Annotated in this window: 106 protein-coding genes (2 of these 106 running past the window's edge); 60 read left to right on the top strand and 46 right to left on the bottom strand. The window is 59.5% G+C overall.

What is annotated here, in order from left to right; genetic code table 11:
* Both thiE and ACQ4OB_RS05075 read right to left on the bottom strand, forming a co-directional pair.
* On the bottom strand, window positions 1–516 hold the 5' portion of the coding sequence (gene thiE / locus ACQ4OB_RS05070; RefSeq protein WP_430955230.1) for a thiamine phosphate synthase. It extends 108 nt beyond the left edge of the window; 516 of the gene's 624 nt are visible here — the first part of the coding sequence; its start codon is at window positions 514–516; its stop codon lies off the left edge, out of view.
* Between the two features lie 32 nt (window positions 517–548).
* Complete coding sequence (locus ACQ4OB_RS05075) at window positions 549–1,346, bottom strand: hydroxymethylpyrimidine/phosphomethylpyrimidine kinase (protein WP_033054181.1); 798 nt, start codon at window positions 1,344–1,346, stop codon at window positions 549–551.
* 427 nt (window positions 1,347–1,773) lie between these two features.
* On the opposite strand from ACQ4OB_RS05075, the gene ACQ4OB_RS05080 reads away from it, so the two are divergent.
* The 4 genes from ACQ4OB_RS05080 to ACQ4OB_RS05095 all read left to right on the top strand — a co-directional run bounded on the left by ACQ4OB_RS05080 (window position 1,774) and on the right by ACQ4OB_RS05095 (window position 8,265).
* Window positions 1,774–4,158, top strand: coding sequence for a 7TM diverse intracellular signaling domain-containing protein (locus ACQ4OB_RS05080; RefSeq protein WP_430955231.1), 2,385 nt, complete (start codon window positions 1,774–1,776; stop codon window positions 4,156–4,158).
* Window positions 4,159–4,232: 74 nt separating this feature from the next.
* Complete coding sequence (locus ACQ4OB_RS05085; protein ID WP_430955232.1) at window positions 4,233–5,879, top strand: acyl-CoA dehydrogenase family protein; 1,647 nt, start codon at window positions 4,233–4,235, stop codon at window positions 5,877–5,879.
* A 173-nt stretch (window positions 5,880–6,052) separates the two neighbouring features.
* The gene (amn, locus tag ACQ4OB_RS05090; protein ID WP_173860464.1) at window positions 6,053–7,552 is read left to right on the top strand and encodes an AMP nucleosidase; all 1,500 of its coding nucleotides are present in this window, start codon (window positions 6,053–6,055) and stop codon (window positions 7,550–7,552) included.
* Between the two features lie 71 nt (window positions 7,553–7,623).
* Window positions 7,624–8,265 (top strand): pseudouridine synthase, encoded by a 642-nt coding sequence (locus ACQ4OB_RS05095; RefSeq protein ID WP_074871151.1) that lies wholly within the window; start codon window positions 7,624–7,626, stop codon window positions 8,263–8,265.
* Here the strand turns inward: ACQ4OB_RS05095 and ACQ4OB_RS05100 are convergent.
* Both ACQ4OB_RS05100 and ACQ4OB_RS05105 read right to left on the bottom strand, forming a co-directional pair.
* Entirely contained in the window at window positions 8,260–8,469 is a 210-nt protein-coding gene (locus tag ACQ4OB_RS05100) for a DUF2788 domain-containing protein (protein WP_007937369.1), read from the bottom strand. The genes ACQ4OB_RS05095 and ACQ4OB_RS05100 overlap by 6 nt on opposite strands.
* Window positions 8,470–8,706: 237 nt before the next feature.
* The gene (locus tag ACQ4OB_RS05105; RefSeq protein ID WP_007937367.1) at window positions 8,707–9,186 is read right to left on the bottom strand and encodes an Lrp/AsnC family transcriptional regulator; all 480 of its coding nucleotides are present in this window, start codon (window positions 9,184–9,186) and stop codon (window positions 8,707–8,709) included.
* Between the two features lie 435 nt (window positions 9,187–9,621).
* On the opposite strand from ACQ4OB_RS05105, the gene ACQ4OB_RS05110 reads away from it, so the two are divergent.
* Window positions 9,622–10,626: a DUF6515 family protein gene (locus tag ACQ4OB_RS05110; protein ID WP_430955233.1), complete on the top strand. Its 1,005-nt coding sequence runs from the start codon at window positions 9,622–9,624 to the stop codon at window positions 10,624–10,626.
* On the opposite strand, the gene ACQ4OB_RS05115 is transcribed toward ACQ4OB_RS05110, so the two are convergent.
* Together ACQ4OB_RS05115 and ACQ4OB_RS05120 are read right to left on the bottom strand one after the other, a co-directional pair.
* Complete coding sequence (locus tag ACQ4OB_RS05115; RefSeq protein ID WP_074871147.1) at window positions 10,611–11,516, bottom strand: cation diffusion facilitator family transporter; 906 nt, start codon at window positions 11,514–11,516, stop codon at window positions 10,611–10,613. The two genes, ACQ4OB_RS05110 and ACQ4OB_RS05115, sit on opposite strands and share 16 nt — an antisense overlap.
* Window positions 11,517–11,545: 29 nt before the next feature.
* The gene (locus ACQ4OB_RS05120) at window positions 11,546–11,965 is read right to left on the bottom strand and encodes a polyribonucleotide nucleotidyltransferase (RefSeq protein WP_074871145.1); all 420 of its coding nucleotides are present in this window, start codon (window positions 11,963–11,965) and stop codon (window positions 11,546–11,548) included.
* Window positions 11,966–12,074: 109 nt separating this feature from the next.
* On the opposite strand from ACQ4OB_RS05120, the gene hrpB reads away from it, so the two are divergent.
* Window positions 12,075–14,594: an ATP-dependent helicase HrpB gene (gene hrpB, locus ACQ4OB_RS05125; RefSeq protein WP_430955234.1), complete on the top strand. Its 2,520-nt coding sequence runs from the start codon at window positions 12,075–12,077 to the stop codon at window positions 14,592–14,594.
* A gap of 148 nt (window positions 14,595–14,742) precedes the next feature.
* Here hrpB and ACQ4OB_RS05130 read toward each other — a convergent pair whose 3' ends face one another.
* Complete coding sequence (locus ACQ4OB_RS05130; protein ID WP_430955274.1) at window positions 14,743–15,663, bottom strand: LysR substrate-binding domain-containing protein; 921 nt, start codon at window positions 15,661–15,663, stop codon at window positions 14,743–14,745.
* A gap of 226 nt (window positions 15,664–15,889) precedes the next feature.
* Here ACQ4OB_RS05130 and ACQ4OB_RS05135 point away from each other — a divergent pair, with 226 nt between their 5' ends.
* The 5 genes from ACQ4OB_RS05135 (at window position 15,890) to ACQ4OB_RS05155 (ending at window position 21,805) form a co-directional block, all read left to right on the top strand.
* Window positions 15,890–17,383, top strand: coding sequence for an aldehyde dehydrogenase (locus ACQ4OB_RS05135; RefSeq protein WP_430955275.1), 1,494 nt, complete (start codon window positions 15,890–15,892; stop codon window positions 17,381–17,383).
* Window positions 17,384–17,414: 31 nt separating this feature from the next.
* Window positions 17,415–18,785, top strand: coding sequence for an aspartate aminotransferase family protein (locus tag ACQ4OB_RS05140; protein ID WP_074871142.1), 1,371 nt, complete (start codon window positions 17,415–17,417; stop codon window positions 18,783–18,785).
* 396 nt (window positions 18,786–19,181) lie between these two features.
* Window positions 19,182–20,168, top strand: coding sequence for an ABC transporter substrate-binding protein (locus ACQ4OB_RS05145; protein WP_074871140.1), 987 nt, complete (start codon window positions 19,182–19,184; stop codon window positions 20,166–20,168).
* Between the two features lie 9 nt (window positions 20,169–20,177).
* Entirely contained in the window at window positions 20,178–20,981 is an 804-nt protein-coding gene (locus ACQ4OB_RS05150; protein ID WP_008149230.1) for an ABC transporter permease, read from the top strand.
* Window positions 20,969–21,805: an ABC transporter ATP-binding protein gene (locus ACQ4OB_RS05155; protein ID WP_074871136.1), complete on the top strand. Its 837-nt coding sequence runs from the start codon at window positions 20,969–20,971 to the stop codon at window positions 21,803–21,805. Before ACQ4OB_RS05150 ends, ACQ4OB_RS05155 begins: the two co-directional genes overlap by 13 nt.
* Before the next feature lie 125 nt (window positions 21,806–21,930).
* On the opposite strand, the gene ACQ4OB_RS05160 is transcribed toward ACQ4OB_RS05155, so the two are convergent.
* On the bottom strand, window positions 21,931–23,010 hold the full coding sequence (locus ACQ4OB_RS05160) for an endonuclease/exonuclease/phosphatase family protein (protein ID WP_430955235.1): 1,080 nt from the start codon (window positions 23,008–23,010) through the stop codon (window positions 21,931–21,933).
* Between the two features lie 255 nt (window positions 23,011–23,265).
* Complete coding sequence (locus ACQ4OB_RS05165; RefSeq protein WP_430955276.1) at window positions 23,266–23,940, bottom strand: YciC family protein; 675 nt, start codon at window positions 23,938–23,940, stop codon at window positions 23,266–23,268.
* A gap of 178 nt (window positions 23,941–24,118) precedes the next feature.
* Here ACQ4OB_RS05165 and ACQ4OB_RS05170 point away from each other — a divergent pair, with 178 nt between their 5' ends.
* From ACQ4OB_RS05170 to ACQ4OB_RS05180, 3 genes are all read left to right on the top strand, one after another.
* Complete coding sequence (locus ACQ4OB_RS05170) at window positions 24,119–24,874, top strand: DUF2076 domain-containing protein (protein ID WP_102615752.1); 756 nt, start codon at window positions 24,119–24,121, stop codon at window positions 24,872–24,874.
* Between the two features lie 211 nt (window positions 24,875–25,085).
* Complete coding sequence (locus ACQ4OB_RS05175; RefSeq protein WP_008149222.1) at window positions 25,086–25,565, top strand: NYN domain-containing protein; 480 nt, start codon at window positions 25,086–25,088, stop codon at window positions 25,563–25,565.
* Between the two features lie 22 nt (window positions 25,566–25,587).
* A complete protein-coding gene (locus tag ACQ4OB_RS05180) occupies window positions 25,588–26,199 on the top strand; it encodes a 3'-5' exonuclease (RefSeq protein WP_134103344.1) in 612 nt (203 codons plus the stop codon).
* Between the two features lie 121 nt (window positions 26,200–26,320).
* Here ACQ4OB_RS05180 and ACQ4OB_RS05185 read toward each other — a convergent pair whose 3' ends face one another.
* Window positions 26,321–26,776, bottom strand: a complete 456-nt coding sequence (locus ACQ4OB_RS05185) for an Lrp/AsnC family transcriptional regulator (RefSeq protein ID WP_102615750.1) — start codon at window positions 26,774–26,776, stop codon at window positions 26,321–26,323.
* Between the two features lie 163 nt (window positions 26,777–26,939).
* Here ACQ4OB_RS05185 and yedA point away from each other — a divergent pair, with 163 nt between their 5' ends.
* Together yedA and ACQ4OB_RS05195 are read left to right on the top strand one after the other, a co-directional pair.
* A complete protein-coding gene (yedA, locus tag ACQ4OB_RS05190) occupies window positions 26,940–27,866 on the top strand; it encodes a drug/metabolite exporter YedA (protein WP_430955236.1) in 927 nt (308 codons plus the stop codon).
* Between the two features lie 52 nt (window positions 27,867–27,918).
* Complete coding sequence (locus tag ACQ4OB_RS05195; protein WP_074871125.1) at window positions 27,919–29,253, top strand: DEAD/DEAH box helicase; 1,335 nt, start codon at window positions 27,919–27,921, stop codon at window positions 29,251–29,253.
* 140 nt (window positions 29,254–29,393) lie between these two features.
* On the opposite strand, the gene ACQ4OB_RS05200 is transcribed toward ACQ4OB_RS05195, so the two are convergent.
* Both ACQ4OB_RS05200 and ACQ4OB_RS05205 read right to left on the bottom strand, forming a co-directional pair.
* The gene (locus ACQ4OB_RS05200; RefSeq protein ID WP_430955277.1) at window positions 29,394–30,632 is read right to left on the bottom strand and encodes a TIGR03862 family flavoprotein; all 1,239 of its coding nucleotides are present in this window, start codon (window positions 30,630–30,632) and stop codon (window positions 29,394–29,396) included.
* 279 nt (window positions 30,633–30,911) lie between these two features.
* A complete protein-coding gene (locus ACQ4OB_RS05205) occupies window positions 30,912–31,832 on the bottom strand; it encodes a histone deacetylase family protein (protein WP_033054220.1) in 921 nt (306 codons plus the stop codon).
* A 74-nt stretch (window positions 31,833–31,906) separates the two neighbouring features.
* On the opposite strand from ACQ4OB_RS05205, the gene ACQ4OB_RS05210 reads away from it, so the two are divergent.
* From ACQ4OB_RS05210 to ACQ4OB_RS05220, 3 genes are all read left to right on the top strand, one after another.
* Entirely contained in the window at window positions 31,907–32,476 is a 570-nt protein-coding gene (locus ACQ4OB_RS05210; protein WP_430955237.1) for a GNAT family N-acetyltransferase, read from the top strand.
* 103 nt (window positions 32,477–32,579) lie between these two features.
* Complete coding sequence (gene tesB / locus ACQ4OB_RS05215; protein ID WP_008149206.1) at window positions 32,580–33,449, top strand: acyl-CoA thioesterase II; 870 nt, start codon at window positions 32,580–32,582, stop codon at window positions 33,447–33,449.
* On the top strand, window positions 33,446–34,039 hold the full coding sequence (locus ACQ4OB_RS05220; RefSeq protein WP_076029655.1) for an HAD family hydrolase: 594 nt from the start codon (window positions 33,446–33,448) through the stop codon (window positions 34,037–34,039). Before tesB ends, ACQ4OB_RS05220 begins: the two co-directional genes overlap by 4 nt.
* Window positions 34,040–34,157: 118 nt before the next feature.
* Here ACQ4OB_RS05220 and ACQ4OB_RS05225 read toward each other — a convergent pair whose 3' ends face one another.
* Both ACQ4OB_RS05225 and ypfJ read right to left on the bottom strand, forming a co-directional pair.
* Entirely contained in the window at window positions 34,158–35,117 is a 960-nt protein-coding gene (locus ACQ4OB_RS05225; RefSeq protein WP_430955238.1) for an alpha/beta hydrolase, read from the bottom strand.
* The gene (gene ypfJ / locus ACQ4OB_RS05230) at window positions 35,118–36,011 is read right to left on the bottom strand and encodes a KPN_02809 family neutral zinc metallopeptidase (protein WP_430955239.1); all 894 of its coding nucleotides are present in this window, start codon (window positions 36,009–36,011) and stop codon (window positions 35,118–35,120) included.
* Window positions 36,012–36,300: 289 nt separating this feature from the next.
* Here ypfJ and ACQ4OB_RS05235 point away from each other — a divergent pair, with 289 nt between their 5' ends.
* A complete protein-coding gene (locus ACQ4OB_RS05235) occupies window positions 36,301–37,077 on the top strand; it encodes an IclR family transcriptional regulator (protein WP_430955240.1) in 777 nt (258 codons plus the stop codon).
* A gap of 145 nt (window positions 37,078–37,222) precedes the next feature.
* Complete coding sequence (locus ACQ4OB_RS05240; protein WP_076029658.1) at window positions 37,223–38,101, top strand: DMT family transporter; 879 nt, start codon at window positions 37,223–37,225, stop codon at window positions 38,099–38,101.
* Between the two features lie 46 nt (window positions 38,102–38,147).
* Here the strand turns inward: ACQ4OB_RS05240 and ACQ4OB_RS05245 are convergent, their stop codons facing one another.
* Window positions 38,148–39,449: an MFS transporter gene (locus ACQ4OB_RS05245; RefSeq protein WP_430955241.1), complete on the bottom strand. Its 1,302-nt coding sequence runs from the start codon at window positions 39,447–39,449 to the stop codon at window positions 38,148–38,150.
* Window positions 39,450–39,836: 387 nt separating this feature from the next.
* On the opposite strand from ACQ4OB_RS05245, the gene quiC reads away from it, so the two are divergent.
* Together quiC and ACQ4OB_RS05255 are read left to right on the top strand one after the other, a co-directional pair.
* Window positions 39,837–41,738, top strand: coding sequence for a 3-dehydroshikimate dehydratase QuiC (gene quiC / locus ACQ4OB_RS05250; RefSeq protein ID WP_430955242.1), 1,902 nt, complete (start codon window positions 39,837–39,839; stop codon window positions 41,736–41,738).
* 102 nt (window positions 41,739–41,840) lie between these two features.
* Window positions 41,841–42,518, top strand: a complete 678-nt coding sequence (locus ACQ4OB_RS05255; RefSeq protein WP_074871102.1) for a TetR/AcrR family transcriptional regulator — start codon at window positions 41,841–41,843, stop codon at window positions 42,516–42,518.
* A gap of 12 nt (window positions 42,519–42,530) precedes the next feature.
* Here the strand turns inward: ACQ4OB_RS05255 and ACQ4OB_RS05260 are convergent, their stop codons facing one another.
* From ACQ4OB_RS05260 to ACQ4OB_RS05270, 3 genes are all read right to left on the bottom strand, one after another.
* Complete coding sequence (locus tag ACQ4OB_RS05260) at window positions 42,531–43,394, bottom strand: shikimate dehydrogenase (RefSeq protein ID WP_219732566.1); 864 nt, start codon at window positions 43,392–43,394, stop codon at window positions 42,531–42,533.
* Window positions 43,391–43,831, bottom strand: a complete 441-nt coding sequence (gene aroQ, locus ACQ4OB_RS05265) for a type II 3-dehydroquinate dehydratase (RefSeq protein WP_074871101.1) — start codon at window positions 43,829–43,831, stop codon at window positions 43,391–43,393. Before aroQ ends, ACQ4OB_RS05260 begins: the two co-directional genes overlap by 4 nt.
* Before the next feature lie 141 nt (window positions 43,832–43,972).
* Complete coding sequence (locus ACQ4OB_RS05270) at window positions 43,973–44,884, bottom strand: LysR family transcriptional regulator (protein ID WP_074871099.1); 912 nt, start codon at window positions 44,882–44,884, stop codon at window positions 43,973–43,975.
* 316 nt (window positions 44,885–45,200) lie between these two features.
* On the opposite strand from ACQ4OB_RS05270, the gene ACQ4OB_RS05275 reads away from it, so the two are divergent.
* Window positions 45,201–45,629, top strand: coding sequence for a hypothetical protein (locus ACQ4OB_RS05275; RefSeq protein WP_056744643.1), 429 nt, complete (start codon window positions 45,201–45,203; stop codon window positions 45,627–45,629).
* Window positions 45,626–46,072, top strand: coding sequence for a DUF2442 domain-containing protein (locus ACQ4OB_RS05280; protein ID WP_074871097.1), 447 nt, complete (start codon window positions 45,626–45,628; stop codon window positions 46,070–46,072). The genes ACQ4OB_RS05275 and ACQ4OB_RS05280 overlap by 4 nt, the downstream gene beginning before the upstream one ends.
* Before the next feature lie 54 nt (window positions 46,073–46,126).
* Here ACQ4OB_RS05280 and trmA read toward each other — a convergent pair whose 3' ends face one another.
* Entirely contained in the window at window positions 46,127–47,206 is a 1,080-nt protein-coding gene (gene trmA / locus ACQ4OB_RS05285) for a tRNA (uridine(54)-C5)-methyltransferase TrmA (protein WP_074871095.1), read from the bottom strand.
* Window positions 47,203–48,498, bottom strand: coding sequence for an NCS2 family permease (locus tag ACQ4OB_RS05290; RefSeq protein ID WP_074871093.1), 1,296 nt, complete (start codon window positions 48,496–48,498; stop codon window positions 47,203–47,205). The genes trmA and ACQ4OB_RS05290 overlap by 4 nt, the downstream gene beginning before the upstream one ends.
* A 214-nt stretch (window positions 48,499–48,712) precedes the next feature.
* On the opposite strand from ACQ4OB_RS05290, the gene ACQ4OB_RS05295 reads away from it, so the two are divergent.
* Window positions 48,713–49,168 carry a DUF4879 domain-containing protein gene (locus tag ACQ4OB_RS05295; RefSeq protein ID WP_102616581.1) on the top strand — a complete coding sequence of 152 codons (456 nt, stop codon included), beginning with the start codon at window positions 48,713–48,715 and terminating at the stop codon, window positions 49,166–49,168.
* Window positions 49,169–49,234: 66 nt separating this feature from the next.
* Window positions 49,235–49,786 (top strand): DJ-1 family glyoxalase III, encoded by a 552-nt coding sequence (locus ACQ4OB_RS05300; RefSeq protein WP_430955243.1) that lies wholly within the window; start codon window positions 49,235–49,237, stop codon window positions 49,784–49,786.
* 22 nt (window positions 49,787–49,808) lie between these two features.
* Here ACQ4OB_RS05300 and ACQ4OB_RS05305 read toward each other — a convergent pair whose 3' ends face one another.
* Window positions 49,809–51,047 carry an MFS transporter gene (locus ACQ4OB_RS05305; RefSeq protein ID WP_074871084.1) on the bottom strand — a complete coding sequence of 413 codons (1,239 nt, stop codon included), beginning with the start codon at window positions 51,045–51,047 and terminating at the stop codon, window positions 49,809–49,811.
* A 513-nt stretch (window positions 51,048–51,560) separates the two neighbouring features.
* Here ACQ4OB_RS05305 and ACQ4OB_RS05310 point away from each other — a divergent pair.
* Genes ACQ4OB_RS05310 through ACQ4OB_RS05320 form a run of 3 tightly spaced genes read left to right on the top strand, consistent with a single transcriptional unit; the run spans window position 51,561 to window position 54,239 of the window.
* A complete protein-coding gene (locus tag ACQ4OB_RS05310) occupies window positions 51,561–53,000 on the top strand; it encodes a cytochrome ubiquinol oxidase subunit I (protein WP_102616578.1) in 1,440 nt (479 codons plus the stop codon).
* Window positions 53,001–53,003: 3 nt separating this feature from the next.
* Window positions 53,004–54,011: a cytochrome d ubiquinol oxidase subunit II gene (gene cydB, locus ACQ4OB_RS05315; RefSeq protein WP_074871081.1), complete on the top strand. Its 1,008-nt coding sequence runs from the start codon at window positions 53,004–53,006 to the stop codon at window positions 54,009–54,011.
* A gap of 60 nt (window positions 54,012–54,071) precedes the next feature.
* On the top strand, window positions 54,072–54,239 hold the full coding sequence (locus ACQ4OB_RS05320) for a DUF2474 domain-containing protein (protein WP_074880353.1): 168 nt from the start codon (window positions 54,072–54,074) through the stop codon (window positions 54,237–54,239).
* An 82-nt stretch (window positions 54,240–54,321) separates the two neighbouring features.
* Here ACQ4OB_RS05320 and ACQ4OB_RS05325 read toward each other — a convergent pair whose 3' ends face one another.
* Complete coding sequence (locus ACQ4OB_RS05325) at window positions 54,322–55,446, bottom strand: methyltransferase (RefSeq protein WP_102616577.1); 1,125 nt, start codon at window positions 55,444–55,446, stop codon at window positions 54,322–54,324.
* A 175-nt stretch (window positions 55,447–55,621) separates the two neighbouring features.
* Window positions 55,622–56,353, bottom strand: coding sequence for a helix-turn-helix transcriptional regulator (locus ACQ4OB_RS05330; RefSeq protein WP_074871078.1), 732 nt, complete (start codon window positions 56,351–56,353; stop codon window positions 55,622–55,624).
* 331 nt (window positions 56,354–56,684) lie between these two features.
* On the opposite strand from ACQ4OB_RS05330, the gene ACQ4OB_RS05335 reads away from it, so the two are divergent.
* The gene (locus ACQ4OB_RS05335) at window positions 56,685–57,461 is read left to right on the top strand and encodes a ferredoxin--NADP reductase (RefSeq protein ID WP_076029675.1); all 777 of its coding nucleotides are present in this window, start codon (window positions 56,685–56,687) and stop codon (window positions 57,459–57,461) included.
* Between the two features lie 46 nt (window positions 57,462–57,507).
* On the opposite strand, the gene mscL is transcribed toward ACQ4OB_RS05335, so the two are convergent.
* A complete protein-coding gene (gene mscL, locus ACQ4OB_RS05340) occupies window positions 57,508–57,921 on the bottom strand; it encodes a large-conductance mechanosensitive channel protein MscL (protein ID WP_008149145.1) in 414 nt (137 codons plus the stop codon).
* Between the two features lie 628 nt (window positions 57,922–58,549).
* On the opposite strand from mscL, the gene radA reads away from it, so the two are divergent.
* Window positions 58,550–59,917, top strand: coding sequence for a DNA repair protein RadA (radA, locus tag ACQ4OB_RS05345; protein WP_008149143.1), 1,368 nt, complete (start codon window positions 58,550–58,552; stop codon window positions 59,915–59,917).
* 130 nt (window positions 59,918–60,047) lie between these two features.
* On the opposite strand, the gene ACQ4OB_RS05350 is transcribed toward radA, so the two are convergent.
* Window positions 60,048–60,416: a PilZ domain-containing protein gene (locus tag ACQ4OB_RS05350; protein ID WP_074871075.1), complete on the bottom strand. Its 369-nt coding sequence runs from the start codon at window positions 60,414–60,416 to the stop codon at window positions 60,048–60,050.
* A gap of 159 nt (window positions 60,417–60,575) precedes the next feature.
* Here ACQ4OB_RS05350 and ACQ4OB_RS05355 point away from each other — a divergent pair, with 159 nt between their 5' ends.
* From ACQ4OB_RS05355 to yjiA, 3 genes are all read left to right on the top strand, one after another.
* Entirely contained in the window at window positions 60,576–62,642 is a 2,067-nt protein-coding gene (locus tag ACQ4OB_RS05355; protein ID WP_074871073.1) for a carbon starvation CstA family protein, read from the top strand.
* Window positions 62,643–62,656: 14 nt separating this feature from the next.
* On the top strand, window positions 62,657–62,854 hold the full coding sequence (locus ACQ4OB_RS05360; protein ID WP_008154232.1) for a YbdD/YjiX family protein: 198 nt from the start codon (window positions 62,657–62,659) through the stop codon (window positions 62,852–62,854).
* A 163-nt stretch (window positions 62,855–63,017) separates the two neighbouring features.
* Window positions 63,018–63,986 carry a GTPase gene (gene yjiA, locus ACQ4OB_RS05365; protein WP_430955244.1) on the top strand — a complete coding sequence of 323 codons (969 nt, stop codon included), beginning with the start codon at window positions 63,018–63,020 and terminating at the stop codon, window positions 63,984–63,986.
* A 74-nt stretch (window positions 63,987–64,060) separates the two neighbouring features.
* Here the strand turns inward: yjiA and ACQ4OB_RS05370 are convergent, their stop codons facing one another.
* The 6 genes from ACQ4OB_RS05370 to ACQ4OB_RS05395 form a co-directional block, all read right to left on the bottom strand.
* Window positions 64,061–64,606, bottom strand: coding sequence for a hypothetical protein (locus ACQ4OB_RS05370; protein ID WP_074871069.1), 546 nt, complete (start codon window positions 64,604–64,606; stop codon window positions 64,061–64,063).
* Window positions 64,607–65,003: 397 nt separating this feature from the next.
* Window positions 65,004–65,699 (bottom strand): GntR family transcriptional regulator, encoded by a 696-nt coding sequence (locus ACQ4OB_RS05375; RefSeq protein ID WP_430955245.1) that lies wholly within the window; start codon window positions 65,697–65,699, stop codon window positions 65,004–65,006.
* A gap of 45 nt (window positions 65,700–65,744) precedes the next feature.
* Entirely contained in the window at window positions 65,745–66,449 is a 705-nt protein-coding gene (locus ACQ4OB_RS05380; protein WP_074871066.1) for a FadR/GntR family transcriptional regulator, read from the bottom strand.
* Between the two features lie 67 nt (window positions 66,450–66,516).
* Window positions 66,517–67,830, bottom strand: coding sequence for a C4-dicarboxylate transporter DctA (locus tag ACQ4OB_RS05385; RefSeq protein WP_074871065.1), 1,314 nt, complete (start codon window positions 67,828–67,830; stop codon window positions 66,517–66,519).
* 276 nt (window positions 67,831–68,106) lie between these two features.
* Window positions 68,107–69,360 carry a serine hydroxymethyltransferase gene (gene glyA / locus ACQ4OB_RS05390; RefSeq protein WP_033054266.1) on the bottom strand — a complete coding sequence of 418 codons (1,254 nt, stop codon included), beginning with the start codon at window positions 69,358–69,360 and terminating at the stop codon, window positions 68,107–68,109.
* A 241-nt stretch (window positions 69,361–69,601) separates the two neighbouring features.
* Entirely contained in the window at window positions 69,602–73,450 is a 3,849-nt protein-coding gene (locus ACQ4OB_RS05395; protein WP_430955246.1) for a sensor domain-containing protein, read from the bottom strand.
* Window positions 73,451–73,733: 283 nt separating this feature from the next.
* Between ACQ4OB_RS05395 and ettA the strand changes: the two genes are divergently transcribed.
* Together ettA and gdhA are read left to right on the top strand one after the other, a co-directional pair.
* A complete protein-coding gene (gene ettA / locus ACQ4OB_RS05400; RefSeq protein ID WP_074871060.1) occupies window positions 73,734–75,398 on the top strand; it encodes an energy-dependent translational throttle protein EttA in 1,665 nt (554 codons plus the stop codon).
* Window positions 75,399–75,748: 350 nt separating this feature from the next.
* A complete protein-coding gene (gene gdhA, locus ACQ4OB_RS05405; RefSeq protein WP_102616146.1) occupies window positions 75,749–77,086 on the top strand; it encodes an NADP-specific glutamate dehydrogenase in 1,338 nt (445 codons plus the stop codon).
* Here the strand turns inward: gdhA and ACQ4OB_RS05410 are convergent.
* The 5 genes from ACQ4OB_RS05410 to ACQ4OB_RS05430 form a co-directional block, all read right to left on the bottom strand.
* On the bottom strand, window positions 77,083–77,577 hold the full coding sequence (locus ACQ4OB_RS05410) for a GreA/GreB family elongation factor (protein WP_102616147.1): 495 nt from the start codon (window positions 77,575–77,577) through the stop codon (window positions 77,083–77,085). The genes gdhA and ACQ4OB_RS05410 overlap by 4 nt on opposite strands.
* A gap of 70 nt (window positions 77,578–77,647) precedes the next feature.
* Window positions 77,648–78,004: a hypothetical protein gene (locus ACQ4OB_RS05415; protein WP_074871055.1), complete on the bottom strand. Its 357-nt coding sequence runs from the start codon at window positions 78,002–78,004 to the stop codon at window positions 77,648–77,650.
* Between the two features lie 78 nt (window positions 78,005–78,082).
* Window positions 78,083–78,388: a chorismate mutase gene (locus tag ACQ4OB_RS05420; RefSeq protein ID WP_074871054.1), complete on the bottom strand. Its 306-nt coding sequence runs from the start codon at window positions 78,386–78,388 to the stop codon at window positions 78,083–78,085.
* A gap of 34 nt (window positions 78,389–78,422) precedes the next feature.
* The gene (locus ACQ4OB_RS05425) at window positions 78,423–80,276 is read right to left on the bottom strand and encodes a DUF4105 domain-containing protein (RefSeq protein WP_430955247.1); all 1,854 of its coding nucleotides are present in this window, start codon (window positions 80,274–80,276) and stop codon (window positions 78,423–78,425) included.
* A gap of 105 nt (window positions 80,277–80,381) precedes the next feature.
* On the bottom strand, window positions 80,382–80,870 hold the full coding sequence (locus ACQ4OB_RS05430) for a DUF3015 domain-containing protein (protein ID WP_017340868.1): 489 nt from the start codon (window positions 80,868–80,870) through the stop codon (window positions 80,382–80,384).
* 276 nt (window positions 80,871–81,146) lie between these two features.
* Between ACQ4OB_RS05430 and ACQ4OB_RS05435 the strand changes: the two genes are divergently transcribed.
* A complete protein-coding gene (locus ACQ4OB_RS05435; protein ID WP_430955248.1) occupies window positions 81,147–83,585 on the top strand; it encodes a Lon protease family protein in 2,439 nt (812 codons plus the stop codon).
* 318 nt (window positions 83,586–83,903) lie between these two features.
* A complete protein-coding gene (locus ACQ4OB_RS05440) occupies window positions 83,904–84,245 on the top strand; it encodes a hypothetical protein (protein ID WP_074871047.1) in 342 nt (113 codons plus the stop codon).
* A gap of 5 nt (window positions 84,246–84,250) precedes the next feature.
* Here ACQ4OB_RS05440 and ACQ4OB_RS05445 read toward each other — a convergent pair whose 3' ends face one another.
* Window positions 84,251–86,080, bottom strand: coding sequence for a hypothetical protein (locus ACQ4OB_RS05445; RefSeq protein WP_430955249.1), 1,830 nt, complete (start codon window positions 86,078–86,080; stop codon window positions 84,251–84,253).
* A gap of 171 nt (window positions 86,081–86,251) precedes the next feature.
* On the opposite strand from ACQ4OB_RS05445, the gene ACQ4OB_RS05450 reads away from it, so the two are divergent.
* The 3 genes from ACQ4OB_RS05450 to ACQ4OB_RS05460 all read left to right on the top strand — a co-directional run bounded on the left by ACQ4OB_RS05450 (window position 86,252) and on the right by ACQ4OB_RS05460 (window position 87,911).
* Window positions 86,252–86,740 carry a TIGR00645 family protein gene (locus tag ACQ4OB_RS05450; protein WP_033054284.1) on the top strand — a complete coding sequence of 163 codons (489 nt, stop codon included), beginning with the start codon at window positions 86,252–86,254 and terminating at the stop codon, window positions 86,738–86,740.
* 132 nt (window positions 86,741–86,872) lie between these two features.
* Window positions 86,873–87,172: a DUF6482 family protein gene (locus tag ACQ4OB_RS05455; RefSeq protein ID WP_074871044.1), complete on the top strand. Its 300-nt coding sequence runs from the start codon at window positions 86,873–86,875 to the stop codon at window positions 87,170–87,172.
* 121 nt (window positions 87,173–87,293) lie between these two features.
* Window positions 87,294–87,911 carry an FKBP-type peptidyl-prolyl cis-trans isomerase gene (locus tag ACQ4OB_RS05460; RefSeq protein ID WP_046048787.1) on the top strand — a complete coding sequence of 206 codons (618 nt, stop codon included), beginning with the start codon at window positions 87,294–87,296 and terminating at the stop codon, window positions 87,909–87,911.
* A 134-nt stretch (window positions 87,912–88,045) separates the two neighbouring features.
* Here ACQ4OB_RS05460 and ACQ4OB_RS05465 read toward each other — a convergent pair whose 3' ends face one another.
* The 3 genes from ACQ4OB_RS05465 to ACQ4OB_RS05475 all read right to left on the bottom strand — a co-directional run bounded on the left by ACQ4OB_RS05465 (window position 88,046) and on the right by ACQ4OB_RS05475 (window position 89,946).
* Window positions 88,046–88,303: a PA4570 family protein gene (locus ACQ4OB_RS05465; protein WP_018925879.1), complete on the bottom strand. Its 258-nt coding sequence runs from the start codon at window positions 88,301–88,303 to the stop codon at window positions 88,046–88,048.
* Window positions 88,304–88,509: 206 nt separating this feature from the next.
* Window positions 88,510–88,851, bottom strand: a complete 342-nt coding sequence (locus tag ACQ4OB_RS05470) for a zinc ribbon domain-containing protein YjdM (protein ID WP_008154270.1) — start codon at window positions 88,849–88,851, stop codon at window positions 88,510–88,512.
* A 126-nt stretch (window positions 88,852–88,977) separates the two neighbouring features.
* Window positions 88,978–89,946: a polyprenyl synthetase family protein gene (locus ACQ4OB_RS05475; protein ID WP_033054288.1), complete on the bottom strand. Its 969-nt coding sequence runs from the start codon at window positions 89,944–89,946 to the stop codon at window positions 88,978–88,980.
* 240 nt (window positions 89,947–90,186) lie between these two features.
* Between ACQ4OB_RS05475 and rplU the strand changes: the two genes are divergently transcribed.
* The 5 genes from rplU to ACQ4OB_RS05500 all read left to right on the top strand — a co-directional run bounded on the left by rplU (window position 90,187) and on the right by ACQ4OB_RS05500 (window position 93,962).
* Entirely contained in the window at window positions 90,187–90,501 is a 315-nt protein-coding gene (gene rplU / locus ACQ4OB_RS05480) for a 50S ribosomal protein L21 (protein ID WP_003176051.1), read from the top strand.
* 34 nt (window positions 90,502–90,535) lie between these two features.
* Window positions 90,536–90,811 (top strand): 50S ribosomal protein L27, encoded by a 276-nt coding sequence (rpmA, locus tag ACQ4OB_RS05485; RefSeq protein WP_017340859.1) that lies wholly within the window; start codon window positions 90,536–90,538, stop codon window positions 90,809–90,811.
* 194 nt (window positions 90,812–91,005) lie between these two features.
* Complete coding sequence (cgtA, locus tag ACQ4OB_RS05490; protein ID WP_076029690.1) at window positions 91,006–92,229, top strand: Obg family GTPase CgtA; 1,224 nt, start codon at window positions 91,006–91,008, stop codon at window positions 92,227–92,229.
* 137 nt (window positions 92,230–92,366) lie between these two features.
* On the top strand, window positions 92,367–93,485 hold the full coding sequence (gene proB / locus ACQ4OB_RS05495) for a glutamate 5-kinase (RefSeq protein WP_430955278.1): 1,119 nt from the start codon (window positions 92,367–92,369) through the stop codon (window positions 93,483–93,485).
* Window positions 93,486–93,497: 12 nt separating this feature from the next.
* The gene (locus tag ACQ4OB_RS05500) at window positions 93,498–93,962 is read left to right on the top strand and encodes a CreA family protein (protein ID WP_074871037.1); all 465 of its coding nucleotides are present in this window, start codon (window positions 93,498–93,500) and stop codon (window positions 93,960–93,962) included.
* Window positions 93,963–94,083: 121 nt separating this feature from the next.
* Here the strand turns inward: ACQ4OB_RS05500 and rpsT are convergent, their stop codons facing one another.
* Complete coding sequence (gene rpsT / locus ACQ4OB_RS05505; RefSeq protein ID WP_008154937.1) at window positions 94,084–94,362, bottom strand: 30S ribosomal protein S20; 279 nt, start codon at window positions 94,360–94,362, stop codon at window positions 94,084–94,086.
* A 252-nt stretch (window positions 94,363–94,614) separates the two neighbouring features.
* Here rpsT and murJ point away from each other — a divergent pair, with 252 nt between their 5' ends.
* From murJ to ispH, 6 genes are all read left to right on the top strand, one after another.
* Entirely contained in the window at window positions 94,615–96,153 is a 1,539-nt protein-coding gene (gene murJ / locus ACQ4OB_RS05510) for a murein biosynthesis integral membrane protein MurJ (RefSeq protein WP_430955250.1), read from the top strand.
* Between the two features lie 129 nt (window positions 96,154–96,282).
* The gene (ribF, locus tag ACQ4OB_RS05515; protein ID WP_074871032.1) at window positions 96,283–97,233 is read left to right on the top strand and encodes a bifunctional riboflavin kinase/FAD synthetase; all 951 of its coding nucleotides are present in this window, start codon (window positions 96,283–96,285) and stop codon (window positions 97,231–97,233) included.
* On the top strand, window positions 97,234–100,065 hold the full coding sequence (gene ileS / locus ACQ4OB_RS05520; protein ID WP_074871030.1) for an isoleucine--tRNA ligase: 2,832 nt from the start codon (window positions 97,234–97,236) through the stop codon (window positions 100,063–100,065).
* Window positions 100,058–100,570 (top strand): signal peptidase II, encoded by a 513-nt coding sequence (gene lspA / locus ACQ4OB_RS05525; RefSeq protein WP_074871028.1) that lies wholly within the window; start codon window positions 100,058–100,060, stop codon window positions 100,568–100,570. Before ileS ends, lspA begins: the two co-directional genes overlap by 8 nt.
* A gap of 7 nt (window positions 100,571–100,577) precedes the next feature.
* Window positions 100,578–101,015 (top strand): FKBP-type peptidyl-prolyl cis-trans isomerase, encoded by a 438-nt coding sequence (gene fkpB / locus ACQ4OB_RS05530; protein ID WP_174553778.1) that lies wholly within the window; start codon window positions 100,578–100,580, stop codon window positions 101,013–101,015.
* Between the two features lie 117 nt (window positions 101,016–101,132).
* Entirely contained in the window at window positions 101,133–102,080 is a 948-nt protein-coding gene (gene ispH / locus ACQ4OB_RS05535) for a 4-hydroxy-3-methylbut-2-enyl diphosphate reductase (protein ID WP_007901894.1), read from the top strand.
* On the opposite strand, the gene ACQ4OB_RS05540 is transcribed toward ispH, so the two are convergent.
* The gene (locus ACQ4OB_RS05540) at window positions 102,049–102,606 is read right to left on the bottom strand and encodes a GspH/FimT family pseudopilin (protein WP_430955251.1); all 558 of its coding nucleotides are present in this window, start codon (window positions 102,604–102,606) and stop codon (window positions 102,049–102,051) included. The genes ispH and ACQ4OB_RS05540 overlap by 32 nt on opposite strands.
* A gap of 131 nt (window positions 102,607–102,737) precedes the next feature.
* Between ACQ4OB_RS05540 and ACQ4OB_RS05545 the strand changes: the two genes are divergently transcribed.
* The 7 genes from ACQ4OB_RS05545 to thiO are packed head-to-tail and all read left to right on the top strand — an operon-like array spanning window position 102,738 to window position 109,531.
* The gene (locus ACQ4OB_RS05545) at window positions 102,738–103,211 is read left to right on the top strand and encodes a GspH/FimT family pseudopilin (RefSeq protein WP_430955252.1); all 474 of its coding nucleotides are present in this window, start codon (window positions 102,738–102,740) and stop codon (window positions 103,209–103,211) included.
* On the top strand, window positions 103,208–103,657 hold the full coding sequence (gene pilV, locus ACQ4OB_RS05550) for a type IV pilus modification protein PilV (protein ID WP_008068413.1): 450 nt from the start codon (window positions 103,208–103,210) through the stop codon (window positions 103,655–103,657). The genes ACQ4OB_RS05545 and pilV overlap by 4 nt, the downstream gene beginning before the upstream one ends.
* Window positions 103,654–104,367 (top strand): PilW family protein, encoded by a 714-nt coding sequence (locus tag ACQ4OB_RS05555; protein WP_430955253.1) that lies wholly within the window; start codon window positions 103,654–103,656, stop codon window positions 104,365–104,367. Before pilV ends, ACQ4OB_RS05555 begins: the two co-directional genes overlap by 4 nt.
* A gap of 11 nt (window positions 104,368–104,378) precedes the next feature.
* Window positions 104,379–104,858 carry a pilus assembly PilX family protein gene (locus ACQ4OB_RS05560; RefSeq protein WP_074871018.1) on the top strand — a complete coding sequence of 160 codons (480 nt, stop codon included), beginning with the start codon at window positions 104,379–104,381 and terminating at the stop codon, window positions 104,856–104,858.
* Entirely contained in the window at window positions 104,845–107,964 is a 3,120-nt protein-coding gene (locus ACQ4OB_RS05565; RefSeq protein ID WP_430955254.1) for a pilus assembly protein, read from the top strand. Before ACQ4OB_RS05560 ends, ACQ4OB_RS05565 begins: the two co-directional genes overlap by 14 nt.
* Before the next feature lie 14 nt (window positions 107,965–107,978).
* A complete protein-coding gene (locus ACQ4OB_RS05570) occupies window positions 107,979–108,374 on the top strand; it encodes a type IV pilin protein (RefSeq protein ID WP_430955255.1) in 396 nt (131 codons plus the stop codon).
* 56 nt (window positions 108,375–108,430) lie between these two features.
* Entirely contained in the window at window positions 108,431–109,531 is a 1,101-nt protein-coding gene (gene thiO, locus ACQ4OB_RS05575) for a glycine oxidase ThiO (RefSeq protein ID WP_074871013.1), read from the top strand.
* Between the two features lie 33 nt (window positions 109,532–109,564).
* Here thiO and ACQ4OB_RS05580 read toward each other — a convergent pair whose 3' ends face one another.
* The 4 genes from ACQ4OB_RS05580 to ACQ4OB_RS05595 all read right to left on the bottom strand — a co-directional run.
* A complete protein-coding gene (locus tag ACQ4OB_RS05580) occupies window positions 109,565–110,905 on the bottom strand; it encodes a sigma-54-dependent transcriptional regulator (protein WP_430955256.1) in 1,341 nt (446 codons plus the stop codon).
* A gap of 2 nt (window positions 110,906–110,907) precedes the next feature.
* The gene (locus tag ACQ4OB_RS05585; protein ID WP_430955257.1) at window positions 110,908–112,497 is read right to left on the bottom strand and encodes a sensor histidine kinase; all 1,590 of its coding nucleotides are present in this window, start codon (window positions 112,495–112,497) and stop codon (window positions 110,908–110,910) included.
* Entirely contained in the window at window positions 112,487–112,720 is a 234-nt protein-coding gene (locus ACQ4OB_RS05590; protein ID WP_074871005.1) for a PP0621 family protein, read from the bottom strand. The genes ACQ4OB_RS05585 and ACQ4OB_RS05590 overlap by 11 nt, the downstream gene beginning before the upstream one ends.
* Before the next feature lie 122 nt (window positions 112,721–112,842).
* Window positions 112,843–113,108 carry the end of an outer membrane protein assembly factor BamD gene (locus tag ACQ4OB_RS05595; protein WP_074871002.1) on the bottom strand. It continues 757 nt past the right edge of the window, so only the last 266 of its 1,023 coding nucleotides appear in the window; the start codon falls outside the window, past its right edge; the stop codon is at window positions 112,843–112,845.

Here is a 113,108-nt window from a genome sequence, read left to right on the forward strand (position 1 = left end):
CACCAGTGGCGCGGCGTTGTCCAGGGTGATGCCGCCAATCGCGCAGATCGGCAGGTGCAGTTTGCTGCGGGCCTGGTCGAGCAGTTCGAGGCTGCAAGTGGGGGCGCCGGGTTTGGTATTGGAGTTGAAGAAGCGACCGAAGGCGACGTAACTGGCGCCTTCCTTGGCCGCTTGTTCGGCGAGTTCGAGTTGCGCGTGGCAGGTCGAACCGATGATCGCCTGGCGACCGAGCAATGCGCGGGCCGGGGTCAGCGGGCCGTCGGTCTGGCCCAGGTGCACGCCGACGTTCAGGCGCGCAGCGAGTTCGGCATCGTCATTGATAATCAGCTGGGTCTTGTAGCGTTCACACAGATCGCGCAGGGCTTGGGCCTCGCGCAGACGGCGGGCCTCGTCGTTGCTCTTGTCGCGGTATTGCAGCAGGGTGACGCCGCCTTCCAGCGCCGCCTCCACGTACGAAAGAAATTTACCGGCCAGCAGTTGGCTGTCGGTAATGGCGTACAGGCCACGTAGCTTCATCGGACAATCCTTTTTGCTTTACGCAGGGACAGTTACGAACAGAAATCCAGCGGCAGGCGGCGCGGCACGAACTGGCCTTTGCCCAACTGCTCCGCATCACGCAGGGTGCGCCACGTGTAGTTAAGCGCGGTCTGCACGGCACTGGCGAGATTTTCACCGAGGGCCAGACGACCGGCCAAGGCACTGGCCAGCGTGCAACCGGAACCGTGATAACTGCCGGGCAAGCGCTGGCAAGTGAAGGTTTCGCGGTGACCGTCGCGGCTATACAGGCGATTGTGGATTTCGTGTTCATCGCCATGGCCGCCAGTGATCAGCAGGTGTTTGACGAATGGCAGGAGTTTTTCCGCGCACTCGTCCGCGGTGCCTTCGGGCAGTTCGGCGAGGATGCGGGCTTCGGGAAGGTTTGGGGTGGCGATGATCGACAGAGGCAGCAGGCGTTCGCGCATGGCGTAGCCGACTTCGTCCTTGCCCAGTCGTCCGCCGCCGCCGGCGCGCAGCACCGGGTCGCAGACCACCGGCAAATGCGGGTGCGCCGAGAGCAGTTCGACCACGGTGTCGACCATTTCCAGGGAGCCGAGCATGCCCAGTTTCACCGCCGCGACTTCGGAGTCGTTGAGCACGGCATTGGCCTGGGCCAACACCCACTCACGGTCGAGGACGCGGAAATCAGTGACGTTGACCGTGTCTTGCACGGTCAGGGCGGTGACGGCCGGGGCCGCATGACATCCCTGAGCGAGCAGGGCTTCGATATCTGCCTGCAAGCCGGCGCCACCACTTGGGTCGTGGCCGGAGAGACAGAGGACAACGGGGCGAGAGCTGTAGATATTCATGGTGCGCGAGCTTACCACCAAACATCTTTTTTCGGTTGCCCCCAGCGAGTCATCACGCGGTCCATGTAGCAGCTGCCGAAGGCTGCGTTCGGCTGCGTAGCAGGCGTGAAGTCAGTCGCTGCGGTGTATCAGGCAAACCGGGTGGTCAGGTTTGACGACTGCTGCGCAGCCGAACGCAGCCTTCGGCAGCTGCTACAGGGAACAGGGCGTTGTCACAAACTGACCGGTGAAATAGCTCTAGCTCAATATGTGCGGCTGGAACGCCCGTGCTAGAGCCTTTGTAGGAAAAATTACAATGGTGTTCAATGGCCACCAACGGCTATGCTAGAGTGGATCCAAACCAATAACAGGTAATGCCGGTTTTACGTCTACTCAAAAGGAATGAGGGGCTTCCTTGGATAACCGGACAGGCCACGCTGGGGCTTAAATGCGCTATTTGCTGATGATGCTGTTGTGCTTGCCCCTTATGGCGAGTGCAGTCGAATTCGACGAGTTCACTCAAAGCCTTCCCCTGGGCCGAACCCTGCAAGTGTTCGAAGACGCGGGCGGTCAGGCGAGCATCGCCGATGTCCGCGCACAAGCCGCGGCCGGAAACTTCAAACCCCATGACAAAGCCACCCTCAACGCCGGTTACTCGCGTTCAGTGTTCTGGCTGAAAATCGACCTGCATTACCGCCCGAACAACCCCGCGGTGCAACGCACCTGGTTGCTGGAGCTGGCCTATCCGCCCCTTGATCACATTGATCTCTATTTGCCCGATGCGGCCGGTGGCTATCAATTGGCACGTCAGACCGGTGATGCCTTGCCGTTCGACAGTCGCGAGATCCGCCAGAACAACTATTTGTTCGATCTGAACTTCACCCCTGATCAAGCGCAAACCCTGTACCTGCGACTGCAAAGTGAAGGGTCGATCCAGGCGCCGGTCACCCTATGGTCGAGCACTGCCTACCTGGAAGAGCAGCCGGTCCGACTGTATGTACTGGGGCTGATCTACGGCGTGTTGCTGGGAATGCTGGTGTACAACCTGTTCATCTATCTCAGCGTGCGCGATACCAGCTATCTCTATTACATCTTCTATATTGCCTCGTTCGGCTTGTATCAGCTGTCGGTCAACGGCGCGGCCGTGGAGTATTTCTGGCCGAACAATCCCTGGTGGGCCAACGCGGCGACGCCTTTTTTCATCGGTTGTGCAGGGCTGTTCGGCAGCCAGTTCGCGCGCAGTTTCTTGCAGACGGCGACCCACAGTCGTTGGCTCGACCGCATCCTGCTGGCGTTGATTGCGTTTAGCGCAGTCGTGGTCGGGTTGTCGTTGATGACCAGTTACGCCATGGCCCTGCGCCTGGCGACGACGCTGGCACTGATCTTCACCGTGGTGATTTTTGCCGCAGGTATTTTCGCCTGGCTGCGTGGCCTGCGAGTGGCGCGTTATTTCATTATTGCCTGGTCGGCGTTTTTACTCGGTGGCGTCGTCAACACCCTGATGGTGCTGGGTTACCTGCCGAACGTGTTCCTGACCATGTATTCCAGCCAGATCGGCTCGGCGATTGAAGTGGCGCTGCTGTCCCTGGCGCTGGCCGATCGCATCAACGCCATGCGCGAGCAACAGGCACAGACCCTGTTCGATGCCGGTCAAACGCTTGAAGTGCTGAACCAGCAATTGGCTCACAGCAACAAGCTCAAGGACGAGTTCCTCGCCACCCTGACCCACGAACTACGCACGCCCATGAACGGTGTAATCGGCTCGCTTGAGCTGATGCAGACCGTCGAGATGGACCCGGAGCTGGAGCAATACCAGCAAACGGCCGCCGGTTCCGCGCGAGACATGATGCGCATGGTCAACGGCATCCTCACCCTGACCGAGTTGCAGGCCGGCAAGCTCAAGACCTATCCCGCCGTTTTCAGTTTGCGCAGCGTGATCGAGGCTTTGCGCCTGCAATTCGAGGGCAACGCGTCGAGCAAGTCGCTGGACTTCAAAGTCGAGGTCTCGCCGGGGCTGCCGGATCGCTTGCACGGCGACAGCGCCAAATTGGCGCAATGCCTGGAATGCCTGCTGGATAACGCGATCAAGTTCACGCGGATCGGCGGGCTGGCGCTGCGGGTGACGGGTAAACCCGCGGCGCCCGACCGATTCGCGCTGTCCTTTGCAGTGATCGACACCGGCATCGGCTTCACCGATCTGGGAGAGGCGACACTGTATCAGCGGTTCTTCCAGCTCGATGGCTCGATGACCCGTGAATACGGCGGCCTGGGCGTTGGCCTGGCGATCTGTCGGCAACTAGTCGAACTGCTCGGCGGAAAACTGACCCACCGCTCCGAGCCTGGTCGTGGCAGCCGCTTCCAGCTCGACGTCGAGTTCGAACTGCCCGTGGTGGAGCGGCCGCCAGCGCCCCTGATGAACCGGGAATTTCCGCGCCTGCGACTGCCTCAGGACTGCACCGTCTTGCTGGTCGATGACAACAGCATCAACCAGTTGGTGATGCGCGGCATGTTGCTCAAGCTTGGGTTCCGGGTGCGCAGCACCGACAACGGGGCTGCCGCGCTCGATCACTTGCAGCGCGAAACCTTCGATGCGGTATTGCTCGATTGCCAGCTTCCACCGCTGGACGGCACGTCCCTCTGTTGCCAGATCCGCGCGTTGCCGGGCTGCGCCGAACTGCCTGTATTCGTGATTGCCTTGAGCATTGATCGGGAACATTGCCCGACCGGTGCCTTGATCGATTATCTGAACAAACCGGTGAAATTCGAGGACCTGCAGGCAGCGCTCTATCGTCGGGTGCTGTGTCCAAAGCAAGGCGAAAGCGCCGACAGTTAGGCAGATATGACACTTTGTTCGGTCGGGGGGCGGTGCTTAACTGAAGTTCCTTGGCTGACCAAAGGAGCCCCGTCATGAACCTGCATCAGTTCGCCGAAACCCACGAAGTCACCAACCAGCCACCGTCGCTGGACGGCGCCAATCTCTATCGCATCGACCTGCCGTTGCAGGAGTGGTCGCGGCGTTTCGGGGCCGGGTGGGCCGAGTCGCGGATCGACGCTTACGGCGCCCTGGCCGGCGGGCCGCTGATGGAAGCAGGGTTTTTGGCCAATCAGAACAAGCCGGTTTTCAGCAGCCATGACCGTTACGGCCATCGCATCGACCTGGTTGAATTTCACCCGGCGTATCACGAACTGATGCGCACGGCGGTCGAGCACGGTTTGACTTCGTTGCCCTGGGCGCATCCGCAGTCCGGCGCCCACGTCGCCCGCGCCGCCATGACCTACCTGCACAGCCAGGCTGAAGCCGGCAGTGGTTGCCCGCTGACCATGACTTTCGCCAGCGTCCCGGCAATGCGCCTGCAAGCGGACTTGGCGGAGCAATGGCTGCCGAAAATCCTCTCCACCGAATACGACCCGCGCAACGTCGGTATTGCCCACAAGGCCGGGGTCACCATCGGCATGGCGATGACCGAGAAACAGGGCGGCACCGACGTGCGGGCCAACACCACCAAGGCTTTTCCGGTCGGAGCCAGTGGTCCGGGCCAGGCGTATGAGCTGGTGGGCCACAAGTGGTTCTGTTCGGCGCCGATGTGCGATGCCTTCCTCACCCTGGCCCAGACTGACAAGGGGCTGACCTGTTTCCTGCTGCCGCGCCATCGCCCGGACGACACGCGCAATCAGTTCTACATACAGCGCTTGAAGAACAAACTCGGCAATTGCTCCAACGCGTCCAGCGAAGTGGAGTTCCGTGGTGCGCTGGCGTGGATGGTCGGCGAGGAGGGCCGGGGTGTTCCGACCATCATCGAAATGGTCGCCATGACCCGCTTCGATTGCATGGTCGGTTCCAGTTCGCTGATGCGCCAGGCCCTGACCCAGGCCAGCCATCACTGCGCTCACCGCAAGGTCGGCGGCAAATTGCTCAGCGAACAACCCTTGATGCAGAACGTACTGGCCGACCTGGCCCTGGAAAGCGAAGCCGCCCTGGCCTTGAGCCTGCGCATGGGCCGGGCGCTGGATCATCTGGATGACGAGCACGAAGCCAAATTCGCTCGGCTGGTCACGGCGGTGGGCAAGTACTGGATCTGCAAACGTGCGCCCGGAATGATCAACGAAGCTGCCGAATGCATGGGCGGCGCCGGTTATGTCGAAGACAGCATCCTGCCGCGGTTGTACCGTGAAGCACCGGTCAATTCGACATGGGAAGGTTCCGGCAACGTGCAATGCCTCGACGTATTGCGAGCGTTGTCCAAGGAACCGGGCGTGCTCGACGTACTGTTCAGCGAATTGGGCGATGGCCATGGCGACAAGCGCCTGGCCGCACACATCATTCAATTGCAGGCAGCGTTCAAGGACACCGGCGACATTCAATATCGTGCGCGGCAGCTCACCGAAGACATCGCCTTGGGCCTTCAGGCCAAGCTGTTGCTGGAGGCGGGCAATGCGGCGGTCAGTGATGCCTTCATCGCCAGCCGCCTCGGTTCGGCCGGTCGGGTGTATGGGGCGTTGCCGCGTGGGCTGGATGTGGAAGCGATTGTCGCCCGCTCGACCCCACTTCCATGAGCGACACCGATCAAATGTAGGAGCGAGCCTGCTCGCGATGACGGTTCAACATTCAACAGTAATATCGACTGTCATACCGCTATCGCGAGCAGGCTCACTCCCACATTGGATCCTGGGTGGACTTGGTATTTGTGTAGCAACCGCTGTTCCCGTGAAGCGACGATGCAGGCAAGATGAAGGCCTGCAAGTCAGAACACAGGATGCTGATCGTGACCGAAGCTTTTATTGTCGTTCAAACCGCCGAGCAAGCCGTGGACCGGCTTGCGCTCTTGCACCATCGTGCAACCACCGCGCTGAACCAGGCGCTCAAGCGTTACCTCCATGATCGAGTCGAACCGGACGCCGAACAGCGTGCGATGTTTCGTTATCCCGAACTGCGTCTGACCTACCATTGCCAGGGCGAAGTCCCACAGACCACTCGCGCCTACGCCAAGGTTCAACTGCCGGGGACCTACAGCGTCACCGTCACTCATCCCGCCGCGTTCCGTAAATACCTGCTGGAACAGCTGGTGCCGTTGATGCACGACTTCACCGTGACGGTGGAAGTCGGCATCAGCCAGCAAAACATTCCTTATCCGTACGTGGTCGAGCAGGGCGATGAACTGGCCGGTTCCGGCGTTACCGCCGCCGTGCTGGCGCGGGTGTTCCCGAGTACCGACCTGTCTGCCGCGACCGATGGCATCGCCGACGGTCTGTACGATTGGGAAAACACCGACCCGCTACCGTTGGCCTTGTTCGACGCTGCGCGGGTGGATTTCTCCCTGCGTCGGCTGGTGCATTACACCGGCAGCGACTGGCGCCATGTGCAGCCGTGGATTCTGCTGACCAACTACCACCGCTACGTTGACCAGTTCATCGTTCATGGCCTGGAGCAACTGCGCAATGATCCGCGTTTCGTGCGCATGGTCTTGCCGGGCAATGTGATCATCGAAAAGAGCATGGACCACGGCGAAGCTTCGGCGATTGCCGCCGGTGTGGTCTGGCACCGCTATCAGATGCCGGCCTATCACCTGATCGCCAGCGACGGCCACGGTGTGACCCTGGTGAACATCGGCGTCGGCCCGTCCAACGCCAAGAACATCACCGACCACCTGGCGGTGCTGCGTCCGCATTGTTGGCTGATGATCGGCCACTGTGGCGGCTTGCGTCAGTCGCAGACGATTGGCGACTACGTGTTGGCGCACGCTTACATGCGTCGCGACGGGATTCTCGACCGGGTCGTGCCGCCGAATATTCCGATTCCGGCCCTGGCCGAAGTGCAAATGGCGTTGCAGCAAGCGGCAGCCAATATCACCGGCGAGAAGGGCGACGAACTGAAAAAACGCCTGCGCACCGGCACCGTACTGACCTACGACGACCGTAACTGGGAATTGCGCTGGGCTCAGGAACGTCCGTTGATCAACCTGTCCCGCGCCGTGGCGGTGGACATGGAAAGCGGCACCATCGCTGCGCAAGGTTATCGCCTGCGGGTGCCGTATGGCACGTTGCTCTGCGTGTCGGACAAACCGTTGCACAGTGAAATCAAACTGCCGGGTTCGGCCAACGCCTTCTATGAGCGTGCGGTCAGCCAGCATTTGAAGATCGGCATCGAGGCGGTGGATTTGTTGCGCACCGAACTCAACTCGCTGCACTCGCGCAAACTGCGCAGCTTCGACGAGCCGCCGTTCCGCTGATTGTTCTCATGGTCATTTAGCGGTCAGGGCACTAGCATTAGCAGCCCTGACCGTTAGATGTTCCTTTTCCCATGTCCCGTCCTCAACGTCCCGTTTCCCGCCGCCCTGGCGTGAAGCCTGCGCCATCGTCCTCAGCCCCGCGCCGTGTCGCCAAAGCGCCGCCAGCCGAGCCGAAGCTGATCCTGTTCAACAAGCCGTTCGATGTGCTGACGCAATTCAGCGACGGCGAAGGGCGGGCGACGCTCAAGGATTACATCGAGATTCCCGGGATTTACCCGGCAGGACGGCTGGACCGCGACAGTGAAGGTTTGCTGCTGCTGACCAACGATGGTCAGCTTCAGGCGCGGATTGCCGACCCGAAACACAAACTGGCCAAGACCTATTGGGTGCAAGTGGAAGGTGAGCCGAGTGCCGAGCAATTGCAGCGTTTGCGCGATGGCGTGGAGTTGAACGATGGCATGACGCTACCGGCTGAAGCGCGGCTGCTGGAAGAGCCTGAACTGTGGCCACGCAACCCGCCTGTGCGCTTTCGCAAAAGCGTGCCGACCAGTTGGCTGGAGCTGGTGATTCGTGAAGGGCGCAACCGTCAGGTACGGCGCATGACCGCGGCGGTCGGCTTGCCGACGTTGCGTCTGGTGCGGGTCAGAATCGGCGACTGGTCGATCGAAGGGCTCGATCAGGGCCAGTGGAAGGAAGTGCCAGCGCGCTTATAACGTGCCGGATTCGATCAGGCCGATGACCACGCTTTTGATCACGAACGCGGCCACGCCCAGGCCGAGTACGAAGAACAGGATGAACGAGCCAAAGCGTCCGGCCTTGGACTTCTTCGCCAGATCCCAGACGATGAAACCCATGAAAATGATCAGGATGCTGACCAGTCCGGTCATCATCCACTCTTCGAATACTGCAGGATCCATCGAACATCTCCAGCGCGGGCGGGGCTAAAAGGCGCTGGAGTATACGCCACGACGAATTGGCGGAGTATTGACCTGCGTCGGTGTGTCGCAGTCATTCGTCGCCTTGGGCAGTGATCGTTCCCACGCTCTGCGTGGGAATGCCGCCATGGACGCTCCGCGTCCGCTTTAGATCGTGACGTAGAGCGTCACAGGATGCATTCCCACGCGGAGCGTGGGAACGATCAGTCAAAGCCATCATCAGCTGCGCAGATGAGTCAGCGGCAACTCGGTACTGTTGAGCACCTGATTAAGCACAAAACTCGACCGCACACTCGTCACCCCTTCAATCCGGGTGAGGTGTCCCAGCAGCAGTTTCTGATAGTGATCCATGTCCGGCACGACGACCTTGAGCTGATAGTCGGCATCCATCCCGGTCACCAGACTGCATTCCAGCACTTGCGGTAATGTACGAATCGCCGCTTCGAAGTTCTCGAAACGCTCTGGCGTATGCCGGTCCATGCCGATCAACACGTAAGCCGTCAGGCTCAGGCCGAGCATCTTGCGGTCCAGCAGGGCCACCTGGCGGGAGATGTAGCCGTCATCTTCCAGCTGCTTGACCCGCCGCGAGCATGGCGAGGGGGACAGGCCGATGCGTTCGGCCAGCTCCTGGTTGGAGATGCGCGCATCACGCTGCAATTCCGCCAAAATGCTCAGGTCGTATCGGTCGAGTTTGCTCATCAATCAGGCCTTTGTCATAACTATTGCGGCGGATTATCTATCCAGGGTTAAAAATTGCGCAAGTGATGTTTATTTGAGCAATCTTCGCAATCCTCTGCCGGCGCCGCGAGCCTATTCTTATCACCAGAATCACTGCTCGGACAAACAGTCCAGTGCGGCTCGCCCAATCAGGCCAGCTGCGGTCGCCACCCCCACCGGGGATGAGCCGACCCCCGAGCTACACACTGTCCAGAAGACGGCGTGAGGTGAGCCGACGTCAAAAGCGTCGAGCACGGACGAAGTTCTCAAAGGGAGGCCGACGGGTCTCCCTTTTCTTTTGCCCGCAATTTGCCGACCACCCTCAATAAATAAGTTGCGCGACTGATAACCTGTTGCAGAACCGGCCTGTGCTTTCCCAGTCTTACGTTCAGGCCCTAACCCGCAGTGAGGAAAAGCATGAAGTCGCGCATCTGGCGTTTGGCCGGTGTTGGTTTGCTATATGTAAGTGTCACTGCGCAATCGCTGGCCGATGAGCCGCAAGACCGTGGCCCCGACAGCGGGCAACGCGGCTCGGATGGCCATCAGGGCAACAATCAGGGCCACGGCGGCAATAACCCGCCGCGTGCGCAGAACAACGACATCATTCGTGGCGACAACAGCCGTCAGTTTGAGCACAACGGCCAGAATCAGAACGACGGTCAACGGCAGAACCGGGCGCCGCATGATTACAACGGTCCGGATCGGCCGCCGCAGCTACCGGCCAATGACCTGCCGATCCAGGGCCGGCCCGATACCGTGCGCCAGACCCAGCAGCCGCAGCGTGGTTACTACCAGGACGTGCCGCGGCGCAACGATAACAACCCGCATTGGCAAAACAACGGTCCGCGTCCCGACGACTATCGCTGGGCCGGTCGCCCGGATGGGCATGGCAATGGCTGGGGACCTGGCCCGCAATACCGTCCCGGTCATGTGATCGATCGCTTCCCCGACCGTGATTACCGTGTGCCGTACCGTGGTCAGGACTACTTCTACTCCGGCGGCTACTGGTATCGCCCACAAGGCCCACGCTATGTGGTGGTGCAACCGCCACGCGGGATTCGCGTCAGCTACTTGCCCGATTACGCGCGCGAAGTGTGGATCGGCGGGGCGCTGTTGTTCCTCGCGGCCGGCTCTTATTACGCCTATCAGCAAAGCACTCAGGATTACGTCGTGGTCGAGCCGCCCGTACAACCGCAGCCGCAACCGGTCAGTAATGGTTATGACGTGGTGGCGTATCCGGCCAACGGTCAGTCGCCAGAGCAGGTCAACCAGGACGGTTACGAGTGCTATCAATATGCGGTGCAGCAGAGTGGTTTCGATCCGCGAACGGCCACCTACCAGCCAGCCCCGTCGGTGGTGCAAGCCTACCGTCAGGCCCAAGGCAACTGCCTGAGCAGTCGCGGTTATCAGGTTTCTTTCTGAGCCGTGCCTGCCAGCACCACTTCCTGCGGGTCGGCGTGCACCAGCACTTCGGCTCGCGGATAAGCCGCGTGAATCGCATCGGCGGCTTGGTCGCTGATGCCGTGAGCGACTGACAGGGTCAAATCCCCCGGCAGTTCCAGGTGCAACTGCACGAACCACTGGTTGCCGGAAACCCGCGTACGCAGGTCGTGCGCCCCCAACACTCCCGGTACGCTGCAGGCCAGTTCGAGCATGTGCTGGCTGACGTCCGTTGGCAGCGCTTCATCCATCAGCACCGTAAAACTTTCCCGGGCGATATGAATCGCGCTCCAGAGAATGTAGGCAGCGATCCCCAAACCGAACCAAGGGTCGACCTGATGCCAGCCATACCCGGCGAGCACCAGCGCCACCAGAATGCTGCCGTTAAGCAGCAGGTCCGAGCGGTAATGCAGGGAGTCGGCGCGCACCGCGTTGGAGCCGGTCGCCTTGATGACCCGATGTTGCAACACCAACAGGGCCAGGGTCAGCGCCAGGGAAAACACAATCACCCCGATGCTGATCCACGGCGCACCCACCGGTTCCGGGTGTTTCAGTCGTTCGATCGCCTGCAAGGCGATCAGCACCGCACTGCCGCCAATGAACAACGCCTGGGCCATGCCCGCCAGCGACTCGGCCTTGCCGTGTCCATACCGGTGATCATCGTCGGCCGGGCGCAAGGCGTAATGCACAGCGAGCAGGTTGAGCAGCGAGGTCACGCCGTCGAGGGTCGAGTCGGTCAACCCGGCGAGCATGCTCACCGAACCGCTCAACCACCAGGCGATGGCTTTGGCGACGATCAACGTGCACGCCACCGCCACCGAGGCACGGGTCGCCAGCCGCAGCAGGCGGGCGTGTTCGGAGCTGGAGATCATAAGTGCGGCTATTCCTTTAAGTGCACGGGTTACGCGGCAGGTTGCAGGCCGAACATGGCCAGTTGCTGAGCGCTGCCCTTGTGCTGGATCAGGCGTGGGTCATCCAGCGGGAAGCTGCGGCCCAGTTCGGTTTCAAGAATAGTCTGCAACTTGTGATTATCGACCTTGCCGTCGGCGCCGATGGCTTCCTTAAGTTTTTCCGGGGCCACTTGTGCGGTCTCGCCGGGCGCGTAGTAAATCGCGCCAGTGGCGAAGTCCACGGCGAACGCGATCAGGCCGGGGATGATGTAGAACAGCAGGCCTACGGCATCCAGCGCGGCGATGGCCGGGTCGATCTTGCCGTCAATCTGACCGCGACGGTCAGGGTAGAAAATCGATCCGCAAGCGGTGACCTGGGTCAGCAACGTCGCGACCAATACACCGCCAATCAAGCGAAAGGGAATACGCATATGAAATCTCCTGGGTAATTTCAAAACGAAAGGACGCCTGTATGAATTAGGACCGTCATTAACGCCGAGCAGTTCGCCGTTATACTCGCCGCTCTGTTTTGGAGCCAGCATGATTTCTTTGCCGATTGATGAAGTTTTACCCGCCCTGCGTGAAGCCTTGGCTACACGCCACGAAGCCGTGCTCGAAGCACCGCCCGGCGCCGGTAAAACCACCCGCGTGCCACTGGCCTTGCTCAACGAGCCCTGGTTGGCCGGGCAGACCATTCTGATGCTCGAACCGCGGCGTTTGGCTGCGCGGGCAGCCGCGGAACGCCTGGCCAGTGAGCTGGGCGAAAAGGTCGGCGAAACCGTCGGTTATCGCATTCGTCTCGACAGCAAAGTCGGCCCCAACACCCGTATCGAAGTAGTCACCGAAGGCATTCTGACCCGCCGTTTGCAGGACGACCCGGCGCTCGAAGGTGTTGGCCTGGTGATCTTCGACGAATTCCACGAGCGTAGCCTCGACGCCGATCTGGCGCTGGCCCTGAGCCTGAATGGCCGCGAGCTGTTTCGCGACGATCAGCCGCTGAAAATCCTGTTGATGTCGGCAACTCTGGAGGGCGAGCGCCTGGCCGGGTTGCTCAATGACGCGCCGATCCTGCGCAGCGAAGGGCGCATGTACCCGGTGGCGATGCGCTGGGGCCGGCCGTTCCAGCCCGGTGAGTTCATCGAGCCGCGACTGGTGCAGACCATTCTCGAAGCCTTGAATGATGAGACCGGCAGCGTGCTGGTATTCCTGCCGGGGCAGGCGGAAATCCGTCGGGTGCATCAGCAACTCGCCGATGCGCTGGGCGAGAGCACGCAAGTTCTGCTCTGCCCGTTGCACGGTGAACTGGATCTGGCCGCGCAACGCGCCGCGATCGATCCGGCCCCCGCCGGCAAACGCAAAGTGGTGCTGGCGACCAACATCGCCGAGACCAGCCTGACCATCAACGGCGTGCGCGTGGTAATCGATGCCGGGCTGGCGCGGGTACCGCGTTTCGATCCGGGCAGCGGCATGGCCCGCCTCGACACTCAGCGTATTTCCAAAGCCAGCGCCACTCAGCGCGCGGGTCGGGCCGGGCGGTTGGAACCGGGCGTGTGTTATCGCTTGTGGTCGCAGGATCAGCACGAGCAACTGGCGGCCTACGCCAGCGCGGAAATCCTCTCGGCGGACCTTGCCGGATTAGCGTTGCAACTCGGCCGCTGGGGCGTGACACCGGGGCAATTGGTGTGGCTCGACATCCCTCCAGCGGCCGCTTATGCACAGGCTCAGGACTTGCTCGAGCGCCTGGGTGCATTGGACGGCGAAGCGCTGACCCGTCACGGTCAGGCCATGGCCGAACTGCCGGCGCATCCGCGCATCGCGCATTTGCTGTTGCGCGGTCAGGCGCTCGGCCTGGCCGACATGGCCTGCGATGTCGCGGCCTTGCTCGGCGAGCGGGATATCTTGCGTGGCGCCGGGGCGGATCTGCACAGCCGATTGGTGCTGTTGTCTGGCGAAGAACGGGCCGCACGCGGCGCGCAGGGTGGCGTGCAGCGTGCCCGGCAACTGGCGCGGCAGTATCGCGGTTACTTGCGGGGTAAAGCGTCGGAACCGGTCAGCGATCCGGATCATCCGCGTTGGCTGGGCGCGCTGTTGGCGTTGGCCTATCCCGACCGCGTTGCCCAGCAGCGTCGTGCCGGTGGCGCGGAGTATCGTTTGGCCAATGGCCGTGCGGCGTTGTTCGCCGAAGCCGACAGTTTGATGAAGCAACCGTGGCTGGTGATCGCCGATCTCGGCAGTCGCCAGGGCCAGCGTGAAGAACGGATTTATCTGGCGGTGGATTTCGATCCGGCGCTGTTCGATTCGGTGCTGGCCGAGCAAGTGCGCGTGGTCGATCAACTGGATTGGGATGAGCGCGAAGGCGTGTTGCGCGCCGAGCGTCAGCGCAAGGTCGGTGAATTGATCCTCAGCCGCGAACCGTTGACCGGGCTCGATGAAACTGCCCGCAGTCAGGCGTTGGTCAATCTGGTGCGACGCAAAGGCCTGGAGCTGTTGCCGTGGACCCCAGAGCTGCGTCAGTGGCAAGCGCGCGTGGCGTTGCTGCGACAGCTGGACCTCGGCAGTAAGGAGCAGAGTGAATGGCCGGATGTCAGCGACGCTGCATTGCTCAAAAGCCTCGAGCAGTGGCTGATGCCGTATCTGGGTAAAGTCTCGCGGCTCAGTCATTTCGCCAATCTGGACCTGTCGAGCATCGTCCACAACCTGTTGCCGTGGCCGCTGCCGCAACGGCTCGATGAGCTGGCGCCGCACCATCTGAGCGTGCCGTCGGGTTCATCGATTCGGCTGGACTACAGCGAACAGCCGCCGATTCTGGCGGTGCGGTTGCAGGAGCTGTTCGGCCTGGCGGAAACCCCGCGGATCGCCGGTGGCCGGCAGGTGGTCAAACTGCATCTGCTGTCCCCGGCGCGACGGCCGGTGCAGGTGACCCAGGATTTGGCGAACTTCTGGCGCAGTACGTATGCCGAGGTGAAGAAGGATTTGAAGGGTCGGTATCCGAAGCACTATTGGCCGGATGACCCACTGGTGGCCGAAGCGACCGCGCGGATCAAACCCCGTAAAAGCTGAAGCGCTGATCGTTCCCACGCTCCGCGTGGGAATGCATCCCGTGACGCTCCGCGTCACTTCGGTGCCAGGCCCGGCGCCAGCGGTGCTGCTGGAACGCGGAGCGTCCCTTGAGGCATTCCCACGCAGAGCGTGGGAACGATCATAAGCGCTAAGCTCTGGTCCCGGCCTTGGCCGTCAACTGCTCGCGGCAATAATCTGCAAACAACTGCGCCGGTTTGGTCAACTGCCCGCGCTTCAACCACGCCGCCACCAGCCCTGAGCCGGTGATGTCTTCAACGATGTCCACGCACACCACTTTCTGGCCGTCATAGGTGCATTCCGAGTGCGGCCGGGTGACCAGGATCGAGAAGCCGAAGCCTTGCCCGACCATGCCCCGGACCATCTCGATCGACGGTGAGCTGAAGGCAATGTTCGGCGTCAGCTCCAACTCTTCGAACAGGCTGACGAAGTAGGTCCGGCTCGGTTGCACGTCCAGCAAAATCATCGGCTCCAGGCACAAATCGCGCAGTGATACTTGCTTGAGCTGTGCAAAGCGATGATCCGCCGGCAGCAACGCATAAGGCCGTTGCGCCGGCATCAGGGGTTCGGTCTGGATGGTGGCGTCGAGGTCGTGTTCATACAGGATCGCCAGGTCGAAGGTGCCCGAGGTCAAGCCTTGCACCAGCTCTTGCTGCTCGCCGTCGCGGATGCGGATTTTCACCCCCGGATACAGCGCCGAGAACCCGGCAATCAACTGCGGCAGGTACAGCGGCGCGACCGTTTCGAAGCAACCGATATCGATTTGCCCGGCCACCACGTCGTTGTCGGCGAGGGCGTTCTGTTCGAACTCCTTGGCCATGCGCAGCAGTTCCTGGGCCTTGCGGTAGAAGCGGGCACCGCTGGGGGTCAAGGACACGCCCTGGGCGTGATGACGGATCAGCAGTTGCACGCCGAAGCTGTCTTCCAGGCCTTTGATCGCCGTGGAAATCGCCGGTTGGGCGATGTACAGCTTGCGCGAGGCCTCGGCGACGCTGCCGCATTCGACGGTGGTGATGAAGTACTTCAATTGACGCAGGTTGTAGGCAGCCACGGCAAACCTCGGGGTGGATGATGTCGACATCCAGGCAATTTTCGCGCCGACTGCTTCCGTTCTGACGACGGTGTTGTTGTGCCTGAACAATAACCACATACCGCGCCACCGGGGAGATCGGCTGCCCAGTTTTTTCATGGTCTGCGAAGACATTTTTACTATTTTTCCTCGACACAGGCCTGGGCCACCATCCAATTCACAAGAAAAGCCCATGGAGCATCTGAACGTGTTCGAGCTTACAGACTGGCAAAACAAAGCCGCTGCGCTGCGGTTTCCCGATCAGGCCGTGATCGACGGCAAACCCCGTGCGGCGCAGTCGGGGCAGACCTTCGCCGCGATCAACCCCGCCACCGGCCAGTGCCTGGCCAACGTGGCCGCGTGCGGCGAAGAAGACGTGGACGCTGCGGTGCGCAATGCGCGGCAAGTGTTCGAGGCCGGCACCTGGGCGGCGCGTTCGCCGAGTGAGCGCAAGCAAGTGCTGTTGCGCCTGGCCGATCTGATCATGACCCACCGCGAAGAACTGGCGCTGCTCGATTCGCTGAACATGGGCAAACCGGTGATGGACGCCTACAACATCGACGTGCCGGCCGCCGCCGGGGTGTTTCGCTGGTACGCCGAAAGCCTCGACAAACTCTACGACCAGATCGCCCCGAGCGCGCAGAACGTGCTGGCGACCATCACCCGCGAAGCGCTGGGCGTGGTCGCTGCGGTGGTGCCGTGGAACTTCCCGCTGGACATGGCCGCGTGGAAACTCGCACCGGCGTTGGCGGCGGGTAATTCGGTGATCCTCAAACCCGCCGAGCAGTCACCGTTTTCCGCCCTGCGTCTGGCCGAACTGGCGCTGGAAGCCGGCCTGCCGGCCGGGGTGCTGAACGTGTTGCCGGGGCTCGGCGAACAGACCGGCAAAGCCCTCGGTTTGCACCCGGATGTCGATTGTCTGGTGTTCACTGGCTCCACCGAAGTCGGCAAATATTTCATGCAGTACTCCGCGCAATCGAACCTGAAACAGGTGTGGCTGGAGTGCGGCGGCAAGAGCGCCAATCTGGTGTTTGCTGATTGCCAGGACCTCGACCTCGCTGCAGAGAAAGCCGCGTTCGGGATCTTCTTCAATCAGGGTGAAGTGTGCTCGGCCAACTCGCGGTTGCTGGTGGAGCGTTCGATTCATGACGAGTTCGTCGAGCGTCTCAAAGTGCAGGCTGAGCGCTGGCAGCCGGGTGATCCATTGGACCCGTCGAGTCGCGCCGGAGCCATCGTCGACAGCCGTCAAACCGCACGCATCATGAAGTTCATCCAAAACGCCGAGAGCCACGGCGCTACCAAGGTGTGCGGCGGTCGACAGTCGATTTTCAACGGCTCCGACAACTTCATTCAGCCGACGATTTTCACTGGCGTGAGCCCGGACATGCCGCTGTTTCGTGATGAAGTGTTCGGCCCGGTGCTGGCGGTCACGGCGTTCGATGATGAGGCCCACGCCTTGCAACTGGCCAACGACAGCGTCTACGGTTTGGCCGCGTCGCTGTGGACCGACGACCTCAATCGCGCCCACCGCGTGGCGCGACAATTGAGAGCCGGCACGGTGTCGGTCAACAGCGTCGATGCGCTGGACGTGACCGTGCCTTTCGGGGGCGGCAAACAATCCGGTTTCGGCCGCGACCTGTCGCTGCATTCATTCGATAAATACACCCAGTTGAAGACCACCTGGTTTCAGCTGCGCACATAACAGCCGCACATAACAAAACGGAGAACTGGCGATGACCACACCACGTGAAACCCGCGACTACCAGGCCGCCGACGCTGCGCACCACATCCACGCATTCGTCGATCAAAAAGCGCTCAACGATGAAGGACCCCGGGTGATGGTCCGTGGCGAGCGCCTGCACCTGTGGGACAACGATGGTCGGCGTTACCTCGACGGTATGTCCGGATTGTGGTGCACCAACCTCGGTTACGGGCGCAAGGACCTGGCTGCCGCCGCGTCTCGGCAGTTGGAGCAGTTGCCGTACTACAACATGTTTTTCCACACCACCCACCCGCAGGTGATCGAGCTTTCGGAGCTGCTGTTCAGCCTGTTGCCGGGGCACTACAGCCACGCGATCTACACCAACTCCGGCTCCGAGGCCAACGAGGTGCTGATCCGCACCGTGCGTCGTTACTGGACGATCCTCGGCAAGCCCGAGAAGAAAATCATGATCGGTCGCTGGAACGGTTACCACGGCTCGACCCTGGCAGCGACAGCGCTCGGCGGCATGAAATTCATGCACGAAATGGGCGGCATGATTCCCGACATCGAACACATCGATGAGCCGTACTTTTTCGCCCACGAGGGCAACCTGACTCCGGCTGAATTTGGCCTGCGGGCGGCGCAGCAACTGGAAGCGAAGATTCTCGAACTCGGCGCGGACAAGGTCGCCGGGTTTATCGCCGAACCGTTCCAGGGCGCAGGCGGGATGATCTTTCCACCGGAAAGTTACTGGCCGGAAATTCAGCGGATCTGCCGCAAGTACGACGTGCTGTTGTGCGCCGATGAAGTGATCGGCGGCTTTGGTCGCACTGGCGAATGGTTCGCCCATGAGCACTTCGGTTTCGAGCCGGACACGCTGTCGATCGCCAAGGGTTTGACCTCGGGTTACATCCCCATGGGCGGTCTGATCCTGTCGAAGAAAATGGCTCAGGTACTGGTGGAGCAGGGCGGGGTGTTTGCCCACGGCTTGACCTATTCCGGGCACCCGGTGGCGGCGGCGGTGGCCATCGCCAACCTCACGGCGTTGCGCGATGAAGGGGTGGTGGCGCGGGTCAAGGATGACATCGGGCCGTACCTGCAACAGTGCTTGCGCGAGGTGTTCGGCAATCACCCGTTGGTGGGCGATATTCAGGGTGTCGGCATGGTCGCGGCGCTGCAATTGGCTGAGGACAAGACCAGTCGCAAACGCTTTGCCAATGAAGGCGACATTGCCTGGCGTTGCCGCACGATTGGTTTTGAAGAGGGGGTGATTATTCGCTCGACGTTGGGGCGGATGATCATGGCGCCGGCGTTGATTGCCAGTCGGGAAGAGGTGGATGAACTGGTCGGCAAAACCCTGAAAGCGGTTGATCGTACGGCGCAGGAATACGGCCGGCTCTGACATTGCCGGAAGGTCCTGCGGACCTTATCGCGGGCAAGCCCGCTCCCACAGGTTATGTGTCGTGCCGGAATTCTGAGGCCAACACAAACCCTGTGGGAGCGGGCTTGCCCGCGATAGCTATTACCGATTTAACACACCTCTCACCTTTTGCACCCACCTCGGGCATCCCCGCCCACAGCGCCCTTTTACGGCGCGCACTACCCAGTTTTTTCATCACTCCCAACGACATATTTCCTGATTTTCCTTCTCCCGGCCTTGGGCCAACATCGACCTCGCCAGTCAGCCAAACGCTGCTCGCCGAAAGGTCCACCAGAGACCGCAGGTGGCAGCACTTCTCCAAGGCCGCTGGCCGTACTGCCCATGACAAAACTAAATCAACAGCTTTGGGAGTGCTCCATGATCAAGTCCTTGCTGAACTGCATCACTCATCCACTGGCGGTCACCGCCATCGCCGTCACGGTCGCCACCAGCGCCCAGGCCGGCACCCTCTCTATCGGCCACACCACGTGGGTCGGATACGGCACGCTCTACCTGGCTCAAGACCTGGGCTACTTCAAGGAAAACGGTTTGACCGTCGAATTGCCCGTCGTCGAAGAGGCTTCGATGTACATGGCCGCACAAGCCTCGGGCGAGTTGTCGGGCTCGGCGTCGACCATCGACGAGGTGCTCAAGTACCGCCCGCAATTCTGCTTCAAGGCTGTGGCTGCACTGGATGACAGCCATGGTGGCGACGGTGTTTTGGTCGGCAAGGACGTCAAGAGTTTGCAGGAGTTGAAAGGCAAGGCCGTGGCGGTGAACGAAGGTTCGACTTCGCAGTTTTGGCTGTCGTACCTGCTGAAAAAACACGGCATGAAAATGAGCGACATCACCGTGCAGAACATGACGGCTGACGATGCAGCCACCGCGTTCATCGCCGGTCGCGTGCCCGCCGCCGTGACCTGGGAACCGCATCTGTCGATGGTCCGCAATAAGCAAAAAGGCAAAGTGCTGATCGACAGCAGCAGTACGCCGGGAGTGATTGTCGACGTGGTCGCGCTCAACTGCACGGTCATTGAAAAGCAGCCGGAAGACGTCAAGGCGTTGGTGGCCGGTCTGTACAAGGCCGTGCAGTACACCAAGGACCATCCGCAAGAAGCCTACAAAATCATGGCCAAAGGCGTCGGCGGTTACCTCGCCGATCCCAAGGAGCTGGCCGCTGCCGCACAGGGCGTGCGCTTCTACGATCAGGCCATGAGCGAGAAACTCCTCGGCTCGCCGGGCAAACCGGGCGACAGCGAACTGCTGATCAAACTGGCCAACGAGACCGCTAGCGAATTGCAGGGCAAACCCTACAACGTCAGCCATGACGACCTGATCGACAACCGTTTCGTCAGCCCGCTCTAGGAGGTTCGCATGTTCAAGCGCAATTCATGGCTGAGCCGCTGCATCACGCCCAAGACCGGTTTGCCGGTTTCGGTGATCTGGAGCGCGAGCGGTCTGGCCTGGGTGTTGTTGGTCGGCCTGTGGGCCGGGTTGTCTTACGGCGGCGTGGTGCCGGGCATGTTCCTGCCGACACCGGGCGCGGTGGTCGAGGCCGCCGTGCGCCTGAGTCGCGACGGCACGCTCGGCCTGCATGTGTGGGCCAGCCTCGAAGTGGTGATGGTCGGCTTCATCGTGTCGTCGCTGGTGGCCGTGCCGCTGGGGTTGTTGATGGGCAGCTTTCGTATCGTCCAGGCGTTCCTTGAGCCGATGGTCAATTTCATCCGCTACCTGCCGGTCACTTCGTTCGTGCCGCTGTTCATCCTGTGGATCGGCATCGGTCTGGAGCAGCGGGTTTCGGTGATCATCTTCGGCGTGTTTTTCCAACAACTGGTGATGATCGCGGACGTGTCCAAAGGCATCTCCAAGGACCTGATCAACGCGTCCTATACCTTGGGTTCGAACCGCCGCGATGCGGTGCTGCATGTGATCGCCCCAGCGTCATTGCCGGGTGTGCTCGACACCTTGCGCGTGACCATGGGCTGGGCCTGGACTTACCTGGTGGTTGCCGAGCTGGTCGCGGCTTCCAGCGGTCTGGGCTACTTGAGCCTTAAAGCCATGCGCGGCTTTCAAGTGGATGTGATTTTCCTGGCAATCGCGATCATCGGCCTGCTGGGCCTGGTCACCGATCAACTGTTCCGTTTCCTTCGTCTGAGGATCGCCGCATGGGCTCAGTAAGCGCCGTCAACCCTCGTTTCATCACGCCACAACCCGCCCCGGTGCACGCCGCACCACGGCTGCAAGTGGACAAGGTCAGCCTTCGCTATCAAAAGCCCGACGGTGGCGTGTTCACCGCGCTGGATCAGGTGTCGTTCGAAGTGCCGGACCAGCAATTCGCCGTGCTGGTGGGGCCTTCGGGCTGCGGCAAGTCGAGTCTGCTGTACCTCACGGCGGGTTTGAATGAGCCCACGGAAGGCGAGATCTACGTCGGTGGCCAGCAAGTTCAGGGGCCGGGCGCGGATCGCGGCATGGTGTTCCAGAGCTATACGCTGTTCCCGTGGCTGACCGTGCGGCAGAACGTCGAGTTCGGCCTCAAGCGTCGCGGCATGGCCGCCGCCCAGCGCAAGGAGATCGTCGATTACTACGTCAACGAAGTCGGCCTGTCCGGGTTTGCCGACAACTACGCCAAGCAGCTGTCCGGCGGCATGATGCAGCGCGTGGCGATTGCTCGGGCGCTGGCCAACGACCCGCAAATCCTGCTCATGGACGAGCCCTTCGGCGCGCTCGACAGCCAGACGCGCCTGCAAATGCAGCAGCTGTTGTTGCGGGTCTGGGGCAACAGCAAGAAGACCGTGTTGTTCGTGACTCACGATATCGACGAGGCGATTCTGCTGGGTGATCGGGTCTACGTGATGGGCGCTCGGCCGGGTCGGATCAAGCAGATTCTGGACGTGCCGATCGAACGCCCACGGACCCTGGACATGGTCATGGAGCGCTCGTTCATCGACATGAAGCGCAGGATCTTCGGGCTATTGCACGATGAGCTGGAGGAGGAACATTGACCGTGCACAAATCCCTGTGGGAGTGAGCCTGCTCGCGATTGCGATTGATCATCCAACAAAGATGTCAACTGACACTACGCCATCGCGAGCAGGCTCGCTCCCACAGGTTTTGCGTTTAACCGAAGTTAAGGCGCTGCCGGCAAGAGGAACCTTGCAATCACCGGCAAGTGATCGGAGATCCGCAAGGTATCGTCCTGCCTCACCGTCGCCTCGACCCGTTTGATCCGCGGACTGTAGAACAGGTAGTCGACAGTCCGGTCCGGGCCGTTCAAGCCCGGATCATTCGGGTAATGGGTCAACCACCGCGCCCGGTCGATGCCGCTGGCTTCGTTGTTGGTCGGGATCATCGGGTATTTGTCCCAGAGCACATGCAGCGCACTGTCGGCAGAGTAGGGCGTGCGTTGCTCGTCGGGCAGGCGTCGATATTGCCCCAGCGGCAACAGGTTGAAGTCGCCACCGATCAACCACGGCGTGCTGCGGCTTTCGAGTTTGTCGAGTATTTTGACGATGGCCGACACCTGGGACTGCAGTGTTTCGTCTGGTGGGAGAACGTGGTCCAGATGGGTGTTGAGCACCGCTAGCTGACCACCGTCGCTCAACGGCAGATACGTGACCAACAAGGCGTTTTTCGGTTTGAACTGACGGCTGATGAAATTGGCCGGTGCGACCGGTAATTGCAGGCGTTCGGCCTGTTTTATCTGGTAGCGGCTGAGGGTGACCAACTGCCGGCCGACGCTGCCGAAAATGTGCGGCTCAGGCACGAAATCGGCTTTCCAGTCGAAGGCGTGGGCGCTGCATGGATACAGGTCCGCGACTCGTTCCTGAAGCAGCTTGAACTGGTTTTGGTAATCGCTGGCCTTGGCGCCGTCATCGAGCTCCTGCAACAGCACGACGTCCGGTTGCTCGTCACGGATCACCCGCGCCACTTCATCGAGGCTGAAGGCCATGTCTTCGGGCGTGGGTTTTTCGTCATTGCCGGCCGCCAGGTCATTCCAGAACACGTAGCGTTTTCCCGCCAGGTACTGGACGTTCCAGGTCATCACCTTCAGCGCCTGACCGGGCACCAGCGTCGGAGCCTGGGTGTTGCAACTGACCGGCAAGGCTTCCTTGGCTTCGGGGCGCCAGGTCAGGTTGTAGATCAGCAAGACCATCAGGCCGGTCGCGATCAACAGGCCCAGCAGGGTGTAGCGCAGCAGACGGGTCATGGCTCGGCTTATAGCGTTACAAAAGTTGACCCCGAGCATAACCGAGCGTCGGGTTTAATCCCAAGAGCGAAACGGCCTGCCCGGCAATTAGCCGTAACGATATCCCTGTAGCAGCTGGCGAAGCCTGCGTTCGGCTGCGAAGCAGTCGTAAATCCGGCGAGCGCGGTCTGCCTGGTTCACCGTGAGCACTGATTTTACGACTGCTGCGCAGCCGAACGCAGGCTTCGCCAGCTGCTACAAGGGGCGCGTTGTTCTTTAAAGAGGTCGATCAATCTTTTCTGGCACCTCGTCGATCAACATGTACAAGCGAAACAGCACCACGCTGACGAACAGTTGCAGGAAGCTGTGGGCGCTGTCGATCAGCAGGGAAATCACCGCGTTCTGCGGTTCTGGATAAACCGCCAGGGTCGCGCCCTTGAGCACCCACAACGGGCCCATTACGCAGAGAATGCACACCAGAATGCGCAGAAAGTTGCCGCGGGTCAGGCGCAGGCTTTCCTTCATCGCCGCCAGCGGTGCCATGCCGCGCAGCACCAGCAAATACTCGCCAAACGCGAGGGTCACCATCAGCCAGATGCCCGGCAGGAAATACAGCGACAGGCCGATCAGGATCAGCAGTGTATTGAGCGCCGTCAGCACGGCAAACCGCGGCCATAAGTAGGCGGACCTCGACAGCAGGTCGCGAATGCGCGGCGATTCGCCACGGCTGCGGGCATCGAGAAACAGGATCAGTGCGCCGGTGTACAGCGGATAAACCAGCAAGCCGACCATCACGCTGATACCGGGAAAGCTGTCCGGCTCGGTGGAGTGATCGACCACTTGTTGCAGCAGCGCCTCGAAAATCACCAGCGGCAGGCACAGCTGCACGATCTGGCCCAGATTGCGCTTGAAGAAATACAGTGAGTCACGCAGTACATCGAACGAATTCATCAGTCGGTATCGCAGGTTGGAAGCAGTGGCCCACTTTAACCGATGAAGCGCATTGGGGCGCAAACGTAAACGTTCGGTAAAGACCATTGAAACATCCTTTATCAGCCTCCATTACGGATGAGCACCTTTTCCACAGTGGATAGGGGCGACGATTTTCCCGGCAATCTACGAGGTCGCCATGAACAGCGAAGAACAAACCCTGATCGATGGACTGTTTTCCCGGCTGCAACAGGCCGAAACGGACTCAGCCCCGCGCGACGCCCAGGCCGAGGCGCGGATCAAGGAACACCTGACTCGCCAGCCCGCGGCAGGCTATTTCATGACCCAGGCGATTCTGGTGCAAGAGGCGGCTCTCAAAAGCCTCGACGAACAGAACAAACAACTCGCCCGGCAAGTCGAGCAATTGCAGGCCGAACTGCAATCGGCCAAGGCGCAGCCGGCGGCGGCTGCACCCAGCAGCGGTGGCTTCTTGTCGAGCATCTTCGGTGGCGGTTCCCGTGATCCGCAGCCAGCACCCACCCAAAGTCCACCTGCCTCGAGCGGTGGCGGCTGGCGTGAACCGGCGCGGCCGTCGTTCAACTCGCAGCCGCCACAACAGAATTTCGGTGCGGCACCGCCTCGGCAGAATTACGCCCAGCAACAGCCTGCCGGCAGTGGTTTCCTCGGTGGTGCACTGAAAACCGCCGCCGGTGTGGCCGGTGGCGTGATGCTGGCGCAAGGCATCAGCAGCCTGTTCCATCAGAATCAGCAGCCGGAAGTGGCTGAAGTGATCAAGGAAGAACCGGCTCAGGTCAACGATCAAAGTGGCGATAGCGGCTGGAACGAGGATCAGCGCGTGGCCGACAACTCCAGTGATCAGGGCGGCTTTGCCGACGCCGACTACAGCGATGACAGCTCATCGTTCTTCGGCGGCGACGACGATTCCTTCGTCTGATTCACTGTGGCGAGGGAGCTTGCTCCCGCTGGGGTGCGAAGCGCCCCTTGCTTTAGAACCTAAGGGCCTGCTACGCAGTCCAGCGGGAGCAAGCTCCCTCGCCACACGGCTGATTATTCGCGGAACAATCCTTCAGGCTGGCATACTGGGCAACTTTTCGGGCCTGGTGCCTGATCCTGCCTGCGCTGCGGCGCGACAACGAGGATGACCGGTGAAAAAAATCGCAGTGTTCGCCGATGTCCAGAACCTCTATTACACCGTGCGTCAGGCCTATGGCTGCCATTTCAACTATGCCGCGCTGTGGGCTGATATCAGCAAACAGGGCGAGATCGTTGAGGCCTACGCCTACGCCATCGATCGTGGCGACAGCAAACAGCAGCAATTCCAGCAGATCCTGCGCAACCTCGGCTTCGTCGTGAAGCTCAAGCCCTACATCCAGCGCAGCGATGGCTCGGCCAAAGGTGACTGGGACGTGGGCATCACCCTCGACATCATGGACGCCGCCGATCATGTCGACGAAGTGGTGCTGGCCTCCGGTGACGGTGATTTCGACATGCTGCTGGAGCGCATCATCACCAAGCACGGTGTGCAAGCCGTGGCCTACGGCGTGCCGGGCCTGACGGCCAACTCGCTGATCCGCGCCGCCAGCCGCTACGTGCCGATCGAAGGCGCGTTGCTGCTCAAGAATTGATTTATACGGAGTTGAAACAGGTTTGGAACGCATAGCAGTCATCGACTTTGAAACCACCGGGATCTCCCCGAGCAGCAGTTGCCGGGCCACGGAAATTGCCGTGGTGATCCTTGAACAGGGGCGCATCGTCGAGCGTTACCAAAGCCTGATGAATGCCGGCGTGCGCGTGCCAGCCTTCATCGAACAACTCACCGGCATCAGCAACGCCATGCTGCGCACCGCGCCATCGGCCGAGCAGGTGATGAACGAAGTCAACGAGTTCGTCGGCATCACACCGCTGCTGGCGCACAACGCCGCGTTCGACCAGAAGTTCTGGGACTTTGAGCTGGGGCGAATCAAACGCACACGCTTGCAGAACTTTGCCTGCTCGCTGCTTCTGGCCCGCCGTTTGATGCCCGCCGCGCCGAACCACAAACTCGGCACCCTCACCACGTTCGCCAACCTGCCTGACACCGGCAAGGCTCACCGGGCCATGGCCGATGCCGAGATGGCGGCCAACCTGACGGCGCATTTGGCACAAGAACTGCGGCAGAAGCACGGGTTGCGCGAGTTGTCCCATGATCTGCTGGTGAGCTTGCAGAAAGTGCCGGCGGCGAAGATCAATGAGCATCTCAAGCGCCATCGCGGGTTCTAAGAACACCGCAAATCCCCTGTGGGAGCGAGCCTGCTCGCGATAGCGATTTATCATTCAGCATCGATGTCGACTGATACTCCGCTATCGCGAGCAGGCTCGCTCCCACAGGGATTGCGCCGTTTCAGATTCTGCCATTGCCTTCCAACTGCCCCAACGGCACGCGCTTCTCTATCGCGCTCGACAACACAATCGACGTCTTGCTGAACCCGAACTTGGCGATCCGGTTGATCAGCTCTTCCAGCTCCGGCATCGAACCCACCGCCGCTTGCATGATCACGCACGGATCACCCGTCACCCGGTGGCATTCGGTCAGTTGTGGGATTTTGATCAGGTCGTCGTAGGCCTTCTGATTACCGTGTTGGTTCAGGCGCAGTTCGATCACGCACTGGATCGGCAAGCCAAGCTTGGCCATGTCGACTTTCGCCTGGTAACCGGTGATCACCCCGCAAGCTTCCAGTTTGGCCACGCGCTCGGCCACGGCGGGAGCGGACAGGTTCACTTTGCGCGCCAGGTCGGCGTAGGACGCACGACCGTTTTCCAACAGGGCGCTGAGGAGCATGCGGTCGTATTTGTCCATCGTCGGATTCCTGAAAAATGGCTGACTTTCGAAAACACGGTTTCTAGCGATGAACTCCGTGTTTTGAAAAGTGTACCGGCGCTATAAACAGGTTTTGTAACTTATTTTAAGCGACTGGCCTTTCTAGAATAGCTGCTCACTTGTCTTGCCTACGAGCTGCCCCATGCCTGGCTTACGTCGTTTTCCCTTACCGTTGATCGCTGCCTTTTTCGCGTTGTACGTGATTTGGGGTTCGACTTACCTGGTGATTCGCATCGGCGTGGAGTACTGGCCGCCGCTGCTGCTCGCCGGTATCCGCTTCGTGATCGCCGGGACGTTGATGTATGCGTTCCTGCGCTGGCGCGGGGCGCCGGCACCGACCTGGGCGCAGTGGAAAGCCGCCGGGATCATCGGGATTTTGCTGCTGAGTTTCGGTAACGGCGCGGTGAGCGTGGCCGAGCACACGGGCGTGGCCTCGGGTGTGGCTGCGTTGGCGGTGGCGACGGTGCCGCTGTTTACCTTGCTCTGTGGATATTTCTGGGGCGCGCGTAATACCCGTCTCGAATGGGCCGGGATTGTGCTCGGGCTGATCGGCATTGCCATGCTCAATCTCGGTTCCAACTTGCAATCGAGCCCGCTGGGCGCTGTATTGCTGATATTCGCGGCAGCGTCCTGGGCCTTCGGTTCGGTGTGGAGTAAACACTTGCCGCTGCCCCAGGGCGCGATGGCCAGCGCTGTGGAAATGCTGGTCGGCGGCGTGGTCCTGTTGATCGGCAGTGCGCTGAGTGGTGAGCATCTGGAAGCCATGCCGCCGATCGAAGGCTGGGCGGCCCTGGCCTACCTCACCTTCTTCGGCTCGATCATCGCTTTCAACGCTTATATGTACCTGTTGAAAAACGTGCGTCCGGCGGCGGCCACCAGTTATGCCTACGTCAACCCAGCGGTGGCGGTGTTGCTGGGGATCGTGTTTGTCGGCGAGACCATCGGGATAGAAGAAGCGCTGGCCATGTTGGTGATCATCAGCGCCGTGGTGTTGATCGGTTTGCCGCAGTGGCGCCGGGCGCCGGAAAGACCTGCGGCCGTGGTGCAGACAGAATCGAGTGTGAATTAGGGTAAACTGCGCGCCATTGCACACCCGCGCTGAATTTTCCTACGGTAATCCCATGACTTTCGCCTCCCTTGGCCTGATCGAACCTTTGCTGCGCTCTCTCGAGACGCTCGGCTACCAGACCCCGACGCCGGTTCAGGCGCAAGCCATTCCGGCGGTGCTGGCCGGTCGCGACCTGATGGCTGCCGCCCAGACCGGGACTGGCAAGACCGCCGGCTTCGCGCTGCCGCTCCTGCAATTACTGGCCATGGAAGGGCCGAAAGTGGCGTCCAACTCGGTGCGCGCACTGATCCTGGTGCCGACCCGCGAATTGGCCGAACAGGTTCACGAAGCCGTGCGTCAGTACGCCGAGAATCTGCCGCTGAGCACTTACGCGGTGTACGGCGGCGTCAGCATCAACCCGCAAATGATGAAGCTGCGCAAGGGGGTTGACGTGCTGGTGGCGACGCCGGGTCGTTTGCTCGACCTGTATCGCCAGAAGGCCCTCAAGTTCAATCAGCTGCAAACCCTGATCCTGGACGAAGCCGATCGCATGCTTGATCTGGGTTTCTCCGAGGAACTGGGGAATATCTACCGCGTGCTGCCCAAGCAACGTCAGACGCTGCTGTTCTCCGCGACGTTCTCCGACGCGATCCGCTTGCTGGCCGGACAAATGCTCAACGATCCGTTGAGCATCGAAGTCAGCCCGCGCAACGTGGCTGCCAACACCGTCAAACAATGGGTGGTGACGGTGGACAAGAAGCGCAAGCCGGAGCTGTTCATCCACTTGCTGCGCAAGGGCAAGTGGAAGCAGGTGCTGGTATTCGCCAAGACCCGCAATGGCGTGGACGCGCTGGTGGAAAAACTCCAGGGCCTGGGCGTCAATGCCGACGGCATCCACGGCGACAAACCTCAGGCAACCCGTCAGCGCGCACTGGACCGTTTCAAGGCCAGTGAAGTGCAGATTCTGGTGGCCACCGACGTTGCAGCCCGTGGTCTGGATATCGAAGATTTGCCATTGGTGGTCAACTTCGACCTGCCGATCGTGGCGGAGGACTACATCCACCGGATCGGCCGTACCGGTCGCGCGGGTGCAACCGGGCAGGCGATTTCGCTGGTCTGCGCTGATGAAGTGAATCTGCTGTCGGCCATCGAGACGTTGACCCGTCAGACATTGCCTCGCCAGATGGAGCATGACTTCGAGCCTGAGCACCGGGTGCCGGATACCGATGCCAGCGGTCAGGTCGTCAAGAAGCCGAAAAAACCGAAGAAGCCGAAGACCTCCGGTGGCGGTAAACGCAATCTGGGTAAGTGGGTCGAGAGTGGGGATGCGTCGGCGCCGGAGCCTTCGATCAAACCTGTGCGCAAGGTGCCGGTGTTTAATACCGGGCCGCGTAAGAAGAAGCCTTGATCGCGTAATGATCGTTCCCACGCTCTGCGTGGGAATGCAGCCCGGGACGCTCCGCGTCCCTTCAAAGCCGAACGCAGAGCGTCCGAAGAGGCATTCCCACGCAGAGCGTGGGAACGATCAGTGGCGCGCGCACCGGTTCTTCAGCCCTTGTGTTTCAACCACCCCACCATCCCCAACCCTGCCGCTCGCCCACTGGCGAAACACGCGGTCAGCAAATAGCCGCCGGTCGGCGCTTCCCAATCCAGCATTTCTCCTGCGCAGAACACGCCCGGCAGTTGCTTGAGCATCAAACGCTCATCCATTGCTTCGAACATCACGCCACCGGCAGTGCTGATGGCCTCGTCCAGTGGGCGGGTTTTCACCAGTGTCAGTGGAAGCGCCTTGATCGCTTTGGCCAGCAGCGCCGGATCGGTGAAGTGTTCGGCCGGCGTCAGTTCGCGCAGTAACGCCGCTTTCACGCCATCAATGCCGAGCTGACTGTGCAGGTGCTTGGACATTGAGCGTGAACCACGCGGTTTGCTCAGCGCAGACTGTACTTTATCCACAGGCTTGCCCGGCAACAGGTCCAGGTGAATGGTTGCTGAGCCGTGCTGATTGATGGCCTCGCGGATCGGCGCTGACAAGGCGTAGATCAAACTGCCTTCGATCCCGGTTGCCGTAATCACACATTCCCCGAGCCGCGGCACGTCGTCATTGAGGCCAATGGCGATGTTTTTCAGCGGTGCGCCGGCGAATTTGCTGACCATCAACTCGCTCCAGGCCTGCACCTCGAAGCCGCAATTACTCGGTTGCAGCGGCGCGAGTCCTACGCCGTGTTGTTCCAGCGCCAGCATCCAGGCGCCGTCCGAGCCCAGCCGCGACCAGCTACCGCCACCGAGGGCCAGCAAGGTGGCGTCAGGTTTGATGGTTTTTCCGCCTTCGGGACTGGCGATGCGCAATCCACCGCTGTCATCCCAGCCGAGCCAGCGATGACGGGTGTGGATAACGACGCCGCTGTCTCGCAGGCGTTTGAGCCAGGCGCGCAACAGGGGGGCGGCTTTCATGTCTGTAGGAAAGACTCGCCCGGAACTGCCGACAAAGGTTTCGATGCCCAGGTCATGAATCCATTGGCACAGCGCATCAGCACCGAAGCCACGCAGCAGTGGCGCAATCTGCGGCGCGCGTTCGGCGTAGCGTGAGAGAAATGCCGGGTAGGCTTCGGAATGGGTGATGTTCATGCCGCCGACGCCGGCCAGGAGAAATTTTCGCCCTACTGACGGCATGCCGTCGTACAGGTCAACCTTGACCCCGGCCTGGCTCAGCACTTCGGCGGCCATCAGGCCGGCGGGGCCGCCGCCGATGATGGCGACGTGAGGGGAGAGGGCGGCGGATTGGGTCATGGCGAGAGCTGCGGCTTGGCGGAATAAGCCGCGCATTCTACCAGCACCATTCCCTGTGGGAGTGAGCCTGCTCTCGATAGCGATCTGACCGTCACTTCAATTGCTGGATGTGCCTCCGCTATCGCGAGCAGGCTCACTCCCACATGGGCTCTGTTGTGTTTATAAGATGATCAAAAAACAACCACCCCTTTGCAGGCTATATGCAGCATGGTCTGTAGGCCCTTTCACTCAGGTTATCCACAGGCCGTTCCACAGGCATTGTGGGTAAAGACCCACACCTCAATGACAACCTGATGACTGCCAGACCCGTTGCGCACTGTGATGCAGGATTCCATGACGGCGCGCCAACGCCTTGCGGTCCTTGCTGTAGCCGCCGCCGATCACCCCGACCACCGGGATATCCCGGCCCAGGCAATGGCGCATCACGCTTTCATCGCGGGCAGCGACGCCTTCGTCTGTCAGCTTTAGATAACCGAGTGCGTCATCCTTGTGCACATCGACGCCGGCGTCGTACAACACCAGGTCAGGTTGGTAGAGCGGCAGCAAATAATTCAGCGCATCGTCCACCACCTTCAGGTAATCGGCATCGCCCATGCCCTTGGGCAGTGGAATGTCCCAGTCACTTTCGGCTTTGCGCGCAGGAAAGTTCTTCTCGCAGTGCAGGGAAACGGTCACCGCTTCGGGGGTGTTGTGCAGGATCCGTGCAGTCCCGTCGCCCTGATGCACATCGCAGTCGAAGATCAGCACCCGATTCACACGGCCGCTTTCCAGCAGGAAATGGCTGATCACCGCCAGGTCATTGAAGATGCAGAACCCGGCAGGATGGTCGTAATGCGCGTGATGGGTGCCGCCAGCCAGATGACAGGCCAAACCATGCTCCAGCGCCTGCTCGGCCGCCAGCAGCGAGCCGCCAACCGCCCGCACCGTGCGCCGGGCCAGGGCTTCGCTCCACGGCAGGCCGAGGCGTCGCTGGTCTTCACGGGACAACTCGCCGCCCATGTAGCGTTCGATATACGCAGGGTCATGTGCGAGCGCGAGAATCTCTGGCGGGCAGAGGTCGGGGCGCAGCAGGTCAGCGTCGCGAGTCAGTCCGCTGTCCACCAGGTGATCGCGCAGCAGGCGAAACTTGTCCATGGGGAAGCGGTGATCCGCCGGGAACTCGGGGCTGTAGTCTTCGTGGTAGATCAGGGGCAGGGGCATGACGAATTAACGTAGGAATGAAGGACGGATCCTACCAGCGTTGTAGACTTGTGGCATGGGAACGGGGGAGCACGATGGAACCGATACTGGAACTCGAGAGCGCGCGACTGCTGTTACGGCAGTGGAGCGATGAGGATTTACCTGAGTTTGCGGCGATGTGCGCCGATCCACAGGTGATGCGTTATTTTCCGGCGCCTTTGAGTCGACTGGAAAGTGCCTCGCTGATCGGACGGATTCGTGGCCATTTTGCCGAACATGGCTTCAGTTTCTGGGCGCTGGAGCGCAAGGACACCGGGGCATTTATCGGTTTTACCGGGCTCGCCGTGGTTGGCTTCGACGCGCGCTTTGCCCCGGCCACCGAAATCGGCTGGCGCCTGGCTCGCGAGCACTGGGGCCTTGGTTACGCCAGTGAAGCGGCGTGGACCGCTCTGCGCTGCGGGTTTGATCGGTTGGCGCTGAAAGAAGTGGTGTCCTTCACCACCGAAACCAACATGCCGTCGCAGAAAGTCATGCAGGCAATCGGCATGCATCATGATTCAGCCAATGATTTCGAGCACCCGATGCTCGCGGCCGATCATCCCCTGCGTCACCATGCGTTGTACCGCATCACTCGTGAACAATGGCTGCAAACCTTGCATGGCTAAGCCGACACGGACGTTTACAATGGCTGCCGTGGGCCCTGGCCAGAAATTGAATCGACCGTCGCAGCCAAGACTGCGCGGCATGCGTTGTGTGAGGAGAGTCTGAATGAGCCAAGTGTTGGATGATCTGGTTGACCTGCTGACCCTGGAACCGATCGAAGAAAACCTGTTCCGTGGCCGCAGCCAGGACCTGGGTTTTCGTCAGCTGTTCGGCGGTCAGGTGATCGGCCAATCCCTGTCGGCGGCCAGTCAGACGGTCGAAGAAGCGCGTCATGTGCATTCGATGCACGGTTATTTCCTGCGCCCCGGCGATTCCGCGTTGCCTGTGGTTTATCAGGTTGACCGGGTACGCGACGGCGGCAGTTTCAGCACGCGCCGGGTGACGGCGATCCAGAAGGGCAACCCGATTTTCACTTGCAGTGCGTCGTTCCAGTACGACGAAGAAGGCTTCCAGCACCAAGCAGAGATGCCGGTGGTGGTCGGCCCGGAAAACCTGCCGTCGGAGCTGGAACTCACTCAGCAGCGCGCGCACCTGATCCCTGAGCACATGCGCGAAAAATTCCTGTGCCCGAAACCGATCGAGTTTCGCCCGATCACCGAGAAAGATCCCTACAACCCGCAGCCGTCTGATCCGATCAAGTACGTCTGGTTTCGCGCCGACGGTGCCTTGGCCGACTCCCCGGCGCTGCATAAATACCTGCTGGCCTACGCTTCGGATTTCGGGTTGCTGACCACCTCGATGCAGCCCCATGGCAAATCGGTCTGGCAGAAAGACATGCAGGTCGCCAGCCTCGATCACGCGCTGTGGTTCCATCAGGATCTACGTGCCGATGATTGGTTGCTGTATGCGATGGACAGCCCTTGGGCGGGCAACTCCCGCGGTTTCTCCCGTGGCAGCGTGTTCAATCGTGCCGGGCAACTGGTGGCGTCGGTCACTCAGGAAGGCCTGATTCGCCACCGCAAGGATTGGGCATGAGCCTGGCCGAGGTGCGGCACTGGGTGTTCGACATGGACGGCACCCTGACGGTGGCCGTGCATGACTTCGCGGCGATCCGCGTGGCGTTGGCGATTCCTGCCGATGACGACATCCTGACCCACCTCGCCGCGCTGCCGGCCGATGAGGCCGCCGCCAAACATGCGTGGTTGCTGGAACATGAACGCGACCTGGCACTGGGTTCGAAAGCGGCACCGGGCGCGGTAGAACTGGTGCGCGAGCTGGCCGGGCGCGGTTATCGCCTGGGCATTCTCACGCGCAATGCGCGCGAACTGGCGCATGTCACGCTAGAGGCGATCGGTTTGGCTGACTGCTTCGCGGCGGAGGATGTACTGGGCCGCGATGAAGCACCGCCAAAACCGCATCCCGGCGGTCTGCTGAAGTTGGCCCAGGCCTGGAATGTCCCGGCCAGCGAGCTGGTGATGGTCGGCGATTACCGCTTCGATCTGGATTGCGGTCGGGCGGCAGGGGCGCGGACGGTGTTGGTGAACCTGCCGGATAATCCCTGGCCTGAGTTGGCGGATTGGCATGCGGCGGATTGCGTGGCGTTGCGAGAAATGTTGTCGGCTTGAGGGCCTCGCGAGCAGGCTCGCTCCCACAAGGTTCTGTGTTGATCACAATACTTTGTCCAACACAAAACCTGTGGGAGCGAGCCTGCTCGCGATGGCGTCAGATCAGACGCCACACAACTCACTGACCGAACAACGCCTTGCGCCCCTGCGGCGAGTTGAACATCCCGTCCCCGTCATGCCCGACCCCGGGCACTTCAATCAGTTGCTGATTCAATCCTTGAGGTTGCAGCCGCTTCAGGTGAGCAAAATAATTGCGCCCGCGAGCCAATCGATTGGCTCCCTGAGCCTGGGCTTCACAGCTTTTATCCAGCGCCGACTGCTTAGGGTCGTTATCCTGCTGTCCGATTAGATAAACGACATCACGTTTGACGTAGATTTCCTTCAACTGCTTGGCCGTTTGCCCTTCGGCATAGGCGGGTAAATTCGCCAGCCCATATTTCCAGCGATTGAAATTCGGGCAACCGGCGTGGTTGAACGCCACGGGTCGTCGTTCATCGAAGTACGCATAAGACGACGGGTTGGCAATGACGTAACGCACCTGTATGTCGGCCGCCTTGAGCGCTGGCTGGTCGTGGCCCAGCAACGCGTATCGCTGCACCACCTGAGCGCCGCCGGAGTGACCGGCGATGACAATTTGCTTCACGTCCGGAAACTGTTTTCGATCGCCGATTCGGCCGATGATTTCGTCGAGCGCCGCGTAGGAACTCATGGCAAACGGTGCGGTGGATAAACCGCCCGCCATCCAGTCGTTGCCCTGCCAGCGCAATACGCTGTCCGCCACGGGATGGGCTACGACGTCGGCTTCATTGAGAAATTGCGGAGCGATCACCAAGGTGCTCGCGGTTTGCCCGGCCTGTTCGGCCGCGCGCACGGCGCTCTGGCGATAGGTATCGGCATCGCGCAATCGACCATGGATGATGATCAGCACGCGTTCGATTTTCCCCGGCGCCGGGCCGATGCCCACCGCGATTTCACCTGAAGTCAAAAGCAGGCGCCCGGAGCTGACCTCTTTGACCGCATGCTCGGCAGCCTGGGCGCTTGCGCAGGTGATCAGTAGAGCTAACAGCCACTTGTTCATTTATAGGTTTTTCGCTGCAAAGGTATCGCACTGGCCGACCTGGCCTTGTGCGAATCCGATTTTGAACCAGCGCACCCTTTGCGCCGACGTACCATGAGTAAACGAGTCCGGCACCACGCGCCCCTGACCTTGCTGTTGCAAGCGGTCATCGCCGATGGCATTGGCGGCGTTCAAGGCTTCTTCAATGTCACCGGGTTCCAGCCAGTTCAGCCGTTTCTGCGCATTGTTGGCCCAGACTCCGGCCAGGCAATCGGCCTGAAGTTCCTGGCGCACCAGCAAACCGCTGTCGCCTTCCATCTGCCGACCCTGTTGGCGGGCAGTCTGAACTTTCGCCGATACACCGAGAAGCGTCTGCACGTGGTGTCCGATTTCGTGAGCGATCACGTAGGCCTGAGCGAAGTCGCCAGCGGCGGAAAAGCGTTGGGACATTTCCTGGAAGAAACTCATGTCCAGGTAGACCCTCTGGTCCGCCGGGCAATAGAACGGACCGGTCGCCGAACTGGCCAGACCGCAGGCCGAGTTGACGCGGCCGCTGAACAGCACCAGGGTCGGGTCCTTATATTGACGCCCGGCCTGCTGGAATATCTGACCCCAGGTGTCTTCGGTATCGCCGAGGATCGAGCGCACGAACTCGGCTCCTTCATCAGTGGCCGGTGGCGCCTTGCGGGTTTGAGTCGGGGCCGGTGCCGATTGCTCGCTCATCTGTCCGGTCAATTGCCCGAGGATTTGCAGCGGGTCCTGTCCGGTCATCCAGCCGATCCCGACGATCAAGATAATCGCCGTCAGGCTCAGGCCCTTGCCGCCACCGAAGCGCATTCCGCCACCGCCACTGCCGACATCATCTCCACGGGCATCGACCACGTTGTCGCTGCGTCGGCCTTTTTTCCATAGCATGTGGGAATCCTCTGATTGTCCGTGGGGATGAGTGTTGCTGCTGAGTGGGAGCGGCGCCAGTCCGGTCGTCCATCTTTTGTTGCGCACAGCAGCCGTCCCGGCAACCTGTGGTGGGTGGCCGGGAGTCTTCCAGACTCGTATTGAACACAGACAACCCATCTAATTCCTTCGGGCGACCGGTTTTTATCGAGCAGGCGACCGCCTACTTCGTTTTCGGACAGTGGGTTCCAGATTTCGCATACGGTCGGTTGTCTTCTAGAATCGGACAAAATTTGTGTGGAACCTCTCAATGGCAGGCAGTCAGATCGAACGTGTTTTCAGCGTGCTTGAAAGTCTCACCAGTGACCCTCGTGGCCTGCCGATGCAGAAGCTGGCGGAGCAGCTGGATATTCCCAAAAGCGCGACTCACCGGTTGCTCGCCGAGCTGATCCGGCTGGGTTATGTGCGACAGAATCCGGAGAATTTGCGGTATCACCTGTCGACCAAACTGGTGGCGATGGGTTTCCGTTACCTGTCGGGCAGCGGCGCCGATATTGTGCAACCAGTGCTGGATCGCCTCGCCCAGGAAACCGGCGAGCTGGTGCGTCTTGGGGTGATTGAAGGTGAGCGGCAGATCTGGATCGCCAAATCCCAGGGCGCCCGTTCCGGGCTGCGCTACGACCCGGACATGGGCCGTGATGCACCTTTGTTTTACACCGCGTCGGGGCATGCGTGGCTGGCGTGCATGAGCGATGCCGAGGCGCTGTCCCTGGTCGAACGACAGGGTGTCGAGCGGCCAAAGGACCTCGGGCCAAATGCTCCGCGTTCCAACATCGAATTGCTGGAACGCCTGCGCCTGGCGCGGGAGCAGGGCTATGCCTGGGTCGAGGAAAGTTCGGCAGTGGGCACTTCGGCGATAGCTGCGGTGGTGCGACATCCCAGGGATGGTCGAGTCATCGGTGTGCTGAGCATCGCCGGGCCCAGCGCGCGGATGCCGGGGGCGCGATTGCATGAGTTGGCGCCACTGTTGTTGAAATTCGCCGATGAGCTGTCGGCGGCCAGTCTGGCCTCTGAGTTGTTCAACTGATCGCTCCTACAGAAACCGTGCGCTGTTCGCACACTTTTTTGGTTTGCCTGTGTAGGAATCTGGAACAAGGTTCTAAATTATTCGGGTTCGTCTTTCCGGTAAGGGATGCTTTTAAATAGTTGATGCACAACACAAGGGATACCGAATGACCGTCAGCACTCCGCTCTCAGGCGTAAACCAACCCTTCAAAGGGATTGTGCTGATCGTCGTTGCGACCTTCCTGTTTTCCAGTCACGACGCCTTGTCGAAATACCTTTCAGGCTTCTACCCGATCGTCATGGTGGTCTGGGCCCGTTATCTGGTTCACACCTTACTCATGGCCGGGATTTTCCTGCCGCAATCCGGGCTGGGTGTCCTACGCACCAAACGGCCGTTACTTCAGCTGTTGCGGGCGTTGTGCCTGTTGGGCACCAGTCTGTTTTTCACCACCGGTTTGCAGTACATCCCTTTGGCCGAAGCCACGGCGGTCAATTTTCTTGCGCCGGTTCTGGTGACGGCGCTGTCGGTGCCACTGCTGCGCGAGCACGTCACGCGTGGCCAGTGGATTGCGGTGATTTGCGGCTTCATCGGCGTGTTGATCATCGTCCACCCCGGCGGAGATCTCTTTACCCCGGCGGTGTTGCTGCCGCTCTGCTCGGCGCTGTTTTTCTGCTTCTATCAGTTGCTCACCCGCAAGCTCAGTGAAATCGACAGCCCGACCACCAGCAACTTCTTCGCCGGGCTGTGCAACACCCTGGTGATGAGCGCGCTGGTGCCATTCTTCTGGCAAGTCCCCAGCCTGGGCCATGGATTCATGATGGTGGCGCTGGGCGCCTGCGGGATGACGGCTCACTTGTTTCTGACGCAAGCCTTCCGCCATGCAGCCCCGGCGTTGTTGGCGCCGTTCGGTTATTGCCAGATTGTCTTTGCCGGTTTGCTGGGCTGGTTGCTGTTTTCTCACACGCCGACCCTGACCACCGTGGTCGGGATCGCGGTGATTTGTTGCAGCGGGTTGGCTGCAGCCTGGCAGCAGAGTCGTCGGTGAGAGCCGCAGGGCAGGCCTGGAATCAGGCCTGCCGGGAGGAGGGGATTTACGGGGTGACGGTAGGAATCTTGCGCGGTGCCATGAAGTACATCCAGATCAGCGCGATGAAGTACATCGCCGGAATCATGGTGAACAGCACGGTGTAGTTGTTGTTGGTGATCGTCAGAATGTGGCCGACCAACTGGGTCATGAACATCCCGCCGATGGCCGCGCACATGCCACCGAAGCCGAACACCGTACTCATCATGTGTTTAGGCGTGTAGTCCATCACCAGGCTCCAGATGTTCGCGGTCCAGGCCTGGTGCGCACCGATGGCCAGGGAGATGGCGGCCACGGCGACCCACAGACTGCTCGAACCCGCCGCCATGATCACGCCGACGATGCAGCAGGCGAACAGGAACATGGACACCAATCGCGCCTTGATCGGGTTGACACCGCGGCCGATCAGGAACGAGGACAGGATCCCGCCGCCGACGCTGCCGAAATCGGCAGTGAGGTAAATGATGATCAGCGGGATACCCATCTGGGTCACGTTGATCCCCAGGTTGTATTGCTGATTGAGAAACGGCGGCAGCCAGTAGAGGTAGAACCAGAACACCGGCGCGGTGATCGCGTATGCCAGGGCGAAGGCCCAGGTGCCACGCATGCGCAGGATTTTGGTGAACGGTACGCGGGATTGTTCCGGTTCGACTTCCTTCTGGATGTAGTCCAGTTCCGATTGTTTAACGCTCGGGTGATCTTCCGGGTTGAAGTACTTCAAGCCCCAGAACAGCAACCAGATCCCGCCCAGCGACGCCATGCACAGGAACGCGGCCTGCCAGCCCCAGACATGCAGGATCAGCGGCAACAACATGGGGGTGAACATCGCACCGACGTTGGTCCCGGCGTTGAAGATGCCGGTGGCCACGGCGCGTTCGCCGGCCGGGAACCATAACCGTGTGGTCTTCACGCACGCCGGGTAGTTGGCGGCTTCCGTCAGACCGAGGATGAATCGGCAAACCATGAAGCCGACGGCCGAAGTGGCCAGGCCATGGGCGCCGGTGGCCAGGCTCCAGAGCAGCACGGCGAAGAAGAACACGCGCTTGACGCCGACCCGATCGATCAACCGGCCTTGCAGCACGAAACCGATGGCATAGCCGACCTGGAACCAGAAGTTGATGTTGGCGTAGTCCATCGCCGTCCAGCTCATTTCCTTGGCAAGGATAGGCTGCATCACGCCCAGTGCGGCGCGGTCGATGTAGTTCAGGGTGGTGGCGAAAAACACCAGCGCCAGCATGCCCCAACGGGTTTTGCCGACCGCCATGGCGCCGCGGATCTTGTCGCCGATGCCGCCAGTGGCAGGAGTCATGGAGGAACGCTCCACGGGAGAGCTTTGAGAAGGAGTCATGTAGTCCACCGATTATTTTTATGTGGTGTTCTGGGTCTTGGGTAACCGGAGCCCGCGGTTGATGACGGGACCCAATGTGGCGTTGATGTTGCGCAGTGGACGAAAAATCGTCAATTCGCCCAAGGCCATTGTGTTCGATAATCGCACGCAAAACTAACCGGGTAGTACACTTTAAATTGCTGTGTCGATTCCACCGGCCAATAATCCCCCCAAGTTAAACGCGGTTCCTGAAGGAGCACGGCTTGCCGGCGATGGCGCCCTTAAGATCGCCATCACCGACAAGCCGTGCTCCTGCACGAAGCGTGCGATGTCGATAACAAGATTGTCTCCACTACCGGGAGTCGAAATATGCAGCGTTCCATTGCCACCGTGTCCTTGAGCGGTACCCTGCCGGAAAAACTTGAAGCCATTGCCGCCGCCGGTTTCGACGGGGTGGAGATTTTCGAGAATGACCTTCTCTACTACGACGGCAGCCCGCGGGAAATCAAACAGATGTGCGCCGATCTCGGGATCGCGATCACGCTGTTTCAACCCTTCCGGGATTTCGAGGGCTGCCGCCGTGACCGCCTGCCGCGCAACCTGGAGCGGGCCGAGCGCAAGTTCGACCTGATGCAGGAACTGGGCACCGACCTGGTGCTGGTGTGCAGCAACGCTTCGGCCGACGCCATCGGTGACGAACAAATTCTGATCGATGATTTGCGCTTGCTGGCCGAACGCGCCGGTGCTCGTGGTTTGCGGATCGGCTATGAAGCGCTGGCCTGGGGCCGCCATGTGAACACTTATCAACAGGTGTGGAACATCGTCCGTCAGGCCAATCATCCAAGCCTCGGCGTGCTGCTGGACAGTTTTCACACGCTGTCGCTCAAGGGTGATCCGAGCGCGATTGCCGAAATCCCCGGCGACAAGATTTTCTTCGTGCAAATGGCCGACGCGCCAATCCTGGCCATGGACGTGCTGGAGTGGAGCCGGCATTTCCGCTGTTTCCCGGGCCAGGGCGAATTCGATCTGCCGGGTTTTCTCGCGCCGATCATCAAGAGCGGTTACACCGGGCCGTTGTCGCTGGAGATCTTCAACGACGGCTTCCGAGCCGCGCCGCCACGGGCCAATGCCGCCGACGGTTTGCGCTCGTTGCTGTACCTGGAGGAGAAAACCCGCGAGCGTCTGGCGCAAGAAACCACGTCACCGGTGACTGTCGACATTCTGTTCGAGACGCCCAAGGCCAGCGAGTACAACGGCATCGAGTTTCTTGAGTTCGCCGTGGACGAAAGCCTTGGCGCCAAGCTGTCTCATTGGCTGGAGCGGCTGGGTTTCGTCAAAGCCGGCCAGCATCGTTCCAAGAGCGTGAGCTTGCTGCGTCAGGGTGATATCAACCTGATCCTCAACTCCGAGCCTTACTCCTTCGCCCACAGTTTTTTTGAGGCTCATGGCCCCTCGCTGTGTGCCACCGCCGTGCGGGTCAAGGATAGCGCCAGTGCGTTGTCCCGGGCCGTGGCTTATAAAGGCCAGCCGTATCGCGGGCTGGTCGGCCCCAATGAACTGGAGCTCGCCGCGGTGCGCGCACCGGATGGCAGCCTGATTTATCTGGTGGACCAGGACGCCGATGTCTACGGCACCGACTTCAATCTGCAACCTGCTGCGGTGGCCAGCGGTGGTCTCAAGCGCATCGACCACATGGCCATGGCGCTGCCGGCCGACAGCCTCGACAGTTGGGTGCTGTTCTATAAAAGCCTGCTGGATTTCGAAGCCGATGATGAAGTGGTGCTGCCTGACCCATACGGCCTGGTAAAGAGTCGGGCGCTGCGCAGCCGGGACAGTTCGATCCGCTTGCCGCTGAACATTTCCGAGAACCGCAACACCGCAATCTCACACGCGCTGTCGAGTTATCGTGGCTCCGGCGTGCATCACATCGCCTTCGATTGCGACGACATCTTTGCCGAAGTCAGCCGGGCCAAGGAGGCCGGCGTGCCGCTGCTGGACATCCCGCTCAATTACTACGATGACCTTGCTGCGCGGTTCGATTTCGACGACGAGTTCCTCAGCGAACTGGCTTATTACAACGTGCTCTACGACCGCGATGCCCAGGGTGGCGAGCTGTTCCATGTGTATACCGAGCCGTTCGAAGGGCGCTTCTTCTTCGAGATCATCCAGCGCAAGAACGGTTACGCAGGTTACGGCGCCGCCAACGTCGCGGTACGACTGGCGGCCATGGCCAAGTCTCGAAGCGGTGTCGTACGCCAGGCCAAGTTGTAGGGAAATCGTAAACACGGGCACAAACCGCTGCCGCGCGGCTTCCTTCACTGTGCGGAGCGGCCCATAATCGCCCACCTGTGCAGTGATGGCCGTGAGCCCGCAATGACAATAACTTCAGAACTCTCCACAGCACCCGACAAGCCGATTGTCGAGCCGCGCAAGAGTCGCAAGAACAACCCGGAAAAGACCCGCGAGAATATCCTTCAAGAGGCGATTGTCGAGTTCGTCCAGCAGGGGCTTTCCGGCGCTCGCGTCGATGCGATTGCCGAGCGCATCCATACCTCCAAACGCATGATCTATTACTACTTCGGCAGTAAGGAACAGCTCTACATCGAGGTGCTGGAGAAACTCTACGGCGATATCCGCAATACCGAAAACCGGTTGCACCTGACCGAACTGGCGCCGGTGGACGCGATTCGGCGGCTGGTGGAATTCACGTTCGATCACCATGATCACAACGTCGACTTTGTGCGCATCGTCAGCATCGAGAACATTCACAACGCGGAATACGTGAAGCGCTCCGATGCGATCAAGGCGATGAACAACACCATCCTCGATTCACTGGGCGAGATTTTGCGTCGCGGTGCTGAGGAGGGTGTGTTCCGGGCAGGGCTTGATCCGTTGGATGTGCATCTGCTGATCAGTTCGTTCTGCTTCTATCGCGTGTCGAACCGCCATACCTTAAGTGAGATTTTTCAGATCGACCTGCCGGAAGAAAGCATCAAGCAACGTCATCGGGCGATGATCTGCGAGGCGGTTTTGCGCTATCTACAGGCCTGACGCCTTGGCTTTTCAGCCATTCATGCTCTGGAAATGCTCGAGCATTCGCTGCGCATCCGGCACCACGCCACTGAACAACTCAAACGCCTTCACCGCCTGAAACACCGCCATGTTACCGCCATCCAGCGTGCGGCAACCCAACGCGCGGGCGTTGCGCAGCAGTTCGGTTTCCAGCGGAAAGTAAACGATCTCCGCCACCCATAACTCACCTCGAAGCAGCTCCACCGGCACCGGCATGCCCGGCAGTTTCTTCATGCCCACGGGGGTGGTGTTCACCAGGCCGTCGGCCTGGGCGAGAGTGCTTGGCAAGTCATGGCCCGCCACAGCCCGGCCGCCGCCGAAATGTTGATTGAGGTTGTCCGCCAGGCTCTGGGCGCGGCTGGTCTCCACGTCGAAAATGCTCAGCAGCTGCACGCCTTCACTCAAGAGTGCGTGGGCCACTGCCGCGCCGGCACCACCGGCGCCCATTTGCACGACGCGCTCAAGGGCAACGCCCTTCAAGCCGCGACGAAAACCCTCGGCGAAGCCCAGGCAATCGGTGTTGTGGCCGATGCGTTTGCCGTCCTTCAACACCACCGTGTTCACCGCCCCAATGCCGCGGGCCTCCGGGGACAATTCGTCGAGTAGCGGAATGATCGTCTGCTTGCACGGAAAGGTGATGTTCAGGCCGGTGAAGTTCATCCGCTCGGCGGCTACCAACAGGTCGGGCAGGGCACTGCTGTCGAGTTTCAACGGGTCCAGATCGATCAATCGATAGAGGTAACGCAACCCCTGGGCATCACCTTCATGCTCGTGCAGCGCCGGGGTGCGAGAAGCCTGGATGCCGGCACCGATCAGTCCGGCCAGTACAGCGTTGGTCTGAGTCACGGTCTTCATCCCTTTAAACGTTGGCTGAAATGCTCCAGCGCCAGACGATAGCCGTGGCTGCCGAAACCGGCCATCACCGCCGTGGCGATGGCCGACACAAAAGAGTGGTGGCGGAAGGGCTCGCGGGCATGAACGTTGGACAGGTGGACTTCGATCACCGGCAATTCGCTGGCGACCAACGCATCGCGAATCGCGACCGAGGTGTGAGTCCAGGCGGCCGGGTTGATGACGATCCCGGCACAACGGCCGCGCGCGGCGTGAATCCAGTCGAGCAGTTCGCCTTCATGATTGGTCTGGCGAAACTCCACCGCCAGGCCGAACTCTTCGGCGGCACGACCGCACAAGGCTGAGAGGTCGGCCAGGGTTTCGTGACCGTAAGTCGCCGGTTCACGGGTGCCGAGCAGGTTCAGGTTCGGGCCGTTGAGCACCAGAACGATTGGGGGCATCGGGGGTCTCTCCACGTATTGTTTTTGGCATTGGCCGAGGGTTTCAGCCTGTGGAGATAAATTGTACTAGCTAGTTAATTTGGTCAATTGCAGAGGCCGTTTTCAGGGTTAATGTGTGCGGTGATCGGACGGTTTTGACTTTCAGCGGGGCAGATGCTCAACGAGAAAATCGATGAAGGCCCTCAGGCGTAACGGCATATGACGAGTTTGCGGGTAGAGCAGGGTGAACGGTCGCGAGCGTCCGCCATAGGGCTTGAGCACTTCCACCAGCGAACCATCGGCCAGTTCGTTTTCGACGATGAAGCGATAGGTCTGGAACAGTCCCGCACCATGTTTGGCCAGGGTCACCCCGCCCAGCACATCGTCGGAACAACTGAGATTGCCCTCGGCCAGAATCTCCCGCTGCTCGCCATTGTCGTTGAACAGCCAGGCAATCCGCCGACCGCTGCTGGGCAATTCGTACTGGATGCACTCGTGCTCTTTGAGATCATCCAGTGTTTGTGGAATGCCCGCGTGCTTGAGGTAGTCAGGACTGGCAATCATCACCAGCGCGGCGTCTTCCAGCTGTCGGGCGATGAGGCCGGAATCCGGAATCGCCCGCACGCGGATCGCCATGTCATAGCCTTCCGCGACGAAATCGATGTTGCGATTGCTGATGTGCGACTCGACCTTCACCGCTGGAAAACGCGCCCGGAATGCCGGCAACAACGGCAGGATCCGGTGATGGGCATAGGTGGTGGGAATGCTGATGCGCAAGGTGCCGGAAGGCTGTTGCTGCTGCCCCATGACTTCACGCTGGGCCTCGACCAATTGCGCCAGCGCCTGGCGACATTCCTCGTAATAGCGCCGACCACTGTCGCTCAGCTTGACGCTGCGAGTGGTGCGGGCGAACAACCGCACGCCCAGGCGTTCTTCCATGCGCGACACCGAGCGGCTCACAGCCGCGGGCGTCACGCCAGCCACCAGCGCGGCGGCGGTAAAGCTGCCAGCCTCGGCAGCCAGGCAAAACAGTTCGATGCTGCCCAGCTGAAGATCGTCGAATTGTCGCTGCATGATTAATTACACCGGGGATCAAATGAAGTGTGTGAGTCAGTGTTTATCAGAAGCCAGCACACAGATACAGCGAGTTTGTGATGAGCAAACCAGCCGGGTTGATTGCCTGACAAGCCAAGACGGCCGCCCTCGGGGCGGCTTTTTAGTCGGCGCCAGGAAAGGATTGCTTACCATTTAGCGGTGTGATCCACCGGCCCAAGCCGAACCTTGGCGCTAGTCTCAAAAGTCGCAATGACGAATTCAACGCAGCGCCAGTTATCGGATTTTCCAAGGAATGTCGGGTCTTCGGATTCATTAACCTAACGGATGGGTTAGCATGAGATTATTCAGCTACAAAGGATTTTCAATGGTGATCATGTTGCGCGATGAGCACTGTCCGCCGCATGCCCATGTAGATGCCGGAACCTGGAGTGCGCGCTTCAAATTCAGCTTCTGGCACAACAGTGTCGAGCTGTGGGACGTGGTTCCTCATTCTCGCCGGCCACCTGTGGCGGTGCTGGAAGGGTTGCGTCATGCACTCGGACAACCCGCTCATTTGCGCCGCGCCCGGTGTATCTGGTGGGACAAGTTGCACACGGTCTGCCTCGATCATCAGATATGGGACTGGCAAACCAGTGAAGTCGTGGTGGTGAAAAGGGTCGCCAGTACGACCTGCATGATTGGCTCGGCTTGCTATGAGCCCGAGACGAACAAGACCCTGCTGGCGCTGATGGGCGTTCCGGAGGGCGTGGAGATCGAACTATGAAAACGATAACAGCAAAAATGTTGGTGGATCGGCCGGTAACCGAAGCCACGCTGGATGATGCCATCCAGCGTGGCCAACTGCGCCACAAAGGCGGTCTGCGGGCGACCTCGGTGACCTTTGTGGAACCGTGTCTGGCGGTCAGTTTTATTGATGGCAGTGGCGTGCTGTTACCCGTGCAGCACTATCCGGAGTTCGATGATTTCGACATCGAGGATTTCGCCGACCTCAAAGTCGGCTTTTCCGGGACAGCCCTTTGCCACGAAGGTAAGGACCTGCAGGTCTCCATTGCCGGGATGATTTCGGCGAGCAAGCCGCTGATGGATATGGCCGCATCGGTCATCGCCTCGCGTAATGGTCGCCAAAGCAGCGCCGCCAAAGCAGAGGCGGCGCGGGCGAATGGCCGTAAGGGCGGGCGTCCGCGCAAGACCGATATCCCCCTTTAAGCACGCACAAAAAAGCCGTCGTGATGACGGCTGATCTGTTTCTGCCAAGGGCAATCAACGACGGGTCAACAACACCCCGGATTCCATGTGATGGGTCCACGGGAACTGGTCGAACATTGCGCAGCGGGTGATGCGATGGGTGTCGTGCAACTGGGCGATGTTGGCCGCCAGGGTTTCCGGGTTGCAGGAGATGTAGAGAATGTTGTCGAAGCGGCGGGTCAGCTCGCAGGTGTCCGGGTCCATGCCTGCGCGAGGCGGATCGACGAAGACACTACCGAACTCGTAGCTCTTCAGATCGATACCGTGCAGACGACGGAACGGACGAACTTCGTTCAGGGCTTCGGTCAGCTCCTCGGCGGACAAGCGCACCAGAGTGACGTTATCCACAGCGTTTTCGCTGAGATTGCTCAACGCAGCGTTGACCGACGCCTTGCTGATTTCAGTGGCCAGCACTTTGCGTACGCGTGTCGCGAGCGGCAAGGTGAAGTTGCCATTGCCGCAATACAGCTCCAGCAAATCATCGGAGCGATCACCGAGTGAGTCGTAAGCCCAGTTGAGCATCTTCTGGTTCACAGTGCCGTTGGGCTGGGTGAACGCGCCTTCCGGCTGGCGATAGCTGAAGGTGCGACCGCCGACGTCCATCTGCTCGACCACATAATCGTGACCGATCACTTCGCGTTTGCCCTTGGAGCGGCCGATGATGCTGACGTTCAGCTCGGCTGCCAGTTTCGACGCCGCCGCGTGCCAGTGCTCGTCCAGCGGGCGGTGATAGCACAGCGTGATCATCGCATCGCCGGCCAGGGTGGTGAGGAACTCCACCTGAAACAGCTTGTTGCTCAGGGCCGCACTGGCTTGCCACGCTGCCTTCAGCTGCGGCATCAACTCGTTGATGCGCAGGCTGGCGATCGGGAATTCCTCGATCAGGATCGGCGTGCGCTTGTCTTCCTGGGAAAACATCGCGTAGTGACGCTCACCGGCTTCACGCCACAGGCGGAATTCGGCGCGCAGGCGGAAGTTTTTCAGCGGCGAATCGAACACCGCAGGTTCTGGCGCACCGAACGGGGCCAACAGGTCACGCAGGCGCGTGACCTTCTCTTCGAGCTGAACGGCGTAAGCCTTGGAATCAAAAGTCATGCGTTGAACCAACCCAGCTTGATCACGAACAGAATCGACAGAATCACCAGTGCCGAGTTCAGCTCACGGCCGCGGCCGGACAGCAACTTGATTGCGGTCCAGGAGATGAAACCGAAGGCGATGCCGTTGGCGATGGAATAAGTGAATGGCATGGCCAGTGCGGTGACCACAACCGGTGCGGCGACGGTGATGTCGTCCCAGTCTATTTCGGCCAGGCCGGAAGTCATCAATACCGCGACGAACAGCAGTGCAGGCGCGGTAGCAAAGGCTGGAACGCTGGCCGCCAATGGCGAGAAGAACAGCGCCAACAGGAACAGAATCGCCACGACAATAGCGGTAAGGCCGGTGCGGCCACCGGCACTCACGCCGGCAGCGGATTCGATGTAGCTGGTGGTGGTCGAAGTGCCCAGCAGCGAACCGGCCATGGCCGCGGTGCTGTCGGCGATCAGGGCGCGACCCATTTTCGGCATATGGCCGTCCTTGCCCATCAGGCCCGCGCGCTTGGCGACGCCGATCAGTGTGCCGGAGTTGTCGAACAGGTCGACGAACAGGAAGGCGAAGATCACGCTGACCAGGCCGATGTCCAGTGCGCCCATGATGTCCAGTTGCAGGAAGGTCGGCGCCAGCGACGGCGGCATCGACATTACGCCGCCGAATGGGGTGAAGCCCATCACGATCGAAGCGATGGTCACTGCCAGAATGCCGATCAGTACCGCGCCACGCACTTTCAGTGCTTCAAGCGCCACGATCAGGGCAAAGCCGAGGGTCGCGAGGATCGGTGCCGGTTGCTTCAAGTCACCGAGACCGACCATGGTTGCCGGATTGCTCACCACGATGCCCGCGTTATGCAGCGCGATCAGGGCCAGGAACAGGCCGATACCGGCGGCAATTGCCGAGCGTAGCGCCAGCGGAATGCTGTTGATGATCCATTCACGGATGCGGAAGATCGACAACAGAAAGAACATCACCGCCGAGAGGAACACCGCGCCCAATGCCACTTGCCAGGTGTGGCCCATGTGCAGGACCACGGTGTAGGTAAAGAAGGCGTTCAGTCCCATGCCCGGCGCGAGCGCGATCGGGTAGTTGGCGATCAGGCCCATGGTCGCCGAGCCGATGGCTGCTGCCAGGCAGGTGGCGACAAACACCGCACCTTTGTCCATGCCGGTCTCGCCGAGAATGCTCGGGTTGACGAACAGAATGTAGGCCATGGCCAAAAAGGTCGTGACGCCCGCCAGAATCTCGGTCCGCACGTTGGTGTTGTGTGCCTTGAGTTGAAACAGCCTTTCCAGCATGTCTGCTCCCCGTGGCGCGCCAGGCGCCGTGAATGTATCGACCTCAACAGCAAAGCACAGACCGCTGTTGGCGCCTGGTAATTTTCTGTGGGTCGGAAAAAGCCGCGCATCATACCAGCCGCTTGGGGTTATGGCTGCTTATGGCTGCGATCGTCGTCGATGTTTTGCGGTAAAGCCAAGTGCGCCATACTGCGCGCTGGTTTTGGGGGTACTTATGTATTGCATGAATAAACGTCTGATTGCCGCATTCGGAGTGTCGATCGCCTTGTTCCTGGGGACGCACACCGCCTCGGCTGCATCGGCGGCGCCGTTGAGCCAGGTGAAGGTGCTCAAGGTCGAGTCGCCGGGTTGCGGCTTTGAAGACATCGCGCAGGGGCAAGAGCAAACCCGCTGCAATCACAGCGGGCCGAACATCAAGGTCTACGTGCTGGAAGTCGGTTACGGTCGTAGCGCGCAGGTCGGGCTGGACGGTTTTGAAGTGAACGGCACCCGGACCCCGGTCTGTGCTTTTGATAATGGCAACCTGACTGAGTGCACCGTCGGGAAAAAAACCGTCGGCTATCTGTACGTCTTCGATCTGGCGGGTAAGCAGGAAGGCACGTTCACCTTCAGCAACACATCGATCAACGCGCCAGGCAATACGCTGTCGACGCAGCTTTACATCAAGTAATGGCAGGCTCGAACAAGGGGCAGGAAAGCTGACTACGCTTTAAAGATCATCCAGTGGACTGCGCCCATGACCTTTAGAGCTCTGATTACCCTCGCCGAGGGCATCGATGACCTGCAATCAGTAACCCTGATCGATGTGCTGCGCCGCGCCAAGGTTGAAGTGGTGGTGGCCAGTGTCGAGGGACGGCGCATGCTCACCTGCGCGCGCGGCACCCGAGTGACGGCCGATGCGATGCTGGTGGACGTACTGGCGCAGCCGTTCGACCTGATCGTCCTGCCCGGTGGTGACGTGGGGGCGCAACACTTGGCGGCGCATCAACCCCTGCAACAATCGATCAAGGATCAGGCGGCGGCCGGGCGCCTGTTCGCCGCCATCGCCGAGGCTCCGGCAGTGGCGCTGCAAGCCTTTGGCGTATTGCGTCAGCGGCGCATGACCTGCCTGCCCTCGGCCAGCCATCAACTGTCGGGATGCAACTTTGTCGATCAACCGGTGGTGGTCGACGGCAACTGCATCACTGCCCAGGGTTCAGGCGCGGCATTGCAATTCGCCCTGGCGCTGGTGGAACAACTCTGTGGCAAGGCCACGCGAGCGGCGGTGGCGGGGGAGTTGGCGGTCTAGAAAGTGCTCCGGACAAACTGCTTCAAACCTTCACTTCCTCCACAGCCACATGCATGCGGTCGCGGTTAGCCAGGGTCGGGAACAGCTTTATCCACGCCCCGGTCACCACCAATGTGCCAATCCCCCCCATGACCACGGCCGGCACAGTGCCGAACCAGTGGGCGGTCAAGCCGGATTCAAACTCGCCCAATTGGTTCGAAGCGCCGATGAACAGACCGTTCACGGCACTGACCCGGCCGCGCATTTCATCCGGGGTTTCCAGTTGTACGAAGGAGGCGCGGATCACCATGCTGATCATGTCCGCCGCGCCCAACACCACCAACACAGCCAGGGAAAACCAGAACGAGGTCGACAGGCCGAACGCAATGGTCGCGACACCGAACACACCGACGGCGGTGAACATGACCCTTCCGACTTTGCGCTCCACGGCGAATCTCGCCAGGTACAGCGACATCAGCAGCGCACCGACTGCCGGCGCTGACCGCAGCAGGCCCAGGCCCCAAGGGCCGGTCAGCAGAATGTCCTTGGCAAACACCGGCAGCAACGCCGTCGCGCCACCGAGCAGGACGGCAAACAGATCCAGAGAAATCGCCCCGAGAATGTCCGGGCGACTACGAATGAAGCGGATGCCCGCCAGCAGCGAATCCAGCGTCGCCTTGCCCTTGTTCAGCGGTGTCTGCCGTGCAGGCAGGTTGAGCATCAGCAGGCAGGCGATAAGGTAGAGGATCACCGTCGGGCCATAGACCCAAACGCTGCCGAAGGCGTAAAGCAACCCGCCGAGGGCCGGGGCAACGATCGTCGCCGATTGCTGTGCGGATTGGGCGGCGGCGACCGCGCGAGGGAACAGCGCGCTGGGCACGATGCTAGGCAACAGAGCCTGAGTGGTCGGCATTTCGAAGGACCGGGCGGCACCGAGCAGGAACGCGAGGATGAAGATCATCTCGCGGGTGACATTGTCGGTCGCGCTGCCGATGACCAGCGACAGGGCGATCAGCGCTTGCAGGAACTGACAGATGGCCGCGACCTTGCGCCGGTCATAACGGTCCGCGACATGCCCGGTGTGCAGCATGAACAGCACCCGCGGGGCGAACTCCACCAGACCGACCAGGCCCAGGTCCAGCACATTGCCGGTCAATTGGTAGAGGTTCCAGCCGATGGCCACCGTGAGCATCTGGAAACCGCTGGCGGTAAACACCCGAGCCAGCCAGAACGCGATAAAAGGGCGGTGATGACGTAACAGCAAAGGCGCTTGGCTGGGCATCTGGGGGTCGGTTTTTCAGCGAGGGGAGGGGCGAGATTATCACCAAGCTGTAACCAGAAGTTGCAGGGTTGGGAAATTTCGTTAGCTAGACACCGATCGGGGCTCATAAGCCTTGTAGCAGCTGCCGAAGGCTGCGTTCGGCTGCGCAGCAGTCGTGAAACTCATGCGCGGTGGGTGTATCAGTTGATTCGAGCCAGCCGGGTTTACGACTGCTGCGCACTCGAACGCAGCCTTCGGCAGCTGCTACAGGGTTGTCGGCGACGGTATGAGGCAACCTGTCACGCGGCAAAAGACCACACCGTCCATCGTCAAAAATGGGACTACTCTTTTAACGTTGCTTGATCCAGATCAAGACCGTTCATGGAATTGATCCGGCGGCCAGATGGCCAGACTCCCTACGTTGTGATGTTTGTAAAAAAAGAACGAATTCAAATTCGCCACACTCCATATCCGTGGGGGCAGTGGGTGTAGGCCGCAAGCCTTCAGCCGGTATTACCTGACAGAGGAAGACTTATGTTCGGTTTGGAGGCACTTGATCTCGCCCGGATTCAGTTCGCATTCACCATTTCGTTTCACATTATATTTCCCGCTATCACCATTGGCCTGGCGAGTTACCTGGCGGTGCTCGAAGGTCTGTGGCTGAAAACCCATAACGACACGTACCGCGATCTGTACCACTTCTGGTCGAAGATCTTTGCGGTCAACTTCGGCATGGGCGTGGTCTCCGGCCTCGTCATGGCCTATCAGTTCGGCACCAACTGGAGCCGCTTCTCGGACTTCGCCGGTTCCGTGACCGGGCCACTGCTGACGTACGAAGTACTCACCGCGTTCTTCCTCGAAGCCGGTTTCCTCGGCGTCATGCTGTTCGGCTGGAACAAGGTCGGGCGCAATCTGCACTTCTTCTCCACGGTCATGGTCGCCATCGGCACGCTGATCTCGACTTTCTGGATTCTCGCTTCCAACAGCTGGATGCAGACGCCGCAAGGCTACGAGATCGTCAATGGCCAGGTCATTCCAGTGGACTGGCTGGCGGTGATCTTCAACCCGTCGTTCCCGTACCGCCTGATGCACATGGCCACGGCAGCGTTCGTCGCGACCGCTTTCTTCGTCGGATCCTCGGCGGCCTGGCATTTGCTGCGCGGCAAGGACAACCCGGCGATCCGCACCATGCTGTCGATGGCCATGTGGATGGCCTTGATCGTGGCGCCGATTCAGGCGGTCATCGGTGACTTCCACGGCCTCAACACGCTCAAGCATCAGCCAGCGAAAATCGCCGCGATCGAAGGTCACTGGGAAAACCACGGCGATGAGCCGACCCCGCTGATTCTGTTCGGCTGGCCGGACATGAAAGAAGAACGGACCAAATTCGCAGTAGAGATCCCGTATCTGGGCAGCCTGATCCTCACGCACTCGCTGGACAAACAGGTCCCGGCGCTCAAGGAATTCCCGCCGGAAGACCGGCCGAATTCGACCATCGTGTTCTGGTCGTTCCGGATCATGGTGGGCCTGGGCATGCTGATGATCTTCACCGGTTTGTGGAGCCTGTGGCTGCGTAAACGCGACAAGCTCTATACCTCGCGACCGTTCCTGTACCTGGCGTTGTGGATGGGGCCGTCCGGCCTGATCGCGATCCTCGCCGGTTGGTTCACCACTGAAATCGGCCGTCAGCCGTGGGTGATCTACGGCCTGATGCGCACGGCAGATGCGTCCTCCAATCACAGCTTCATGCAGATGAGCATCACGTTGATCATGTTCGTCGTGGTCTATTTCGCGCTGTTCGGTGCTGGCCTTGGCTACATGATGCGCCTGGTGCGCAAAGGGCCGAAGATCGACGAAGGCAAGGAAACCAACGAGGGTGGTCCTGGCAAGAAACGCACGCCGGCCCGTCCGCTGTCCGCCGCCGATGACAACGGTGACAGCGACCACAGCTCTAGCCTGACCAAGGAGATTTGACTCATGGGTATTGATCTTCCGCTGATCTGGGCCGTGATCATCATCTTCGGCATCATGATGTACGTGGTCATGGACGGTTTCGATTTGGGGATCGGGATTCTCTTCCCGTTCATTCCGGGCAAGACCGATCGTGACGTGATGATGAACACCGTCGCCCCGGTATGGGACGGTAACGAGACCTGGCTGGTGCTGGGCGGCGCCGCGTTATTCGGGGCCTTCCCGCTGGCCTATTCGGTGGTGCTTTCGGCGTTGTACCTGCCGCTGATTTTCATGCTGATCGGGCTGATCTTTCGCGGCGTGGCCTTCGAGTTCCGCTTCAAGGCCAAGGACGACAAGCGCCATCTCTGGGACAAGGCGTTCATCGGTGGTTCGGTCGCCGCCACCTTTTTCCAGGGCGTGGCGTTGGGTGCGTTCATTGATGGGTTGCCGGTGGTCAATCGCCAATTTGCCGGTGGCTCACTGGACTGGTTGACACCGTTCACGATGTTCTGCGGTGTGGCGCTGGTGGTGGCTTACGCGCTGCTCGGTTGCACCTGGCTGATCATGAAAACCGAAGGCAAGTTGCAGGAGCAGATGCATGACCTGGCTCGGCCGCTGGCTTTCGTGGTGTTGGCGGTGATCGGTGTCGTCAGCATCTGGACCCCGCTGGCCCATGCCGAGATTGCCGCTCGCTGGTTCACCCTGCCGAACCTGTTCTGGTTCCTGCCGGTGCCGATCCTGGTGCTGGTGACCATGTACGGTCTGATCCGTGCGGTGGCTCGCAATGCGCACTACACGCCATTCCTGCTGACGCTGGTGCTGATCTTCCTCGGCTACAGCGGTCTGGGCATCAGCCTGTGGCCGAACATCGTGCCGCCGTCGATCTCGATCTGGGACGCCGCCGCACCGCCGCAAAGCCAGGGCTTCATGCTGGTGGGCACGCTGTTCATCATCCCGTTTATCCTGGGTTACACCTTCTGGAGCTACTACGTGTTCCGCGGCAAGGTCACCCATGAAGATGGCTATCACTAGAACGCGCGACTGTGGCGCAGGGCTGAGACCTGCGCCATTTCTTCAGAGGAGATTGCGATGATGGCGGGTAAACATTCCTTGCAGGAAATCGAAGCAGCAGAGAAAAAGCCGCTCTGGCAGCGACTCGGCTGGCTGGCGATGATCTGGACCGGTAGCGTTGTGGCGCTGTTCATCGTGGCCAGCCTGATGCGCATGTTCATGAATGCCGCGGGGCTGACGACCCACTGAATTTTTGCAGCAGATCCCATCCCGTTGCCTTGCGGCACGGATTCACAACCCTCCTTGGCCGGAGGGTTTTTTTTGCCCGGGATTATTTTCGGGCTTTAAGGATCACGAACTTGGGTGTGGCCGCCACTTGCTCGACACCGCGGAACAACCGCGCGAGCTTGCTGTGATAACCCAGATGACGATTGCCGACGATGTACAGCGCGCCACCGACGACCAGCGCCTCTCGGGCCTGCTGGAACATGCGCCAGGCCAGGAAGTCGCCAACGACTTGTTGTTGGTGAAACGGCGGGTTGCACAGTACAACGTCCAGAGACTGGGGTTCCTGCCCCGCCAAACCATCGCCGGCACGTACAACCACTTCCCGGTCACCGAGCGCCGCGCGCCAGTTTTCGGCTGCCGATTGCACGGCCATGAACGACTCGTCCACGAGCGTGTAGTGGGCCTCAGGGTTTTGCAGAGCGCTGGCGATGGCCAAAACCCCGTTGCCACAACCGAGGTCGGCAACCCGCGCGGTGCCGAGGTTCTTCGGCAGGTGCGGCAAAAACGCTCGCGTGCCGATGTCCAGGCCTTCGCGGCAGAACACATTGGCGTGATTCAGCAGTTCGATCTCAGGCGCGTCGAGTCGATAACGGGTCGGGTAGGGGGATGCGACAGGTGCTTTGTCTTCAGCGGTCGCGATCAACAGTCGAGCCTTTTTCACCGCCAAGGACGCTTGCACCGGGCCGATGTAGCGTTCCAGCAGATCGCCCGCAGCGCGAGGTAAATGCTTGATCATCGCCGCTGCAATCACCTGCGCGCCCGGCGCCAGTTGGCCCTGCAAACGAATCAGTTGTTCTTCCAGCAAGGCGAGAGTTTTCGGGACCCGGATCAGTACCCGATCGAAAGGGCCTGAAAAGGCTTCGCTGGCAGGTACGCCAGGTATCGCATCAAACGGCAGGCCGTTACGGAGCAGATTTTTTTCCAGCCCCTGAAAGGCCAGGAACGAGTCGCCGCTGCTGGTCACTTGAACCTTGCCGACCAGGCTGGCGGCCAATGCGCCAAAGCTGTCGTTGAGCACCAAAACCCGAGTGTCGGCCGAGGGCTGTTGGTCGGCCAGATGGGTGAGCAGGTATTCGTCTGCGGCGTCAAACGCCTGCAGCGGTTCGTTCTGCTGTTCGGGCTGGCGGATCAGGTCGAGTCGGGCGAAGGGTGTTTCGAGCAAAGGCATGAGGCGGGGCTCTGGGTAATCAACGGGGTCATCAACAGGTGTCCCGCCGCCCAAGGGCGTTGTAGCGGGCGAGACCGTCCGAGTGTACTGCGCCGTGAAGGTTTACACGTCATCACTCAAGAAGGACCGCAAATGGTACGTTTTTTTCTTTTGGATTACTTGCAGGTTTTTTGACTCAGCGAATCGCGCTGCTGTTGAGAATACCGTCCTTGGTTGCGGCGATGACTGCGGAAATCTTGTTATTGACTCCCAGTTTCAGAATCGCGCTTTGCACATGAAAATTAACCGTACGGGCGCTGAGATTGAGGATTCTGGCACTCTCATAGGCAGTCTTGCCATCAGCCGCCAGCCTCAATACATCGATCTCGCGGGGAGACAAATGCGGCACGACCGGCTTCGCCGATTTCTTGGGCAGTGTCTGTGCGATCAAGCCATGCAGGTGGCGCCCGATGAACACTGAGAAACCAAGGTTTTCATACAGCTCAAACGCAGTGATCGGGCAATGGCTTCTGGCCAGGCTCAGAATGCTGCAAACACCACTGCCCTCGTCATGCACCGAATGCGACCAGCCGTGCTGCAATCCTTGTTTCTCAAGCGCATCCCACAACCAGGGAGTCTTGGAAAAAAGCTCTTCGCTCCAAAGGACAGGCAATCTGGAGTGATTGCAGTGAGCCACTACTGGGTCTATTGCGTTGAAATTTTTTTGTTCATATTCAATGTTCCAATCCGTCGGGTAGTTGTTGAGCTGGACTGTATTAAAGTGGTCAGTTTTTGTTTGGTATGTTGTTGAAAAAGCGAAAAATTTAAAGCCAATGTTTTTCGCAAAGCCGAGTGAAATCCGGTAGGCAGTCTCAATCTCCGTTGCCCGTGATAATTGATTGAGTTGTGATTCCTTCCACCTCTCCATTGTGTCTCTCCAGATGATGTTACTTGGGGGTGCCATTTTGGATCCAGTCTCTGGCACGAAGGCGAGTGTAGGATGTTTCCTACGTGTGTGTGAGACTTTTTAGCTTTGTTTGAGATTTTTAAACTGATATCTGGTTCTAACGTCAGAAAATTAGAGTAGATAAGGGCATGTCGGACTTACTGTCATCAAGCTCGTTAACCGCGTATTTAATATTTAAGTCGTGCTATGAAGTTAATGTGAATGAGGTACTGGCTAAAGCCACTACAAATCACCGGTGTTTAAGCCGCCCGCTTTGCGGGACACTGTGGCTATCTGTTGAATGGAGCACCCCATGACCGCCAGCGCAGAAAAGTTCACGCGCCAGACTTTGCTCGACGTCCAGTCGCTGACCCCCAGTCTGTTCACCCTGCGGACCACACGGGATCCGGGTTTTCGTTTTCGTGCAGGGCAATTCGCCCGGCTGGGCGTTACCAAGGCTGACGGCAGCACCGTATGGCGCGCCTATTCCATGGTGTCGTCGCCCTATGACGAGTTCCTCGAATTCTTTTCCATTGTGGTGCCAGGGGGGGAGTTCACCAGTGAGCTGAGTCGGCTGGGAGTCGGCGATACGCTGCTGGTCGAGCGTCAGGCCTTCGGTTACTTGACGCTGGATCGCTTTGTCGACGGCCGTGATCTCTGGCTGTTATCCACAGGCACCGGCCTGGCGCCGTTTCTGTCGATCCTGCAGGACTTCGAGGTCTGGGAGAAATTCGAACGAATCATTCTGGTCTATAGCGTGCGCGAAGCCCGGGAACTGGCGTACCAAGACCTCGTCAGCGGCTTGGCCCAGCGCGACTATTTAGCGGAGTTTGCGCACAAGCTGCAATTCATCACCACGGTCACGCGCGAGCAGCATCATGGCGCTCTGAGTGGGCGGATCACTGCGCTGATCGAAAATGGCGAGCTGGAGCGGGCGGCTGGCGTGGCGCTGACGGCCGAGCACTCAAGGGTCATGCTCTGCGGCAACCCGCAGATGATCGATGACACGCGCAAATTGCTCAAACAGCGCCACATGCACTTGAGCCTCAGTCGCCGGCCCGGGCAGGTGGCGGTGGAAAACTATTGGTAAAAAAACGGCGCCTCAAGGGGCACCGTTGGTTGTTTGACTAACGTGTTCAGGGCCGATTGTTCTGAGCCTTGAGCAGATCACGGATCTCTTCCAGCAGCTCTTCTTCCTTGGTCGGAACCGGCGGCAGCGTTGGCGCAACGGCCTCTTCGCGCTTCAGGCGGTTGATGGCTTTGACGCCCATGAAGATCGCGAAAGCGACGATGATGAAGTCAATCAGGCTCTGGATGAATTTGCCGTACGCCAGCACCACCGCGGGGACATCGCCGTTGGCTGCCTTGAGCGTGACGGCCAGGTCACTGAAGTCCACCCCTCCGATCAGCAGGCCAATGGGTGGCATCACCACGTCGCCGACGAACGATGAAACGATCTTGCCGAAGGCGGCGCCGATGATGATACCGACCGCCATGTCGACTACGTTACCTTTGACCGCGAAGGCCTTGAACTCACTAATCACGCCCATAGGTTATTCCTTGTTACAGATGAGGTTGGTGAGCGCAGTGTAAATCAGCACGATGCTTCTTGCTCGAAACAACTGTTTACAGCGCTTGCCGGCTACCGTGTTCGGTAGCCGCTCAATCCAGGGCGCCCCGCGCGCCCGTCCGGCATTTTCCTCTCGATCGCTCAGTCTCTACTCAGTGGAGGGCGAGTGCAGGAAAAAACATAGAAAGTAGGGGCTTTAGTATCCTCGCTTGATGCAAGGATAATCTGCGGTATAAGAGGCTTTATGTGAATGGTTTACCGGAAGTATGGATTCGTTACTTAAACGGACCCCTTGGTGTTCAATGTTGAAAATGCCAGTATATTGCCATTGGCTCGGTTATTCGTATTTGTAAAGTTTGCTTAACGGTTGGATTGTACAGTCATGTTCCAAATGATGAAGACCTGTACAGGTTCTGATTTTTGTTTCATTGAGCGAGACAACTATTGGGTCGGGTATTCTTTGAAAGTTGTACAGTTTTTCAAAGTTGGTAGTGCAGTAGATGTATTCAAAGCGCTGTACAAGTTGTTGCCAGGGGGCCGCTGGGTAACTTCGCCGCGCGTGACCGACGCCAGCTGAGCTATCATCGCGGTTTTTGCCGGGAGTTCAGATGGCCAAGGCCAAGCGCATGTACGGCTGCACCGAGTGCGGCTCAACCTTCCCCAAGTGGGCTGGCCAGTGCGGCGAGTGCGGGGCCTGGAACACCCTGACCGAAACCATGGTGGAAAGCGGTGGCGCGGCAGCCCCCAGCGGTCGCACCGGCTGGACCGGTCAACAGGCACAGATCAAGACCCTGGCCGAAGTCAGCGTCGAAGAAATCCCGCGTTTTTCCACAGCGTCGAGCGAGCTCGATCGGGTGTTGGGCGGTGGGCTGGTGGACGGTTCGGTGGTGCTGATCGGCGGTGATCCGGGCATTGGCAAATCGACCATTCTGCTGCAAACCCTGTGCAACCTCGCCAAAGTCATGCCGGCACTGTACGTCACCGGCGAAGAATCCCAGCAGCAAGTGGCCATGCGCGCGCGCCGCCTCGGCTTGCCTCAGGATCAACTGCGGGTGATGACCGAAACTTGCATCGAAACCATCATCGCCACCGCCCGGCAGGAAAAACCCAAGGTAATGGTGATCGACTCGATCCAGACGATCTTCACCGAGCAACTGCAATCGGCACCGGGGGGCGTGTCGCAGGTCAGGGAAAGCGCGGCGTTGCTGGTGCGCTATGCGAAGCAGAGCGGCACGGCCATTTTCCTGGTCGGCCACGTGACCAAGGAAGGCGCTTTGGCGGGGCCACGAGTGCTGGAGCACATGGTCGACACGGTGCTGTATTTCGAAGGCGAATCCGATGGGCGTTTGCGTTTGCTGCGGGCGGTGAAAAACCGTTTCGGCGCCGTCAACGAACTGGGCGTATTCGGTATGACCGACAAGGGGCTGAAAGAAGTCTCTAACCCTTCGGCGATTTTTCTCACCCGTGCCCAGGAAGAAGTGCCGGGCAGTGTGGTCATGGCGACGTGGGAAGGCACGCGGCCGATGCTGGTGGAAGTCCAGGCGTTGGTGGACGACAGTCACCTGGCCAATCCACGTCGGGTAACGCTGGGTCTGGATCAGAATCGGCTGGCGATGTTGCTGGCGGTGCTGCACCGTCACGGCGGCATTCCAACTCACGATCAGGATGTGTTTCTCAATGTGGTTGGCGGGGTGAAGGTGCTGGAAACGGCCTCCGATCTGGCGCTGATGGCGGCGGTCATGTCCAGTTTGCGCAACCGGCCACTGCCCCACGATCTGTTGGTGTTCGGCGAAGTCGGGCTGTCCGGCGAAGTACGCCCGGTGCCGAGCGGCCAGGAACGCTTGAAAGAAGCCGCCAAGCACGGTTTCAAACGCGCCATCGTGCCTAAGGGCAATGCGCCCAAGGAAGCGCCGCCGGGGTTGCAGATTATTGCCGTAACGCGTTTGGAGCAGGCGCTCGACGCCCTCTTCGAATAACCTTCCAGACAGCACACAAACCCTGTGGGAGTGAGCCTGCTCGCGATAGCGGACTATCACTCAACATTTATGTTGATGGGCATACCGCTATCGCGAGCAGGCTCACTCCCACAGGGTATGGGTATGGCCTTCAGATTTCGATCAAGGCGCCCAATTCGCGCTCCAGTTCCTCAGGATCGCCCAGGTTGAGCTCAACCAACCTCCGCAGGCGCTCGATGGATTCCAGGCTGATGTGTTTGCAGACAAACCCGAGCTGACCATGATCATCGTGGGTCAATTGCACATCCATCTTGATGGCGACGTCCTCGTTGAGATGAATATCGACCAGAAAATGCCAGTCACGATTTCCCAGCCACGGTTCGGGCTTTTCGATCAACAGTCCCTTCAATGACAGGTCGATCAACTTCACCGGCCAGATGAATTCCCCTTGGCTTAGCTCGGTTCGGGCATCGAACGCAATACGTTTGAAGCGGCGGCGATCGGCAGGGTGCTCGCTCATGGCGCAATCCTCGTAAATGTCCGGTGACTATAGACCCGCATTGTCCAAGGCTGCCAGCAAAGTGATGGCTCAACCCATGTCGGGGGGATGGTCTTTGCCGTCAGGAGAGCTAAACTCCGGATGGCTGTCTTTCTTGTCCACCCTGGCTGGAATCATAAAATGAAAAACAATAATAGCCTGCTACGCCATCTACCCTGGCTGCTGCTGGCAATCGTGGGGGCGTGCGCCCTGGGTGTAGTGGCATTGCGCCGAGGCGAGGCGATCAACGCCTTGTGGATTGTGGTCGCCGCCGTGGCCATCTATCTGGTTGCGTATCGTTACTACAGTTTGTTCATCGCTACCAATGTGATGCAACTCGACCCGCGACGGGCCACCCCCGCCGTGCTCAACAATGACGGTCTGGACTACGTTCCGACCAACAAACACATCCTCTTCGGCCACCACTTCGCGGCCATTGCTGGCGCGGGGCCGCTGGTCGGTCCGGTGCTGGCGGCGCAGATGGGCTACCTGCCCGGTACGCTGTGGCTGATTGCCGGCGTGGTGCTGGCGGGTGCCGTTCAGGACTTCATGGTCCTGTTCATGTCCACCCGCCGCAACGGCCGTTCCCTGGGCGACATGGTCCGTGAGGAAATGGGCCGCATCCCCGGGACCATCGCGCTGTTTGGCTGCTTCCTGATCATGATCATCATCCTCGCGGTGCTGGCCCTGATCGTTGTGAAAGCTTTGGCCGAAAGCCCTTGGGGCATTTTCACGGTGATGGCGACCATTCCGATCGCGATGTTCATGGGCATTTACATGCGCTACATCCGCCCGGGCCGCATCGGTGAAATTTCCATCGTCGGTGTGCTGTTGCTGCTGGGGTCAATCTGGCTCGGGGGGCAGATTGCTGCTGATCCGGTCTGGGCCAAGGCGTTCACTTTCACTGGCGTGCAGATTACGTGGATGCTGGTCGGTTACGGGTTCGTGGCCGCCTCGTTACCGGTCTGGCTGATTCTGGCGCCGCGTGACTACCTGTCGACCTTCCTCAAAATCGGCACCATCGTGGCCCTGGCGATCGGCATCCTGATCACCATGCCTGAGCTGAAAATGCCGGCGCTGACCCAGTTTATCGATGGCACCGGCCCGGTATGGAAGGGCGGTCTGTTCCCGTTCCTGTTCATCACCATCGCCTGTGGCGCGGTTTCCGGTTTCCACGCGCTGATCTCCTCCGGCACCACACCGAAGTTACTGGATAACGAGGTCAACGCCCGTTACATCGGTTACGGCGGCATGCTGATGGAATCCTTCGTCGCCATCATGGCCATGGTCGCCGCGTCGGTGATCGAACCAGGCGTGTACTTCGCCATGAACAGCCCGGCGGCGGTCGTCGGCAGTGACGTGGTGGCTGTGGCACAAACCGTCAGCAGCTGGGGCTTTGCGATTACCCCGGAAGCGCTGCAAGCGGTGGCCAGGGACATTGGTGAAACCACCATCCTGGCCCGTGCCGGCGGTGCGCCGACCCTGGCGGTCGGTATCGCGCAGATCCTGCACAGTGTCCTGCCGGGTGAAAACACCATGGCGTTCTGGTACCACTTCGCGATCCTGTTCGAAGCACTGTTCATCCTGACGGCTGTGGACGCCGGTACCCGTGCCGGGCGTTTCATGCTGCAGGATTTGCTCGGTTCCTTCGTGCCAGCGCTGAAACGCACCGAATCCTGGACCGCCAACCTGATCGCCACCGCCGGTTGCGTGGCGATGTGGGGTTGGTTGCTGTACCAGGGCGTGATCGATCCGCTGGGTGGTATCAACACCTTGTGGCCGCTGTTCGGTATCTCCAACCAGATGCTGGCCGGTATCGCGCTGATGCTCGGCACTGTCGTGCTGATCAAAATGAAACGCCAGCGCTATGTCTGGGTCACCATGCTGCCAGCGGTGTGGCTGCTGATCTGCACCACCACCGCCGGCTTCATCAAGCTGTTCGATGCCAACCCGGCGATCGGCTTCCTGTCGCTGGCCAAGAAGTACAGCGATGCCCTGGCCAACGGTCAGATCCTCGCCCCGGCCAAGGACATTACGCAGATGCAGCACGTGATCTTCAACGCCTACACCAACGCAACGCTGACGGCGCTGTTCCTGTTCGTGGTATTCAGTATCCTGTTCTATGCGCTCAAGGTCGGTATTTCCGCCTGGGGCAGCAAGGAACGTACGGATAAAGAAGCGCCATTCCAGGCTCTGCCGGATGCGTAATCGAGGATTGCAGCATGTTCAATGACCTGAGTCGCCTCGGTAAATACCTCGGTCAGGCCGCGCGCCTGATGGTCGGGATGCCCGACTACGACAATTACGTCGAGCATATGCAAACCAAACACCCGGACAAACCGGTGATGACCTATGAGATGTTCTTCCGGGAACGCCAAGAGGCTCGTTACGGTGGCAAGGGTGGGCCGAAGTGCTGTTGATCCAGTTGTCGGGTTAACAGCAATACCTGTGGGAGCTAGCCTGCTGGCGATGGCGGCTGAACATTCAACATCACTGTTGATTGACAGTCCGCCATCGCCAGCAGGCTAGCTCCCACATTTGTTTTGTGTTGATACTTCTATTCAGTGAGTCAGGAGATTCAGTTTGTCCTCTCCCATCCCGGTAACAATCCTCAGCGGCTTCCTCGGCGCCGGCAAGACCACGCTGTTGCGCCACCTGCTCAAAGCCGAGCACGGCCTGAAAATCGCCGTGATCGAGAACGAATTCAGTGACGCCGGTATCGACACCCAACTGTTGGGCGACGAGCCGGTGCAAGTGATGACGCTGTCCAACGGCTGCGTTTGCTGCACCATCCACACCGACCTGACCAAGGCCTTGTACCTGCTGCTCGAACGCCTGGACAGCGGCGAAATCGCCTTCGACCGTCTGGTGATCGAATGCACCGGCCTGGCCGACCCGGCACCGGTGGCCCAAACCTTTTTCATCGATGAAGAGCTGCGTGAGCGCTACATTCTCGACGGCATCATTACCCTGGTCGATGCGGCGCACGCTGACACTCACCTGACTCAAACCATCGCCCAGGCGCAGATTGGTTTCGCCGACCGCTTACTGGTGAGCAAGCGCGATCTGGTGGACGAGGCGACCTTTACCGCGCTGAGCGAGCGCCTGACCCGCATCAACCGTCGTGCACCGATCCGCGTGGTCGAGCACGGCAAGATCGATCTGGCCGAATTGCTCGACGTGCGCGGTTTCAATCTTAATGCTGACCTCGGCGGCGGCGTCAGCCTGCGCCCGGTGAGCAAAGCGCCGTCCATCGACCGCATTTCCAGCCTGGTGCTGCGCACCGACAAGCCGCTGGATATCGACAAGCTCAGCGAATTCATGAACGAACTGCTGGAGGACCATGGCAAGCAATTGCTGCGCTACAAAGGCGTATTGAACATCCTTGGCGAGCCACGGCGCATGGTGTTTCAGGGCGTGCTGAAGTTATACGGATTCGATTGGGACACCGAGTGGGCCGACGATGAAACGCGCGAAAGCGTGATCGTGTTCATCGCCGATGATTTGCCGGAAGAGAAGATTCGTGAAGGCTTTTCTCGCGTAGAAGGATAACTGCGGAGGTATTTGCTCGATGGTAAGTTTGTCCTGCCTTTTCTTGTTATATGAAAAGGCAGGTGCTGAGATGATTAAACGGTCAGGATGCTCGAGTCAACGTTGCGCTTGATGATTTTCAGTGTGAAGTTCATCTGGACTCCCGCGCCTGTATAGATAATAAATCCTTCACTTGTATTCTTTCGGCGCTTTAGCGAGTAGTTGTTAGCATGAATTGTTACGGATAGGGTGTTTGATTTGGGGTCGTCGAGAGAAGCCAGGTTGCCGTTATTGTCTACGAAATGAAACATGGCGGATTTCTTGGGACCTGCATTCGGACCATCCATCGCGGTGAGACAGTCATTTTCGTCAATGCCGACTAGTCTTCCAAAGAGCGGGCCAGGCGTAATAACAAACATGCGATAGACAAAACCTCCAATATTCAGGAAGTAGAACTGCAAGGGAGCGCGAGGCAGGTCTCTATTGGCGAATAAAGTATCTGAAACGAATGTATGAGTGGGGGAGAAGTCGAAGAAGCCCGTGACAGGGATCGTGACTTCGCGGCCGTGTGTCAGGCGAGGGAAATGCAGGTGGCCGTGATCACTGGTCAGTTCTGCAATAAAGGATTGTTCAGCGGTCATAGTTTTATCTTCCTTGATAATAAATTGAGGTTAAGGTGTTTTTATTCAATCGGCTGGGCGCAGCCTTCTTGTATCCATAAGTCCAGAACTTGAAGGTTTCGATGCAGTGCAATGATTATGAAGTCATGTTGTATGTTTGTGTTGATTGCATGGTCTCAGTAAAGGTCGAACCAGAGATTAAATTATTTTTTTCTGGTTGTGCTCGTTCCTTTGTTTCAGGAAGTTGGAGGTGTCAATGAGGTTTTTTATGTGGGAGGTCTAAAGCAATAGTTGGCAGTTAAAGCGTGAGGTTGTGGGGTAGCATCAGGTTTAAATAGTTTCAAGTTAAAAAACCGGCAAAAGAGCCGGCTATCGGGGCGGTCATAAAATGTTGTACGCAAGCGGTTATAAAACCCGATTATGGGTTCAGCAACTTCACTTCTAAATGCTCCAGAAGTCGGGTCATCAAGCCTTCGGCAACTTTGGCATCTCCGCACTCCACCGCCTCGACGATCACCGCATGTTCTTGCCACAAGCAGTCACTACGCGCTTGATCTTCGTAGTAGGCGATGGCCAATGAGGTCAGCGGCACGAGGCTGCCGAGAAATTGTGCCAACGGCACGTTGCCTGCGAGTTGCGCCAGTTGCAGGTGGAACTCGCCCGACAGACGAATAGCCGGCCCGCGTTGGTTTTGCTCGATATAGCGGCGTTCGCGCTCTATCAATTCGCGTAATTGCGGCAGGTGCCGGGAAGCTGGTTGCTGGCAGGCCAGTCGCACCAGAGTGGTTTCGGTGAGCCGGCGGGCATGGAGAATTTGACGGGTATGTTCGGCATCGGGGGTCGCGACTTGCGGGCGATGATTGGGCCGCAGAATGATGACCTGCTGATGCGACAATCGCGTCAGTACTTGGCGGATGATACTGCGGCTGACACCGAATGCCTGGCCAAGGCTTTCTTCGGTAAAACGGCTGCCCGGGGCAATGCGTTGTTCGAGAATGGCATCGAAAATCTGCGGGTAGATGTCGTCGACGCTATGCTTCTTATCGCTCTGACGGCGCAAGGGCAGAGCAGTGGAAATCGAGAAAACGGGAATCTTCAAGGCGTAGGAATTCATGGCCTGTCTCCAGTCCGGTTGCCGATAGGTTTTTTTCCAGTACTGCTATTTGCCCAGATTGTCGTCCGGAATATTCAGTTCGATGCCCATCCGCTGGCCTTCCCGAAGGATGTGCCGACGCATCTCGGCGCTGGCCTGGGCACTGTTTTTGCTGCGAATAGCGCGCACCACGGCTTCGTTCTCTTCAAGGCGCTCCGCCAAATGCTCTGGGGAGTTGCGCAGCACGTCGGCGCTTTGCTTGAGGGCGTTGCTGGTCTGTTGCACCACACTCTGGAAGATCGGATTCGAGGTCAGGGTGAACAGTTCTTCGTGGAACGCGATGTAGGCGTTCACCCCGGCTTCGCTGTCGTTGGCTTCCAGCGCTTCGCGCATGTCCATCAGGGTCAGGCGCAATTGCCCGACTTCCTTGCTGCTGATTGACTGCGCCACCAGGCCGACAATGAACGGCTCGAGGGTGTAGCGCAGTTGCAGCACATCTTCCAGGCTCGCTCCGGCGACTGCGCTGTCGTGGCTTTGGCTGTCGCTGAGATTGGCTTCCAGCACCACCACGCCTTTACCCGGCATGGAACGCACCAACCCAAGGGTTTCCAGGACGATGACGGCTTCACGCAGGCTAGGGCGGCTGATGCCCAGTTGTTCGGCCAGCTCACGCTGCCCCGGCAGCATCTCGCCGGAGCGCCACTGACCCCGGGCCAAGGCGGCCCGAAGTTTTTCTACTACTGAATTCACAACGGTCGACGAGGTGATCACTGTTCGCTCCATGAGCATCCAAAACGATTGATGACCGTGCCTGCCCGTAGGCAGGCACGGCGATTATTCAGAATTCCTGCTGATGCGCAGGGCCGACGGGCTTTCTCGGCTGGAAGGTATAACCCACCTGGCCGGAAAGTACTTTGTTCGCCCGTTGGATATCGATGTCCTTTTCCCAGCGCGCAATGGCCACGGTGGCGACGCAGTTGCCGATCAGGTTGGTCAGCGCCCGGCCGATGCCCATGAACCAGTCCACTGCCAACACCAGCACCAGTCCGACCACCGGAATCGCCGGGATCGCCGTCAGTGTCGCCGCGAGAATCACCAGCGCCGAGCCGGGAATCCCGTGGGCACCTTTGGAGGTGATCAACGACACCAGCAGAATCGTCAGCAGGTCGCTCATCGCCAGTGGCGTGCCGGTGGCATTGGCGATGAACACGATGGCGAGGGTCAGGTAGATCGAGAAACCGTCCAGGTTGAACGAGTAACCGGTAGGAATGACCAGCCCGACCGTCGAACTGCCGATGCCCAGATGCTCAAGCTTGCGCATGATTTGTGGCAGCACGGCGTCGGAAGAAGCGGTGCCCATGACGATCAGCAGTTCTTCGCGCAGGTACTTGAGCAACGGCCACATCTTCAGGCCTGAAAGGCGCATCACCAGGCCGAGGATCAGCGCCACGAACGCTACGCAGGTTATGTAGAAAAGACCGACCAGGCTGCCCAGGTGCTGCAGCGAGTCCAGGCCATATTTGCTGGTGGTGAACGCGATGGCGCCGAACACGCCGATCGGCGCCAGACGCACGATCATGCCCATGATGCGGAAGATCACATGGCTCAGCTCATTGATCAGCCGGGAAATACCCGACGCAGCTTCGCCGACCAGGTTCAGCGCACTGCCGAACAGCACTGAAAACAGCAGGACCTGCAGAATGTTGTTCTCCGCGAAGGCGCCGATGACCGAGGTCGGGATCAGATTCATCAGGAACTGGGAGGTGGTTTGCATGTGCTGACCGCGCTGGGCGATATCGCCCATGTCGGCAGCGGAAAGCTGATCCAGATGGATGTTCGCGCCGCTGCCGATACCGGTGGTGAAGGCGAACACCAGACCAATCACCAGGGCGATGGTGGTCAGGATTTCGAAGTAGATCACCGATTTCAGGCCGATGCGTCCGACCTTCTTCAAGTCGCCGGCACCGCTGATGCCGCTGACCACCACACAGAACACGATCAGACCGATGAGCATCTTGATCAGTTTGATGAAGCCATCGCCGAGCGGTTTGAGTTGGGCGGAGTATTCAGGAAGGGTCAGCCCACAGACGATGCCGAGCACCAGTCCGAGAACCACTTGGAGGAAGATTGAACGCGAGCACCATCTGAGCATGGGAGGAATCCTGGTCGGTGTCCTGGCTGCCGTGCGCTTCGCGCATCAGATTCAGGACTTAATTATTGTGGTCTTACCGGTATGTCCAGTGCAGGCGCAGTCTAGGCGCTGTTTTTGGGTGATCGCAAGCAAATTTTGAAAGATTGGCATGACCGGTCTTACCAGTTGTGCGCAATGCCCCGACCTTGAGCCTTTTCGCGGTTGAAAAAAATTGCGGACGAAAAAAAACCGGCCATCACTGGCCGGTTTTTTCATTGCTGCGGTTTAGCGGGCTGATTAAGCGCCGTACACCGGCAGCTTCTTGCAGATGGCCTTGACCTTCTCACGAACGGCGTCGATCACCGCTTCGTTGTTCAGGTCCGCCAGGATGTCGCAGATCCAGCCGGCCAGTTCTTTGCACTCTGCTTCCTTGAAGCCACGAGTGGTCACAGCCGGAGTACCGAAGCGCAGGCCGGAGGTGACGAACGGGGAGCGTGGATCGTTTGGCACGGAGTTCTTGTTCACGGTGATGAACGCTTTGCCCAGAGCGGCGTCGGCGTCTTTACCGGAGATTTCCTGCTTGATCAGCGACAGCAGGAACAGGTGGTTCTGAGTACCGCCCGACACCACGTCGTAACCGCGCTCGATGAACACGCCGGCCATGGCCTGGGCGTTTTTCACCACTTGTTGCTGGTAGGTCTTGAACTCAGGCTGCAGTGCTTCCTTGAAGCAGATCGCTTTGGCGGCGATCACGTGCTCCAGCGGGCCACCCTGGGCGCCCGGGAATACGGCGGAGTTCAGCTTCTTCTCGATGTCGGCGTTAGCGCGAGCCAGGATCAGGCCGCCACGTGGACCGCGCAGGGTCTTGTGCGTGGTGGTGGTCACGACGTCAGCGAAAGGCACCGGGTTCGGGTAGACGCCAGCGGCGACCAGACCGGCCACGTGGGCCATGTCGACGAACAGGTAGGCGCCAACCTTGTCAGCGATTTCGCGGAAGCGCGGGAAGTCCAGGATCTGCGAGTAGGCAGAGAAACCGGCCACGATCATTTTCGGCTTGTGCTCAACCGCCAGGCGCTCGACTTCGTCGTAGTCGATCAGGCCGTTGCCGTCGATACCGTACTGGACGGCGTTGTACAGCTTGCCGGAGGAGGAAACGCTGGCGCCGTGGGTCAAGTGACCGCCGTGCGCCAGGCTCATGCCCAGAATGGTGTCGCCCGCCTGCAGCAGAGCCAGGTAAACGGCGCTGTTGGCTTGCGAACCAGCGTGTGGCTGAACGTTGGCGTAATCGGCGCCGAACAGTTCTTTTGCACGGTCGATGGCCAGCTGCTCGACCACGTCGACGAACTCGCAACCACCGTAGTAACGCTTGCCCGGGTAGCCTTCGGCGTACTTGTTGGTCAGTACCGAGCCTTGAGCTTCCATCACCGCTGGGCTGGTGTAGTTTTCCGAAGCGATCAGCTCAATGTGCTCTTCCTGGCGCTGAGCTTCTTGCTCCATGGCGGCAAAGAGATCGGCGTCGTACTTGGCAATAGTCAAATCACGGCTGAACATGGCGGTCCTCAGGGATCGGGGCAGAAAAGGGGGGCATTCTAACCCAACCGCTTTTAGAAGGCATATGAAAGGACATCATGTCGCGGACAAGTGGGCTTCATGACGGGATCAGCGGTGATCATGCTGGCCCAAATCGCCAGCAGGCTGGCTCCCACAGTAGATTCTCAGTGGCCCCAAATCTTGTGTACACCCAAAAAACCTGTGGGAGCCAGCCTGCTGGCGATGGCCTTCCTACAAAATCTCAGTCGAGCATGAAGAGCGCATCATTGCTGAACTGCGCTTCAAACCGGTTCGCCGGCATCGGCCGGCCGAACAGATACCCCTGAACCTCGTCGCAACCATGCTCACGCAGGAAGTCGAGTTGCTCGTGGGTTTCCACGCCCTCGGCGATCACCGCCAGATTGAGGCTGTGGGCCATGGCGATGATCGCGCGGGCAATTTGCGCATCCTGCTCGCCCGACGGCAGGCCGTCGACGAAGGTGCGGTCGATTTTCAGCACGTCGATGGGGAACTGCTTGAGGTAGTTGAGCGATGAGTAACCGGTGCCGAAGTCGTCAACCGCAATGCTCAGGCCGAGATTTTTCAGCCCGGCAAGAATCTGCATCGCTTCGCTGACTTCGCGCATCAGGATACTTTCGGTCAGTTCCAGCTCCAGGCACGCCGGCGGCAGGCCAGTTTCCTTGAGGATATTGGCAATTCGCGTCCCGAGTTGGCCGTCGGAGAACTGCCGGGCGGAAATGTTCACCGATACCTTCGGCACCCGGACCTTGGCCTGATGCCAGGTCTTGAGCTGACGGCAGGCCTCGCTGATCACCCAATCGCCGACATCCACCACCAGGCCGAGTTCTTCGAGTACCGGAATGAAGTCTCCCGGCGGCACCAGACCGCGTCGCGGATGGCGCCAGCGCAGCAAGGCTTCGGCGCCGGTCAGGCGTTTGCCATCGCCGCTGAACTGCGGTTGGTAATACAGCACAAACTCGTCTTGCTCCAAGGCATGACGCAAGTCGCTTTCCAGCTCCAGGCGCTCCAGGGCGCTGGCGTTCATGTCGGCCTGATAGAACTGGAAGTTGTTCTTGCCACGCTCCTTGGCGTGATACATCGCGGTGTCGGCGTTTTTCATCAGCTGGCTGAGTTCGTTACCGTCCTGAGGGCTCAGGGCGATGCCGATACTGGCGGTGACGAAGAACTCGCGGCCTTCAAGCACGAACGGTTTCACCAGGCTGGCGAGAATCTGTTCGGCCACATGAATCGCCCGGTTCAAGGCAATTTCACGGTTGGCCCGCGGTTGCAGCAGCAAGGTGAATTCATCGCCGCCCATGCGCGCCACGGTGTCGTCATCGTCGACACAGCCGAGCAGGCGCGTGGCCATTTCCTTGAGCATGCGATCGCCGGCGGCGTGGCCGAGGGAGTCGTTGATCGGTTTGAAGCGGTCCAGGTCAAGGAACATCAACACCACCCAGGACTTCTGCCGTTCGGCCGATTGCAGCGCCGAGTGCAGGCGATCCTGGAACAGCGTGCGGTTGGGCAAGTGGGTCAGGGCGTCGTAATAGGCGAGGCGGTGAATCCGCTGCTCACTGGCCTTGCGTTCGCTGATATCGCTGAAGAAGCACACGTAGCTGGCCAGATCGCCTTCGTCATCCAGCACCGCGGTGATCCCGACCCAGGCCGGGTAATGCTCGCCGTTGCGTCGTTTGAGCCAGACTTCGCCTTCCCACGTGCTGTGCTGATGCAATTGCTTGAGCACATAACGCAGATGCGCTTCCTGCTGTTCGTCGACGGTCAGCATGTTCGGCAACTGGTCAAGCACCTGCTCCACCGCATAACCGCTGACACGGCTGAAGGCTTCGTTAGCCTGGACGATGTAGCCGGCCGGGTCGGTGATCAGGATCGCCGAGGTCGAGTGCTCAAAGACTGTCGCCGCCATGCGCAGGTCTTTTTCGGCCCGACGTTGCTGGCTGATGTCGCGACCGACGCCCAGCACGCCTTCGAATGCACCGTGTTCGTCCCAGACCAGCACCAGCCGCAGTTCGATCGGAATCTTGCGCCCGTCGGCCCGCAGGCAGTCGAACAAAAACAGTTGGGTCTGCACCTGGCTGCGCAACAACGCCAGTTGCTCGGGTTTGTTCAGCGCTTTACTGACCCGGTCCATCAGGCTGTAAATGCCGGTCAGTTGTTGCGGGTTGGCGATGGTCGATTGCCAGCCGTTCTGGAAAATCCAGTCGGCGTCGTAGCCCAGCACGGCTTGCACCGACGGGCTGACGTAGTTGAGCGCCATCTTGCTGTCGGTCGAGAAAATCACGTCGCTGATGCTTTCGGCAAGCATCCGGTAGCGCTGCTCGCTGTCGCGCAGGGACTCACTGGCTTCAATCTGATCAGTGATGTCCTTGGCCACGCCGATGATCCGCGTAACCTGATCGTGCTTGTCCCGCGCCAGTGCCTGTTCGCGGATGTCGAAGCGCCGCCATTTACCGTCCCGGTGGCGGAAGCGCAGCTGGCATTGCATCAATTGTCTGTAACCGGTCTGCCGCTGGGTCTGGCGCGAGCGGTGGTAGAAGTCGGCATCTTCGGGGTTCAGCAGGATCTCCCAGAAATACTCGCCCATCTGGTGCAGTTCGGTACGGTTGTATCCGAGCGTCTGACCCAAGTGGTGGTTGCTGAAAATCATTCGCTGGCTGACCACGTCCTGCACGTACAGATGATCCGGCACGGTGCGTACCACGTCGGACCAGAATCCTTCACGCTCCAGCAGCGACAGTTCGACGAGCTTGCGGCTGGTGATGTCGGTAATGCTCAGGATCACCGCTTTGTAGTCGTCCTGGTCTTCAGGCAGGCGCAGGACCAGCCACAAATGCTGGTCACGGCCATTGGCGTCTTGCAGTTTGATTTCCAGTTCAAGCTGTTTCTGCCGGTTGAGCACCGCGTCGAGCACTTGATTGCCGATGGCGGCGCCGTCCTGCGGGTTACCGTCGATCAGCAGTTTCCAGGCGTGATCGCAGGTGTTGACGTTGAGCAGTTGCAGGGCGACCAGGTTGACTTCGGTGATGCGCAGTTCCTGCAGCAGGTGCTCGCGCTGTTGCGGTGTTTCGAGCCAGGCTTTCAGTTGTTCGCTGCTGTGCAGCTGAGCTTTGTCGAAAAAGCTTTTGAGCCCGGACACGTCGAGTACACACAAGGCGACGCCGGTGCCTTCGAAAATATCCTGGTAGCGTCGGCGGCCTTCGTGCACCTGGCGCTGGCGGCGGCGCATGTTCAGTAGAGCGATGAACGGCAGGAGCGAGAACGCCAGGCCCAGAAGGCATTTGCCGATGAACGCCGGCAGCAGGTGTTCGATCACCCGTTGCCGGTCGAACAACCCGCGCAGTTGCCAGTCGCTGCTGCTCAGGGGCACGGTCAGCACGCTGTTGGTCAGCTCATCCGGTGTTATGACCGTCGGTGTGGCCGAGGGCTGCCCATCGTCGCGGCTGATGATCTGGTGGTTGATGCGGTTTTCCACCAGCCATAGCGGGCGAATACCGGTTTCGTTTTGTTTGGTCAGCGCTGAGAAAAATGTCGGCGTCAGGCGCAGAACCCAATAGCCGCGCGTGCTGCCGCTGGCTTGACGCAGCAGCAGATGCACCACCGAACCGTCATTGGCGTTGCTGAAATAATGGGCCTGGGCGTGACTGCGCCGGACCAGTTCGCTCAGGTAGTCGGCATCGTCGCTGGTGTCGGCACTGTCGGTGAGGACTTTCCCGGAAGGGCTGAGCAACGCGAGGCTGCGCAGCTCGGGCAAGGATCTTTGCAGTTTGCGCAGCAGCGCCTGCTGTTCGTCGGCGCTTTGCGGCTGTTCGACGATCGGCAGCAGGTTGAGGGCGATCTGGGCGTTGAGCGCCATGTTCAGGCTGATTTGCGAGGCCAGATCGGCGGTGTAGTCGATGGTGTACTGACGCTGGTGTTGTTGGGTGTCGCGCAACTGATCCAGCAACTGCCAGAACAATAGCGTGAGCAACATCAGGGCGAGCGCCGCCAGCGCGCCCTTCAAGGACCCACGCAAGGGTGAGCCGGTCGCAGGATTGAGTGCGCTCACGGAAGAAGGTGGGGTGACATTAGACAAACTGTAATCCTGCGGTTTGGCTGGACTGGCGCGACGTGCACTATAAGCCGGACGCCCGGAGGGCGGCTAGCATGCCCTGAGTTGTGGCAAAGTGCCAGTCCCGCTCGGCTGGACTGCCTTCCGTCAATCAGGTAGCTTTGCCGGTTACGCGGGAGCGTTCCAGCTCCTAGAATCAGGTTTTTTCAGCGCGCAGCATTGATCGCTATCAATCGTCGACGCGCACAACCTGGACGGGCATCGCCCGCGCCCCAATCATTCATCGTTCACTGACCCTAGGTTCTCCATGGCTCAATACGTATTCACCATGCATCGGCTGGGTAAAGTTGTTCCGCCGAAGCGGGAAATCCTGAAAAACATTTCGCTGTCGTTCTTCCCGGGCGCCAAGATTGGCGTACTCGGCCTTAACGGTTCGGGTAAGTCCACGCTGTTGAAAATCATGGCGGGCGTCGACACCGAGTTCGAAGGCGAAGCCCGTCCGATGCCGGAACTGAACATCGGCTACCTGCCGCAAGAACCGATCCTGGACCCGACCAAGACCGTGCGTGAAGTGGTTGAGGAAGCGGTCAGCGTGATCAAGAACGCCCAGGCTCGCCTGGACGAGGTCTACGCCGCCTACGCTGATGAAGATGCCGACTTCGACAAACTGGCCGCTGAACAAGCCAAGCTCGAAGCCATCCTGCAAGCCAGCGACGGTCACAACCTGGATCGCCAACTGGAAGTCGCCGCCGATGCGCTGCGTCTGCCGGCCTGGGATGCCAAGATCGAATTCCTGTCCGGTGGCGAGAAGCGTCGTGTGGCCCTGTGCCGCCTGCTGCTGTCCGCTCCCGACATGCTGCTGCTCGACGAACCGACCAACCACCTGGACGCCGATTCCGTCGCCTGGCTGGAGCATTTCCTGCACGATTTCCCGGGCACCGTGGTCGCGATCACGCACGACCGTTACTTCCTGGACAACGTTGCCGGCTGGATCCTCGAGCTCGACCGCGGCGCCGGTATCCCGTACGAGGGCAACTATTCGGGTTGGCTCGAAGCCAAGTCCGATCGTCTGGCGGCCGAATCCAAGCAGCAGTCGGCCCACGAAAAAGCCATGAAGGAAGAACTGGAGTGGGTGCGCAAAGGCGCCAAGGCCCGCCAGTCCAAATCCAAGGCTCGTCTGCAACGCTTCGAAGAAATGCAATCGCAGGAATTCCAGAAGCGCAGCGAAACCAACGAGATCTACATCCCGGCCGGTCCACGCCTGGGCGATAAGGTCATCGAATTCAAGAACGTTACCAAGGGCTATGGCGATCGCGTGCTGATCGACAACCTGTCGTTCTCCATGCCTAAAGGCGCCATCGTTGGCGTGATCGGCGGTAACGGCGCGGGTAAATCGACCCTGTTCCGCATGCTGATGGGCAAGGAAACGCCGGATTCGGGCAGCATCGAAGTCGGCGAAACCGTGCAACTGGCGTGCGTCGATCAGAGCCGCGAAGACCTGGACGGCAGCAAGACTGTGTTCCAGCAGATCTCCGACGGTTCGGATCAGATCCGCATCGGCAACTACGAGATCCCGTCGCGCACCTACGTCGGTCGTTTCAACTTCAAGGGCGGCGATCAGCAGAAGTTCGTCAAGGACCTGTCCGGTGGTGAGCGTGGTCGCTTGCACCTGGCGCTGACCCTGAAAGAGGGCGGCAACGTCCTGCTGCTCGACGAACCGTCCAACGACCTCGACGTTGAAACCCTGCGTTCCCTGGAAGAAGCCCTGCTGGACTTCCCGGGCGCTGCCATTGTGATCTCTCACGATCGGTGGTTCCTTGACCGCGTTGCGACTCACATCCTGGCGTACGAAGACGACTCGCAAGCGGTGTTCTTCGAAGGCAACTACACCGAGTACGAAGCCGATCGCAAGAAACGCCTCGGCGAAGCGGCTTCCCAGCCGCACCGTGTACGGCACAAGAAACTCGCCTGATTTCAGGTGGGTTGCATGAAAAAGCGGAGCCTTCGGGGCTCCGTTTTTTTTGGCTTTCAGATAGACCGCAGTGCGGCTATCGCGAGCAGGCTCGCTCCCACATGGGATTTATCCAATGGAGATCTACTGTGGGAGCGAGCCTGCTCGCGATGGCGATTTCCAAATCAGTGCAAACCTGAATCTGATAATCCCTAATCGGGTGCAATAAAGAGCTTTTCAGGGGTTTATTTACATCAGGTGCACCATTTAATTTCATAAATGCGACATTTTGTTCTGTCGTGGTGCGCATTCAGTTTGCTAAAGTCCGGCCCAATCTCTTCCAACGACAATAAATTTGCCGAGACTTTTCCATGATCGAATCCGTTGAATCCTTCCTCGCCCGCCTGAAAAAACGCGACCCTGACCAGCCTGAATTCCACCAGGCAGTGGAAGAGGTCCTGCGTAGCCTGTGGCCCTTTCTGGAAGCCAATCCACGCTATCTGACGTCGGGCATCCTGGAGCGGATGTGCGAGCCGGAGCGGGCGATCGTTTTCAGGGTTTCCTGGGTCGACGATCACGGCAAAGTGCAGGTCAATCGCGGATTCCGCATCCAGATGAACAGCGCTATTGGTCCGTACAAGGGCGGGTTGCGTTTCCATCCTTCGGTGAACCTTGGCGTGTTGAAGTTCCTGGCCTTCGAACAGACCTTCAAAAACTCGCTGACGTCGCTGCCGATGGGCGGTGGCAAGGGTGGTTCGGACTTCGACCCGAAAGGCAAAAGCGATGCTGAAGTCATGCGGTTTTGCCAGGCCTTCATGAGCGAGTTGTACCGTCACATCGGCGCAGACGTTGACGTTCCGGCCGGTGATATCGGCGTCGGTGCGCGCGAGATCGGTTTCCTGTTCGGCCAATACAAGCGCCTGAGCAACCAGTTCACCAGCGTGTTGACCGGCAAGGGTCCGAGCTATGGCGGCAGCCTGATTCGCCCGGAAGCCACCGGTTTCGGTTGTGTGTACTTTGCTGAAGAAATGCTCAAGCGCAGCGGTGAAACCGTCGAAGGCAAGCGTGTGGCCATCTCCGGTTCCGGCAACGTTGCGCAATACGCCGCGCGCAAGGTCATGGACCTGGGCGGCAAAGTGATTTCGTTGTCCGACTCCGAAGGCACGCTGTACTGCGAAAGCGGTTTGACCGAAGAGCAGTGGCTGGCGGTGCTGGAGCTGAAAAACGTCCAGCGCGGGCGCATCAGTGAACTGGCCGGCCGTTTTGGCCTGGAGTTCAAGGCCGGCCAGCACCCATGGGCGCTGAGCTGCGACATCGCGCTGCCCTGCGCGACACAAAACGAACTGGATGCCGAGGCGGCCCGCACGTTGTTGCGCAACGGCTGCCTCTGCGTGGCGGAAGGTGCGAACATGCCGACCACCCTTGAAGCGGTGGACCTGTTTATCGAGGCGGGGATTCTGTTCGCGCCGGGCAAGGCTTCCAATGCCGGTGGTGTCGCGGTGAGCGGGCTGGAGATGTCGCAGAACGCCATGCGCCTGCTGTGGACCGGTGGTGAAGTGGACAGCAAACTCCACGCGATCATGCAGTCGATCCATCACGCTTGCGTGCATTACGGCGAAGAGAATGGCCGGATCAACTACGTCAAAGGCGCGAACATCGCCGGCTTCGTCAAAGTTGCCGACGCGATGCTCGCCCAAGGCGTGGTTTAAGCCGGCTCGATACGGATGATCTCGATCAACTGATCACCCGCCGGACGTTGCCACAGCACCTCGTCACCGAGTTGCGCCCCGAGCAGCGCCCGGCCCAGCGGTGAACCCCAATTGATCAGGCCCGCCGACGCGTCGGCCTGATCTTCACCGACCAGTTGCACGGTTTGCTCGGTGTCGTGTTCGTCGGCGAAGGTCACACGGCTGCCGATCTGCACTTTTTGCGTCGAGTTGGCGGCGGTCACGACCTGGGCGCTTTGCAGGCGCTGCTTGAAATACCGCAAATCCCGTTCAAGGTCCGCCAGGCGCTGCTTGTCGGCGTGCTCGCCTTTGGCCGATTGCTCGCTGTGCAGGTGTTGCAGTTCGGCGACTTTCACCTGCAACTGGGCCAGCCCCGTGGGCGTGACGTAATTGGGCTGCGCACTGACCTGTCGTTCGACGGGCTGATCGGCTTGCGCGGCGGCGTTATCTTCATTGACGAAGGCACGACTCATGGTTTTCTCCCGTTATAGGGTTTGGGCCATGGTCGCAGGCTTTTAGTTTCGACAGATATCTGTCAGCGACTTATTGCGAGCGAAAAGCACGAGCGGCGTCCTGGTCCTTCTGTTGCTGCCAGGCTTTGTCTCGGTCGTCCCAATGGTGGCTGCGATAATCCTCGCGGTCCTCGCTTTCGCGCATCGCCTGACACTGACGGAAGCCATCGCTCCAGCCCTCGGCGTACTGCTTGTCCTTGAGGTAACGCGGAACGTTTTTACGAAACTCTCCGGTGATTGCCCCCGCCGCTTGCCGGCCACTGCTGCAACCGTCATCGAAGCCATCGGCGAATGCCGGTGGATAACCCTTGGCGATCAAATCTTCGTGGGTCGTCTGGCAACCCGCGATCAACATCAGCAAACCCACCACACCCACGCAACGCCACATCTCAGACTCCCAGACCGTCAACGGCCTATATGAGAAGTCTAGGAGTGGATTCGTGAGGCGTTTGTGAAAGGCCTGTGATTAATCTGTTGGCGTTTTGGCCAGGCGCGCGTGTTCAGACAATTCCTGTTCGATGAACGCAGCGATCATGGCGCGGTAAACCTGCTCCGTTACCGCTGGGCTGGCGCCTGCGCCCTCAGCCAGTGCGCGAACTTTGGCGATGACCTGCTCGACCCGCGCCGGGGCTTTCACCGCGTCGGTGTCCTTCTTGAAACGAGCCGCCTGCGCCACGTAAGCGCCGCGCTCGGCCAGCAGGGTGACCATCTGACGGTCCAGTCGATCAATATTTTGGCGAACGTCTTCGAGGGAGTTGCAGGTAACGACCATGTTGTTCGAGCTCCATTTTTCTACGGGGGACGGATTAATAGTGATACCACTTCACCTCAAGCATCACTTCGTTCTCGGGCGAAGCCAGGTGGCTGAATTCGCGCTGGGCACTCAGGCGTAAACCCAGGTTGCGCGACAATTCCCACTGCTGATTCAGACTCACGCTACGGCGCACTTCGCCGTTGGTGAAAAAGTCCCCCTTGGCTTCCAGGCTGAAGTTGCCCAGCGGGTTTTTCCATAGCACGCCGCTGTTGAAACCCGCCGCAGGGGCGATGAAGCCGGCAAAGTCGTTGTTGTGTTCAACGCGCACGGTGCCCAAAGCGAAGCCGAGCATGTCGTCGCCCAGTTGCCAGGTCCCGCCGCCACCGCCATTGACGTGGCTGACCAGGGTTTCGTCGTCATGCTTGCCCGGCACGCGCTCCAGGCCGCCAGTGACTTGCCACGAGAGCGGCTGCAGCAATTCATTGCGCGGGGTCAGGGAGCGAATGGTCGCCAGGTCAAATTGCTGTAACTGCCAGTGATTGCCCTCGTACTGGCGCAGTTTCATTTGCAGGATTTCGATCTGCGCGCCAAGGGGGAAACTCTCGGCGTTGTCGTTGAGGTCGTGATACGCCATGCGCAAGCCGTACTCGCCAAACGCCTTGTCGCCTCGAGTGCCGATACCGGCCTGCCAGGTGCGCGATTCATGGCCATTCTCAGGCAGGCCAGGTTGCGGGATGTCCAGTTCCGGTGCCGGGTTCTGGTTGATCGCCCGCAGCAATTCGAAACTGCGCTGCGCCCGTTGTGGGTCGCGTTCCTGGCCGTTGGCGCGGTAGCGCTCCAGGCGATAGGCGGCGTCGATGATCAATGCCTGACGATCCTTGGGCTGAGCCTTGAACGCCGGTTCTTGCAACTGCTTCTGGTCGGCGCTGACTTTCAGCACCCATTCCTGTTCTTCAGTGGTCAACGGTTCGGCGCGGCTCAGCAGTTCACGTTCGCGAGACGGTCGATACTGTATGGACTCCACTAGCCCGGCCTCTTTCACCGCTTTCACGGTGTCGGTAGGAATCGCGGTCAGCGGGAACAGTTCAGTCAATCGCAGGCTCGGACGGGCCACTTGCAGCAGTTCGAGCAGGCGATACGAGCAGTTTTCATCGAAGAAAAAATAATCGAACTGAATCTGCTTGAGCTCCCAGACGTGCTCGACCATGCGCTCGGTTTCTGTCTGGGTCAGATTGAGGCGGTATTCCCACAGATCGCGATTCTCCAGGCTGCGGTATTCCGAGAGTTTTTCCTGATAGGGCACCAGGGCAAACAGACCCGGATAGCCGCCCATCAAGCCTTTCCACGCATACAGGATGCTGTTGTCCGAGCCTTCGATGTACGCGCCGAAGTTGATGGCATAACTGAGCAGGGCGGTTTGATCGCTCTGCACATTGGCCTGGTCGATGCGCAGCAATGTATGACCGAACATCGATGACGGGCTGTTCAGATACGCTGCCGGGAAAATCATCACCGCACTGTGGGGCGAGACATCCTTGAACCATTGCTTGAATTCGGTGCAGGGAAGCGTCGGCAGATCGGTCAGGTTGAGCTGTGCCTTGAGCCAGCGGGTGCGGGCCGGGTAGACGCATTGCGCATGTTTTTCGCCCGCACTGGCCGGGGCGTACAGCGCTTGCACGGTCACCGCCAGCTCGCGGTCAGGATGTTCATTGCCGTCGGCGGCGAGGAAGAATTTCTTGTCGCTGACATAGCTGCGCCAGCCGCCGAGTTTGGCGGCTTCGTAATGACCCAGGGAAATCCAGAAGGGGTCATTGGCCAGTTGCTGCAAACGTTGATTGTCGATTTTGGGCGTGGCAGACAGCGGGGCGCAGACACAGAGCGCCAGCCAGGCAAGGCGTTTGAGCATAGTGGGCAACTTAAGTCGGAAGAAACAAAGACCCGAAGGGGCAGGCCAAAAGGGCCAGGTTCAAAAAATAAAGCCCGCTCCCCGAAAGGAGCGGGCGAGTCGAGCTTAAGCTTGAGTGGCGTACTTGGCCAGACGCGGATCGCTCTTCAGAACGGCCAGGGTATTGGTATGCACATCGTCAGCGGTCACGTCAGCCTTGCTGAAGATCTGCTGGAAGTGCTCATGAGTAACGGCGGCGAAATGCGCACGGTCTTCCGGCGCCACGCCCAGTACCACAGCGTAAGTGGTCAGCGCTTCGCCCTGACCTTTAGCCATGTCTTCGGACAGCTCGTTCATCATGCCATTCATGGCAATCCAGGATTTGCCGCCATAGGTCAGCGACGCATTAGTCGAGCAACCGTTGGTACCCGAGGTCATACCGAACGTTGCGTTGCCGGAAGTGCCGTTGGTGGTGGATGCCAGGAAGTGAGCCGGGGTGCCACGCTGACCTTCGAACAGCATGTTGCCCCAACCGCAATCCGGGCCGCCTGGCGCCTGAGCCATGGCATTGAGGGATACAGCGGTGAAGAGAGTACCGAGAAGAATCCGTTTCATAGCTTTGTTCTCTTTATGTGCATACCAATGGACAAGGGGTCTGGCCCAATCTGGCGCCAGTGGGCCGGTTATCGTTCCAGCCGCGCAGTTTGGAGTTTAGGCACGTTCCTGAGGTTCCGTTATTTTTTGCATAACATTCGTTGAAAACACTGATTTAGACCCTGCCCGCACAGCAATACCGCTTTGTCTATGCTTTGGCCAGAGGCGCGCCTTGCAAGTGAGGTATGGGCAGCGCCAGAATGCCGCTATCTGCCCCGCCTGATGTAAGGAAGCCCGATGTCTGATCCTGTTGCTGCCAGCTTGCGTCTAGCGCCTGAAGCGCTGACCCGTCCGTTTTCCGCTGAACAGTTCAGCTTCTCTACCACCAATGATCTGGAGCCCTTCCGCGGTGTGCTTGGCCAGGAACGTGCGGTCGAAGCCTTGCAGTTCGGTGTGGCGATGCCACGCCCCGGTTACAACGTATTCGTCATGGGCGAGCCCGGCACCGGCCGGTTTTCGTTCGTCAAACGCTACCTGAGAGCCGAAGGCAAGCGCCTGCAGACCCCGGCCGACTGGGTCTACGTCAATAATTTCGATGATCCTCGCGAACCTCGCGCACTGGAGTTGCCGTCGGGCACTGCTGGCGCCTTTATCGATGACATCAACGGCCTGATCGACAACTTGCTGGCGACTTTTCCGGCGGTGTTCGAGCACCCGTCCTACCAGCAAAAGAAAAGCGCCATCGACCGCGCCTTCAACCAGCGTTACGACAAAGCGCTGGACGTGATCGAGCGCCTGGCGCTGGAGAAGGACGTTGCGCTGTACCGCGACAGTACCAATATCGCCTTCACGCCGATGAGCGAAGGCAAAGCCGTGGACGAAGCCGAATTTGCCCAGTTGCCGGAAGCCGATCGCGAGCGTTTTCACGACGACATTGCATGGCTGGAAGAGCGGCTGAACGAAGAACTCGCCAGCCTGCCGCAGTGGAAGCGTGAGTCGAGCAATCAACTGCGCCAGCTCAACGAAGAAACCATCACCCTGGCCTTGCAGCCATTGCTTTCTCCATTGTCGGAGAAGTATGCGGAAAACGCGGCGGTCTGCGGTTACCTGCAAGCGATGCAGGTGTACCTGCTCAAGACTGTGGTCGAGCAACTGGTGGACGACAGCAAGACGGACGCCATCGCCCGCAAGCTGCTGGAAGAGCAATACGCGCCGAGCCTGGTGGTCGGTCATCCGTTCAGCGGCGGTGCGCCAGTGGTCTTTGAGCCGCACCCGACTTACGAAAACCTGTTCGGCCGCATCGAGTACACCACCGATCAGGGCGCGCTCTACACCACATATCGACAGTTGCGTCCGGGTGCGCTGCACCGCGCCAACGGCGGCTTCCTGATTCTTGAAGCGGAAAAAATGCTCAGCGAGCCGTTCGTGTGGGACGCGCTCAAACGCGCGCTGCAATCGCGCAAGCTGAAAATGGAATCGCCGCTGGGCGAGATGGGCCGTTTCGCGACCGTGACCCTTAATCCGCAACATATTCCGTTGCAGGTCAAAGTCGTGATCATTGGCGCCCGACAGCTTTACTACACGCTGCAGGACCTCGATCCGGACTTCCAGGAGATGTTCCGCGTCCTGGTGGACTTCGACGAAGACATCCCGATGGTCGACGAAAGCCTGGAGCAGTTCGCCCAGTTGCTCAAGACCCGCACCTCCGAGGAAGGCATGGCGCCGCTGACCGCCGATGCGGTGGCGCGCCTGGCGACTTACAGTGCTCGCCTGGCTGAGCACCAGGGGCGTTTGTCGGCGCGAATCGGTGATCTGTTCCAACTGGTCAGCGAGGCGGATTTCATTCGCCAACTGGCCAGTGACGAAATGACCGACGCCGGGCACATCGAACGTGCGCTCAGGGCCAAGGCCACGCGAACCGGGCGCGTCTCGGCGCGGATTCTCGATGACATGCTGGCCGGGATCATCCTGATCGACACGGACGGCGCGGCGGTGGGCAAATGTAACGGGCTGACAGTGCTGGAGGTCGGTGACTCGGCGTTCGGTGTGCCGGCGCGGATTTCCGCCACGGTGTATCCGGGCGGTAGCGGCATCGTCGACATCGAGCGCGAGGTCAATCTTGGCCAGCCGATTCACTCCAAGGGCGTGATGATCCTCACCGGGTATCTGGGCAGCCGATACGCCCAGGAATTCCCGCTGGCGATTTCCGCGAGTATCGCGCTTGAGCAATCCTACGGTTACGTGGATGGCGACAGTGCGTCGCTGGGTGAGGCTTGCACGCTGATTTCGGCCTTGTCGAAAACTCCGCTCAAGCAGTGTTTTGCGATCACCGGTTCGATCAACCAGTTCGGTGAAGTGCAGGCGGTGGGCGGGGTCAACGAGAAGATCGAAGGCTTCTTCCGGCTCTGCGAAGCCCGTGGGTTGACCGGCGAGCAGGGAGCAATCATTCCCCACGCCAACGTTGCCACGCTGATGCTCGACGAGAAAGTGCTGACGGCGGTGCGCGCGGGGCAGTTCCACGTCTACGCCGTGCGCCAGGCTGATGAAGCCCTGAGCCTGTTGGTCGGTGAGCCGGCCGGTGCGCCGGACGCGGATGGCCAGTTCCCTGAAGGCAGCGTTAACGCGCGGGTGGTGGAACGCTTGCGGGTCATCGCAGAAATGATCAGCGAAGAGGACCTCAAGGAAGCCGAGAAAGAAGCTGCGCAGGAAGCCCTGGTCGAGGCCAAACCGGCCTGACCGATCTGAAGGATCACACCGATCCACTGTGGGAGCGAGCCTGCTCGCGATGACGCACTGCCATCCAGCACATGTGTTGGCTGGAAGTCCGCTATCGCGAGCAGGCTCGCTCCCACACTTGTATTAAGTGAACGCTGAAAAAGTGCCATCACTCTGACGTCAATATTCACACAATGACCATTCGGCGCCTTCTGGTCCCGCTTGACGTGCTAGTCAGACTTTTCCTCTATTCTCAGGTCAAGGATATCGACAGTAATCACTGGATCGAGACAGCCCTCCCGTGGGGGTTGAATACCGGATCTACCGAGGGTCGCCGCCATGTCGCGCAACCTCTGCCTCACCCGCCAATGCCTGGGCCTTGTGACCCGTATCGAGTGTGCCATCCGCCCATTGGCGGGAGATACGGGCATGTGGACCTTACTCTTCGCCGCCGGAATGGCCGGCGAACAACCTTCTGCCATTAAAGCCCAGGGCCCGTTTCATGGCCCCTTTGTGGCTGAGTCGATCCTCGACACCATCGTTGAAAGTCTCACCCTGCATGGCTATGAGCTGGCCGATGATCCGCAAATCTGGTGCCTGCACCTGCAAGCTCAGTTGCGGGAAATCAATGGTGGCCGCTGCCGCAACTCTGGAGGCTTCGAGTTTCGGCCCGAGCATTGAGCAAACTATTGAACAAGGTGGGAGGTGTCCGCCTTATCGAGTTTGACCTCAAAGCCATATTGCACGGTGGAGAGGTCGGTTCGTTGATAGGTTTCCAGGCGGGTTGGTTGCCCGTAGAAATAATGCACCCCCAATAATGCCGGGCCTTCTGCGCTCGCATCGTGGCTGACCGCCAGAATCTCCTTCAGATAATTGCCGCTGTCGTCCTTGGCGAAGAAACGCCAGTCCTGGGCGGGAAACTGCTTCAGATCAACCACCAACGCATTGCCTTTGAGCGTCAGCCCTTTGGGCAGCTGGTGGGCGTCGATGGTTTTCTTTTCGATGCTGGCGAGAAACAACGGCATGGAGCCCACTGCGTAAGCCGGCGTTTCCGGAAACAGGTTCAAGTCGTAGGTGATAGTGCCGCGCAGGGGATCGACCTGATAAGCCTCGGGCGGCAATTCGATCGGCTCATCGCGCTTGCCGTTACTGTCCTCGGTAAAGAAGCTGACCGGGCTTTCGCCAGGGTTGAAGGAGGTGCCGAGCAGCTCATCATTGAAGCTTTTGGGGTGATCGAAGTCGATACGCGCGGCGCTGGGGTCTTCGACCGACTGACTGATGCGGACGCTTTTTTTCAGTTGTTCCTCGCCAAGTGTGGCGCCCTTGAGCCAGCTCGGGGCCTGGTCGTCGTACACCACCACCGGCAGCGTCAGGGGCTGGATGGTCTTTTGCGTGGTATGTGGGTCGAAGCGAAGTACCGGCAGATTCAAGTCCTTGCGAGTCACCGTGGCCGTTGAAAAGTCCAGTACGCTGACCTCAAGCGTTTCGATCGGCCCGTTGAAGTACACCTTGGAATACTGGCGGCTCTGTTGCTTCTCAAAGGCGCGCTGTTCTTCCTCGAGCTGTTCTTCGAAGCTCTCGCTCCAGGCTTTCTGCTGTTGCATTTTCGCCAGTTGTTTTTGATAGAAGGCTATTTGTGCGGAGGTTTCGTTGATCGAGCCTGAGCGCGAGAGAAATTGTCCGGTGCTATCCCTGGCCTGGACGATCAGCGGGTTCAACGGTATTTGGCTGACCTCCGGGGCCAGCGGCGCGCTGTTGTTGAATTCGATTTCGGCATAGTTGTTTGCAAGGTTGAGCAGGGTAACGCTGAGGTTGTCGTTGGTGCGAGTCTGGCCAACGTCCTTTTTCGTCAGGTCGAAACTGTAGAGCCGATGCGGCGCGATGATTTCCACCTTGCCTTGCAGGCTCACCGGTTGTGGCTGTTTCGTGTTTTCGACACCCAGGCCATCGATGAAGGGGTAGGTCACCGTCAGGTCTTCAGGGTTGGTCAGGTTTGAGCTCGATGGGCTCAGTTGAATTCCAGGATCGGTTTCTGACCATTCCGGTTGATATTGAATGACGCGTTTGTTGCTCAAAGTTACCGATTGCCATTCAAGACTATGGGGAAAGAGATACGCGGCCGGAATGTTGAAGTTGAAGGGGAACACCGGTTGCAGGTCGGTCAGGTAGTCGGAACTGGAATCCTTGTGCAGCACGAACAGGCCGTTGATATACGTGTCGACCAAAGCCTGGGGCGTCGGATAGTGCTTGAGGATCGCGAGGGCGTCTTCGCCATATTCTGTTTCCACCGGTTTGCTGTCGAGCTTGAGTTGCGCACGCTCAAGCAACAACAGTGAGCCGCCAAGTTCAGCCACGGCATCCTTGAGCTTTGGGTCCTGAATCGCCTCCAGAGACTTCTCGAACTGCGCCGTCCTTTCCTCGAGGCTGACCTGGCGCTTCTCCTCGCTGGGTGAGCAGGCACTCATCAGCAAAGCCAGGCAAATTCCGGCGCTCGTTAAAGGCAATCGCACATCCATTTCCCGTCTTCCTGTCCGCTGTCGCTGAGCTGTCATTGCTTTGGACACTAGCAGAAAAACCTTGTCACACACGCGCAGGTTGCGGATTTCCCAACGGTTTCTGTCTGCTTCTGGGTATAGACAGGCGGCTGGTATACTCGCAGCCATTTTCAACCCCACGTGTGAGAGTCAATGGAACGCTTTATCGAAAACGCAATGTACGCCAGTCGCTGGCTGCTGGCGCCAATCTACTTCGGTCTGTCCCTTGGGCTGCTGGCCCTGGCGCTGAAATTCTTCCAGGAAGTCTTCCACGTCATCCCTAACGTGTTCTCGATGGCCGAGTCGGATCTGATTCTGGTGCTGCTCTCGCTGATCGACATGGCGCTGGTAGGCGGTTTGCTGGTGATGGTGATGATTTCCGGCTACGAGAACTTCGTCTCCCAACTGGACATCGACGATGACAAGGAAAAGCTCAACTGGCTGGGCACCATGGATTCTTCTTCATTGAAGATGAAGGTGGCCGCTTCCATCGTCGCCATTTCGTCCATCCACCTGCTGCGGATTTTCATGGACGCCAAGAACGTCGATCCCGAGCATTTGAAGTGGTACGTGATCATCCACATGACCTTCGTGATTTCGGCGTTTGCCATGGGCTATCTGGATAAGCTGACCAAGCACTGATCGCTTTTACCGGTATACCCAACCGCCCGAATGTTGCGAAACAGACGGGCGGTGTCGTTTATGGCTTGTACTTTGAAGCGCCGAGGCCTATGCCTGTAATGATCTTGGCTCGCCACTGTGTGAGGTGTGTTCATGAACCTGCAAGAGTTGAATGCCTATGCCATCGCCGGGAAGATTGATGAACTCAACCTGATCTCGATGGAAGGCGGGATCTATCTATTGGAAGCGCGGATGCATGGCGCGGCGTACCCATTGAGTGATGCCCGCGGCCAGATGTTTCATTTGCGTTCGGTCGAGCATGCGCGTGAAGTGCTTCATGCCTTTCCCAGCTTGCCGTTCAACCTTGTACACATTTCGGTTCATGACGAGATGTGTGGGCTCGGTGCCAGTTCCGAAGAGAGCCTGAAGGTACCCATCGCGTGGCAGCACTGACAGCTCTCATCAACTCAATGGCATCTGTGCTAGTCTGCTGGCCCTTTTGGTTCCGGGCGCTCCGGGGCGCGCTGTGTACGCACGGCGAGTTCCAGGGCCGTCCGCACAGCGGAGCAGTGTCATGTCCGAAGTAAATCTGTCCACCGACGAAACCCGCGTCAGCTACGGTATTGGCCGTCAGTTGGGCGACCAACTGCGCGACAACCCGCCGCCGGGCGTTAGCCTGGACGCAATCCTGGCAGGTCTGACTGACGCTTTCGCCGGTAAGGAAAGCCGTGTAGGTCAGGAAGAAATGTCCGCGAGCTTCAAGGTCATTCGCGAAATCATGCAAGCTGAAGCAGCTGCCAAAGCTGAAGCCGCTGCTGGCGAAGGCCTGGCATTCCTGGCTGAAAACGCCAAGCGTGACGGCATCACCACCCTGGCTTCCGGCCTGCAATTCGAAGTGCTGACTCAAGGTGAAGGCGCCAAGCCAACCCGTGAAGATCAAGTACGCACTCACTACCACGGCACTCTGATCGACGGCACTGTGTTCGACAGCTCCTACGATCGTGGTCAGCCTGCAGAATTCCCGGTTGGCGGCGTGATCGCTGGCTGGACCGAAGCCCTGCAACTGATGAACGCCGGCAGCAAATGGCGTCTGTACGTGCCGAGCGAACTGGCTTACGGCGCTCAAGGCGTTGGCAGCATTCCGCCGCACAGCGTGCTGGTGTTCGACGTCGAGCTGCTCGACGTTCTGTAATACCTGGCCCGATGCTACGTCGGGCTAATGTGGGAGCGAGCCTGCTCGCGATAGCGGCATAACAATCGACTGAAATGTTGAATGCTAGTCAGCCTTCGCGAGCAGGCTCGCTCCCACAGTTTTTGCAGTGATCTTCATACCTCGAACTTTGTATTGAGATCATGAGACGGGCGCAATGCCCGGGCATAGCAGAACAGAAACAGATTGCGCACCAGTTCCTTGAGCACCACCGGCTCGCTGGAACTCAAGCCGTTGACGTCCAGATCACCCTGATCCTGCAGCTCGTTCAAGGCTTCTTCTTCAAGCACCGCACAGACTTCCCCGGTTTCCCGATGCAGGATCCTGAGGTAAGGGTGTGGGCGGTCCAGCCAGGCGTCGATCAAATAAGTCATGGGTCTCATCTCCATTGATGGGTTTCAATGAGAATAATTCTTATTCATCAAATAGCAAGGACCTATTGGCGGTTTGTGTTTTTTTAAGGGTAAAGGTTGCGTAAGGTCAAAACGGCTGGCGTTTGGCTATTGCGAGGGATTGCTGGGCGAAGCGGGGGAGGGGGAAGCACCATCCCACGCAGGACGCGGGATGGAATACAGCAGGCTCAGACTTTTCTGACGAACTCGGATTTGAGCTTCATCGGGCCGATGCCGTCGATCTTGCAGTCGATGTCGTGATCACCATCGCACAGGCGGATGTTCTTGACCTTGGTACCGACCTTGACCACCAGCGATGTGCCTTTGACCTTGAGGTCCTTGATCACGGTGATGGTGTCGCCGTCCTGCAGGACATTGCCGACCGAATCCTTTTTCACGGTGTCATCGGACACTGCTTCGGCTTCGCCGCTGGCGGACCACTCGTGGGCGCACTCAGGGCAGATCAACTGGGCGCCGTCTTCGTAGGTGTATTCGGAATTGCATTTTGGGCAGGGTGGCAACGTGCTCACTAAAGCTCCTTGGATTGAGGATCGCTAAAAGTCGCACATTATATAGGGTTTTAGGCCGAAGAGGGCGTGGCGCTAAATAACCTGTGGGAGCGGCCCGTGGCGAGGGGGCTCCCACAGGGGGATGAATCAGTGCGTGCGGGCGACCGCAAACTCGCTCAGCTCGACCAGAGCATCGCGGTATTCGCTGGCAGGCAGTGCATCGAGGCATTTGATCGCGCGGGCCACGTAGTCACGGGCCAGTTGCGCGGTGTAATCCAGCGAACCAGACGCTTCGACGGCTTCGCGGATGCTTTCCAGGTCTTCGATGCCGCCTTTCTGGATCGCCTTGCGTACCAGGGCAGCCTGCTCCGGCGTGCCTTCGCGCATGGTGTAGATCAGCGGCAAGGTCGGCTTGCCTTCAGCCAGATCATCGCCGACGTTTTTGCCCAGGGTTTCGGCGTCGCCTTTATAGTCCAGCAGGTCGTCGACCAATTGGAACGCCACGCCCAGATGATCGCCGAATGTACGCAGGGCTTCCGACTGTTCCGATGTCGCTTCGCAAAGCGCAGCAGCACTGTGTGTCGAGGCCTCGAAGAGCATCGCGGTCTTGCCGCGGATGACTTCCATGTAGGTCTCTTCGGTGGTGCTGGCGTCACGAACCTTCGACAGTTGCAACACTTCGCCTTCGGCGATGATGCGCGTGGCTTGCGAAAGGATTTTCATCACCGGCATGGAGCCCAGTTCGACCATCATTTCGAAGGACCGCGAATACAGGAAGTCGCCCACCAGTACGCTCGGGGCGTTGCCCCACATGGCGTTGGCGGTCGAGCGGCCACGGCGCATGCCGGACATGTCGACTACGTCGTCATGCAGCAGGGTTGCGGTGTGCAGGAACTCGATGGTCGCGGCCAGCAGGCGCAGGTCATCGCCTTCGCGCCCCAGTGCCTTGCCACACAGCAACACTAATAGAGGACGCAGGCGTTTACCGCCAGCCGAGGTAATGTAATCGCCGATTTTCGATACCAGCGGCACTCGGGAAGTCAGCTGCTTCTTGATGATGCCGTCGACGGCGCTAAAATCGTCCGCCACCGCGCGGTAGAAAGCTTGGGGTTGCATCAGCGACAGTTGCTCCAGAAGGGTTGCGCGGCATGCTAGGACCCACGTCGGCGGGTGTCAAGGCACGATGGACGGCCTCTTGCATCGCCTCGGCAGCTTGCGTACAATCGCGCACCCTGAACTTCCTGGGCAGCACCTGCCTTACGCAATTGCAAACAGGCCTTCCAGCCCAATGCAGCCATGCCAGCCAATACCTCTTCTTATAAAGAGCTGGGTGAGCAGGATTATCGGAGAAATACCATGTCGTACGCAGTAATTGTTACTGGTGGCAAGCAATACAAGGTCGCCCCAGGTGAATACCTGAAGATCGAAAAACTGGAAATCGCTACCGGCGAATCCGTAACTTTTGATCGCGTTCTGTTGGTCGCCAATGGCGATGACGTGAACATCGGCGCTCCAGTTGTTGCTGGCGCTACCGTTGTGGCTGAAGTGATCTCCCAAGGTCGTCACGATAAAGTCCGCATCATCAAGTTCCGTCGTCGTAAGCACCACATGAAGCGTATGGGCCACCGCCAGTGGTACACCGAGATCAAAATCACCGGTATTCAGGCTTAATTTCAGCCTAATTCCTCACTAGGAGAATTGACTCATGGCACACAAAAAAGCTGGTGGTAGTACCCGTAACGGTCGCGACTCAGAAGCCAAACGCCTTGGCGTGAAGATGTATGGCGGCCAGGTTATCATTCCGGGCAACATCATCGTGCGTCAGCGCGGCACCCAATTCCACGCTGGCTACGGCGTTGGCATGGGCAAGGATCACACTCTGTTCGCTAAAATCGACGGCGTGATCAAGTTCGAAGTAAAGGGCGCCTTCGGTCGTCGTTACGTAAGCATTGTCCCGAAGACTGAAGTCGTCGCGGCATAATTGCGTAGTTGCTGGAAAAGCCCTGTCTCGCGACGGGGCTTTTTCGTTTGTGGGGTGAGTCTCTTGCAAAGCTGTTTGTGATGGGCTCCAGCGCTGGATTTGCGGTCGTTGATTGAGGTCGCTGCGCTCATTTTTGCAAGAGTCTTATGTCTTAGTGTTTTTCGGCTCGTCCGTATGACGAGAGGCGTTTTGTTATGAAGTTTGTTGATGAAGTATCGATTCGAGTAAAGGCCGGTGACGGCGGCAACGGTTGCATGAGCTTCCGTCGCGAAAAATTCATTGAAAACGGCGGCCCGAACGGCGGTGATGGTGGTGATGGCGGCTCGGTCTACATGATCGCCGACGAAAACCTCAACACCCTGGTGGACTACCGTTACACCCGGCACTTTGATGCCGAGCGTGGTTCCAACGGCGGCAGCACTGACTGCACCGGCAAAAAAGGTGAAGAGCTGGTCCTGCGTGTTCCGGTCGGCACTACCGTCATCGACTCTGCCACCCAGGAAGTGATCGGCGACCTGACCAAAGCTGGCCAGAAACTGCTGGTGGCTCATGGCGGCTGGCACGGTCTGGGTAACACCCGATTCAAATCCAGTACCAACCGTGCTCCGCGCCAGACCACTCCGGGTAAGCCGGGCGAGGCGCGTGACCTGAAGCTGGAAATGAAGGTATTGGCTGACGTCGGCCTGCTGGGCTTGCCGAACGCCGGTAAAAGTACCCTGATCCGCGCTGTATCGGCCGCCAAGCCGAAAGTCGCCGACTACCCGTTCACCACGCTGGTGCCGAACCTGGGTGTGGTCAGTGTCGATCGCTGGAAAAGCTTTGTGGTCGCGGACATTCCGGGCCTGATCGAAGGTGCTTCCGACGGCGCAGGCCTGGGGATTCGCTTCCTCAAGCACTTGTCGCGTACCCGTCTGTTGCTGCACCTCGTGGACATGGCGCCGCTGGATGACACCAGCGCTCCGGATGCTGCCGAAGTGATCGTCAGCGAACTGACCAAGTTCAGCCCGTCCCTGGCTGAGCGCGATCGTTGGTTGGTGCTGAACAAGTGCGACCAGATTCTTGAGGAGGAGCACGACGAGCGCGTCAAGGAGATCGTAGATCGCCTGGAGTGGACCGGTCCTGTCTATGTGATCTCGGCGATCTCCAAGCTGGGTACCGAGCGTCTGTGTCACGACATCATGCGTTATCTGGAAGATCGTGCCGATCGTCTGGCTGCCGACCCTGCGTATAAGGAAGAGTTGGCCGAACTCGATCAGCGCATCGAAGACGAAGCCCGTGCTCAGTTGCAGGCCCTGGATGACCAGCGTGCCCTGCGCCGTAGCGGCGTGAAGTCGGTCCACGACATCGGCGACGATGATTGGGATGAAGAAGATGTGGATGACGAAGACGGTCCGGAAATCATTTACGTGCGTGACTGATTCGTTGCGATAGACTTAAACGCCGCTCACTGGAGCGGCGTTTTAGTATCTGGAAATCGATAGTTGGTCACGAATAACCACGAATAACGTTACGGGCAGTGCCAGGTCGCGCTGTCCTCAAGCTAAGGTTGAAGATGATGCGGAGCAAGGTGACAGGTGCGCGGCGTTGGGTCGTGAAGATCGGCAGCGCTTTGCTGACAGCGGACGGCAAGGGTCTGGATCGCGCGGCAATGAGTGTTTGGGTCGAGCAGATGGTGGCTTTGCATGAGGCTGGCGTCGAGCTGGTGCTGGTGTCCTCCGGAGCGGTGGCGGCCGGCATGAGCCGCTTGGGCTGGACCGTGCGACCCAGTGCGATGCACGAGCTGCAGGCCGCCGCCGCCATCGGTCAGATGGGGTTGGTGCAGGCCTGGGAATCGAGCTTTGCCGTGCATGGCCGGCATACCGCGCAGATTCTCCTCACTCACGATGACTTGTCCGACCGCAAGCGCTACCTGAATGCCCGTAGCACCTTGCGTGCGCTGGTCGAGCTGAAAGTTATTCCGGTGATCAACGAGAACGACACCGTGGTCACCGACGAAATACGTTTCGGCGACAACGACACCCTGGCAGCGTTGGTAGCCAACCTGGTCGAGGCTGACTTGCTGGTGATCCTTACTGATCGTGACGGCATGTTCGACGCCGATCCGCGCAACAACCCTGACGCCAACCTGATTTACGAAGCGCGCGCCGATGATCCGGCGCTGGATGCGGTGGCGGGCGGTACGGGTGGTGCGCTGGGTCGTGGGGGTATGCAGACAAAATTGCGTGCTGCGCGGCTGGCGGCTCGCTCCGGTGCGCACACCATCATCGTTGGTGGGCGTATTGAGCGCGTGCTGGATCGTCTCAAGGCTGGTGAGCGCATCGGCACCTTGCTGTCGCCCGAGCGCGGCATGCTGGCAGCGCGCAAGCAATGGCTGGCCGGGCACCTGCAAACCCGCGGCACGCTCGTGCTGGATGCCGGTGCGGTGGTGGCGCTGTCCCAGGGCAACAAAAGTTTGCTGCCTGTGGGGGTCAAATTGGTCCAGGGCAGCTTCCGTCGTGGCGAGATGGTGGTTTGCGTGGCGCCGGATGGTCGTGAAATCGCTCGAGGCCTGGCCAACTACAGCGCGCTGGAGGCACAAAAAATCATCGGTCAGTCGTCTGAGGCGATTGTCGGTCTGTTGGGTTATATGGCGGAGCCGGAACTGGTTCATCGCGATAACCTGATCCTGGTCTGAAGGAATACCTGAATGCGCGTGGCAAAAGGATTGTTGGGTCTGCTGTTGATGATGCCGTTGCTGGCCTCGGCCGAGGAGATTGGTCAGGTGTCGACGGTGTTCAAGTTTGTCGGTCCGAACGACCGCATCGTCGTCGAAGCGTTTGATGATCCAAAGGTCGAGGGTGTGACTTGCTACCTGTCGCGGGCCAAGACGGGTGGCGTGAAGGGTGGTTTGGGGTTGGCTGAAGATCGCGCGGAAGCGTCTATCGCTTGTCGTCAGGTCGGACCGATCAGCTTCAAAGGAGAGTTGAAGGATGGTGACGAGGTGTTCAAGGAGCGCACGTCGCTGGTGTTCAAAACCATGCAGGTGGTGCGATTCCTCGACAAGAAGCGCAATACGCTGGTGTACCTGGTCTATAGCGATCGTGTGATCGAGGGTAGTCCGCAGAATGCGGTCACCGCCATCCCGATCCTGCCGTGGGCGCAGGCGCAGTAATCTAAAGAAGATCAAAAATATGGGAAGGGGCTGCCCCTTCCCATTTTTTTTGCGCTGTTGTTGCCAAATCGCAGGCAATAAAAAACCGACCCTGAGGTCGGTTTTTTAACAAGCTTATCGCTTATGCGGCAACAGCAAGGTTCAGAGCCTTGACGTGACCGTTCAGGCGGCTCTTATGACGAGCAGCCTTGTTCTTGTGGATGATGCCTTTATCGGCCATACGGTCGATAACTGGCACGGCCAGAACGTAAGCAGCTTGAGCTTTTTCAGCGTCTTTTGCGTCGATGGCTTTAACTACATTCTTGATGTAGGTACGAACCATGGAACGCAGGCTGGCGTTGTGGCTGCGACGCTTCTCAGCCTGTTTTGCACGTTTTTTGGCGGAAGGTGTGTTGGCCACCGTCGAGCTCCTCGAAAGACTTTTTAGGAAATAGCAAACAAAATAGGCCGCGAATCATGCCGATGAGTTGATGTCTTGTCAAGGGCGGTTGAGACGTTCCGCTAAGTGGTAGGTATAAAGAGGCGGGATATTTATTTCCGGCGCTTGACCTGTAAACTCGCGAGCTTTGGCTCTGTGCTGCTGCGGCGCGGAGTATCGCATAAGTAGGCGCTTTGTTCGCCTGCTGTTTATCGACAGGCACAAACTCTTTCAATGAATCTGCTCAAATCGTTAGCCGCTGTCAGCTCTATCACGATGCTTTCCCGGATTCTGGGGTTCGTTCGTGACACTCTCATTGCGCGCATATTTGGCGCAGGGATGGCGACTGACGCCTTCTTTATCGCCTTCAAATTGCCCAATCTGCTGCGACGGATCTTCGCCGAGGGGGCTTTTTCCCAGGCATTCGTACCGATTCTTGCCGAATATAAAAGCCAGAAGGGCGAGGAGGCGACGCGAACCTTCATTGCCTACGTCTCGGGCCTGCTGACACTGGTGCTGGCGGTGGTCACCGCTTTGGGCATGCTCGCTGCGCCGTGGGTCATCTGGGCGACCGCGCCAGGTTTCGCCGATACGCCGGAAAAATTCGAGCTGACGGCCAGCCTGTTGCGCGTGACCTTTCCTTATATCTTGCTGATATCCCTGTCTTCATTGGCCGGTGCGATCCTCAATACCTACAACCGTTTCTCGGTGCCGGCCTTTGTACCGACACTGCTCAACGTCAGCATGATCGTCTTTTCGCTGTTCCTGACCCCGTACTTCGATCCGCCGGTGATGGCGCTGGGCTGGGCAGTGCTGGTGGGTGGTCTGGCGCAATTGCTCTATCAGCTGCCGCACCTGAAAAAGCTCGGACTGCTGGTGTTGCCGCGCCTGAACCTGCGTGACAGCGGCGTCTGGCGGGTCATGAAACAAATGCTGCCGGCGATTCTCGGCGTGTCCGTGAGCCAGATTTCGCTGATCATCAATACTATTTTCGCCTCGTTCCTGGTCGCCGGTTCCGTGTCCTGGATGTACTACGCCGACCGTTTGATGGAATTACCGTCCGGTGTGCTGGGCGTGGCGCTGGGCACGATTCTCTTGCCGACCCTGGCCAAGACCTACGCCAGCAAGGATCGCCAAGAATATTCGCGGATCCTCGATTGGGGGCTGCGCCTGTGCTTTATGTTGGTGTTGCCGTGCTCACTGGCACTGGGGATTCTCGCCGAACCGTTGACGGTTTCCTTGTTCCAGTACGGCCAGTTCAGCGCGTTTGACGCCTCCATGACCCAACGGGCGCTGATCGCTTATTCGGTCGGTTTGCTCGGGATTATCGTGATAAAAGTGCTGGCGCCGGGCTTTTATGCGCAACAAAACATCCGCACACCGGTAAAAATTGCGATTTTTACCCTGGTCGTTACCCAGTTGTTCAACCTGATGTTGATCGGCCCGCTGGCCCATGCCGGCCTGGCGCTGGCCATCAGCATCGGCGCGTGCATTAACGCCGGGCTGCTGTTCTATCAGCTGCGCAAACAGCAGATGTATGAACCGCAACCGGGTTGGGCGAAATTTGGCTTCAAGCTGTTGATAGCGGTGTTGGTGATGTCGGCTGTGTTACTGGTCGGAATGCATTTCATGCCAGCCTGGGATCAAGGGCATATGCTGGAGCGGTTCCTGCGTCTGGGTGCATTGGTCGTTGCCGGTGTGGTGGCTTATTTCGGCATGTTGCTGTTGATGGGCTTCCGTTTGCGCGACTTCAATCGCAAAGCGCTGAGCTGAGGTCATGACCTCGATAAACACGGGCGAATCGACGGTTTTGTCGGCTCGATCACTTTGGGTTACGGTGTTGCCTGTCGTCGGCCGCCGGGTGTGGTTATAATCGACCACTTTATGAGCAAGAAGCGCGTTATGCAGCTGGTTCGAGGCCTCCACAACCTGCGCCCCCAGCATCGGGGCTGTGTCGCCACTATTGGCAACTTTGATGGTGTTCACCGCGGCCACCAGGCTATCCTGGCGAGGCTCCGTGAGCGTGCGCTCGAGTTGGGCGTGCCCAGCTGCGTGGTGATTTTTGAGCCGCAGCCGCGGGAGTTTTTCGCCCCGGACACGGCACCGGCCCGTCTGGCCCGGCTGCGGGACAAACTGCAGCTGCTGGCCGAAGAAGGTGTCGACCGGGTCCTGTGCCTGGCCTTCAACCAGCGCCTGAGCAAGCTCAGCGCCGCCGAATTCGTCGATACCATTCTGGTGGACGGCCTCGGTGTCCAGCACCTGGAGGTCGGTGACGATTTCCGTTTCGGCTGTGACCGGGTAGGGGATTTCGATTTCCTGCAACAGGCCGGCGTCCTGCAAGGTTTTACCGTCGAAGCAGCACAGACGGTCGTACTCGACGGTATTCGCGTCAGCAGTACCCAGGTCCGCAATGCCCTGGCCGCTGCCGATTTTGCCCTGGCCGAGCGACTGCTCGGGCGTCCGTTCCGGATTGCCGGGCGGGTCCTGCATGGCCAGAAGCTGGCGCGCCAGTTGGGTACGCCGACGGCCAACATACAACTCAAGCGTCGTCGCGTGCCGCTGACCGGGGTTTACCTGGTCAACGTCGACATCGACGGCAAGACCTGGCCAGGCGTCGCCAACATTGGCGTGCGGCCAACCGTTCAAGGTGATGGCAAAGCCCACCTCGAAGTGCATCTTTTAGATTTTGCCGGCGATCTGTATGACCGGCGTTTGACGGTGGTTTTCCACCACAAGCTGCGTGAAGAGCAGCGTTTCGCCTCTCTGGAGGCGCTTAAGACGGCGATCAATGCGGATGTTGCCGCCGCCCGTGCCCTGTCGCACCTAGCGCCAATCGCTAATGAAGAGCCTTAAATGACCGACTATAAAGCCACGCTAAACCTTCCGGACACCGCCTTCCCAATGAAGGCCGGCCTGCCTCAGCGCGAACCGCAGATTCTGCAGCGCTGGGACAGCATTGGCCTGTACGGTAAGTTGCGCGAGATTGGCAAGGATCGTCCGAAGTTCGTACTTCACGACGGTCCTCCGTACGCCAACGGCACGATTCACATCGGTCATGCGCTGAACAAGATTCTCAAGGACATGATCATCCGCTCGAAAACCCTCTCGGGTTTCGACGCGCCTTATGTTCCGGGCTGGGACTGCCACGGTCTGCCGATCGAGCACAAAGTCGAAGTGACCCACGGCAAGAACCTGGGCGCGGACAAGACCCGCGAACTGTGCCGTGCCTACGCCACCGAGCAGATCGAAGGCCAGAAATCCGAATTCATCCGTCTGGGCGTGTTGGGCGACTTTGCCAACCCGTACAAGACCATGGACTTCAAAAACGAGGCCGGCGAAATCCGTGCCCTGGCCGAAATCGTCAAGGGCGGTTTCGTGTTCAAGGGCCTCAAGCCTGTGAACTGGTGCTTCGACTGCGGTTCGGCTTTGGCTGAAGCAGAAGTCGAGTACGAGAACAAAAAGTCCTCGACCATCGACGTGGCATTCTCGATTGCCGACGAGGCCAAACTGGCTGCCGCTTTCGGGCTGGAGTCCTTGGCCAAACCTGCCTCGATCGTGATCTGGACCACCACCCCGTGGACCATCCCGGCCAACCAGGCGTTGAACGTTCACCCGGAATTCAACTACGCCCTGGTCGACGTCGGCGACAAACTGCTGGTGCTGGCTGAAGAGCTGGTCGAGTCGTGCCTGGCCCGTTACAACCTGGAAGGCTCGGTCATCGCGACCACCACCGGTAAAGAGCTGGACCTGATCAACTTCCGTCACCCGTTCTACGATCGCCTGTCGCCGGTTTACCTGGCCGACTACGTTGAACTGGGCGCTGGCACCGGTGTGGTTCACTCCTCGCCAGCCTACGGCGTGGACGACTTCGTGACCTGCAAGAAGTACGGCATGGTCAACGATGACATCATCAATCCGGTTCAAAGCAACGGCGTTTACGTACCGTCGCTGGAATTCTTCGGCGGCCAGTTCATCTGGAAGGCCAACCCGGCCATCGTCGACAAGTTGACCGAAGTCGGTGCGCTGCTGCACACCAGCATCATCGAACACAGCTACATGCACTGCTGGCGCCACAAAACCCCGCTGATCTACCGCGCCACCGCGCAGTGGTTCATCGGCATGGACAAAGAACCTGTGACCGGCGATACCCTGCGCAAGCGGGCGATCAAAGCTATCGAAGAGACCAAGTTCGTTCCGGCCTGGGGCCAGGCACGCCTGCACTCGATGATCGCCAACCGTCCGGACTGGTGCATCTCCCGTCAGCGTAACTGGGGCGTGCCGATTCCGTTCTTCCTGAACAAGGAAAGCGGCGAGCTGCACCCACGTACCGCCGAGCTGATGGAAGAAGTCGCCAAGCGCGTCGAAGTCGAAGGCATCGAAGCCTGGTTCAAGATGGACGCCGCCGAGTTGCTCGGTGACGAAGCGCCGCAGTACGACAAGATCAGCGACACCCTGGACGTCTGGTTCGACTCGGGCACTACGCACTGGCACGTTCTGCGCGGTTCGCACCCGATGGGCCACGAAACCGGTCCACGTGCCGACCTGTACCTGGAAGGTTCGGACCAGCACCGGGGCTGGTTCCACTCGTCGTTGCTGACCGGTTGCGCCATCGACAACCACGCGCCATACCGCGAGCTGCTGACCCACGGCTTCACCGTCGACGAGTCCGGCCGCAAGATGTCCAAGTCCCTGGGCAACGTGATCGCGCCGCAAAAGGTCAACGACACCCTGGGCGCCGACATCATGCGTCTGTGGGTCGCTTCCACCGATTACTCGGGTGAAATGGCGGTTTCCGAGCAGATCCTGCAGCGCAGTGCGGACGCCTACCGGCGGATCCGTAACACCGCGCGCTTCCTGCTCTCGAACCTGACCGGCTTCAACCCGGCCACCGACATCCTGCCGGCCGAAGAAATGCTGGCGCTGGACCGTTGGGCCGTGGACCGCACCCTGCTGCTGCAACGCGAGCTGCAAGAGCACTACGGTGAATACCGCTTCTGGAACGTCTACTCCAAGATCCACAACTTCTGCGTGCAGGAGCTGGGCGGTTTCTACCTCGACATCATCAAGGACCGTCAGTACACCACTGGCGCCAACAGCAAGGCGCGCCGTTCGGCGCAAACCGCGCTGTACCACATCTCCGAAGCGCTGGTGCGCTGGATCGCGCCGATCCTCGCGTTCACCGCTGACGAATTGTGGGAGTACCTGCCGGGCGAGCGTAACGAATCGGTCATGCTCAACACCTGGTACGAAGGTCTGACCGAGCTGCCGGAAAACGTCGAGCTGGACCGCGCCTACTGGGAGCGGATCATGGCGGTGAAGGTCGCGGTCAACAAGGAAATGGAAATCCAGCGCGCGGCCAAGGCCGTCGGTGGCAACCTGCAAGCCGAAGTGACGCTGTTCGCCGAAGAGGCGCTGAGCGCCGACCTGGCCAAGCTGAGCAACGAACTGCGCTTCGTATTGATCACCTCGACCGCGACCGTTGCACCGTTCGTTCAGGCGCCGGCCGATGCCGTGGTCACCGAAGTCAGCGGTTTGAAACTGCAAGTGGTCAAGTCGAGCCACGCCAAGTGCGCCCGTTGCTGGCACTGCCGTGAAGACGTCGGCGTGAACCCGGAGCATCCGGAAATCTGCGGTCGTTGCGTCGACAACATCAGCGGCGCTGGCGAGGTTCGTCACTATGCCTAATGCCGTTGGCCGTTTCGGACGGCTGAGCTGGCTCTGGTTGAGTTTGCTGGTCCTGGTCATCGACCAGGCCAGCAAGTTCTACTTCGAAGGCAAGCTCGAGATGTTCCAGCAAATCGTGGTGATCCCCGATTTGTTCAGCTGGACCCTGGCCTATAACACGGGTGCGGCATTCAGCTTCCTGGCCGACAGTTCCGGCTGGCAGCGCTGGTTGTTTGCCCTGATCGCTGCAGTGGTCAGTGGCGTGCTGGTGGTATGGCTCAAGCGCCTGGGGCGTAACGAAACCTGGCTGGCCGTCGCTTTGGCGCTGGTGCTGGGTGGCGCGCTGGGTAATTTGTACGACCGCATTGCCCTGGGCCATGTGATCGATTTCATTCTGGTGCATTGGCAGAACCGCTGGTATTTCCCGGCGTTCAACTTTGCTGACAGTGCAATCACTGTCGGTGCCGTAATGCTTGCGCTGGACATGTTCAAAAGTAAGAAAACCGGAGAAGCCGTTCATGACTGAACAGGTATTGGCTGAGCAACGCATCCGCCAGAACACGGAAGTCACCTTGCACTTTGCACTGCGCCTGGAGAACGGCGACACGGTCGACAGCACCTTCGACAAAGCCCCGGCGACCTTCAAGGTCGGCGACGGCAACCTGTTGCCAGGTTTCGAAGCAGCGCTGTTCGGCTTCAAGGCTGGCGACAAGCGTACGCTGACGATTGCGCCGGAAAACGCTTTTGGCCAACCCAACCCGCAGAACGTACAGATCATCCCGCGCTCGCAGTTCAAGGACATGGATCTGTCGCCTGGCTTGCTGGTGATCTTCAACGATGCGGCCAATACTGAACTGCCTGGCGTTGTGAAAGAGTTCGATGACGAGCAAGTGACCATCGACTTCAACCACCCGCTGGCCGGCAAGGCATTGACCTTTGACGTCGAGATCATCAACGTCAAATCGTTGTAACTTGTAGGAGCGAGCCTTTGTGGCGAGGGGATAAATCCCCTCACCACAAAGGCTCGCTCCCACATTAAGTTTTTCACTGTTTTCGCTATTTCTTGCGCGCAAGACACGAGGCACCGCATGCAAATCAAACTCGCCAACCCCCGTGGCTTCTGCGCCGGTGTGGACCGGGCGATCGAAATCGTCAATCGCGCCCTGGAAGTCTTCGGGCCGCCGATCTATGTGCGCCACGAAGTGGTCCACAACAAATTCGTCGTCGAAGACCTGCGTGCTCGCGGGGCAATTTTCGTCGAAGAACTGGATCAGGTGCCCGATGACGTGATCGTGATCTTCAGCGCCCACGGTGTTTCCCAGGCTGTGCGCACTGAAGCCGCTGGCCGTGGCCTGAAGGTGTTCGACGCCACGTGCCCGCTGGTGACCAAGGTACACATCGAAGTGGCACGCTACAGCCGCGATGGCCGTGAATGCATCCTCATCGGCCACGCCGGTCACCCGGAAGTCGAAGGCACCATGGGCCAATACGATGGCAGCAATGGCGGCGCGATCTATCTGGTCGAAGACGAAAAAGACGTCGCCGAATTGCAGGTGAATAACCCTGAAAGACTGGCGTTCGTGACCCAGACTACCCTGTCCATGGACGATACCAGTCGCGTGATCGACGCCTTGCGTACTCGGTTCCCGGCCATTGGCGGTCCGCGCAAGGACGACATCTGCTATGCCACGCAAAACCGTCAGGACGCGGTCAAGCAACTGGCCGACGAATGCGACGTGGTCCTGGTGGTCGGCAGCCCGAACAGCTCCAACTCCAATCGTTTGCGTGAACTCGCTGAACGCATGGCGACTCCCGCCTATCTGATCGATGGCGCCGAAGACCTGCAAAAGAGCTGGTTCGACGGTGTCGAGCGAATCGGCATCACCGCTGGCGCCTCCGCACCGGAAGTGCTGGTGCGTGGCGTGATCCAGCAGTTACAGGCGTGGGGCGCTACCGGTGCCGATGAGCTGGCCGGTCGCGAGGAGAACATCACCTTCTCCATGCCTAAAGAGTTGCGCGTGCGCTCCCTCCTTTAACGTTTTTGCCCGCTGGACACAGCGCCTGCTCAGCCTTATGGCTGCGCAGGCTGACACGGCCGGTCGCAGCCAGCACCACCTGCAGCTGAGTGACCGGTTCGCCGGCGGCGCAAATGTGCAATGTCCCCGCTTGAAAGGCCCGGCCGGGCAGCTGTGGCTCGCCATTACTGTTGAAGCGTATGTATCGCCTGACCGGCCAATTGCCGACAATCGGCACCTGAGTGCCACTCGCGCGCTCGACCAGCAGCGGATTGCTGTTGTCCTCCGCCCCTTTGCCACTGATATCCAGAATGATCCGCCAGCCCTCACTCCAGTCACCGTTGATGGCGTGAATCACGACGCTCTGATTGCGAGTGATGGCAACGGTTCTGGCGTTGCGTATACCACTGATAAGCGACTCGGCCATCTGCTCGCGATAGTTCGATTCAGTCAGTGCAGCAAACGCCGGACTGACCAACAGCAGAACAATCCCGACAATTGTCAGTCCCATGAGCAGTTCGATCAGGCTGAAACCTCGCTGATGCATGTCATCTCCCTCCCTGGAGTGCTGCGGCCCGCGCGATCCCTGCGCGAGTAATGGCAAAACAACCGTACATCTGCCGGTCGAATGTTCTAGCGTGTAGAAGCAGGTATAGCCGACGGCAACGGAGGGCACCGATGGATCATCGTACAAAAGGTTTCACGCTGGTCGAGCTGCTGATCGCGCTCGCCGTGTTTCTGATCCTGATCACCTTGGCCGTGCCGGCGTTTACCCGCGCGGTGCAAAACACCAAGGCCGATACCGAGATCGGCGACCTGCAACGCGCGCTCAATTTCGCCCGGCTTGAGGCTATCGACCGGGGCGTTACCACCCGGGTTCGCCCGACAGCAGACGGCAGTGTCTGGACCGGCGAGTTGACCGTTTATGACGGTACTGGCAATCCGGCCAATGTATTGCGGGTTGTTCCAGCAATGAGCAGCGGGGCGACTCTGACGCTAACCTCAGGAGTGACCGCAATTGATTTCAACAATCTGGGAGGTTTGTCGGCGCCGTCCACGGCGGTCGTGATCGGTTATGTACTGGGGGCGCAGAGCAGGACGCTGAATGTGTGTTTGAACGGACGAATTCTATTGGGTGGAAGTTGCGGATGAGGGGTTGGAGCAAGCGCGCACAGGAAGGCATGACGCTGATCGAGGTACTGGTCGCGTTGTTGGTGCTGGCCGTAGGGTTGTTGGGCGCGGCGGCGATTCAGCTCAATGCGCTGAAATACACTGACAGCTCGCGGATGACCAGCCAGGCGAGTTTCATCGCCTACGACATGATGGACCGCATTCGCGCCAACTCCGGCGCCGACTACACCGTCACGCCTCCGACCTCGGGCAACCTGAGCGTGGCCCGGGATCAGGACCTTTACGATTTCACCAGCAACATCGTCAATTTCGGCGGCGCCACAGCGACCGGCAGCATCACCCGCAACCAGCGGGTGTACACCATTACCATTACCTGGGACGACTCACGGGCCGCCAATACCGCCGATTCGCGCCGCAGTTTTGTCCTTACCAGCCGCGCCACCGTTGATCCGGCGACAACACCATGATCAGAGCCAGCAAAGGGTTCGGTCTTATCGAATTACTGATCGCCCTGGCGTTGAGTCTGGTTGTGGTGCTGGGTGTGGCGCAGATCTTTATCGCCGCTAAAAACACCTACGTCAGTCAGAGCACCGCCGCCGGCATGCAGGAAGATGCACGGTTCGTCCTGAGCAAAATGATTCAGGAAATCCGCATGGTCGGCATGTTCGGTTGCCTGGGCACGATTATCGACGCCAGCTCGGCCGGGAGCTTCAACGCCAGTCAAATCACGCCGATCAGTTGGGACAATGCCAATCTTAAATTAACGCTGGTTACCGCCGATGTCGGCGGCAGTGGCGGGGTGCCAACCTGGACGGTGATTTCCGATTGCCGCAACACCGCAACGGCCTACACCGATGCACGAACGCCGACGTCTGGGCAGTTGGCATTTCCGATCCGGCGATTGGTCTACAGCTTCAACAACAACCAACTGCTGATGGGCTCCGGTGCCGGCACGCCGACGCAACAGGTGCTGGTGAACAATGTCAGGGCCTTCAATGTGAGCTTCGGCCTCGCCAGTTCGGCCACCGATTCGGCCGCCTCTACCTACAGCAGCAACCCATCCGATCCGGCAAGAATCCGCAGTGTGCGACTGACGCTGACGCTGACCGACCCCAACGACCGGGTACGCGAACAAACCTTCAACGTGGTTGCCGCCTTGCGCAACCGGTTGCCATGAGGGGAGGGCCGATGAGAAATGCTCCCATGACCCCTCACGCCCAGCGCGGCATGGCGCTGTTGGTCAGCCTGGTGTTTCTCCTGGTGCTGACGTTGATCGGGCTTTCATCAATGCAGAGCGCCACGTTGCAGGAAAAAATGGCCAGCAGTGTGATCCTGCGCAACCAGTCGTTCCAGGGCGCAGAAGCGGCATTGCGTGTCGGCGAAAGCGCGGTGCAACTGGATACCTATTCCTTGCCGGTTTGCAGCGGCACCATTCAATGTGCGCCGCCGGCCGAAGCGTCGGTCATAACCGTCGCCGGGTTCAACTCAACATCGGGGGTGGCCTGGATCGCCTCTGGTAGCGGCTTTTACGGGGTGCAGAACATCGGCACCACCCTGACTGCCGTGAACGTGCCGAGCAACACGTCGGCAACGCTGTACCGGGTGACCGCCGTGGGCATCGCGGGCAACTCGCGCAGTGTGGTGGAGAGTATCTATGCGAAGTACTGAGGCCCGCACAGGCTGGCGCCGTTGGTTGTTGCAGTTGTTCTGCGGCGCGGCGTCGAGCCTTTATCTGGCAGCGCCGACATATGCCTTCACACCCTCGGATTCGCCGCTGTTGAATGCCGCCGCCGTGGCCCCCAATGTGATGCTGTTACTCGATGACTCGGGGAGTATGAACAGCATTATCTGGGCGGCAGACTTCGACCCGACGATTGCGCGTCCTCAGGTGAGTATTTGCCTCTCGAATGGCTCCTGCTCGAAAGGGCGGGAACTTGATATGACCGACAGCAATATTTCCTTGTCGAGTTTGACTCGAGGAACCTGTTCGAAGGATTGGTACGGTTTTTATAGCAACAGTGTTATCGGTCAGGATTCGTTTTGCCTGAAGCTTCCCGATCCGGTGGGGGGGGAGGACACTCGCTATTCGGCGAAATACCTGTCGTATCTGGTAAGCCTCGCCAAAAATTCCGACCGGGATTTCACCGATGGCTCGATTCCCAATGATTACCGGATGAATGTGGCGCGCAACGTTTCCAAGACGTTGGTTGCCAGCAACCGCTCGCTGCGCATTGGTCTGGCGACGTTCAACCTGGCGGTCGGCAACCATAAGAATGACGGCGGTTACATCGTCCGTTCGATCAGCGATTTGGCGGCCGTCAGCGGCTCCGTGACCCAGGCTCAGGCCGATGAAAACTACAATGACTTGATCGCCGGAATCGATGAACTGAGCGCCCAGGCCAATACGCCCTTGGCTGAAGCCTATTACGAGATCACCCGTTATTTTCGTGGCATGACGCCGTACAACAACTCGAGGCCCACCACCTATACCAGCCCGGTTCAGTATCGCTGCCAGAGAAACTATGGGGTGGTGATCACCGATGGACTGCCCACCTACGACCGAACCTTTCCCCCTGACGATCCGCTGGCTGGGAGCCTCTTGCCGAACTGGGACGGGATCAGCAACAACGATGGCGCTAACCGCTTTGGCGACGACGAGGGCGATACCCTGTACCTGGATGACATCGCCAAGTTTGCCTTCGATATCGACATGCGCTCCACGGGAGTCGATGCCGCTGGCAAAAGCTGGGATGCCGCGGATTTTCCTCGGCAGAACATGAGTACCTACACCGTGGGGTTTGCCGCGGCAAACCAAATGCTGGCGGACGCCGCGACCTACGGGCAGGGCAAGTACTACCAGGCGACTGATGACACCGGGCTCAACAGCTCGCTGTCTTCAGCCCTCAGCGACATCACCTCCAAGGCGGGCTCTGGTGGCAGTGGTGTGGCCAACGGCACGACGTTGTCCAGCGATTCAAGTTACTTCCAGACCAGCTACGACCCCAAGGACTGGCGCGGCACCATCAAGTCTTTTGGCTTCACATCGGATGGAGCGGTGAACACGGCCGCAGTGCTGTGGACGACCGATACCACCATCGTGCCCGGTGCTACCGCGCCGACCTACCAGTCCTGGAATACCGTGACCAACGCCGCTGTTAGCTTGGCCTACGGCAATTTTTCCTCGGCGCAGCAGACCTCTCTCAGCCAGGACCTGCCCACGGGTATCACCGGCAGCGATCTGGTGGAGTGGAGCAAAGGCACCAACAAAACCGGATTGAGAACGCGCAGTGTATTGCTCGGCGATATCATCAATTCACCTCTCGTGCTGGCCGGGCCCACAGACCAAACCGCATCCGATCTGGTGGGTGACACCACTTACAGCTCCTACCTCGCCATCAAAGCGGCCAACATGACCGCGAGTCTTGTGGTGAACGCCAACGACGGTTTTGTAAATGTCATCAACTCGACCAGCGGTGTCAGACGCTACGGTTATATGCCCTCCAGTGTGCTGCCAGCATTGCGCTACATCGCTGACCCCACTTACATCAATGGGGTGAGCCACAAATACCTGGTCGACGGTCAGGTCGGCGTGTTCGATACCCAACTCGACAGCGCCTGGAAAACCCTGGCGATTGGAGGAACAGGGGCGGGCGGCAAAACCTTTTATGCACTGCAACTGTTCGACGCATCGGCCGGTAACGTAACGAAAGCGTTGTGGGAGATCAGCGCGCCGGCCACAGCAAACACGGCGAACGTTTTCAATGATCTGGGTTATGCCTACGCGCGACCGGAAGTGGCACGCTTGGCCGACGGTCGATGGGCGGCATTCATTTCCAACGGTTATGGCAGCAACTCCGGGGTGGCAGCGCTGTATGTGGTGGATATCCGCGACGGCTCGCTGATCAAGAAAATCGTGGTCGACAGCACGGAAACCACCAATGGCCTGTCGTCGGTGAAGCTCAGGGTCAACTCGCAAAATGTGGTGCAGGCCGCCTATGGGGGCGATCTGAAAGGGCGATTGTGGAAGTTCGATTTGAGTGGCACTAGCTCCGACACCTGGGGCGTGGCGTTTTCCGGCAAGCCGTTTTTCACCACGGCAGGCGGCGCGACCCAACCGATTACTGCGCAACCGTTGCTGGCCGATCACGCATTGGGCGGCAAGGAAGTGTTTTTCGGTACCGGTAAATTCAATGAGGCGGCCGACAAGACCAACAAGGATCTACAGGCGTTCTACGCGGTGTGGGATGCGGAGGGTGGCGCGGGACAAGTCACCGCTTCCAGCTTGCAGGCGCAGGCGGTGACCGGCGTTTTTTCGGGCAGCACGGGGCAATTCATCACCACCAGCCAGAACGAAGTGATCTACCCGGCGAAGAAAGGCTGGTACTTGCCGCTGGTGTACAACAACGTGCTGACGGGAGAGCGGGTAATCAATCAGGCCAATCTGGTGGCCAGCCGGATCGTGTTCACCACGGCCAGCGTCGACACCACCGATCCTTGCGCCAGTTTCGGTACCGGCAAACTGGTCGAGCTCGATGCATTCAGCGGTAAGATGCTCAATTACGCGGTGCTCGACAGCAATGGCGACGGGTTGGTCGACATCAAGGATTCGATCTCCAGCGGAGTGATTTTCACCGGTGGTATTCCGACGCTGAACGCGATCGTCAACAATGCGACCCGCAAGATTGTGAACGACTCCAGCGGTGGCATCAGCTCCCTGGTGGAAAAGCCCGGCAGCGGCGGTAGCCGTCGCATCATGTGGCGGCAAATACAGTAAGTGAGAGTTGAGGCATGCGCAGATCCAACCGAGGTTTTACCCTGATCGAAATCATGATCGTGATTGCGATCATCGGGATCGTCATCACCATTGGCTACCCGAGCCTCACCGAGTATGTGAACAAGGGCCGACGCACTGAAGTCGCCGGCCTGCTCTCCGAACAAGCGCAGATCCTTGAACGCCACTATTCGAAGAATAATGTCTACACCAATGCCACCGGCCTGAGCACCGGTAATGACTTCTACACCATCACCCCGACCCTGACCGATCAGACCTTCCTGCTGACGGCGGTGCGCAAGCCCGGCAAGGCCATGGCCGCTGACAAGTGCGGTGATTTCACCCTCACCAACACTGGCGTCAGAAGCATGGTCAATGCGACGGCCACGACCAAGGATTGCTGGGGGCGCTGAGTTCCTTTTCCGGGTGCCTTTTGTACCCTCTGTCTATTTAACGGTTGGATCAGAACATGACCAGGCAACAGCAAGTGGTGATTGTCGGCGGCGGCGTGATTGGCCTGCTGACGGCGTTCAATCTCGCGTCAGAAGTGCAGAGCGTTGTGCTGCTGGATCGCTCGAACGTCGGTCAGGAGTCGTCCTGGGCGGGTGGCGGCATCGTTTCTCCGCTCTACCCGTGGCGCTACAGCCCGGCGGTCACCGCGTTGGCGCATTGGTCCCAGGATTTTTATCCACAGCTGGGTGAGCGACTGTTTGCCGCCACCGGTGTCGATCCCGAGGTGCATACCACCGGGTTGTACTGGCTGGACCTGGATGACGAGGCCGAGGCGCTGGCCTGGGCCGAGCGGGAAAACCGTCCGTTACGGGCTGTGGATATCTCGGCGGCTCACGACGCGGTGCCGGTATTGGGGAGCGGTTTTTCCCGGGCGATCTACATGGCCGATGTGGCCAATGTTCGCAACCCGCGGCTGGTGAAGTCCCTCAAGGCTGCGTTGCTGGCGCTGCCGAACGTGACGATTCATGAGCAGTGTGAAGTCAGCGGATTTATCCGTGAAGGCGCTACGGTGGTCGGGGTGCAGACCTCGGCGGGAGCGATTCATGGTGATCAGGTGGTGCTGACTGCGGGCGCCTGGAGCGGTGATTTACTCAAGAGCCTGGATCTGGAGCTGCCGGTCGAACCGGTGAAAGGGCAGATGATTCTCTACAAATGCGCAGCGGATTTCCTGCCGAGCATGGTTCTGGCCAAGGGACGTTATGCGATTCCTCGGCGCGACGGGCACATTCTGATCGGCAGTACGCTGGAGCATGAAGGCTTCGACAAAACGCCGACCGAATCTGCCCTGGAGAGCCTGAAGGCATCGGCGGTGGAGTTGATTCCTGCACTGGCGGATGCCGAGGTCGTCGGTCATTGGGCCGGTTTGCGCCCGGGCTCGCCGGAGGGCATTCCTTACATCGGTCGGGTGCCGGGGTTCGAAGGGCTTTGGCTGAATTGCGGGCATTACCGTAATGGCTTGGTGCTGGCGCCTGCGTCGTGTCAGTTGTTTGCGGATGTGATGCTGGGGCGTGAGCCGATCATTGATCCGGCGCCGTATGCACCGATCGGGCGGATTTAGTCGCGGGATTTTTCGGCGCCTGTCAGGTCGCCTTCAATCCAACCCGAATTTTTTGAGCCTGTAACGCATCGACCGGAATGAAAGATTCAACCGCTGAGCCGCCGCCGTGCGGTTCCAGCGGGTTTCTTCCAGGGCCTGGAGGATAAGGTTGCGTTCGATGTTTTCCAGGTAGTCTTCCAGATTGTCGATCTGCGTCAGGTCCGGCACACCGCCTTCCGGGTTGCAGTTGCCTTCGGCCAGTCGCAGGTCGCTGGTTTCAATTTGTTTGTTTTCGCACAACGTGTGCGCCCGTTCGAGCACGTTCTCCAGTTCCCGCACATTGCCGGGGAAACGATAGCTTTTCAGCGCGTCGAGGGCTTGGGGGTGGAGTTTTGCGGCGGGTTGGCCGGTGCTGATGGCCAGGCGTTTGAGCACATGGCTGGCAAGGGATTCAATGTCGTCACGGCGTTCGCGCAAGGACGGCACTCGTAGTTCGATCACGTTCAATCGGTAGTACAAATCCTGGCGAAAGCGTTCGGCGGCGACTTCGGCGTCGAGGTCTTTGTGAGTGGCGCACAGGATACGCACATCGACCACGGTTTCCTGTTGCTCACCGACACCGCGAACGGCTTTTTCCTGTATAGCCCGTAGCAGTTTGACCTGCATCGCCAGCGGCAAATCAGCCACTTCGTCGAGGAACAGGGTGCCGCCATGGGCCGCCTGGAACAGTCCGGGTTTGTCTTCGATGGCGCCGCTGAAGCTGCCTTTGCGATGCCCGAAAAACTCGCTCTCCATCAATTCCGACGGAATCGCCCCGCAATTGACCGGGATAAACGGTCGGCTGGCGCGCGGCCCTTGCTCATGGATCAGTCGCGCGACCAATTCCTTGCCGCTGCCGGATTCGCCGCTGATGTACACCGGCGCCTGGCTGCGGGCCAGTTTATCGATGTGTTTGCGCAAGGCGCGCATGGGCGGTGAATCACCCAGCAGCCGGCGATCGATGGCGATGCCGGTGCCGCCCGGCGCAGGCAACCGAAGCGCGCTGCTGACCAGTTCCCGCAAGCGAGTGAGGTCCACCGGTTTGGTCAGGAAGTCAAAGGCACCGGCCTTGAGGGCGTTGATCGCCGTTTCCAGGCTGCCATAAGCGGTGATCATTGCCACCGGTACGTTTGGGTGGCGTTGCTGAATGTGTTGCACCAGCTCAAGGCCGGTGCCGTCCGGCAAACGCATGTCGGTGAGGCACAAGTCGAACGTCTCTCGCGACAGCAGGGCCTGGGCTTCGCCGAGGTTGCGGGCACTGAACGTGTCGAGTTTCATCCGTCCCAGGGTGATTTCCAGCAATTCGCGGATATCCGGCTCGTCATCGACGATCAGGACTTTTTGCCGTGGGCTCATGTTCAACCTTGTTTCCGTCCGTGAGCGAAAGTGATGCGAAAGCAGCCGCCGTCTTGGCGTGGTTTGAAGTCTAGGCGGGCCTGATTGCTTTCGCACAGCTCACGGGACAGATAAAGCCCCAGGCCGGTGCCTTGGGTGCTGGTGGTGAAGAACGGTTCAAACAAGTGCACCTGATGCTCCGGTGCCACGCCGGGGCCATCGTCCAGGATCTCGAGGACCGGCAGCTGGCTGTCCGGGTCGACGAACAGCTCGAGCCAAGCCTGTGCCTGATCGTGATTCAAGGCGCTATGGCGCCAGGCATTGCGCAACAGATTGTCGAGAATCTGAGTCAACTGGTCTGGATCCATCAGGGTTTTGAAGTCTCCTGAGCCGATGCGCAGGTGAATCTGCTGATGCTCAATCGCCCTCGCGCGGGTTTCGTTGACGAACTGTTCCAGCCACGGCTTCAGATCAAGCCGCTGCGCTACGGTTTGCTGGCGGCGGGACAGTTGCAGGACGTTTTCGATTACCCGATTCATTCGCTGAGAGTGGTCTTGAATAATCTGGGTCAGACGTCGATCCGCGCTGTTCAGTTCCTCTGATTCCTGCAATAGCTGCGCGGCATGACTAACGGCGCCCAGTGGATTGCGGATTTCATGGGCGATACCGGCGGTCAGGCGACCAAGGGCGGCTAGCTTCAACTGCTGGGCTTGTTGAGCGATTTGCGCGAGGTCTTCGAGAAAGACCAGAGTCTGGTGGTGCGGGCTTTGGTCCAGGGCAATGAAGCTCGGTTGCAGCTCCAGACCACTGCTGGCGACTTTCAGGCTCTGGGGACGCAGCGTTGGATTGTTGAGCCACAGTTGCAGGCGTTCGACCAGGCTGGGCAAGTAGTCGTCGATCAGTTGGCCTGCGAGATTTTCCCTGCCTAACAGGTTCAAGGCGCTGTGGTTGGCCAGTTGAACGCGCCGCTTGTCGTCGAGAACCAGGATGCCGGTACGCATGCGTTGCAGGATCAGGGCGTTGAGGGCTTCGAGACTGACGACTTCGCTGGCCCGTTGTTCGGCGAGGGTTTCGCTGACCTCCAGGCGTCGGATCAGCCCTTGCACCAGCAATGCCGCAGCAAAACACAAGGCGCCGAGCGTGCCGACTTGCAGGTAATCGTTGGGGGTGGCGGGATGGCTGAAACTGAGGAGGAAGCTCAGCCCGACAATGCCGAGCGCGCCAACGGCGGCAATCAGCAGCCCGATGCGCCCTCGCAACAAGGTGTTGCTGATGGCGACCGATACGATCAGCAAGTTGCCGATGGCGCTGGCCACACCGCCGGCGGCGTAGAACAGACCGCACAGCAGCAGGACGTCGGTCAGCGCCAGGCTGAACAGTTGCGCCGGGCGCCGGGTGTTCCCGAGGAATACCACCAGCAGGATGTTCAGCACCAGGTAAAACCAGCTGCCACTGCGCAGCAGGTCGTCATTGCTGAACGTCAGCAACTGGTTGTCCATGTTGCTGGCGATCAACAGCACCAGGGTGATGCCGATGCTCAAACGGTAGAGGTGATAGAGGCGCAGCAGTCGCTGGGCCTGTTTGCTGCCGGGACTGGAGGTCTCAGCGATCACTGGAGCCCGGGCCTTGCTCAAGATGAGCCTGGCTGCAATACCACTGTTGTTGAAGGCTCAGCGCGCGGTCGCGTGGCAGGTGTACGCCGCAATGGGCACAGCGGACCATGGGCGCCGCTTCCAGCTCGGCAGATGACTTGGGCACGGAAGCCTGGCCCTTGAACTTGCGCCATAACCATACCGCAGCGGCAATCAGGGCGATCCAGAACAGTAAACGAAGCATGATGAGCTGCTATTCGACGAGTGATGAACCAGTTTAGCCAAGGACATGACCAGCGCACAGCGTAATCATCGAGTCCATAAAAAAGGAGCCTCGAAAGGCTCCTTTTCGTACCGCCCGATGTGTCAGTCAAACACGCCGAAGGTCATGTAGCTGAACCACGAGCGATCGCTGTTATTGGCTTCGGACTCGTGTTCCTCTTCTTCGATCACGTCGCCGTTTTCATCTCTAGGCTTGAGCTCGTTCGGAATCGAGTCCTTGGCGTCCTGGAACTGTCTCTGCACGTCCTGGTTGGCGCGGGTTTCGCCCGGCGGCAGCGGTGGACGGGACTCGATCAGGCCCAGGGTCGCCTTGCTCAACCACGAGCGGTTGTCGGCTTCGGCCACCGAAG

This window comes from Pseudomonas sp. ES4 (assembly GCF_050586665.1).
Lineage (GTDB): Bacteria > Pseudomonadota > Gammaproteobacteria > Pseudomonadales > Pseudomonadaceae > Aquipseudomonas > Aquipseudomonas frederiksbergensis.

Excerpts from the sequence above, each read along its gene's own strand:
- lspA (WP_074871028.1), top strand. The coding sequence starts at position 100,058 with ATGCCTAATGCCGTTGGCCGTTTCGGACGGCTGAGCTGGCTCTGGTTG.
- radA (WP_008149143.1), top strand. The coding sequence starts at position 58,550 with ATGGCCAAGGCCAAGCGCATGTACGGCTGCACCGAGTGCGGCTCAACC.
- ACQ4OB_RS05500 (WP_074871037.1), top strand. The coding sequence starts at position 93,498 with ATGCGCGTGGCAAAAGGATTGTTGGGTCTGCTGTTGATGATGCCGTTG.
- ACQ4OB_RS05350 (WP_074871075.1), bottom strand. The coding sequence starts at position 60,416 with ATGAGCGAGCACCCTGCCGATCGCCGCCGCTTCAAACGTATTGCGTTC.
- ettA (WP_074871060.1), top strand. The coding sequence starts at position 73,734 with ATGGCTCAATACGTATTCACCATGCATCGGCTGGGTAAAGTTGTTCCG.
- ACQ4OB_RS05555 (WP_430955253.1), top strand. The coding sequence starts at position 103,654 with ATGATCAGAGCCAGCAAAGGGTTCGGTCTTATCGAATTACTGATCGCC.
- ACQ4OB_RS05240 (WP_076029658.1), top strand. The coding sequence starts at position 37,223 with ATGACCGTCAGCACTCCGCTCTCAGGCGTAAACCAACCCTTCAAAGGG.
- ACQ4OB_RS05110 (WP_430955233.1), top strand. The coding sequence starts at position 9,622 with ATGAAGTCGCGCATCTGGCGTTTGGCCGGTGTTGGTTTGCTATATGTA.
- ACQ4OB_RS05560 (WP_074871018.1), top strand. The coding sequence starts at position 104,379 with ATGAGAAATGCTCCCATGACCCCTCACGCCCAGCGCGGCATGGCGCTG.
- ACQ4OB_RS05155 (WP_074871136.1), top strand. The coding sequence starts at position 20,969 with ATGGGCTCAGTAAGCGCCGTCAACCCTCGTTTCATCACGCCACAACCC.
- glyA (WP_033054266.1), bottom strand. The coding sequence starts at position 69,360 with ATGTTCAGCCGTGATTTGACTATTGCCAAGTACGACGCCGATCTCTTT.
- pilV (WP_008068413.1), top strand. The coding sequence starts at position 103,208 with ATGAGGGGTTGGAGCAAGCGCGCACAGGAAGGCATGACGCTGATCGAG.
- gdhA (WP_102616146.1), top strand. The coding sequence starts at position 75,749 with ATGATCGAATCCGTTGAATCCTTCCTCGCCCGCCTGAAAAAACGCGAC.
- trmA (WP_074871095.1), bottom strand. The coding sequence starts at position 47,206 with ATGACTTTTGATTCCAAGGCTTACGCCGTTCAGCTCGAAGAGAAGGTC.
- ACQ4OB_RS05580 (WP_430955256.1), bottom strand. The coding sequence starts at position 110,905 with ATGAGCCCACGGCAAAAAGTCCTGATCGTCGATGACGAGCCGGATATC.
- ACQ4OB_RS05105 (WP_007937367.1), bottom strand. The coding sequence starts at position 9,186 with ATGAGCAAACTCGACCGATACGACCTGAGCATTTTGGCGGAATTGCAG.
- ACQ4OB_RS05275 (WP_056744643.1), top strand. The coding sequence starts at position 45,201 with ATGAGATTATTCAGCTACAAAGGATTTTCAATGGTGATCATGTTGCGC.
- ACQ4OB_RS05425 (WP_430955247.1), bottom strand. The coding sequence starts at position 80,276 with ATGCTCAAACGCCTTGCCTGGCTGGCGCTCTGTGTCTGCGCCCCGCTG.
- ACQ4OB_RS05145 (WP_074871140.1), top strand. The coding sequence starts at position 19,182 with ATGATCAAGTCCTTGCTGAACTGCATCACTCATCCACTGGCGGTCACC.
- ACQ4OB_RS05270 (WP_074871099.1), bottom strand. The coding sequence starts at position 44,884 with ATGCAGCGACAATTCGACGATCTTCAGCTGGGCAGCATCGAACTGTTT.
- ACQ4OB_RS05445 (WP_430955249.1), bottom strand. The coding sequence starts at position 86,080 with ATGGATGTGCGATTGCCTTTAACGAGCGCCGGAATTTGCCTGGCTTTG.
- ACQ4OB_RS05260 (WP_219732566.1), bottom strand. The coding sequence starts at position 43,394 with ATGAAGACCGTGACTCAGACCAACGCTGTACTGGCCGGACTGATCGGT.
- ACQ4OB_RS05165 (WP_430955276.1), bottom strand. The coding sequence starts at position 23,940 with ATGAATTCGTTCGATGTACTGCGTGACTCACTGTATTTCTTCAAGCGC.
- ACQ4OB_RS05415 (WP_074871055.1), bottom strand. The coding sequence starts at position 78,004 with ATGTGGCGTTGCGTGGGTGTGGTGGGTTTGCTGATGTTGATCGCGGGT.
- ileS (WP_074871030.1), top strand. The coding sequence starts at position 97,234 with ATGACCGACTATAAAGCCACGCTAAACCTTCCGGACACCGCCTTCCCA.
- ACQ4OB_RS05225 (WP_430955238.1), bottom strand. The coding sequence starts at position 35,117 with ATGAACAAGTGGCTGTTAGCTCTACTGATCACCTGCGCAAGCGCCCAG.
- ACQ4OB_RS05310 (WP_102616578.1), top strand. The coding sequence starts at position 51,561 with ATGTTCGGTTTGGAGGCACTTGATCTCGCCCGGATTCAGTTCGCATTC.
- ACQ4OB_RS05545 (WP_430955252.1), top strand. The coding sequence starts at position 102,738 with ATGGATCATCGTACAAAAGGTTTCACGCTGGTCGAGCTGCTGATCGCG.
- ACQ4OB_RS05370 (WP_074871069.1), bottom strand. The coding sequence starts at position 64,606 with ATGACCGCTGAACAATCCTTTATTGCAGAACTGACCAGTGATCACGGC.
- ACQ4OB_RS05295 (WP_102616581.1), top strand. The coding sequence starts at position 48,713 with ATGTATTGCATGAATAAACGTCTGATTGCCGCATTCGGAGTGTCGATC.
- ACQ4OB_RS05570 (WP_430955255.1), top strand. The coding sequence starts at position 107,979 with ATGCGCAGATCCAACCGAGGTTTTACCCTGATCGAAATCATGATCGTG.
- murJ (WP_430955250.1), top strand. The coding sequence starts at position 94,615 with ATGAATCTGCTCAAATCGTTAGCCGCTGTCAGCTCTATCACGATGCTT.
- ACQ4OB_RS05335 (WP_076029675.1), top strand. The coding sequence starts at position 56,685 with ATGACCGCCAGCGCAGAAAAGTTCACGCGCCAGACTTTGCTCGACGTC.
- ACQ4OB_RS05200 (WP_430955277.1), bottom strand. The coding sequence starts at position 30,632 with ATGACCCAATCCGCCGCCCTCTCCCCTCACGTCGCCATCATCGGCGGC.
- ACQ4OB_RS05540 (WP_430955251.1), bottom strand. The coding sequence starts at position 102,606 with ATGCATCAGCGAGGTTTCAGCCTGATCGAACTGCTCATGGGACTGACA.
- proB (WP_430955278.1), top strand. The coding sequence starts at position 92,367 with ATGCGGAGCAAGGTGACAGGTGCGCGGCGTTGGGTCGTGAAGATCGGC.
- ACQ4OB_RS05460 (WP_046048787.1), top strand. The coding sequence starts at position 87,294 with ATGTCCGAAGTAAATCTGTCCACCGACGAAACCCGCGTCAGCTACGGT.
- ACQ4OB_RS05195 (WP_074871125.1), top strand. The coding sequence starts at position 27,919 with ATGACTTTCGCCTCCCTTGGCCTGATCGAACCTTTGCTGCGCTCTCTC.
- ACQ4OB_RS05170 (WP_102615752.1), top strand. The coding sequence starts at position 24,119 with ATGAACAGCGAAGAACAAACCCTGATCGATGGACTGTTTTCCCGGCTG.
- amn (WP_173860464.1), top strand. The coding sequence starts at position 6,053 with ATGAAGGCCTGCAAGTCAGAACACAGGATGCTGATCGTGACCGAAGCT.
- ACQ4OB_RS05305 (WP_074871084.1), bottom strand. The coding sequence starts at position 51,047 with ATGCCCAGCCAAGCGCCTTTGCTGTTACGTCATCACCGCCCTTTTATC.
- ACQ4OB_RS05100 (WP_007937369.1), bottom strand. The coding sequence starts at position 8,469 with ATGGATCCTGCAGTATTCGAAGAGTGGATGATGACCGGACTGGTCAGC.
- ACQ4OB_RS05360 (WP_008154232.1), top strand. The coding sequence starts at position 62,657 with ATGTTCAATGACCTGAGTCGCCTCGGTAAATACCTCGGTCAGGCCGCG.
- cgtA (WP_076029690.1), top strand. The coding sequence starts at position 91,006 with ATGAAGTTTGTTGATGAAGTATCGATTCGAGTAAAGGCCGGTGACGGC.
- ACQ4OB_RS05080 (WP_430955231.1), top strand. The coding sequence starts at position 1,774 with ATGCGCTATTTGCTGATGATGCTGTTGTGCTTGCCCCTTATGGCGAGT.
- ACQ4OB_RS05330 (WP_074871078.1), bottom strand. The coding sequence starts at position 56,353 with ATGGAGAGGTGGAAGGAATCACAACTCAATCAATTATCACGGGCAACG.
- ACQ4OB_RS05355 (WP_074871073.1), top strand. The coding sequence starts at position 60,576 with ATGAAAAACAATAATAGCCTGCTACGCCATCTACCCTGGCTGCTGCTG.
- aroQ (WP_074871101.1), bottom strand. The coding sequence starts at position 43,831 with ATGCCCCCAATCGTTCTGGTGCTCAACGGCCCGAACCTGAACCTGCTC.
- ACQ4OB_RS05220 (WP_076029655.1), top strand. The coding sequence starts at position 33,446 with ATGAGCCTGGCCGAGGTGCGGCACTGGGTGTTCGACATGGACGGCACC.
- ACQ4OB_RS05290 (WP_074871093.1), bottom strand. The coding sequence starts at position 48,498 with ATGCTGGAAAGGCTGTTTCAACTCAAGGCACACAACACCAACGTGCGG.
- ACQ4OB_RS05410 (WP_102616147.1), bottom strand. The coding sequence starts at position 77,577 with ATGAGTCGTGCCTTCGTCAATGAAGATAACGCCGCCGCGCAAGCCGAT.
- ACQ4OB_RS05095 (WP_074871151.1), top strand. The coding sequence starts at position 7,624 with ATGTCCCGTCCTCAACGTCCCGTTTCCCGCCGCCCTGGCGTGAAGCCT.
- ACQ4OB_RS05440 (WP_074871047.1), top strand. The coding sequence starts at position 83,904 with ATGTCGCGCAACCTCTGCCTCACCCGCCAATGCCTGGGCCTTGTGACC.
- ACQ4OB_RS05300 (WP_430955243.1), top strand. The coding sequence starts at position 49,235 with ATGACCTTTAGAGCTCTGATTACCCTCGCCGAGGGCATCGATGACCTG.
- ACQ4OB_RS05385 (WP_074871065.1), bottom strand. The coding sequence starts at position 67,830 with ATGCTCAGATGGTGCTCGCGTTCAATCTTCCTCCAAGTGGTTCTCGGA.
- ACQ4OB_RS05245 (WP_430955241.1), bottom strand. The coding sequence starts at position 39,449 with ATGACTCCTGCCACTGGCGGCATCGGCGACAAGATCCGCGGCGCCATG.
- ACQ4OB_RS05280 (WP_074871097.1), top strand. The coding sequence starts at position 45,626 with ATGAAAACGATAACAGCAAAAATGTTGGTGGATCGGCCGGTAACCGAA.
- quiC (WP_430955242.1), top strand. The coding sequence starts at position 39,837 with ATGCAGCGTTCCATTGCCACCGTGTCCTTGAGCGGTACCCTGCCGGAA.
- ACQ4OB_RS05320 (WP_074880353.1), top strand. The coding sequence starts at position 54,072 with ATGGCGGGTAAACATTCCTTGCAGGAAATCGAAGCAGCAGAGAAAAAG.
- tesB (WP_008149206.1), top strand. The coding sequence starts at position 32,580 with ATGAGCCAAGTGTTGGATGATCTGGTTGACCTGCTGACCCTGGAACCG.
- ypfJ (WP_430955239.1), bottom strand. The coding sequence starts at position 36,011 with ATGCTATGGAAAAAAGGCCGACGCAGCGACAACGTGGTCGATGCCCGT.
- ACQ4OB_RS05205 (WP_033054220.1), bottom strand. The coding sequence starts at position 31,832 with ATGCCCCTGCCCCTGATCTACCACGAAGACTACAGCCCCGAGTTCCCG.
- ACQ4OB_RS05465 (WP_018925879.1), bottom strand. The coding sequence starts at position 88,303 with ATGACTTATTTGATCGACGCCTGGCTGGACCGCCCACACCCTTACCTC.
- ACQ4OB_RS05475 (WP_033054288.1), bottom strand. The coding sequence starts at position 89,946 with ATGCAACCCCAAGCTTTCTACCGCGCGGTGGCGGACGATTTTAGCGCC.
- ACQ4OB_RS05140 (WP_074871142.1), top strand. The coding sequence starts at position 17,415 with ATGACCACACCACGTGAAACCCGCGACTACCAGGCCGCCGACGCTGCG.
- ACQ4OB_RS05455 (WP_074871044.1), top strand. The coding sequence starts at position 86,873 with ATGAACCTGCAAGAGTTGAATGCCTATGCCATCGCCGGGAAGATTGAT.
- hrpB (WP_430955234.1), top strand. The coding sequence starts at position 12,075 with ATGATTTCTTTGCCGATTGATGAAGTTTTACCCGCCCTGCGTGAAGCC.
- thiO (WP_074871013.1), top strand. The coding sequence starts at position 108,431 with ATGACCAGGCAACAGCAAGTGGTGATTGTCGGCGGCGGCGTGATTGGC.
- ACQ4OB_RS05430 (WP_017340868.1), bottom strand. The coding sequence starts at position 80,870 with ATGAAACGGATTCTTCTCGGTACTCTCTTCACCGCTGTATCCCTCAAT.
- ACQ4OB_RS05160 (WP_430955235.1), bottom strand. The coding sequence starts at position 23,010 with ATGACCCGTCTGCTGCGCTACACCCTGCTGGGCCTGTTGATCGCGACC.
- rplU (WP_003176051.1), top strand. The coding sequence starts at position 90,187 with ATGTCGTACGCAGTAATTGTTACTGGTGGCAAGCAATACAAGGTCGCC.
- ACQ4OB_RS05085 (WP_430955232.1), top strand. The coding sequence starts at position 4,233 with ATGAACCTGCATCAGTTCGCCGAAACCCACGAAGTCACCAACCAGCCA.
- ACQ4OB_RS05590 (WP_074871005.1), bottom strand. The coding sequence starts at position 112,720 with ATGCTTCGTTTACTGTTCTGGATCGCCCTGATTGCCGCTGCGGTATGG.
- ACQ4OB_RS05210 (WP_430955237.1), top strand. The coding sequence starts at position 31,907 with ATGGAACCGATACTGGAACTCGAGAGCGCGCGACTGCTGTTACGGCAG.
- cydB (WP_074871081.1), top strand. The coding sequence starts at position 53,004 with ATGGGTATTGATCTTCCGCTGATCTGGGCCGTGATCATCATCTTCGGC.
- yedA (WP_430955236.1), top strand. The coding sequence starts at position 26,940 with ATGCCTGGCTTACGTCGTTTTCCCTTACCGTTGATCGCTGCCTTTTTC.
- ACQ4OB_RS05375 (WP_430955245.1), bottom strand. The coding sequence starts at position 65,699 with ATGAATTCCTACGCCTTGAAGATTCCCGTTTTCTCGATTTCCACTGCT.
- ACQ4OB_RS05435 (WP_430955248.1), top strand. The coding sequence starts at position 81,147 with ATGTCTGATCCTGTTGCTGCCAGCTTGCGTCTAGCGCCTGAAGCGCTG.
- ACQ4OB_RS05255 (WP_074871102.1), top strand. The coding sequence starts at position 41,841 with ATGACAATAACTTCAGAACTCTCCACAGCACCCGACAAGCCGATTGTC.
- mscL (WP_008149145.1), bottom strand. The coding sequence starts at position 57,921 with ATGGGCGTGATTAGTGAGTTCAAGGCCTTCGCGGTCAAAGGTAACGTA.
- ACQ4OB_RS05120 (WP_074871145.1), bottom strand. The coding sequence starts at position 11,965 with ATGCGTATTCCCTTTCGCTTGATTGGCGGTGTATTGGTCGCGACGTTG.
- ribF (WP_074871032.1), top strand. The coding sequence starts at position 96,283 with ATGCAGCTGGTTCGAGGCCTCCACAACCTGCGCCCCCAGCATCGGGGC.
- ACQ4OB_RS05420 (WP_074871054.1), bottom strand. The coding sequence starts at position 78,388 with ATGGTCGTTACCTGCAACTCCCTCGAAGACGTTCGCCAAAATATTGAT.
- ACQ4OB_RS05185 (WP_102615750.1), bottom strand. The coding sequence starts at position 26,776 with ATGGACAAATACGACCGCATGCTCCTCAGCGCCCTGTTGGAAAACGGT.
- ACQ4OB_RS05075 (WP_033054181.1), bottom strand. The coding sequence starts at position 1,346 with ATGAATATCTACAGCTCTCGCCCCGTTGTCCTCTGTCTCTCCGGCCAC.
- ACQ4OB_RS05450 (WP_033054284.1), top strand. The coding sequence starts at position 86,252 with ATGGAACGCTTTATCGAAAACGCAATGTACGCCAGTCGCTGGCTGCTG.
- ACQ4OB_RS05235 (WP_430955240.1), top strand. The coding sequence starts at position 36,301 with ATGGCAGGCAGTCAGATCGAACGTGTTTTCAGCGTGCTTGAAAGTCTC.
- ACQ4OB_RS05150 (WP_008149230.1), top strand. The coding sequence starts at position 20,178 with ATGTTCAAGCGCAATTCATGGCTGAGCCGCTGCATCACGCCCAAGACC.
- ACQ4OB_RS05325 (WP_102616577.1), bottom strand. The coding sequence starts at position 55,446 with ATGCCTTTGCTCGAAACACCCTTCGCCCGACTCGACCTGATCCGCCAG.
- rpmA (WP_017340859.1), top strand. The coding sequence starts at position 90,536 with ATGGCACACAAAAAAGCTGGTGGTAGTACCCGTAACGGTCGCGACTCA.
- ACQ4OB_RS05565 (WP_430955254.1), top strand. The coding sequence starts at position 104,845 with ATGCGAAGTACTGAGGCCCGCACAGGCTGGCGCCGTTGGTTGTTGCAG.
- ispH (WP_007901894.1), top strand. The coding sequence starts at position 101,133 with ATGCAAATCAAACTCGCCAACCCCCGTGGCTTCTGCGCCGGTGTGGAC.
- ACQ4OB_RS05115 (WP_074871147.1), bottom strand. The coding sequence starts at position 11,516 with ATGATCTCCAGCTCCGAACACGCCCGCCTGCTGCGGCTGGCGACCCGT.